This is a genomic window from Streptomyces achromogenes (assembly GCF_030816715.1).
GTDB classification, from domain to species: domain Bacteria; phylum Actinomycetota; class Actinomycetes; order Streptomycetales; family Streptomycetaceae; genus Streptomyces; species Streptomyces achromogenes_A.
This window is the reverse complement of record NZ_JAUSYH010000001.1, coordinates 8,307,245-8,422,587: the sequence shown is the minus strand read 5'-3', so window position 1 is coordinate 8,422,587 and position 115,343 is coordinate 8,307,245. Positions and strand designations below refer to the sequence as shown.

The window sequence follows — 115,343 nt, the reverse complement described above, 5'->3', positions numbered from 1 at the left end:
GTCGGCGGTGACTGGTTCGACGTCATCCCGTTGCCCGGGGCGCGGGTCGCCATCGTGGTGGGCGACGTCGTGGGACACGGCCTGCACGCCGCCGCCACCATGGGTCAACTGCGCACCGCCGTGCACAACTTCTCGACGCTCGACCTGCCTCCCGACGAACTGCTCTGGCATCTGGACGAACTCGTCACCCGCATCGACCAGGACCGTGACGACGACAACGCCGACACCCCGACACTGACCGGCGCCACCTGCCTGTACGCGGTCTACGACCCGGTGTCCGGCCGGTGCTCCATGGCCCGGGCCGGTCACCTGGAACCCCTTGTCGTCCACCCGGACGGCCGGGCCCGTCTGGCCGGGGTGCCGGCCGGACCGCCGCTGGGACTGGGCGGGCTGCCCTACGAGAAGGCGGAGATCCAACTGCCCCCGAGCAGCAGCATCGTGCTGTACACCGATGGTCTGCTCGAGGAACGGCAGCGGGACATCGACGAGGGGATCGAACGGCTGCGCGGCGTCGTCGCACACGCCGGACGCACACCTGAACAGATGTGCCAGGCCGTGATGGACGCCCTGCTGCCCACCGCCCCACGCGACGACGTCGCGCTGCTCGTCGCCCGCACCCGGCTGCTCGACGGTGACCGGATGGCCCTCTGGCAGGTGGAGTCCGACCCCGCGGCCGTCTCCGGTGTGCGGGCCTGCGTCAGCGGCCTGCTGCACGACTGGGGACTGGACGAGGAGGCGTTCACCCTGGAACTGATCCTCAGCGAACTGGTCACCAACGCCATCCGGTACGCGACCGGGCCCATCACCGTGCGCGTGATCCGTGACCGCAGCCTGATCTGCGAAGTCTCCGACGGGAGCAGCGTCTCACCGCATCTGCGCCGCGCCGCCGGCATGGACGAGGGCGGCCGCGGGCTCTTCCTCGTGGCCCAGTTCGCCGACCGCTGGGGCACGCGTTACACACCCGAGGGCAAGGTCATCTGGACCGAGCAGCAACTGCCCGTGGGGCAGTGACGGTTCACTCGGCCACCGCTGCCGCGGGCCGTGCGGTCGCGCGGGGTGAGTTCGCTGGGCGCGGGGTCGCGGGGTGCCGGGTCGCGGGAGATTGTGCGCATGTGCGACGCGGTGATGAGTGCGGTGAGTACTATTCGGCAAAACCACGGCACATCACTCCAAGGAGGGCCCCTCGTGGCCGACAACCATGACGAGACGACCAGCCTCAGGCCGCTGTACGCTGCCCGGTTGGCTGAGGACCTGAAGCACAACACCGAGGAGCAGGAGCGTCTCAGCAGCGAAGTGACCGCGCTGCAGGAGAAGTTGGAGTCACTGCGCCACGACCACGCGCTGCTGGTCACCATGCAGCAGGCGCTCGGCGGGGCCGCGGCGGTGGCCGAGGCGGCTGCCACGAGCGCGCCCACGGCTTCGGTCCCCCGTCAGGCCGCGCCCGCCGCCGCGCAGGGCGGTGAGCAGAAGAAGAAGGCGCGCTCCAGGAAGGCGGCGTCCCCCAAGGCCGCGACACCGGCGAAGTCCGCCGCGTCACCGGCGAAGTCCGCGTCGTCGCCGAAGGCCGCGACACCGGCGAAGTCCGCGTCGTCGCCGAAGACCGCGGAGTCACCGAAGGCCGTGCCGGCGCCCGCGTCCAAGACCACGGCGGCGTCGAAGCCGGCGCCGGCGGCCAAGAAGGCGCCCGCGGCCAAGCAGGCGTCCAAGGCCGCCGACGGTCCGACGCTGCGTGATCTCGTCGTCGGTCATCTGACCCGCGAGGGTGAGCCCCGCTCGGCCCTCGAAGTCACCGAAGCGCTCACCGGCGCCCACCCGGAGCGCGGTGTCAAGATCACGGTGGTGCGCAGCACCCTGGAGGCACTGGTGGCCAAGGGGCAGGTCCGTCGCAGCAAGCAGGGCAAGTCCGTCTTCTACTCGACGGAGTCCGTTCCCGCCGCCGCCGAAGAGAAGCAGCCGGCGACCGTCTGACGCGTCCGGCCCACCTCCGCTCAGGCTGCCGACGGGGGCGGCAGCGGAGTGGGTCCGAGGCGGTGAACATGCCGCCGGGCGGAGCAATCGCCGGTGTGCCGCGACCGCGCACAGCAGGCTGGACGTCCTGCCCGGGCCGTGTGACAGGAGTCCGCTGTGCGAAGGCCGCGTAACCCCGACCGTGCGACACGCCGTCCGCCTGCACGCCACGCCCACCGGGTGCCGCGCAGGAGCGAGGGGTGACACACGCGTCCCCCGGCCGACGGCCGGAGACCGCCGTGGCGGCGCGGAACCGACCGCCCGCGCCTGCGGCGTGGGTGCGCAGACTGCCGCTGCCGTACGTCGTCGTCCTTCTGCTGATCGAGCCGGTGACGCCCACCCGGTGGCCGGTGAGTTTCGCGCTGGTCGCCGTGCCGTTGCTGACGGCGTTCGCCCACGGTCCGTCCGTCGTCGCCGGGGCGACGGTGTTCGCCGTCCTCTTCGAAGGGGTGCTGGCCGGCACCCCGTGCTGCGCGGGCCGGCCCGTCGGCTGTCTGTGGGACCGCCACTACGTGGCGAACGGTTCGTCACCGCCGTCTTCGCGGAGATCCGCGCCGACGACGGCGTCGTCCGGGTCGTCAACTGCGGTCACCCGCCCCCGCTGCTCATCGGTCCCGACGGGGTCCGCGAACTCGACCGGGGGCGGTCGGCTCCACCGCTGAACCTCGGGATGCTCGGCGGCGATCCGTATCACGTCGAGGCCTACGCCTTCCGGCCCGGTGACCAACTCCTGCTGTACACGGACGGCATCACCGAGACCCGCGATCCCGGCGGCGCGTTCTACCCCCTGCAGCGGCGACCGCGCTCTTGGGGGAGCCTGCCGCCCGACGAGCTGCTGCGCCGGCTGCACACCGACCTGCTGGTCCACAGCAAGGACCGTCTGCAGGACGGCATCGCGGCGCTCGCCGCCTGTCTGCTCGCCGACGAGGAGTGTGCGCCGGGGGGCGGGACGGCCCTCGGCTGACTCTTACGGAGTCGTGACGTCGCGGGCGCGGAGCGGGGTCCCGGCGGTGCGCCGCCCTAACGTGGAGCCATGCGTGTACTGGTCACCGGCGGCGCCGGGTTCATCGGGTCCCATGTGGTCGAGGCGCTTCGTGCGCGCGGCCACGAACCCGTCGTGTTCGACGTGCGGACCGATCCCGCGGCGGACGTGCGCGACGAGCAGGCCGTGGCCCGCGCCCTCGCCGGGGTGGACGCGGTGTGCCACCAGGCCGCCATGGTCGGGCTGGGCGCCGGGTTCGCCGATGCCGTGGAGTACGTCTCCCGCAACGACCTGGGCACCGCCGTCCTGCTGACGGCCATGGCCGGACAGGGCGTACGACGGCTCGTGCTGGCCGGGTCGATGGTCGTCTACGGGGAGGGTCGGTACACCTGCGCGCGGCACGGCGTGGTGCGGCCCGGGCCCCGGGCCGTCGCCGACCTTGCGGCCGGGCGTTTCGAACCGCGGTGTCCGGCGTGCGGCCGGGAACTGTCCGCCGGGCTGGTCGCCGAGGACGCGGCGCTGGACCCGCGCAACGTGTACGCCACCACCAAGCTCGCCCAGGAGCATCTGGCCGCCGCCTGGGCGCGGTCGACGGGCGGGTCGGCGGTGTCGTTGCGCTACCACAACGTCTACGGCCCCGGGATGCCCCGGGACACCCCGTACGCCGGGGTCGCCTCCTTCTTCCGTTCGTCGCTCGCCCGGGGCGAGGCGCCGCGCGTGTTCGAGGACGGGCTGCAGCGACGGGACTTCGTCCACGTACGGGACGTGGCGGCGGCCAACGCGGCCGCGCTGGAGGCGGATCCGGCCGCCGGCGCGCTCACCGCGTACAACACCGGCAGCGGTGAGCCGCACACCGTCGGCGAGATGGCGAGGGCGTTGGCCGCGGCCCACGGCGGACCCGAGCCGGTGGTGACCGGCGAGTACCGGCTGGGGGACGTGCGGCACATCACGGCGGACTCCTCCCGGCTGCGGGCGGAGCTGGGCTGGAAGCCGCAGGTCGGCTTCCCGGAAGGCATGCGGGAGTTCGCGTCGGCGGGTATGCGCGGCGCGTAGGACCGCACAGGACCGGTGGTGCTGCCCGCGTCATGAAGCTGCCGCGGGCAGCACCACCTCGAAACGGCAGCCGCCGGGGATGTTGTGCACGGTGGCCCGGCCCCGGTGCGCCTCCACGATGCCGCGGACGATCGCCAGACCCAGTCCGGCTCCCGCCGGCGGCGTCCGGGCGTGGGTGCCGCGCCAGCCGGTGTCGAAGACACGGCCGAGGTCCTCCTCGGGGATGCCGCCGCAGCTGTCCGAGACGGACAGCACCACGCCGTCGGGCGAGCGTTCGGCGGCCACCATGACGGTGCCGTCGGCGGGCGTCCGGCGGATCGCGTTGACCAGCAGGTTGCCGAGGACCCGGCTCATCTCCTTGCCGTCCACCTCCACCGGCAGGGGCTCCACCCGGTCCCCCACCAGTCGTACCCCGTGCTCGTACGCCAGCGGGTACGCCCCGGCGAGTGCGTCGCCGACCAGGTCGTAGACGGACATCCGGGCAGGCGACAGGGCCAGGGCGCCGGCGTGGATGCGGGAGAGCTCGAAGAGGTCGCCGACCATGCCGTTGAGACGTTCGACCTCGGTGCGGATCTGGCGCAGATAGCGGCCGGGGTCGACGGCGACGCCGTCCTCCAGCGCCTCGGACATCGCGCGCAGGCCCGCGAGCGGGGTGCGCAGGTCGTGCGAGATCCAGGCGACGAGTTCCCGCCGGGACGACTCCAGAGCCCGCTCCCGCTCCCGGGACTCGGCGAGTTTCGCGCTGGTGGTCTGCAACTCGCGGCTCAGCGCGGCGAGTTCGGCGGTGGCCGGCCCCTCGGGTGCGGTGAAGTCGCCGCCGTCGCCGAAGGAGCGGGCCGCGAGGGCGAGTTCGTGGCTGCGGGCGACCACCCAGCGGCCGAGCGCCAGCGCCGTGGCCAGGGAGACCACGGCCGCCATCGCGACCACCGTGGTGACCACGCTCAGGTCGTGCGGGGACAGGAACATCGCCTGGGCCACGGCGAGGGTGCCCGCGAGCATGGCGGTCACGGCGACGGCCGCCACCACGGTGAGCGAGCCGGTCAGCGACCGGCGGCGCAGCAGCCACAGGGCGCCCGCGCCGAGCAGCCCGGCCGCGGCGGCGCCGAGCAGGGCGTACAGGGCGATGAGAAGGGCGTCGCGCACGGGTCACTCCTCGCCGGGGCCGGCGGGGGCCGCCGGATCGAATCGGTAGCCGACGCCCCAGACCGTCTGGATCAGACGGGGCCGGGCCGGATCGTCCTCGACCTTGTTGCGCAGTCGCCGGACGTGCACGGTGACGGTCGACAGGTCGCCGAAGTCCCAGCCCCACACCTCCCGCATCAGGTCCTCGCGGCTGAACGCCCGGCCGGGATGCCGCAGGAAGAACGCGAGGAGGTCGAACTCGCGCAGGGTGAGCGCCAGTTCGGTGCCGCCCCGGGTGGCGCGGCGGGCCGCCGGGTCGAGGGTGAGTCCGGCCGCGCCGAGGGACCGGGCGCCCGCCCTGGGCCGGCTGCGGCGCAGCACGGACTCCACCCTGAGCACCAGTTCCCGGGGGCTGAACGGCTTGGTGACGTAGTCGTCCGCGCCGACCTCAAGGCCGAGGATGCGGTCGTCCTCGTCGCCGCGGGCGGTGAGCATGATGACCGGGACGGGGCCCCGGCCGCGCAACCGCCGGCACACCTCGAGGCCGTCCATGCCGGGCAGCATCAGATCGAGGACCACCAGGTCGGGCCAGTGGGCGGTGGCGCCGGCGAGGGCGGACGGTCCGTCACCCGCCCGGTCCACCAGGTATCCGGCGCGGTCGAGGTAGCCCGCCACGACCTCGGCGACGGTCGGGTCGTCGTCGACGACGAGGACCCGGGCCCGGGGGGCCGGGGCCCCTCGGCTCGCGGGGGCGTCCTCGGCCCGCTCGTACGGCTGCTGTTCCATACGGCCAGCCTCGCACCGTCGGCCGCCCGGCGTCGTCCCGCGGCCCCCGTCCCGCGTCGACGTCCGTGTTTCGTAAGGACCCGGAGTCCGAAATGACCGATTCACGTTCGTAGGGTGAGAGGCGTGATGACCCCTCCCCCGCTCGAGGACGTCGATGTCGTCCTCCCCTGTCTGAACGAGGCCGTGGCGCTCCCCTGGGTGCTCTCCCGCATTCCCTCCGGCTGGCGTGCGCTCGTCGTCGACAACGGTTCCACCGACGGCTCGGCGGACATCGCCCGGCGACTCGGCGCCGTCGTCGTCGACGAGCCGCGCCGTGGCTTCGGCGCCGCCTGCCACGCCGGGCTGAGCGCCGCGACCGCCGGCATCGTGTGCTTCTGCGACTGCGACGCCTCACTCGACCCGGCCCTGCTCGTGCCGTTCGTGCGCGAGGTCCGAGACGGCGAGGCCGACCTGGTGCTCGGGCGCAGACGCCCGCAGGGCCGAGGCGCCTGGCCCGCGCACGCCCGGGCCGGCAACATCGCGCTCGCCCGGACGCTGCGCCGCCGCACCGGTTTGCGCCTGCACGACCTCGGTCCGCTGCGCGCGGCCCGCCGTGAGGCGCTGCTCGGACTCGGCCTGACCGACCGGCGCAGCGGATATCCGCTGGAGATGGTCGTGCGGGCCGCCGACGCCGGCTGGCGTGTGGCCGAGCACGACGTCCCGTATCTGCCGCGGTCCGGCGCGTCCAAGGTGACGGGCACCTGGCGCGGCACCTGGCAGGCGGTGCGCGACATGAGCCGCGTCCTGGCCGAACCCCCGACACCGGCGCCGCCGCCCGGGGCGAGCCCGGCTCCCGCTCCGGCTCCCGTGCCCGCCGAGGAAGGCGTCCGCCGATGATCACGTTGCTCGTCGTCGCCAAGGAACCGCGGCCGGGCCGGGTGAAGACCCGCCTGACCCCGCCGTTCACGCCCGCCGAGGCCGCCTCGCTCGCCGAGGCGGCCCTCGAGGACACCCTGCGCGCGGTCGCCGCGACACCCGCTCGGCGCCGGGTGCTCGTGCTGGACGGGGAGAGCGGCCCGTGGCTGCCGCCCGGCTTCGACGTCGTGCCGCAGTGCGCGGGAGGTCTGGACGAGCGGCTCGCCGCGGCCTTCGCCGGATGCGACGGCCCCGCCCTGCTGATCGGGATGGACACCCCCCAGGTGACGCCGGAGCTGCTCACCGTGGACTTCGACGGGTACGACGCCTGCTTCGGCCCCGCCGAGGACGGCGGCTTCTGGGCCCTCGGGCTGGCCCGCCCCGACCCGGATCTGCTGCGCGGGGTGCCGATGTCGACGTCCGTCACCGGCGCGGTGCAGCGCGCCCGGCTCGTCGCCGCCGGACTGCGTGTGCGCGATCTGCCGCGCCTGCGGGACGTGGACACGTCCGCCGACGCCGAGGCGGTCGCCGCCGGTGCCGCGCACGGCCGCTTCGCCGCCGCCCTGACCCGGCTCCGCGCGGTCGGCAGCCGATGAGCCGGGCGCACGAGGTGATGACGAAAGACGTGATGACCGACGACGTGATAGCCGACGGTGTGGTGACGAATGACGTGGTGACCGACGGGGTGGGCACGCGCGAGGCGGTGACGCGGGAGGGCGCGGAGCACGGCTGGTCCCGCGCCGACCCGTACGCCGACGCCCTCCGGGCCGGCCGCGGGCCGCTCTTCCTGCGCCGTGGGGACGGCTGGCTGATGCCCCTGGACGTGGAGCGCTGGTGCGGGCGCGCCGACGCCGTGGACCGGCAGGTCCTGGACCGCTGCGAGGGCGCCGTCCTCGACGTCGGCTGCGGTCCCGGACGGCTGGTCGCCGAGCTGGCCTCCCGGGGCCGGACCGCTCTGGGCATCGACGTCAGCGAGGCCGCCGTCCGGCACACGGTCCGGCTCGGCGGTCCCGCGCTGCGACGCTCGGTCTTCGAGCCGCTCCCCGGGGAGGGCCGCTGGGGCACCGCCCTGCTCGTCGACGGCAACCTCGGCATCGGCGGCGACGCCGGGGCCCTGCTCGAAAGGCTGGCGGAGGCCCTGGTCCCCGGCGGTCTACTGATCGCCGAGACGGCTTCTACGGACGTCGACGAGCGCGTCAACGTCCGCCTCGTCGACGTCCGGGGCGGGGCCGGCGCCCCGTTCCCCTGGGCCCGGCTCGGCACCCGGGCACTGCTCCGGCACACCGGCCCGACGGGGTGGCGGGCCGTCGATCAGTGGTCGGCGGGCGGCCGTTGCTTCGTCGCCCTGCGCAGCCCCGGCCGCCGGCGCAGCGCGAGCAGCAGCGCCGAGCCGCCGAAGAGCGCGGCCGTGATCAGCAGCCAGCGGGCGAGGAACCCGTCCGCGGACATCCCCGTCGCCGACCGGTAACGCTCCTCCACCCGCCCGCTGATCAGCGGGAACCACACCAGCAGGAGCAGCCCGGACAGTGCGGCCGGCACTCGCACGTACAGGGCCCACGCGCGGTGGCCGGCCGCCTCGAGCGACCTCACGGCCGCACGGTCGGCCGTCGCGTACAGCGGCAGCAGCACCAGGTCGTGCAGGAGCGCCGCGCCCACGAACCACAGGGCCACCGCGAACCAGTCGTCCGCCAGCAGCCGTACCCCCGCATAGCCGGCCAGCGCGAAGGAGCAGGCCAGAAGCAGCAGGGGGAACGGGCCGGCGGCGTGCGCCCGGGGCGGGGCGCCGGCCGCCTTCGCACCGGGCGGGCGGCTGCCCAGCGTCGCGCCGTGTCGCCTCACAGGTCGCCTCACAGGTGTCTCCTCACCGGGGTGTGCACAGCTCGCCGCACCGCTCGTCCCGCCGGCGCCGTCACAGCTCGCCGAACGTCAGCCGGGCGACCCATTTGGTGTTCAGCACGCCGGGCGCGGCGGGCACGATGATCCGGGCCGGGAATCCGTGGTCGGCGGTCAGCGGCTCGCCGTTGACGTCCAGGGCCAGCAGGGAGCGCGGATCGCGCACCTGGTTGGCGCGCAGCGCCGCCCGGCGGAACGCCCCGCTCCGCTGGAGCGACTCGACCAGGACGTCGGGCGCCGCCTCCTCGTCGTGGCCGACCAGGGCGGCCAGATCAGCCAGCCGCACGCCCCGCCACCACTGGTCGGAGGTGGACCAGCCCTCCACGCACGCGATGGGCAGCGCCGCACTGTGCAGGGGGAGGTCGAGCAGCTCGGCCCGGCTCAGCCGGACGGTCCCGGCGGGCCCGGTGACGGTCAGCCGCCACGCGACCGCGCTCGTCTCGGCCGCGACGATCCCCCGGGACGCGGCCGTCTTGTTGATCTGGAAGCCGCCGGGGCCACTGCCCGGCTCCGCACCCCCGTGCGGCGCGAGGAGGGCCGTCCGCCGGGCGAACCCGTCGAAGCCCTGCCCCGCCGTCGTGAGGAACAGCAGCAGGGAACCGCCTCCGACCAGCCACAGCGCGCCCCGCCGCGTCACCGTGGGCTCCGCGGGACGCGGCGCGGCCGGCGAGGCCTCCGCTCCTCGGGCGTCCTCCTCCCGGGCAGGCTCCGGCTCGTCCCGCAGTCGGCGCAGGTTGCGCACGGCGGCCGGCGCGCGCAGTACCGCGTGCGCGGCGAACGCGGCGAAGAAGACCCACGCCCCGTAGAAGTGCAGCGGGTAGAAGGAGCCGGGGAAGACGTAGTCCAGCTGGACGTTGAGCACGCCGGTGACGAACTCGAACAGCGCGCCGCCGACCAGCAGGAGCAGCGACAGGCGCTCCAGCGCGTGGGTGAGCGAGCGCGCGGGCGGCAGCGCGAACAGCCGGGGGATCACCGACCACAGTTTCGCCAGCAGGACGGGGATCAGAGTGATCCCGAGGGTGACGTGGACGCCCTGGCTGAGCCGGTAGAGCCAGGGCGGATCCGTCGGCCACGCGAAGAGGTAGAAGCCGAGCAGCCCCTTGTCGGGGGTCTTGTCGTTCACCGGCGAGAGATCCGGGTTGTACGCGGCGTAGGACAGCAGCCCCGTCACGAACAGCACGGTGATCCCGCCGAGCAGCACGACGCCGAGGACGGAGGTGAACCACGGACCGCGCAGCGGGCTGCGCCAGAACCGGGGAGAGGTCGGCAGGCGGGGGGAGGCGGACAGGGACGGCAGAGTGGGCAACCGTGACATGCGCCGACCGTAGGCCGACGCGGCCGGGCGACGGGGCCTTCGACACATGACGAAACGCTGACGTCCGCGGGCTCGGCGGCGTCGACGGGCCCGCGGCGGCCTAGCGTTCCCCCTGTGAATCGTGATCATCTCCGTGACCTGGGTGCGACGGTGGCAGCCGCTCTGCTGGTGGCGGCCGCCGCGCTGGTCGGTACCGCGATCGAGCGGGACCACGGAACCCTCAGGGTGAACTGGCCCCCGCTGCTGGCCACCTGGCAGCCGCACGTCGGACCGGGCACCCCGGCGGCGATCGTCGTCGCGGTCGCCGTCGTCGCCTACGGGCCGGCCGTCGCGGCCCGGCTGCGGTGGCGGACGCTGCTCTGGACGACGTGGAGCGCCGCGACGGCCTGGATCTGTTCCCTGGCGCTCGTCGACGGCTGGCAGCGCGGGATCGCCGGCCGGCTCACCACCCGGCACGAGTATCTGCGGGTCATCGACCGCTTCCAGGACATCCCGGCCACCCTGCGGGACTTCACCCACCACATCCTGCTCCAGTCCCCCGACAACTGGCCCGCGCACGTGGCGGGCCACCCGCCCGCGGCGCCGCTCACCTTCGTCCTGCTCGACCGGGTGGGGCTCGGCGGCGGTGGCTGGGCCGGGGTCTGGTGCATCACCGTCGGCGGGTCGGCGTGCGCGGCGGTGCTCGTCGCCGTGCGGGCTCTCGTGGGCGAGGACCACGCCCGCCGGGCGGCGCCGTTCCTGGCGACGGCGCCGGCCGCGGTGTGGACGGGCACCTCCGCCGACGGCTACTTCGCGGCGGTCGCCGCCTGGACGATCGCCTTCCTCGCCCTCGCGGTCACCGGGCACCGGCCGCGCCTGGCCGGCTGCGCCGCGGGACTCCTCTTCGGGCTCACCTGCTATCTGTCGTACGGCCTCACGCTGTTCGCCGTGATCGGGGCCGCCGTCCTGCTGCTCGGCGGGCCGCGGCGACTGCGGCCGCTGCCGTACGTCGTCGCCGGAGCCGCCGTCGTCCCGCTCGCGTTCACGCTGGCGGGCTTCGACTGGTGGGAGGCGTACCGGCTGCTGGTCGACCGCTACCACCAGGGCGCCGGCGGTGTCCGGCCCTACGGCTACTGGGTGTGGGCCAACCTCGCCTGCACGGTCCTGATCGTGGGTCCGGCCACGGTGGCCGCTCTGCGACGTGCCGGCGGCGCGTTCCCCCGGTCCCGAGCGCGGCTCGTGGACGTGCGGGGCGCCTCCCCCGACTCCCGTCTCGCCCTGCTGGTCGCCGCCGCGTTCGTCGCGCTGCTGATCGCCGACCTGTCCGGGATGAGCAAGGCGGAGACCGAGCGGATCTGGCTGCCGTTCGCCCAGTGGCTGCTCGCGGCGTGCGCTCTGCTGCCCCGGCCCCGGCCGTGGCTCGCCGCGCAGGCCGTGCTCGCGCTGCTCCTCAACCACCTGCTGCTGACGGGCTGGTGACGCCGTACCACGGTTTTCCTTCGCGGGCCCGCCGGGCGGGCGGCACTTGCCGGAGTGGCGGTGACCGTCCTTCCCCCGGCCGTGTCACGGCGACGGGTCACCGCCATGGCCGCCCTGAGGATCTTCGCCGTGAGGAGACACCCGGGCGTGTCCGCCCGGTGATCGCGCCGTACCGCGCGGCGCAGGCGTCACGCACGTTCGGCGCGGACCACCACCAGTTCCTCGCGGCTCTCGCCGTCCTCCAGCAGGCCCTGCTGGACGAGCCACCGGTGGCGGGAACGCAGCACCGGGCCGTGCGGCACGGTGACCCGGTCGGTGACCGCGGCGCGCAGTCCGACGTCCGCCAGACGCCGCAGGGTGGCCCGGGTGTCGCACAGACTCGAGTGCACGATCAGCAGGGCCCCGCCGGGATTCAGGACGGCGGGCGCCTCGGCGCAGATCCGGTCGATGAACACGCGCCCGTCCCGGCCCGCGTCCCAGGCCCGCGCCAGGCCCCGGTGCGGCAGCGCCGTGGCGGGCGACGGCACATAGGGCGGGTTGCTCACGACCAGGTCGTACGAGCGCCCCGGCACGGCCGCGGTCAGGTCGCCCCGACGGCAGCGGACCCGCTGGCCGGCCAGCAGCGCGTTGAACCGCGCGGTCAGGACGGCCAGCCGCGAGATGTCGACCGCCGTCACCCGGGCGCCCAGCCGTGCGGCCTGAACGGCGAGGGCCCCGGAGCCGGTGCCCAGGTCCAGCACCTCAGTGGCGGAGCCGATGTCCTCACGGGACAGGGCACGCGTCAGCAGCCGGGTGTCCCACTGGGGGGTGTACACACCCGGCGGGGTATAGGCCCGGGCCGGCGCCTCCGGCGCCCATGGTTCCGCCGTCATCGCGTTCTCCGTTCGGCAGGGCGCTCCAGGGGGAGGCGCGGCTTTCCGCCCCACTGAGTGCCCACTTGCCGCCGCTCCACACACGCCCCTCGCGCCCCTCGCGGCAGGCCCGACGCCCCGCTCCCGGCGGGATCCCGCCCCGGGCGGCCTCGTCACAGGCTCGTGAGGACCTGTGGCGCGAGGTTCTTGATCAGGGTGTTGGTCCAGCGCATCTGCCGGAGGGTCTGCGGGTGGCACGTGGAGACGACGGAGAGCAGCTCCTCGTCCCTGGTGGCCTGAGCGGCCTGCGCCAGCATCTCCCAGTACAGGGAGTTCTCCGCGGCGCTCAGGTGCAAGCCCCGCAGGTCGCGCAGGAGCAGCAGTCCGGGCTCGGGGCGACGGGCCACCGCCTCGGCGGTCCTCTCCCGGAGCGAGGACAGGACGCCGGCCGCGGGAGCGCCGGGCGAGGCGGCGAGGTCGAGGCCGTGGGCGCGGGCGGCCTCGGCCAGGTGTGCGACGTGGGCCCGGGACCAGACGGCGAGGTCCTGGGCGACATGGTGCACCTCGTGCTCGGTGCGGTGGCGCTCGGCCACGGCGGTCAGCTGTCCGGCGAGGTGTCGCTCGCCGTGGTGCAGAGCGCGCAGGGTGAAAGCGATGCCGTTCACGGCGCCTCCTGCGTGCGGCGGCCCCGGGGAGGGGCGTCCGTCTCGGTGACGAGGGCGGTGGGGCCGCCGACGGTGGCCGGCGCGGCGCCGGTGCGGGAGGGCGCCGACGCCGTGGTGGTCGGAGCGGGGGCGACGCGGCCGTCCCCGCGTTCGACGAGGCGCAGCGCCGCCGCGGCGGTCTTGAACAGCGGCTGCTTGGAGGCGGGGTCCCAGTCGGTCACGGTCGTCTCGTTCGCGGCGCGCCCCGGGGTGTCGCCGCCCGGCCCGTGTCCGCCCTCGGTGTCCCAGTAGCCGTAGTGGAAGGGCAGGAAGAGCAGTCCGGGGCGGATGTCGGTCACGCGCAGCCGCCCCCGCACGGCGCCGCGGCGGGTGCCGACCTCGACCAGGTCGCCCTCGTGGAGTCCGAGGGCGACGGCGTCGGACGAGGCGGCTTCCACCCACACGTCGGGAGCGGCGGCGTTCAGCTGGGGCGCCCGCGCGGTCTTGGTGCGCGTGTGGAAGTGGTAGAGGGTACGGCCCGTGGTCAGCTGGAAGGGATGGTCCTCGTCGGGCGCCTCGTGCGGCGGCAGGTAGTCGGCCGCCCTGATCACGGCTTTGCCGTCCGGGTTGAGGGAGCGGTACTCGACGACGTCGTCGGTGGCGCCCGTCACCAGGTCCTTGCCGTAGCTCTCGCAGAGGTCGGGGTGCGCCCAGGTGATGCCGTCGGCGTAGAGGCGTGGCGTGCCGTCGGGGGCCTGTGCGTTGCACGGCCACTGGACGCCGCTCGCGCCGCGCAGCCTGTCGTAGGTGAGGCCGGTGTAGTCGCACGGCCGGCCGGAGCTGCAGCGTTTCCACGCCTCGAAGGCGGACTCCGGGTCGTGCCAGGTGATCAGCGGCCCGCCGTCCTTGTCGCGGAAGTCCATGCGGGCGGCGTAGTCGAGGAAGACGTCGAGGTCGGGCCTGGCCTCGCCGGGCGGTTCGACGGCCTTCTCCGACAGGTGCACGGTGCGGTCTGCGTTGGTGGCCGTGCCGGTCTTCTCGCCCCACGTCGCGGCGGGCAGCACCACGTCGGCCAGCCGGGCGGTCTCGGTGAGGAACAGGTCCTGCACCACCACGAACAGACCCTTGCGCCGCAGGATCGAGCGGATGCGGGACAGCTCGGGCAGGGACACCGCCGGGTTGGTGCCGCTGATCCACAGCATGCGGATCGAGCCCTGCTCGGCGTACCGGAACATCTGCATCGCGTGGGTGGGCGGGGTGTGGTGCGGGATGGTCGCGGGGTCGACGTTCCACACCCGGGCGAGGTCGGCGACGTGGTCGTCGTTCTGCCAGTTCCGAAAGCCCGGCAGGTCGCCGTCGGCGCCGCACTCGCGGGTGTTCTGCGCGGTGGGCTGCCCGTTCATCTGCAGCACCCCGGCACCCGGCCGGCCGAGCATGCCGCGGACCAGGTGCAGGTTGTTGATCTGCACGGCCGCCGCGGTGGCCTGGTGGGACTGGTAGACGCCCTGCAGGACCGTGGACAGGAGCCGGTCGGCCGCGCCGAGGAGCTCGGCGGCCGCACGGATCGACGCGGCCGGCACGTCGCAGATCCGCGCCGCCCACTCGGGGGTGCACTGCTCGACCCTGGACGCCAGCTCCTCGAAGCCGACGGTGTGCGTCCGGACGTAGTCGTGGTCGACCCGGCCGGCGCGGATGATCTCGTGCAGGAGCGCGTTCAGCAGGGCCACGTTGGTGCCGACACGCGGCGCGAGGTGGACGGCCGCCCTGCGGGCCACCCGGGTGGGGCGCGGGTCGACGCACACCAGGCGGGGCGGGTCGCCGCCCTCCAGCCGGTCGAGGATCCGCATCCACTGCACGGGCTGCGTCTCGGCGATGTTGTGCCCGAACAGCGCGATCACGTCCGCGTGGTCGATGTCGTCGTAGCTGCCGGGCTGTCCGTCGCAGCCGAAGGACTCCTTGAGCGCCTCGCCCGCGGTGGCGGTGCACAGGCGGGTGTTGCCGTCCAGGTGGCTGGTGCCGATGCCGGCCCGGGCCAGCACCGCGAGGGTGTAGTACTCCTCCAGGTACAGCTGCCCCGAGGTGTAGAAGCCGATGGACCCCGGGCCGCGTTCCGTCAGCAGTTCGCGCGAGCGGGCGGTGACGCGCTCCATCGCGGTGTCCCAGTCGCACTCCACCAGGCTTCCGCCCTCGCGGACCAGCGGCCTGGTCAGCCGGTCGCGGGAGGCGTTCGCCTGCCAGCCGAAGGCGTCCTTCGGGCCGAGGCGACCGCGGTTGACTCGGTCGTCCACCCGGCCGCGCACGCCGGCCATGCGCCCGTCGACGACGGCGATGTCCATGGCGTCCCCGTCGGAGTGCAGGATCGAGGCGGCCCGCACCCAGCGCTCCACCTGGTCGGGCGCGACGCCCGCCTCGAGGTGGGTGTCCACACGCGCAGGCCAGGTCCCGTGCCGGTCGTACGGGGTACGGCTGCCCCAGGGCTCGGCGATCCGGTCGACCGAAGCGTCCATGCCAGCCTCCTCAGGCCCACCGGCGACGCCCGGCGCACCGCCCGTCTCCCGGTACCCCTCGAGCCGATCACGTAACGCGGCCGTCGGCACGGCGGGCGGGGCAGCCCACGGCACCGCTCGGCCGCGGCACCGCGCCTCCCGACGAGCCGTGGGGGAAGGCGGCGCCTGCGTCGCATCGAATGCTCCGGTGCGGATGCCGGCACCCGTACGACGGGCGGCCCACCTTCCGTGTCGGCCGTCCTCGGTCCGCCGATGCGCCGGCCGGGCGAAGGCGGGGTGCCGCAGCCGCTCCGCCGGGGTTCGATGCGGTGTACTACCGGGGGAGGTGAGCGCATGACCGGACGAAAGTACGGCGGCGCGCTGGCCGCTCTCCTGGCCGTCGGCATCGTCGGCGGGTGCGGCACGGTGGCGGAACGGCAGGACGACGTACGGGACACCGCGGCACGGTTCCAGGCGGCGCTGCACGACGGCGCCTACGACCGTGCCTGCGCACTGCTCGCGCCGGACACCGAGCAGGAGCTGCAACAGTCCGCCGCGAGTCCGTGCCCCAAGGCGCTGAGCCAGGAGTCGCTGCCGGCCGGCGGCGCGGTACGGCACACGGACGTCTACGGCAACCAGGCGCGTGCCGTGCTCGCCTCGGACACCCTGTTCCTCTCCCTCTTCACCGGCGGCTGGAAGGTCGTGGCCGCCGGGTGCGAGACGCGGCCCGGCCGGCCCTACCAATGCACGATCAAGGGCGGGTGAGCACATGCGGGTCATGTTCGTCCTGGTCCTCGCGATCATCGCGGCCGGCCTCGTCTACCTCGCGGCCCTGGGACTGATGCACCGATGACCCGCCCGTCCTCTCGCACCCGGCCCCCGCAGCGCCGGGGTCCGCGGGGCTTCGTGCGTGACAACGGGCTCGGGCTGTTCTTCCTCGGCGCTTTCCTGCTGAGCCTCGTCGGCCAGGCGATCGCCGGACACGCCGACTTCAACGACCAGATGGCCGTGGACGGGCTCCAGCGGATCTCCCTCGGCGCGTACGTCACCTCGTCCGACTTCGCCGTGGACGTCTCGGAGAACTGGCAGTCGGAGTACCTGCAGTTCTTCCTCTACATCGGGGCGACGGTATGGCTGCTGCAACGCGGTTCACCGGAGTCCAAGGAACTGCACAAGGCCGGCGGCGAGTCGGACGAGGACCAGATGGTCGGCGCGTACGCCAAGGACGGCTCGCCGCGCTGGGCCAGGAGCGGCGGCTGGCGGCGCACGCTGTACTCGCAATCCCTGCTGCTGGTCATGGGGACGGTGTTCCTGCTGTCCTGGCTGGTCCAGTCGATCACCGGCGTGGCCGCCTGCAACGAGCAGCGGCTGCGGCAGCTGCAGTCGCCGCTGAGCTGGCCGGACTACCTGGGCGCGGCGGAGTTCTGGAGCCGCACCCTGCAGAACTGGCAGTCCGAGCTGCTCGCGGTCGCCTCCATGGCGGTGCTCTCCATCTACCTTCGGCAACGAGGCTCCCCGGAGTCGAAGCCGGTGGGAGCGGCCCATGACGCCACCGGTGTGGAGGGCTGAGAGAGCGGATCAGCCGAGGTGCGGCTCGTCCTGCGGGTCCGGGGTCGTGACCGCGGACGCGAGACGACGGTACGCGGCCCGGGCATGGCCGATCCGGGCGGCCGCCGTGCCGACGAGGGTCGCGGCGCACAGACAGGTGAGCCAGAAGGTGTCGCGGTGGCCGGTCCAGGTGAGGGTGCCGGCGGGCGGAACGGCGAAGCCGTTGAGGGTCAGCCAGCACAGCAGGGCCGTGCCGGGGGCCGCCGTGAAGCGGGCGCACAGACCCAGCAGGCCGGCCAGCAGGGACAGCGCGGCCAGTGCGAGCCCGGGGCGGTCGGAGCCCACGACCATGTTGTGCACCGTCACCAGCGTCAGCGCGCCGACGCACGCGGTGGCCCACACCAGCGGAGTCGCGACGGGCTGGGGTACGGGCCTGGTGCCCTGTCTGAGGGACACCCACTCGATCATTCTCCACGCCTCCTTCCGGCCCCCTGCCGAGGGGACGCCGGCCGACGGAGCGGCGGCCCCACGGCAGCGTGGTCCTGAACACGAAGTCTCCCACCCGGTCGCCGGGGCGCCGAGTCCGGCTTCGCCGCCCGGCCCGACACAGCACGAGACGGCCCGGTGCCGTGACCGCAAAGGCCGGCCGGTGAACGTCTGCGGGCACGGCACTAGGGTGGACCGACAACGTTCGCAGCACGCTCGATGAAGACTGGGGGCAGTCATGGGGGCTCCGCGCCTGAGCAGTACGCCGTTGCCGGGCATCGGCGTCCGCTATGACCTGACCACACGGGAGCAGCGCCGCGTCTCGGTGGTCGCGCACCGCGACGGAGCGCGGACGCTGAACGCCTACCAGGAGGACGATCCGGACGCCTGCGCGTTGTCGGTGCGCCTGACCTCCGGGGAGGCGGCGGCGCTCGTCGACGCGATGACGCCGACGCACCACAGTCCCAGCCTGCTGTCGACCACCGAGCTGGGTCTGGTGGCGGAGCGCGTCGAGCTGACGGCCACGTCGCACTGGAACGGGCGGCTGCTCGGGGAGACCCGGATGCGGACCGAGACGGGTGTCTCGATCGTGGCGGTACTGCGCCGCGCCGAGGCCATCCCGTCGCCGACGCCCCAGTTCCGGCTGACCGGCGGGGACATCCTCATCGTGATCGGCACCCGGGAGGGCGTGGACGCGGCCGCCGCGATCCTCGCACGGGAGTGAGCCGTCCGGGCCGCCCCGCGCGGCGGCCTCAGGCAGGCCCGTCGGTCGGATGCAGGGGTCTGGCGGGCCAGTTGAGCAGACGGGCGCCGATGACCGCGGTCTGCAGCGTGTAGCGGTGGCCGGGGTCGGCGGGGTCGGCGCCGGTCAGATGGTGGACGCGCTCCAGCCGGTAGGTGAGGGCACGCACGCTCAGCGAGAGCCGCCGGGCGGCGGCCGCCGCCACACAGCCGGAGTCGAAGTACGCCGTCAGGGTCGCGAGCAGCGGCTGCGCACCGCCGCGGGCCCGTTCGAGCGGCCCGAGGACGCTGTGGACGAGATCCACCAGGGCCAGCCGGTCCCGGGCGAGCACGGGGAAGACGAGCAGGTCGGCGGCGCGCAGCAGCGGCTCGTCGAGGCCCATGCGCTGGGCCACCTCAAGGGCGTTGAGCGCCTCTTCGTAGCTGTGGCCGATGCCGACCGGTCCCGGTCTGGGTCGGCCGACGGCGACCTGGAGCTGCCCTGCGGCGGCGTAGGCCTGCTTGGCGAAGTGGGTGAGGACCTCGTCCTGGTCTCCCGGGGCGATGCACACCATCCGGCCGTGCTTGGTGGTGAACAGGATGCGGCGGTTCTCGAAGCGGCCGAACAGTTCGTCCGCCACCCGGCGGGGCACGGGGTCCGTCTCGTCGTACCCGACGGGGCCCTCGGCCACCGCGACCGCGTGGGCGCGGGACAGGCGCAGACCGAACCGCTCGGAGCGCGCGGCGAGTTGCCCCGGGTCCCCGCGCCCGTGCAGCAGGTCGTCGATGAATTCGCGGCGGGCGGCCTCCTCCTTGCGGATCACGAGGCGCTGCGCGCTCTCGTAGCCGTCGGCGAAGGCGTCCAGGGCCTGTTCGACGACGGTGAGCACACCGGACGGGTCGGCCCCCCGCGGCCAGCCCTCCCGGCCGGCGGCGAGATGGGCCCGGACGAGGCTGCGCCAGTCGTGTCCGTCCTCGGCGGCCCGGGCGCCGTGCGCCCGCCGGGACTGGATCTCCTCGCGGGTCAGACGGCGGCCGGTGCCGGCGGCGTCCGCGAGCATCCGCTGGAAGCCGTCGAGGAACGGCTCGGACGTGCTGCGGTCGGTCATGGCCTCCCCGTTCGGCTCGGACGTCCTCGCCCACGGATTATCGCCCCTTCTCGAAGGGGCGCCGCCGTCCGGGGGTCGTCACCGAGCCGCGGCCTGCCGTTCCTCAACGGCTCGCGGGAACGGCCCCTGCGCCTCCCGTGGTCCCGGCGCTCCCGGCGGATTCCGCGGCGTCCACGGCGCCTGCGGCCTCGGCCGTTCCCGCCGGTGCCGCGCGCCTCGCGGTGAGACGGCCTGCGAGGGGCTCGGTCCAGCGGGCGGCGATCGGCCCGAGGATGACCAGGATCAGCACGTACGCGGTCGCCAGCGGTCCGATGCGCGGTTCGACGCCGACCGCGAGTCCGGCGATGACGATGGAGAACTCGCCCCGTGCGACCAGGGTTCCGCCCGCCCGCCACCGGCCCTTGACCGAGATCTGGGCCCGTCGCGCCGCCCAGTAACCGGTGGCGATCTTCGTCAGGGCGGTGACGGTGGCCAGGGCCAGGGCGGGGAAGAGGACGGGCGGAATGGCCGCGGGGTCGGTGTGCAGCCCGAAGAAGACGAAGAAGACCGCGGCGAACAGGTCCCGCAGCGGGGTGAGAAGACTGCTGGCGCCCTCGGCGACCTCGCCGGACAGGGCGATGCCGACCAGGAAGGCGCCGACGGCGGCGGAGACCTGGAGGCGCTGGGCGATGCCGGCGACCAGAAGGGTGAGGCCGAGGACGACGAGCAGCAGCATCTCGGCGCTGTCGGAGGAGACCGCGCGGCTGATCAGCCGTCCGTGCCGCAGCGCCACGTACAGGACCGCCCCCACGGTGCCCAGGGCGATCAGCAGGGTGAGCGCGCCGCCCGCGAGGCTCACGCCGGCGAGCAGGGCGGTGAGGATCGGCAGGTAGACGGCCATGGAGAGGTCCTCCATGACCAGGATGCCGAGGACGACCGGGGTTTCGCGGTTGCCCAGCCGGCGCAGGTCTCCGAGGACCTTGGCGATCACGCCGGAGGAGGAGATCCAGGTGACGCCGGCCAGCGCCACCGCGGCGACCGGACCCCAGCCGAGCAGCAGGGCCGCGGCCGCGCCGGGGACGGCGTTGAGCACGAAGTCGACCGCGCCGGAGGGGTATTGGGTCTTCAGGCTGGTGACGAGTTCGGAGGCGCTGTACTCCAGGCCGAGCAGGAGCAGCAGGAGGATGACCCCTATCTCGGCGCCGGTCGCGATGAACTCCTCACTCGCCTCCAGGGGCAGCATGCCGCCCTGGCCGAAGGCGAGCCCGGCGAGCAGGTAGAGGGGTATGGGCGAGAAGCCCACCCGGCCCGCCAGACGTCCCAGCAGGCCCAGGACGAGGATGATCGCCCCGAGTTCGATGAGCAGGGCGGTGGTGTCGTGCACGGGCGTCTGTCCTCCGTCGGTCGGGATCGGTGGTGGCGCGTCGGTCGAGGTCGGCGGGGTGCGTCTGTGCTGTCGCGGGGCCGGTGGGGTCGCCCCCGGGTGTGCGCCGGGTGTGCGGGCGCAGGGCGGACCGCCGTACGTCAGGGTGGAACGCGGACTTTCCGGACGGGCCGGCCGGTGCCCGGGGCACCGCGCGGAGCAGTCGGGTGGGCGCTGCGGGCGGCAGAGCCGTTCGTTCCCCGCCCGCCGACCGGGGCGGCCGACGGGCGGGGCCGAGGCGCGGACCGTCGGGTCGGCCCGGGGCGTGCCGGGCGGCAGCGGGGTCGTGTGCGGGGCAGTACCGGCCCTGGGGTGGCGGGGCTCCCACCGTGCGGGGAGCTACACGTCAGCGCTGCGGGTGGTCGCTCGGGCCGGTACCGCCGATATCGGGAACGCGGTCGCGAGCGGCGTTGTCGACGCGCACGGGGATGACTCGACCCATGGCACGCCCTCCCTCACGTCGATGACCGGACCGCCGGCCGTCGCTCCACTGCCGAGCGCGACGCCCGGCGAAACGTAAGCACTCGGTAAAGAATATTAGCGCAGGCCGGGCTCCCCGCCTCACCGCAGAGGAAGGTGACGGCTGCCCCCGCGCGCCCGGTGCGCGTCGAGAAGCTGCACGCCGATGCCGGTGACGACCAGGCCCGCCGCGATGAGCAGCCCGTGCGACAGGAGGACGCCGCCGGTCAGCACGGCCACGCCCGCCGCCAGCGTCCAGCGGGCCCCGGTGCGGCGGTACTCGCGGGGCCGGGCGGGGCGTCCGGTCCGCAGCGCCCGGGCGAAACGGGGGTCGTCACGCTCGAGGCACGCCGCGAGAGCGACGAGCGGCTCTTCTTCGGACTGCGGCACGGGCGCTCCTCTCCTGGCAGCGGACACGAAGGCCCAACTGGCTTATGTCCGGGAGGGACACGTGCACAAACGCCGACGTCGACGCCCGTGACGGCCCACGCGCCGCCCGCCACCGCCCCGCGCCCCGGCGACGACCCCGCCCAGGCTCCCCGTCGGCGGACCGTGCCGGACACGGCCTAGTCGCCCGGCTGTTCCACCGGTGCCCGCGGTCCCTGCGGCGTCGAGGCGTGGTCGGGCGGGGCCGCCAGCCGGGGCAGGACGAAGGTCCACAGCTGCGTGACGCGTTCGACCGAGAGCACGTCGCGGTCCGCCGCCCCCATCACCTCGAAGCCCGCCGTCGCGGCCACGATCACGGTCGTCGCGACGTCGGCCGGGACGTCCCGTGCGAGCTCCCCCTCGCGCTGCGCCTGTACGACGAGCTCGTGCACCCACGCCTGCCACCAGCGCAGCAGCCGCGTTCCGTCCTTGCGCGAGGGATCACCGCTCAGCCGGAACCCCGCCCGGATCACGGGGTCGGCGACCACCGCGAGCAGCAGTCCGCAGGCCGTGTGCACGAGGGACTGCAGCAGCGTGTCCGACCGGCCGCGGCATCGTTCGGCGAGGCGCTGCGCGCGGTCCGCCGCCGTCCTCTCCACCTCCGCCGCCAGGTCGTGCTTGCTGGCGAAGTGGAAGTGCAGGGCGCCGTTGCTCACCCCCGCCCGTTCGCTGATGACGGGAAGGGACGCCCCGGCGTACCCCTCGGCGGCGAACACCTCGGCCGCCGCCCGGACAAGGGCCTGGCGGGTGCGGACCGCCCGTGCCTGCTTGGCCATCAGGTCTTCCTCCCCAGCCTGCGCGGACGGCGGAGAGCAGCGTCCTGCGTCCGGCGGAACGGGGGAGAGCATCCCATCGGCGCCGCGCCGAAGTAAACCGCGTGTTCGGTATCTTCGGTCCGCGCCCCTGGGCTCCCGGCCCTCGACGGCGCAGACACGATGTCCGGTTCAGGCCTGGACGGGAACGAGCCGGACGGGAAGCGAGCGGTAACTGTTCATCAGGAAGCTGGGCAACGGCAGGAGTTCCTCGGGCGCACAGGCGAGTTCCATGCGGGGGAAGCGCTCGAAGAGCGCGGCGAAGGCGCTCTCCGCCTCCACTCCGGCCAACGGCGCCCCGAGGCAGCGGTGCGGCCCGTGGCCGAACCCGAGGCCGTCGCGGTCCTTGCGCAGCACGTCGAACCGCTCGGCGTGCGGCCCGTAGCGTTCCGGATCCCGGCCCCCCGCCGCGAAGTTGACGAGGATGGCCTCCCCCTTGCGGATCAGCACGCCGTCCAGATCGATGTCGTCGACGGCGAACCTCATCGGCGAGTAGGCCCCGGGAGTGTGCACCCGCATCGTCTCGGCAGCCACGTCCTGCCAGGTAGCCCGGCCGGCCCGGACGTGCTCCAGCTGCTCGGGCCACCGCAGCAGCGCACCGACCGCGTTGGTGATGAGGGCGGCCGTGGTGTCCTGCCCTCCGGCGATCATGAGGAAGAGGGTGCCCAGGAGTTCCTCCTCGGTGAGCCGGTCCTCCCGGTCACGTGCCTGGATCAGCAGCGACGTGAGGTCGTCGCCCGGTTCGGCCCGCTTGGCCTGCACCAGGTCCGACAGCCGGACGAAGGCCTCCAGACGGGCCGCCTCGATCTCCCGGCCGCTGATCGTCGTGCCGAACACCGTGTGCAGGGCGGCGCACAGGGCGTCGGTGGCCTCGCCCTGCGCCACGCCGAACAGTTCGCAGATCACCCGCATCGGCAGCAGCTCAGCGAAGGAGGACCGCAGGTCCACCGGCTCCCCCGGCCGGCTCGCCGCGAGTTTGTCGACGAGTTCGGCCGCGATCTGCGCCACCCGTGGCCGCATCGCCTCCGAACGCCGCGCGGTGAACGCCCCCGCCACCAGCCTGCGCAGCCGGGTGTGCGAGTCGCCGTAGGCGAAGAGCATGTTCTCGTTGATCACCCAGGGGTACAGCGGCCACTCCTCGGTGATGCGCCCCTCGATCAGCTCCGGCCAGTGCCTGCGTGCGTCCTTCGACACCCGGGGATCGGTCAGCAGCCGCTCCACCTCACGCTGGCGCAGCACCGCCCAGGCGACCACACCACCCGGCAACTCCACCCGCACGGCGGGGCCTTCGGCCCGGAGCATCGCCGCCTCGCCCGCGAGATCGCGCCCCGTCACGTCCAGGGCGTAGGGGCAGGCTGTCGTATCCATCGTCGGACTCCCAGGGTCGGTCCTGCAGGGTCGGCATGCGCACCGGTCGGGAGGCAGGGCGTCGCCCGCCTCTCAGCCGAGGGCACGGAACCACGCCCCCGGACAACCGTTCGTGCCGGACCCCTCCCCCTGCCGCCCCACCCTCAACCACCGACCCGCACACGCCTGCCGACCCGGGCACCCCTGCCGACCCGGGCACCCCTGCCGACCCGCACGCGCCTGCTCCACACCGGCCGCCGGGGACACCCCGTGTCCGGTCACCCCCTCACGCGCCGCCGGGCGAGCCGGGGCCGCCGGCCGCTCGGCGACCCGCGGGCGCCGCCGGACGGCCCGCACCGGACGAGGCCGCGCCGGTCATCCGGCGACTCGGGGCTGCCCCGTCGGCCAACTGGCCTTCACTGCCTCCTCGTACACCCGGGCGCCCCGGTCGGCGGCGGTGTCCAGCTGCAACAGCACGGCGGGCACCGCGACCCCGGCCAGCAGATGCCGCTGCAGGTCCGCCACCCGCTCCGGCAGGTCCGCGTGCCCCGTCATGATCTTGGACAGCACCTGGACCCCGGTGAACGCGCCCACGAACATCCGCGCGGCGGCCGCCACATCGACGTGCGGCAGCAGTTCGCCGCGCTCCTTCGCCCGCCCCAGCAGGTCCGCGTTGTGCGCGATCCACCCGCTCATCGGCGCGCGCCGGTCCAGCCCGTCCGTCGGCGCCCCCTGGTCCACGGTCAGTCTGATGCTCCCCTGGACCAGCGGATCGCCCACCGACAGCAGATGGGCCAGGACGAACGCCTCGTCCAGCCCCTGCTGCAGCAGCAACTCCCGCGCGGGCACGGCCGGGACGGTCTCCAGCTGGCCGGCCAGCACGGCCTGCGCCAGCTCCTCCTTGGAGGAGAAGTGGAAGTAGAGCGCCCCCTTGGTCACACCGGCCCGGGCGAGGATCTCCGCGATCGTCGCAGCCTCGTACCCCACCTCGGCGAACACCGCCGCGGCCGCGACGAGGACGGCCCGCCTCGTCCGGACGGCCCGTTCCTGCAGCGCCACGCCCCACCTCCGAGGTAGCTCCGGCGAATCCGGCTCGAAAATATACCGACAGGTCTGACACCTGCCACCTCGCCACCGCACGTCCACCGAGGCCCCGGCGACCGGCCAGCCGACCGGTCGTCGCGGCTTTCGGCGCCGCGACGTCCGGACCTCGGCGGTGAGTTCGCCACACCCGCTCCGGGCGCGTTCCCGCGGCCCGGACACCCCCCAAAACACGCCATCGACGGCCGGTCGGATTGCCGGTTTCCGACTTGATGAGAAAACCGGTAGGTCCGTATCTTTTGGCGGACGGCGCCACCAGGCGTACCGGTGTGCGGATCCGCGACAACGGGGAGTGGTCATGGCCCTTCTGGCATTCCACGGCGCGGAACGCCCCGCCGGGCCGCACCGCAGCGGTCCCCGCCCCCTCGTGGACGCAGCCGAGGGACCGGCGCGCGACGACGCGGCGACCGTCCGCGAGCTGACCCGGCTGCTGTTCGACCAGGACGGCGAACGGGAACGCGTCCACGCCCCGTGGCGCCGCCTCATCGCCCGGGACGACTTCCGTCACCGGCCGGGCCTCACCCCCGAGGAGCGGGCCGCGCAGTCCTACGCCTGGCTGCGTCTGGTCAACGACGTGCCGGCCGACCCCGCGTCGCTCGCGACCGACCCGGCCCTCCTCACAGCGCTGCACGAGTGGGCCGCCATCGTGGACGGCGGCGGCGGCCTCACCACCGTCGCCAGCATCCACTACAACCTCTTCCTCGGCAGCCTCCTCGACCACGACGCCGAACCCTCCAGGGACCTGACCGAGTTCACCGCGCTGCGACGCACCGGAACCTTCCTGTGCACCGAGGTCGACCACGGCAACGACGCCTTCGCGCTGGAGACCACCGCCCGTCTCGACCCCGCGACGGGCGGGTTCCTCCTGCACACCCCCCACCCCGGCGCCGCCAAGTTCATGCCCAACACCAGCACGCTGGGCGGCCCCAAGAGCGCCGTCGTGGCCGCGCGACTGCTCGTCGGCGACCGGGACCACGGGGTGTTCCTCTTCCTGACCCCGCTCACCGACCACGAAGGACCGCTCCCCCACATCACCGTCACACCCCTCCCGCTGCGTCCGAACGCCCCCGTCGACCACTGCCTCACCTCCTTCGACCACCTCCCCCTGCCGCGCCGGGCCCTCCTCCAGGGCGAGCACGGGCGACTGGGTCCCGACGACGTCCTCACCAGCAGCCTCGGCAACCGCCGCAAACGCTTCCTCACCTCGATCTCCCGGGTCACCGTCGGCAAGCTGTGCATGAGCGCCGCGGCCGTCGGAGCCTCACGCGCGGCGCTCGCCATCGCCGTCCGGTACGGCGACCACCGGCACGTCAGCGGCGCCCGGCCCGGTCAGCGGCTGCCCATCAACGCCCATCGCACCCACCACAGCCGGCTGCTCCAGGGCGTTGCGACCACCTACGCGATGACGTTCCTGCACCGCTCGCTCACCGCGCGGTGGGGCAGCCCCGACGCGGCGGACCGCGCCGATCTCGAACGCCTCGTCGCGCTCGCCAAGGCCTGGATCACCTGGGAGGCGCGCACCATCGCGCTCGAGGCGCGGGAGCGCTGCGGCGCGCAGGGGCTTCTCCCGGCGAACCACCTCGCCGGATTCCCCGAGTACATCGAGGGCACCATCACGGCGGAGGGCGACAACCTTCTCGTCACCACCAAGGCGGCCGCGGAACTGCTCCACCACCCGCCGGCCCCGCTCCTCCCGGACGCCGGGCCGCCCGTCCTCACCAACCCCCACCACCTGCGCAACCTGCTCGCCCGCACCGAGCACGCCTTCCACGAGCAGGCACACCGGGCCCTGCGCCAGGGACCCTCGCACGATCCGCAGGCCCGCTGGAACACGGCATCCGCTCCCGCGCTGCAGAAGGCTCAGACCCACATCAGGCTGCGGGCCGCGGACGCCCTCCTGGCCACCCTGGCCCGCACGACCCACGAACCGGCCCGCCGCCTCCTCGACGAGATCGCCGCCCTCTACCTGCTCACCCACCTCACCCCGCACACCGGCATACTCCTCGCCGACGGCCACATCGACGCGGGACACGTGCACGAGCTCCCGGCCGCCGTCGACGCCCTCACCCACAGCCTCCAGCCCCGGCTCGCCACCCTGACCGGGGCCTTCGACCACCCGCCCGAGTACCTGGACGCCCTGCCTCTCCTGCACAAGCCCGGCGGGACGGCGACTTCCTGAGCGTGATCCGGGCGGTGTGTCACCTCACCACCGGCCGAAGTGCCCGCAGGCCGCGGCGGATCGGGCACACGAGGGGCACACCGCCGGCATGTGCGCCGCGCGGACGCCGCGGCGGTCAGGGCTGGTCGAACCAGGCCAGGGCTGCGATGCGCCAGCCCTCGGCGGTGCGAACGAACTGGAAGGTCTTGGTCCCGCCGCCCTCGAAGGGCTCCCCGTCCAGGATCCCGGACTTGCGGTACTCGCCGAGCCTCGACGCGATGTCGCCCGCGATGTCGGTGCGTTCGGAGGTCTCCCACTCGGCGAACTCCACCAGCCGGCCCTCGGTCAGCAGCCGCCGGCGAGGCTCGATGAACTCCTCGACGGTGAGGACGGTGAACTCCGGACCGGTCTTCACCACCACGCCGGCCGGAAGAACCAGCCTGCGGATGCGTGCCACGTCAGGAGTCCTGCCGCCCCGGTTGTCGAACGCGCCGAAGAATTCGGCGGTCAGCGAGTCGATCTCGGTCTTGGACATCGCGCGACGGTAACACCACCCCGTGCGCCGAGGGCCTGTTCGTCGACGGCGACCGCCGCTGCGACCTGTCGGCCCGCTCGGCATCCGGCACGTGCCGCGGCTCCTCACCCTCGACGTCCACTTCGCGCCTCGACGCGGCCCAGCCACTTCGGCCGCGCCCGGGCGCGGCCGGTCGGCCCGGGTGGGACCGGTCGTGCGGGGCAGGGGGAACGGCAGTCCGTCAGGTGGCGGTGTATCCCAACTGACGGCGCATGTACGGGGTCATGAGGGTCTTCGCCTTGGCCAGGACGGAGGTGCGGCCGCCGAGCACCGCGCTCTCGCCGCCCGGCACGGGCAGCAGCGTCAGTCCGTCGGTCGGGCCGAAGGGCACGATCAGCGGGGTGCGCTGGAGCGGCCGGTAGAGGCGGGGCTCCCTGCGGTGCCTGCCGGGACTCTGCAGGTAGCCGCGGATGTTGTGGGCGGCGAGGTCGGCCTGGGCGAGCGCGGCGGGGGTGATCTTGAGCTGGGTCGCGTCGTTGACGTCGCCGACGGCGAACACGTCCGGCCATCCCTCGACCCGGAGCCGGCGGTCGACCCTGACGTGCCCGGCCGGGTTCAGCCAGTCGCCGAGCCCGGCCAGGCGCAGCCACAGCGTGTTGGGGGTGGTGCCGGTAGCCCAGAAGGAGAGGTCGGCTTCGAGAACGCCGCCGTGCCCGTCGCGGTAGGTGCCGAAGTCGTTGCCGCGGGACATGAACGAGTCCAGACGGACCTCGACGTCGTGCGACTCGAGCCAGGCCTGCGCCTTGCGGCCGGCCCGCTCACTGCCCGTGGAGTGCAGCAGCGCGGGCCCGGAGTGCGCGAGAGTGACCCGGGCGTCCGGCCGGGCCAGGCGTATCTCGGCGCTGAGCTCGACACCGGAGGGACCGCCGCCCACCACGAGGACGTGCTCGGCGGCGGCGACGTCACGCTGGTGACCGGCGAACGTCTTGAGGGTCTCCTCGGCGGTGGTCCCGGTGAAGCGGGCCGGTTCGGGGTAGTCGGCGCCGGTGGCGATCACCACCACGTCGTAGGGCAGCCGCTCGCCCGAGGCCAGGACGACCTGCCGTTCGGCGGTGTCGATGCGGACCGCCTTGCCGACGACCATCCGGCCGTCGCGCAGCAGCCGGTCGTAGGGGATCAACGGGGTGACCGACCACTGCGGGCGCACACCGGCGCGGAGGGAGGCGATGCGGTGGAAGAACACGTCCTTGCGGTCGACCAGCGTGACCCGGGCCGTCGCGTCCAGCCGTTTCGCCAGGCGGACGCCCGCATAGCCGCCGCCGATCACCACTACGTCGCCGTCGCGCACGCGAGTCTCCTGAGCATGGGGGGATACGAGCGGCACGGCGTGGGGTCCGGCCGCTCGGACTGCCGACGAGCGTAGCGCTTGAAACCTAAAGTTCAGGGGGACGGTTGTGCACGTTCCGTGAAGCTGAGGGCAGGGCAGGGGGTGAGACCGACGCCGGCTCGAGGGGCGGGCCACCCCTCGAGCCACGGTCGTGCGATCGGCCGGTCCTGCGTCGCGGACATGCCCGCCGGTCCGTCAGTCCGTCAGTCCGTCAGTCCGTCAGTCCGTCAGTCCGTCAGCCGAACATGCCGGGCCGGTAGTCGCCGGCGGGCTGCCGGACGATGACGTTCAGACGGTTGTAGGCGTTGATGAGCGCGATGAGCGCCACCAGGGCCGTGAGCTGCTCCTCGTCGTAGTGCTTCACGGCGTTCGCCCAGACCTCGTCGGGCACACCGCCCGCCGCGTCGGCGATGCGCGTGCCCTGCTCGGTCAGCTCCAGCGCGGCGCGCTCGGCGTCGGTGAACACCTTGGCCTCCCGCCACACCGCGACCATGTGCAGGCGTTGATCGGACTCGCCCGCGTGCACGGCGTCCTTGGTGTGCATGTCGGTGCAGAATCCGCAGCCGTTGATCTGGCTGGCCCGCAGCATCACCAGCTGCTGGACCGTGCCCGGCAGCGTCGACTGCGTGACGGCCTTGCCGGCCGTGTTGAAGTGCTTCATCAGAGTGCCGGCGAACGGGGTGCCGAGCAGGTCGAGACGCGCTTCCATGATGATCTCCTTGCCGTGTCGGGGGCTTACACGGCAATGACGGCTCGCGCCGCCCACATGTGACGGACGGCGGCAGCGGCCGCGTGTGACGTGCGTCTCCCCGGGTACAGGCGGCTGGGCGGGCGGCCCGCTGTGCCGTCAGCGGCGCAGGTTCGCTGCGGTGGCGGCGGCGACGACGCGGTCCCGTTCGGCGGGCGTGAACCGTCCGTCGGCCCGCCAGGCGTCGGCCAGGGCGCGTACGGCGGCCAGAAAGGCGGCGGAGGTCACGAAAGGCGCCTGCTGCCACAGGACGTCGAGGAAGGTCAGGCCGTCGCCGCGGGAGCGGTTCGGCACGCCCGAGTCGGACGTGCCGAAGACGACGACCGGCTCCACGCGCCGGAAGTAGGCGTGGTAGCGGGCGTCGTCCGCGACATGGAACGGGGCCAGGGTCAGACCGTGCGTGGTGAAGTACTGCGGACGGCCCTCAGGGCGGATCGCGTCGGCCAGGTCGCCGCGCAGAGTGAAGTCCCTGTAGAACGAGAACTGCCGGAAGTCCGTCGCCTGACTCCGCGCGACCAGCAGAACCGGCCCGTGGAAGAGGGACTGCACGGTCGGGTCGTCCGATGCCCGCTCCACGCGCAGGCGGTAGGGCGCGGAGACGGTGACCCGGTCGCCGCGCCGCCATTCCCTGCGCAGGGTGAGGTAGCTCCCGGGGACGGCCGACGCCTGTTGCTGGACCCCGTTCACGGCGACGGTGAAGCCCGCGGTGGCCCAGGAGGGGACCCTGAGCTTCAGGTCGAGGCTGCCGCCGCCCTCGCGGAAGGTCAGCGTGCGGACGCCCTCGGCCGGGTAGGCGCTCGTCTGCTCCAGGACCAGCCCACGCTCCGGCCATCGCAACGTCGAGGCGAGGTAGAGGTTGACGTACAGCGCGTCGCCGGCGGCCGAGCGGAAGTACACCGAGTCCTGGTACTTGGTGTGGTTCTCCATGCCCGTGCCGCCGCAGCAGGTACCGGTGTTGTCGTACTGGCGCACCGTCCCCGGGCCCATGCCGACGAAGTAGGTGACCTCCGGGCTGGTCGTGCTGGACGTGTCCCGGCGGGAGGCCAGGATGTGGTTGGTCAGGCCGCGCTCGTAGTAGTCCATGTAGGCGGCGTCGGGCGCGTGGAAGAACAGCTGCCGGCTCAGTTTGAGCATGTTGTACGTCGCGCAGGTCTCGGCGTTGTCGTCGCCCAGGGTGGCCGCGATCGCACCCCGGGCCCGGAAGATCTCCCCCTTGCCGGCGCCTCCCTGGCTGTAGGTGCGCGGACCCACGACCATGCCCCAGAAGTTGCGGGCCGCGGCCGCGTACTCCTGCTCACCCGTGTGATCGAAGAGCCGTACGTAGCCGGTGAACTGGGGGATGTGCTGGTTGGCGTGCCGGCCGTCCAGGACGTCCCGGCCGTCGGCGCAGGCGTCCAGGAGTGCGGTGTTGTCGAAGCAGCGGGCGGCGGCAAGGTGTTCGGCCCGGCCGGTGAGCGCGTACAGGTCCGCCATCACCTCGTTCATCCCGCCGTACTCGCCGGCTATGTAGATCGACCACATGCGCTCCAACTGCGCCTTCGGCAGCCGGCCGAGGCGGCTGTGGACCCAGTCGCCCATCTTCGAGGCGATGGTCAGCGCCTGCGCGTTCCCGCCCAGGGTGTGCGCGTCGAGCAGCCCGCGCATGATCTTGTGGCAGGTGTAGTAGGGGGCCCAGATCGTGGGATAGGTCGTGTAGCTCTCCAGCAGGATGAACTGGGTCTCCGGGTAGGCCGCCAGGTAGCCGGGGTGACTCGGCCTCGGCGAGCCGTGGTCGGCCGACGCCGCCTGGCATTCGCCCAGCGCGGTCACCAGGTAGTCGAGCTTGGTCTTCAGCGCGGTCTCTCGGGTGTCGGCGTACGCCTGGGCGACGAGCGTGAGGAAGTGGCCGCCGTAGTGGCCGCGCAGATTGCCGTCGGAGGTCTCCCAGCCGCCCGGCGGCCGGGCGCCGCGGGTGTCGAGCCCGGCGTTGGCCCGGAAGACGGCGAGGATCCGGTCGGCCGGGTAGGACCTCGCGTAGCCGAGCATCAGGTCGCGCTTGCGGCGGAAGACGCCGTCGCCGAGCGTCACCCGGTCCAGCGCGAAGGGCTGGACGGTCCAGGTCGGCGGGACGGGCGCGGCTGCCGCAGCGGGAGCCTCAGGGGCGGCGGCGGACGCTCGGGACGCCGCAGTCGCCGTGGCCGGCTCGGCGGCGGCACTGGCCGCCGCGGGCGTCGCGTGCAGCAGCGGGGCCGCGGCAGCGGTCCCGGCGGCCAGTCTCAACAGACCGCGGCGAGAGGGGGGTTGGGACATGGTCGGACTCCCATCGTGGGGGCGTGGGCGCGTCGGGTGGTCGGGTCGGACGGTGGGGACGTCACGGTCGGACGGATGTCGCCGAGGGTCGGGTGCGGCACGCCGGCGTCGGCGCAGGCGCGGTTCTGTGCGCCCCGGGTCCGCGCGTCGGCCCGGCGCTTCCCGCGGCGCACGGCCGCGCCCGGCCGGCGCACGTCTACCTCCCGGGGGGTTCGGTCGGCGGTCGCGTCGTCGGCAGCCAGACCCGCATCGTCGAGGGGCCGCGGTTCGCCCAGGAGTGGTAGGGCACGAGGACGATGTCGGCACGCTCGCCGGCCGGCACGGCGGCCTCGTCGAGCGGCGCGTACGGCCACCGCGTGTCGGCGTCCGGCCCGGCCTGCCCGTCGCCGTCGGCGTCCGTGCCTGCGGCTGCGGCCGTGCCTGCGGCTGCGGCGGAATCGGCCGACCGACCGGGACTGTCGGACTCCGCCGCTGGTGGTGCGTCCGGGACCGTGACCAGCGCGCCGGACGCCACGACGGTGCCGTCCGGCCCGTCCTGCGGCGGGACGGCGGGGTTCACCCGGACCGCGTCGACCTCGTGGCCCGGCGGGAGGTCGACGGACTCGGCGCAGTAGACGAGCGGCCCGCGCTGGACGGCGGCGGTGCCGCGTACCGCGTCGATGCGGGGGTCGGGTGTGATCCAGCGCGGGGCCACGGGCAGCTCCAGTCGTATCTCGTCGCCGGGCCGGAAGCGCCGGGTGACGGCGGCCGTGCCCGGCGTGACGGCACGGCGCATCCCGTCCGGGTCGACCAGTCGGGCGTCGGTGCCCGTGGCCCATGCGGGCACGCGAAGCGACAGGGTCCAGGGGCGCTCCGGCGACCGGTCGATCCGTACGGTCACGCTGCCGCCGGACGGGTAGTCGGTGCGCACGCGCAGGGCGACGTCCCGGCCGCCGGCGAGGGAGGTGGCGAGCTCGGCGTCGGCGTACTGGTGCAGTTGCACCCCGTCGTCGTCGGCCGTCGCCAGGTAGGCCGGCAGCAGGGCCAGCGTCCGCGCCACGTTGGTCGGACAGCAGGACACCGCGAACCAGGGGGCGCGCAGGCCCGATTCGGCGCGCGGGCTCTGCGCGTCGGCGGCGGGCGTCGTGCCCCGGCGGCGTCGGTGCAGGGTGTTGGCGTAGAAGAAGGTCCTGCCGTCCTCGGACGGGGAGGTCGCCACCACGTTGAACAGGGTCCGCTCGGCGAGGTCGGCGTAGCGCGGTTCGCCGGTCGCCAGCAGCAGCCGCCAGTTGAGCATCACGGAGGCGACGCCCGCGCAGGTCTCCGAGTAGGCGCGGTCGGGGGGCAGCACGAAGTCGTCGCCGAAGGACTCGTCCCGGTGGTGGGAGCCCATGCCGCCGGTCAGGTAGGTGCGCCGGGCGACCGCGGCCTCCCACTGCCGGACGACCGCGGCGAGCAGGGCGTCGTCCCCGGTCTCCACCGCCACGTCGACGGCGCCGGCCGCGAGGTAGAGGGCGCGTACGGCGTGGCCGCGCAGCACGGTGGCCTCCCGGACGGGCACGTCGTCCTGGTAGTAGGCGCGGCCGAACTCGGGCTCGGCGAGGGTGTGTCGGCCGCGACGGTCGACGAAGAGCGCGGCCTGGTCGAGGTAGCGCTGCTCACCGGTCGCCCGGGCCAGTTCCACCAGGGCCGTCTCGATCTCCGGGTGTCCGCAGACGCGTTCGATGCCGCCGGGACCGAAGGCCGCGCACACGTGGTCGGCGGCGCGCCGGGCGATCTTCGCCAGCTCGCCCTCGCCGCGGGCCCGCGTCTGGGCCACGCCCGCCTGGATCAGATGCCCGTAGCAGTACAGCTCGTGGCCCCACTCGAGGTCGCTGTACCGGGGCTGTTGACCGGGGCGGCCGAAGGCGGTGTTGAGGTAGCCGTCCGGTTCCTGGGCGGGCGCGATGGTGTCGGTGAATGCGGCGATCTGCGCGTCGAGGGCGGCGCCGGAGCCGTGGCCGGCCTCCCAGGCCATGGCCTCGATCAGTTTGTAGACGTCGGAGTCGGCGAACTCGCGGCCGCGCCGGTCCCGGTGGATCCGGCCTTCCACGGCGGCGCGGAAGTTGCCGGTCCAGCCGACGCGTTCCATCCAGTCGCGGCAGTGGTCGAGTGTCGCGGTCGCGTTGACCTGTCGGCGCCGGGCCCAGAAGCCCCCGGTGATCCTGACCTCGTCGAGCCCCAGCGGCCTCAGCCGTCCCCGGCTCGGCGCCACCGGCAGGACGGCCGACCGCGTCGTGTTCTCCCTCACCAGTTCATGCCTTCGGTTCGTCCTCTCGGTTGCCCGTCAAGGGTGTTCAGGTGGTCGTCGGTTCCCGGTCGGTCCGGCCTCCGCGGCGGTACGGCCGGTCGGGCGGGCGCCTCAGCCCTTGAGCGCGCCCGACATGAAGCCCCGTACGTAGTGCCGTTGGAGCAGCAGGAAGAGGAGGAGGCAGGGCACGGCGAGGACCACCACGCCGGCCTCGGTGGCGCCGTAGTCGACGGCGCCCATGCTCTGCTGGCGCAGGTTGGCGACGGCGAGCGGCAGCGGAGCCTTCTGGCTGTCGGAGATGAGGATCAGCGGTGCGATGAAGTCGTTCCAGGCCGCGAGGAAGGCGAAGAGACCCACGGTGATCAGTCCCGGCCGCACCGCGGGAAGCATGACCCGGCGCAGTGCGCCCGCGGTGCCGCAGCCGTCGACGAGGGCGGACTCCTCGAGTTCGCGCGGCACCGCCTCGAAGGAGATCCGCATCATGAAGGTGGCGAACGGCAGTTGGAACATCGCGAGCACCAGGCTCAGCCCGAGCAGCGAGTTCTGCAGATGGAGCCTGCCGAGCAGCACGTAGAGCGGGATGAGCAGGGTGGCGTACGGGACCATGAGGATGGCCAGCGTCAGCAGGAACAGCAGGTTCTTGCCCGGGAACTCGAAGCGTGCGAAGGCGTAGCCGCCGAGCAGCGAGACCCCGAGGGTCAGGGCGACGGTGAGCACGGAGACGAGGGCGCTGTTGCCGAGGTAGCGCCACAGCCCGGCGTCGTAGTCGAGCAGCGTGCGGTAGTTGCCGAGGCCGTAGCCGGACTCCTGCGCGGTGCCGGGCTGGGCGCTGACCGACGCCCAGGCGTTCCACACCAGCGGGAAGAGGAAGATGACGGCCAGTCCTGCGGCGACGACGTAGTGGGGCGTCCGGCCGAGGGCTCGGGTGAGCACCGGGGTGTCCCTTCTCCAGGAGGCGGGGGTCATGACTCGTCGGAGCGGCGCAGACCGCGGAACTGCAGGGCGTTCAGCAGGAGCAGCGCGCCCAGCACGAGGATGGACAGGGCGGCCGCGGTGCCGAGGTTCAGCCGCTGGAACGCCTCCCGGTAGATGAGCTGTACGACGGTGACGGTGCTGTTGTCGGGTCCGCCCTTGGTGAGGACGAAGAACTGGTCGAAGGCCAGCAGTGAGCCGGTGACGCAGAGCAGCAGGGACAGGGCGAGCGACGGACGCAGCAGCGGCAGGGTGATGGAGCGGAAGATCTGGCCGCGGCTCGCGCCGTCCATCCGGGCGGCCTCGTACACCTCGTGCGGGATGCGCTGGAGGCCGACGAGGAGGATCAGCATGTAGAAGCCGGCGAACTTCCAGACGACGAGGAAGACCGTCGACAGCAGGGCGGAGGTGGGGGTGCCGAGGAAGGACACCGGGTCGTCGACGAGGCCGAGGTGTTCGAGGATGCGGCTGAGCGGTCCGGTGGTGGGGCTGTACAGGCCCCAGAAGAGCAGCGAGGCCGAGGCCAGGCCGACGGCGCCCGGCAGGAAGTAGACCGTGCGGAAGAAGCCGGCGCCGGGGCGGGACTCCTGGACGAGCAGGGCGAGCAGCAGGGCCAGGCCCAGGAGGACGACGGTGACGACCGCCGTGTAGAGGAGGGTGAAGCGCACGGCGGGCCAGAACAGCGGGCTGTCCATGACGTCGGTGTAGTTCTCGGGGGCGTTGACGCCCTGGTCCCCCGCGAGCAGCGGCCAGTCGTCGAGGGACATCTGCCCGACGAGCAGCAGGGGCAGCAGGAAGAAGACGGTGACGAAGACGGCCGTGGGGGCGGCGTACCCGAGGCCCTGGATCCTTCGGGAGTGCCGGCGCGGGGCGGCGTTGCGGGGGCTGCGGTCGGCGGGCCGCGTCGGGGGCGGGTGCTCGGCGGTCGCCCGGTCGGGCGCCTTGACGTGCATGGCTCTCCTCTGCCGTGTGCGGTGGGAGGGGTCGTGCGGGAGCACGACGTCCGGCCGCGTATCGGTGCCGTGCGCCCGCGTCGTTCGTCCGTGCCGTGCCGTGCTGTGCCGTGCGCCCGCGTCGTGCCGAGTCGTGCCGAGTCGTGCGGGTCAGTCGGCCAGGGAGGCGGTGACGGCCTTGTTGTCCTTCTCGAGCGACGCCCCGTCACCGAAGACCGCGTCGCGCATCATGGACAGCCAGGGCCCGTTGGGGTCGTTGAAGGTCTGTCCGAACTTCAGGGCGTAAGGGGTGCGGCCGTCCGCGACCAGCTGGTTGATGGCGACCAGACGGGGGTCGGCGGCGGAGTACTTGTTGGCGGCGAGGTCGGTGCGGGCCACGACGTCCTTGTGCGCGGCGACCACGTTCACCTGGGCCTCGTCGCCCAGTGACCAGGCGAGGAAGTTCCAGGCCTGGTCGACCTTCCTGCTGGTGGCCGAGACGCCCACGGCGTCGCCGCCGACGAAGGTGGACCTGCCGCCGTCGGGCCCGGGGATGGGGGCGACGCCGAGGTCGAGGTTCTTGGGCATCAGGCCCAGCGTGGTCGACGGCATGGGCATGACCCCGACCTTGCCCTTGGGGAAGACGCCGGTCCAGGTGGCGCCGGTCTCGTCGCGCGCGCCGGGGGCCACGATGTCGTCCTTCACCCATCCGCGGTAGGTGTCGTAGACCTTCTTCGCGGTGGCGGAGTCGAGGTTCGCCCCGGTGCCCTCCTTGTTCAGCACCTCCTCCCCCCCGGCCCAGATGGAGGGCCACCAGGTGAAGACGCCGCAGCCGCCGCAGTTGCCGCCGAAGAAGGTGCCGTCGACTCCGCCGCCCAGCGCGTCCACGGCCCGGGCCTGCCGGTCCCAGTCGGCGAGGGTGGCGGGCGGCTTCTCGGGGTCGAGCGCGGCCTTCCGGTAGAGGTCCTTGTTGTAGAAGAGCACCGACAGGTCGAGCGTGTGCGGGACGACGTACTTCCTGCCCTCGTACGTGCCGGCCTTGATGTGCGACTGCGCCAGGCTCGCGGCGAACGGCAGGGCGTCGATGCGCTCGGTGAGGTCGGCGAAGAGCTTGCTGGTGGTGTAGTTCGGCACGAACACCACGTCGGAGGCGAAGAGGTCGGGGAGGTCGTGGGAGCCGGCCGCCGCCCCCACCTTGGCCTGGTAGTCGTCGGTGGGGACGACGGTCAGCTCGATCTTGTTCTTGTGACTGGCGTTGTACGCCTTGACCAGGGCCTCGCTCTGCGGCCGGGTGGCGGCCCGCGTCCACATGGTCAGCGTGGCGCCGTCGTCGACGCCCTTGGCGTCGGCCGTCCGGCCGGATCCGCCGGCGGAGTCGCCGTCCCCCGATCCGCAGGCCGTGATCAGGCTCGCGGCGGCGAGGAACGCGGCGGCGCCGACGGCGAGTCTGCGGACGGGTCCACGTGGTCCGGTCGTGCTCCCCATGACGATCCCCCTAGTGTGGGCTCTTCGAACGGAAAGGAACCGAAAAGGCTTTCTGAAAGCTAGGACCCGGCTGACAGCTCGTCAATCCCCTTGCAGCAAGCGGTATTACGGGCTCCGCCGAAACCCTTGAAATCGTCCAGGCCGGACCCCGGCCGAAACAACTCGCGTACGGTTTACTCACGCGCCGCGCGACAGGAGATCCCCATGACACCGGCCCCCGGCACCTCTCGTTCGCACCCCGCCACCCTCAGCGACGTCGCCCGGCTGGCCGGCGTGTCCATCGCCACCGCGTCCAAGGCGCTCAACGGCCGCAGCCAGGTGCGCGCCGAGACCCGGCAGCGGGTGATCGAGGCCGCCGAGCGGCTGGCCTTCCGGCCGAACCAGCTGGCCCGCGGGCTGCTCGTGGGACGGTCGGGCACCGTGGGACTGCTCACCAGCGACCTCGAGGGCCGTTTCAGCATCCCGATCCTGATGGGCGCGGAGGACGCCTTCGGGGCGGGCGAGGTCGCCGTGTTCCTGTGCGACGCGCGTGGCGACGCGATCCGCGAACAGCACCATGTCCGGGCGCTCCTGGGGCGCCGCGTCGACGGCCTCATCGTGGTGGGCAGCCGGACCGACCCGCGCCCGTCCCTGGGGCGCGAGCTGCCCGTCCCCGTGGTCTACGCCTACGCGCCGTCGGACGATCCGGCGGATCTGTCCATCGTCCCGGACAGCGTCGACGCCGGCCGGATCGCGGTGGAACACCTGCTGGCCTGTGGGCGCACCCGGATCGCGCACATCACCGGCGACCCCGGGTACGTCGCGGCGCGGGAGCGGGCCGAGGGCGCCGGGGCCGCGCTGGCCGACGCCGGTCTCGCGCCGGTCGGCGAACCGCGGTTCGGCGCCTGGTCGGAGGGCTGGGGACGGGCGGCCACCGCGCTGCTGCTGGACCGGCATCCGGATCTCGACGCCGTACTGTGCGGCAGCGACCAGATAGCCCGCGGCGTCATGGACGTCCTGCGGGAGCGCGGCCACCGGGTGCCGGAGGACGTGGCGGTGATGGGCTTCGACAACTGGCAGGTCCTGACCGCCTCTTCGCGGCCGCCGCTGACCAGCGTCGACATGAACCTGGAACAGGTGGGGCGGGCGGCCGCGCACGCCCTGTTCCTCGCGATCGGCGGGGCGCGGCGCTCGGGGATCGAGACGGTGCGCGGCCGGGTGGTCATCCGGGAGTCGACGGCGCCGCTGTCCTGAGCCGCGCTCCCCGGGGCCCGGGGCGGCCGGTGAACTCGTGCTCAAGCGCTTTCCCTTGACACGGCATCAGGTCGCTCCTACGTTGCGAAAACCTTTTAGGTGAGTTTCCTCGCACGTATGTCAGGCGCATGACATCCCCGACACCGCCAACCGGAGAGGGAGCCCATGAAGCGCCTCCTCGTCGCCCTCGTGCTCATCCTGTGTTCCGTCTGTTCCGTCAGCCCGGCCTCCGCCGCGCAGACCATCGGGTTCCCCGTCTTCAGCGGGCCGGCGATCCCGGCACCGCCCGTCGCCTACACCCCCGGCGACATGATGCGCGGCATCTACGACGCCGAGAGTTCCGGCACCGATTTCTGGATGGACCGGCTGCTCGCCCGCTCCGGTGACGACCCGGCCGGACCCTGGCTGATGAGCCGGGGGCGTGCGCTCTTCATGAAGACCCACGACCCGGCGGTCCTCGGGTTCGGCGGCCATGTCGCCTACTGGGAGAGCGTCAACGACAACAACGCCTACACCGTCGCGATCACCCCGGGCACCTTCACCGAACAGGTCTCCCAGCGCCGGCAGGTTCCGAGCCACTGGAAGAGCGTCCACACCAGCGGCTCGATCGCGGTCACCCAGACCAAGTTCATCACCGAGAACAACGTCGCCGTCACCAACCTGTCGATCAGGAACAACGGCAGCAGCTCCACCACCTTGCAGTTGCGGGCGACGTCGCCGTACGCCACCGCAGGCAGCGGCAGCGAACTGACCGGCCAGGTCAACGCCTACAACAACCTCACCACCATCCGGCCGCGGCTCACCGGCGACGGATTCAACGCCTCCGGCGGCGGCCTGAACCGCTCCGTCACCGTCGGCGCCGGCGCCACGGTGACCACGAAGGTCGTGATGGGCTTCGTCACCGACGAGATCCCCGACTCGCTCACCGAGTACAACGCCTACGCGGGCTACAGCGACGCCACCGCGTTCGCCACCCACGTCAAGGCGTACAACCTGTGGTGGGCGAAGAACGTGCCCTACATCGACGTGCCCGAGCCCGCGATCAAGAAGAACGTCTACTACCGCTGGTGGCTGATGCGCTTCAACAACCTCGACGCCGACATCCCCGGGCAGACCTTCCAGTTCCCGACGTCGACCGAAGGCGTCCTCGGGTACAACAACGCGATCGCGCTCACCCAGCCCATGCACATCGACGACCTCAAGTACCTGCGCGACCCGTCCTACGCCTACGGGGACTGGCTCAGCGTCGGGCAGACCTCCAAGGGGGGCCGGTTCCTCGACAACCCCGGCGACCCGGAGAACTGGTCCAACAGCTACACGCAGTACATCGCCGAGGCCGCCTGGAAGAGCTACCAGATCCACGGCGGACAGCCGGCCATCGCCGGCAACCTGGCCAAGTACGCCGAAGGCGACGTCAAGGGCCAGCTCGCCTACTACGACCACGACAACAACAAGCTGATCGAGTACGACTGGGGCGCGCTGACCGGCAACGACGCCGACGCAGTCTCCTTCCACTGGAAGCCGGGCACCATGGACCGCGCCGAGTCCGCCTACCAGTACAGCGGCGCGCTCGCCGCCGCCCAGGCCTACGAGGCGACCGGCAACACCGCCAAGGCCGCCGAGATGCGCACCCTCGCGACACAGATCAAGGACGCCATCGTCAACGTCCTGTGGAACCCGAACCGGCAGCTGTTCGAGCACCGGTTGAAGTCGACCAACGAGTGGGTCCCCTGGAAGGAGATCAACAACTACTACCCGTTCTCGGTCGGCGCCGTTCCCAACACGGCGACGTACAAGCAGGCCCTGCGCCTCTACGACGACCCCGCCCAGTACCCGGTCTTCCCCTTCTACACGGCCAACCAGGTCGACAAGAGGGCGGCTGCCGACGCCGGCAACCCCGGCTCCAACAACTTCTCCACCATCAACTCCACCGTGCAGTTCCGGCTGTACTCCTCCGTGCTGCGCAACTACCCCAACTCGTGGATGAACGCCACGGACTACAAGAAGCTGCTCTACTGGAACACCTGGGCTCAGTACGTCGGCGGCAACACCCAGTGGCCCGACGCCAACGAGTTCTGGGCCGACTGGAACGGCAGCGGCATCGACTACCGCTCGTGGATCCACCACAACATCCTGGGCAGCAGCAACTGGACGGTCATCGAGGACGTCGCCGGGCTGCGGCCGCGCAACGACGCCAAGGTGGAGGTCTCCCCCATCAACATCGGCTGGAGCCACTTCACCGTCAACAACCTCCGCTACCGCAACGCCGACCTGTCCATCGTCTGGGACGACCCGGCCGACGGGGTGGTGCGCTACCCCGGCGTCCCGGAGGGTTACTCGATCTACGTCAACGGCACCCGGGCCGCCACGGTCAACTCACTCGTGCCCTTCACCTGGGACCCCGCCACCGGTGACGTCACCACGAGCGGCACGGTCACCCACCACGTGGCCGTGTCCGGGCTGCAGGCCCCCCAGCAGGTCGTGCAGAACAGCCCCCGGATGGTGGACATGCTCGCCAAGGCCGGCGTCGACCTCACCGCCGAGCCCGGCCTGACCAACCTCGCGGCCGGGGCGACGACCACCGCCTCCTACACCGGCTCCGGCGGCAACACCTCCGGCGCGGTGGACGGCTATCCCACCAACGAGCCCTTCTGGGGCGCCGGCGGGTCTCCCAACAGCCAGGACTGGTACGAACTGAACTTCGGCACGGCGCGCACGCTGAACGAGATGCGCCTGTACTTCAAGGACAGCCGCCCGGCCTCGGCGACCTACCGGGCGCCGTCCGCCTACGCCGTCCAGTACCACAACGGCAGTTCGTGGGTGGACGTGCCGGGCCAGACCAAGAGCCCTTCGGCGCCACGGGCCAACTACAACCTGGTGCGGTTCCCCGCGGTCACCGCCCAGCGCGTGCGGATCCTGGCCACCAACGCCCCCGGCGCCAAGACCGGTCTCACCGAGGTCAAGGCGTACAACCGGGGCGGGGTCCAGCCGCCTCAGCCACCGGCCAACCTGGCCACGTCCGCGACGCCGACGGCGTCCTACACCTCCCCCTGGGAGAGCGTCGCCGCGGTCAACGACGGGGTCGACCCGCCGTCGTCCAACGACACGGTCAACCCCCGCTGGGGCACCTGGCCGGAGACCGGACAGCAGTGGGCCGAACTGACCTGGCCGTCCGCGAAGACCGTCAACAAGGCCGACGTGTACTTCTTCGACGACGACGAGGGCATCGACATGCCGGCCTCCTGGAAGCTCCAGTACTGGAACGGCAGCGCCTACGCCGACGTGCCCGGCGCGAGCGGCTACCCGCTGGCCAAGAACCAGTACGACACCGTCTCCTTCACCGCCGTGAACACCACCCGGCTGCGGGTGCTGCTCACCGGCAACGGCTCCGACTCCGTCGGCCTCCTCGAAGCAAAGGTGTACGGACCGTGACCCGTTCCAGATGCCTGTCCGCGCTCGTCGCGGCACTCCTCACGGCGGTCGCCTTCCTGGTGGCGCCGCCCACCGCCTCCGCCGCCGTCGCGTTCACCTCGACGGGGGTCAACCAGAACGGCGGCAACTGCCTCGACCTGCCCGGCGGTTCGACGACGGCGGGAGCGCAGTTGCGTGCCTTCGCGTGCTCCGCCGGCGCCAACCAGAACTTCGCGTACACCCTGCTCTCCGGCACCACCGACACCTACACGATCACCGGGCAGTCCGGACAGTGCGTCGACGTCTACGGGGCGTCCACCGCGGACAACGCGGCGATCATCCAGTGGCCCTGTCATGGCGGGACCAACCAGCAGTGGCGGCTCGTGCCGGTGGCGGTGAGCGGCACCGACAAGACCTTCAACCTGGTCTCCGTGAGCTCGGGCAAGTGCGTGGCGCCGAGCGGCGGTTCGTCCGCCTCGAACACCAACCTGGTGCAGCTGCCCTGCGCCACGGCGGGCGGCCGGGTGTGGCGGCTGCCCGCCTTCACCGGCGGCGGCACGGGGACGAGGACCTTCACCAACCCGCTGTCCCAGCACGGGCCCGACCCCTGGCTGACGTACTACAACGGTTACTACTACCTCGCCACCACGACCTGGAACTCGACGGTCACCATGCGCAAGGCGAGCACTCTCGCCGGCCTCGCCTCCGCCTCCGACCAGGTGATCTTCAACCTCACCCGGCCCAACGGCGCCGGCACCATGTGGGCGCCCGAGTTCCATCTGCTCGACGGCCCGAACGGCAAGCGGTGGTACTTCTACTACACCGCCGGGCGGGAGCCCTACGACCTGGGTACCCAGCGGATCCACGTGCTGGAGAGCGCCGGCCTGGACCCGATGGGCCCGTACAGTTTCAAGGCCGACCTGCTCGACCCGACCCAGGACAACACCTGGGAGCTCGACCCGGGCATCCTCCAGCTCAACGGGCAGCTGTACCTGCTGGGCACCTTCTACAACGGCTCGCAGCCGATGTTCATCCGGCCACTGTCCAACCCCTGGACGGCGAGCGGCACCCGTCGGGTGCTGTCGACACCGACCTACAGCTGGGAGACGGTGGGCGGCGCGGTCAACGAGGGCGCCGAGGTCCTCCAGCGCGACGGGAAGACGTTCATCGTCTACTCGGCCAGTCACTGCTCCACGCCCGACTACAAGCTGGGCATGCTCACCTACAACGGCGGCGACCCGCTCAACTCCTCCTCGTGGGTCAAGTCGCCGAACCCGGTCTTCCAGCGGTCCAACGCCAACGGTGTGTACGCCCCCGGGCACAACGGCTTCTTCAAGTCGCCGGACGGCACCGAGGACTGGATCGTCTACCACGCCAACAACTCGACGAGCGGAGGCTGCGACATGAACCGGAGCACCAGGGCCCAGAAGTTCACCTGGAACGCCGACGGCACGCCGAACTTCGGCACCCCGGTGGCACTCGGCGTCACCCTGCCCGCCCCCTCGGGGGAGTAGTCGGATGACACGATCGAGGTTCCTGCCCCTGTGGGCGATCCTGCTCACGGTGATGTTCGGTGCGGTCATGGGCGCCGTCGCGATCGCACCGCAGGCCCACGCCGCGACGGCGTTCACCTCCACCGCGGTCAACCGCAGCGGCGGCAACTGCCTGGACGTGCCGGGCGGTTCCACCGCCGACGGCCTCCAGCTCATCCAGTGGACCTGCCACGGCGAGCCCAACCAGAACTTCACCTTCACCCCGGTCGGCGGGACCACCGACCAGTACACCGTCGGCACCTCGGCCGGCGGGCGGTGCGTGGACGTCAACGGAGCGTCCGGCGCCGACAACGCCACGATCGTCCAGCGGGCCTGCGGCACGGGCGCCGGCCAGAAGTTCCGTCTCGTGCCGGTGACGGTCAGTGGCACGACCGGCGTCTTCGGCCTGCAGTCGGTGTCCTCCGGCAAGTGCGTCACCCCCGCGGGCGACTCCTCGGCCTCGAACACCGGTCTCGTCCAGCTGCCCTGCACCGGCACGGCGGCCCGGACCTGGCGGCTGCCCGGCTTCACCGGCAGCGGCGGCGGCTCGACGCCGCCGCCGACGAAGACCGTCCGGGTGTACTGGCTCAAGCCGTCCGACGTTCCGTTCGACCAGCGGTACCCCGACGGCATCGCCAACGTGATGCGCGAGGCACAGCGCTACTACCAGCAGGAGCTCGGCAAGACCTTCAAGCTGAACACCACCGTGGTGGAGGTCGTGAACGGCGACCAGCCCCGGAGCTGGTACGAGAACACTCCCAACGGCGGTGACCGCTACTGGTGGGCCGTCACGAACATGCAGAACGAACTCGCCAGGAAGTTCGGCCTGAACAACCCCGACAGCCGTTGGCTCAACGTGGGCGAGATCAGCGCCGAGGGAGAAGGCGCGGGCGGGGGCGCGAGCCCCGGCTGGGTCGTCCTGAGCGGGCACGACGCCGACGGCGCGGCCGGCACCAGCGGACAGTCGATGAACCGCTGGTACGGCGGGATGGTGCACGAGCTCGGGCACGCGTTCGGCCTGCCCGACTCGTCCTCGACCGACGGCACACCGATGTCCGCGTCCTTCTACGACTACCCCAACACCCACTTCAGTCAGAGCCAGAAGAACCAGATCCTCAACGGCCCCTACGGGAGCTTCCTGTCCTGACCCTGCCCCCGGGGGCAGGGTCAGGACATCGGCGGGGCGTCGCACCGACGCCCCGCCGACGCGTGTCGTCAGGCGGCGCCCGGGCCGCCGGGCGTGGTGGCGGCGGGCGTGGGCCCGCCGGCGTCCCGGTCCGTCAGCGCTCCCTGCGACACGCCGCCCGTCATGAGGCACACCCGCCGACGCGCCGGGTGCTGAGCGCCACGTCGTCCATGCGGACGTCGTACGACGACGGCGTCGGGCCGGCCTGGTACAGCTGCCAGCCCAGCTTGAGCGTGTCGAAGCGCGGGAAGACGAAGTCGTCCGCGCTGCCGCCGTGCTCCTCGGTGGAGACGGTCAGATCGGAGCGCTCCACGCCGTCCTGGTACACGGTGACGCGGTTGTCGGTGGCGTCGAGGTGGAACTCCACGCAGCTCCAGGTCCCGGCCGTGGCGGGGGCCGAGGTGCGCCACGCGGTCCAGTCCCCGGTGGGGCCGAGGTCGGAGCCGACACCCCAGAAGTTCGCCTGCGAGGTGGGAACGTACTGGCCGCCCAACGGGCGTACCAGCGTGGGCGCGTCGGAGCCGGACGCCTCGGCGACGGTCCAGTGCGCCCAGTCCGGGGCGGTCGGGAACCCGTCGACGCGCAGCCGCAGCCGGGCCCAGAAGCTGTTCCCGGCGGGTGCGAGGTCGGACAGGACGAGGAAGGCGCGACCGTTGCCCTCCGTGTGCAGCCGCAGCTCGCGGCCGTGGCCGGTGCGGCTGGGCTCGACGGTCAGGGAGCCGTCCTTGGCGTCGGTGGTCCAGCCGTGGCCTGCGGTGACGGGACCGAGCGGCAGTCGGTCGAAGTCCTCGCGGACGAAGGTCTTGCGGGAGACGGCGCCGTCCGCGGCGCGGGTGGGACCGAGGGCGGAGACGGTGGGATCGGCGGGGCCGGCAGAGGCGGTGGGGGGTAGCGCGAGCAGTGCGCCCGATGCGGCCAGCAGGGCGGCCGCGATCTTCCTCATGCGTGTCATGAGCACAGTCTGCAACACCGGGCAGAACGATCACAGTGGTCGCCCGGGTCACCGTGGTCACACCGCCCGCTCTCCCAACGCCAGTCCTTCCAGGGCCGGTTGGGGGACGCCGGCTTCGGCCGCGCCTGCCGTCGGCTTGCGGATCAGCAGCAGCGCCGCGTCGTCGTGCAGTCGTCCGCCGACATGCGTCAGCAGTTCCTCGTGGATCGAGTCGAGCGTGCGCGCCGGCTCGTCGCAGAGGTGGCGGGACAGTCCTTCGGCGAGCGGGTAGAACTTCCGGTGGCGGTCGCGGGCCTCGATGACGCCGTCCGTGTAGAGCAGCAGTTGGTCCCCGTCGGCGAACGGCAGCACCTGGAGGTCGGGCCGCTGGTCGGTGAGGGCGCGCAGACCGAGGGGCGGGGCCGGGTGGGGGCTCTCCACGGCCACGACGTCCTCGGACGAACGCACCAGCAGCGGCGGCGCGTGTCCGCAGTTCACCACTTCCAGCTCCCCCGGCCGCGGGTGTCCGGCGACGACGGCGGTGACGAAGTCGTCGGCGCCGAGGTTGCGGGCCAGGCTCCGCTCGATCCGGTCGACGACGGCGAGGAGATCGGGCTCGTCGTAGGCGGCCTCGCGGAAGACGCCGACCACGAGGGCGGCGGTCCCCACGGCGGGCAGCCCCTTGCCCCGCACATCGCCGACGATCAGCCGGACGCCGTACGGAGTGGGCACCAGCGCGTAGAGGTCCCCGCCGATCCTCGCCTCCGCGGCGGCCGCGCTGTAGCGGACGGCGACCTCGAAGGGGCCGACCGTGGCGGGGACCGGCTTCAGCAGCGCGTGCTGGGCGGCCTCCGCGACGGAGCGGACGTCGGCGAGCACCCGCTCCCGGCGTGAGCGCAGCGCGCCGGCGAGGGCGCTCGCCAGCGTGACGGCCAGCAGGGCGGCCAGCACGGCCGCCAGCTCCGGGCCGGGCGCGCCGTCCCGGGCGCCGAGGGTCGCACCGAGCGCGGCGGCCAGGAGTCCGACGCAGAGCACGCCGCGCGGACCGTTCGTGGTGGCGGCCAGCGCGGGACCGGCCGCCAGCAGGGGCAGCCACGTCATTCCCGCTCCGCCGACGAGATCGACGAGCACGACGACGAAGACGATCAGGACGGGCAGGAGGGGACCTGCCGGTCGGTGTCCGAACAGCCGCGTCGGGATGGGGTCGCCACCATGCTTCCGGGCCTGACTCATGCTGGGTATGCAGTCCTCACCGTGCCGCGCGGCACATCGCACATGTCCGTTTCCTCTAGGAAAAGGGAGGGCTGCCGTCACTCACAAGGCGCAGCTTTTCAGATAATGAACGATCAGGCGCGCAGCGAAAGAGTCCTGGTCACGCGGTTAGCGGTGGGGATCAGCCGGTCGCGGACCTGCTCGATCCGGGACAGCCGGTCGGCGGGCAGGGAGACGCCGAGCGAGCCGATGACGTCGCCGCTGTAGACGGGGACGGCGACGCAGACCGTGCCGAGGGCGTACTCCTCCAGGTCGGTGACGGCCGGGGCCACGGGCGACTCGTCCAGTCGCCGGATCAGTTCCGGAGCGCTGGTGATGGTCCTCGGGGTGAGGTCGGCGAGCTGGTGGCGCGAGAGGTAGTCCCGTCGGGCGTCGTCGTCCATCTCCCGCAGGACGGACTTGCCGAGGGCGGTGGCGTGCCCCGCGTCCTCGAAACCGACCCACAGGTCCACACGGGGCGTCCGGGGACCGTCCACGATCTCGGCGACCCGGATCTCGCCCTCCTCGTAGAACGTGAGGTAGGCGGCGGTCGTCAGCTCGTCCCGCAGCGCGGCGAGCGTCGGACGGACCCGGCTGAGCAGCGCCTGGCCGCGGCCCGCGGTGTGCAGTGTCCGCAGTCGGTCACCGAGGATGAACCCGCCGTCCTCGAGTTTTTGCAGGTAGCCGTCGTGGACGAGGGTTCGCAGCAGGTGGTAGGCGGTGGCCAGGGGCAGCCCGGCCTCCCGCGCCAGCTGTTTCGCCGGCGCGCCGTTCTCGTGCTCGCTCACCGCCTCCAGCAGACGGAAGGCCCGCTGTACGGAGTTGATGAGCGTGGGGCCGTCCCGCGCACTCATAGGACCAGCGTGCGCCCGGCGGACCGGGCAGGCAAGGCACGGGCCGCCGCCGGCCCCGTGATGACGCCGCCGTTCCCGTTCCCTTTCGCGTTCCCTTGCCCCTGGTGGCGCCGTCGGGTCCGGCTGGCCGCGCCGGACGTCGGCGTCACCCGGCGAACGCCGACGCCGGGAACTGCGCCGACTCGCTCAGTTCGGCCCAGACCGTCTTGCCGCGGCGGGCGTGGCGGGTGCCCCAGTGCTCGGCCAGCCGGGCGACCAGCAGCAGGCCGCGTCCGCCCTCGTCGGAGACCCGGGCCCGGCGCTGGTGCGGGGTGGTGTTGCTGCCGTCGGAGACCTCGCACAGCAGCCCGCGGTCGTGGATGAGGCGCAGCCTGATCGGGGGGCGGCCGTAGCGGATGGCGTTGGTGGCCAGTTCGCTGACCACCAGCTCGGCGGTGAAGCCGAGCTCCTCCAGGCCCCAGTCGCCCAGCTGCCGGGAGACGAGCGAACGGGCCCGGGCGACGGCGGCCGGGTCGGCGTCCAGATCCCAGGTGGCGACCTGGCGTGCGCCGAGGGCACGGGTGCGGGCGAGGAGGAGGGCGACGTCGTCGTCCGGGCGGTCGGGCAGCATGGCTTCCAGGACGGTGTCGCAGATCGCCTCCAGGGAGGTCTCCGGGCGGGCGAGGGCGTGACGCAGCCGGGTGAGGCCCGGGTCGACGTCGTGGTCGCGGGCCTCGATCAGGCCGTCGGTGAACAGGGCGATCAGGCTGCCCTCGGGCAGTTCCACCTCCGTCGCCTCGAAGGGCAGGCCGCCCAGGCCCAGCGGCGGCCCGGGCGGCAGTTCCAGCAGCTCGACCGTGCCGTCCCGGCTGGTCAGGGCCGGTGGGACGTGACCGGCGCGGGCCAGCGTGCACCGTCGGGAGACGGGGTCGTAGACGGCGTACAGGCAGGTGGCGCCCGTCTCGCCGAGGTATTCGTCCGGGTCGCCGTCCGGGTCGCCGGATGCCTCGCCGGAGGGGCGCAGCACCACGTCGTCCAGGTGGGTGAGGAGTTCGTCGGGCGGCAGGTCGATGTCGGCGAGGGTGCGCACGGCGGTCCGCAGCCGGCCCATGGTGGCGGCGGCGTGGATGCCGTGGCCGACCACGTCGCCCACCACCAGGGCCACCCGGGCCCCGGACAGCGGGATGACGTCGTACCAGTCGCCGCCCACCCCGGCCTGACCGCCGGCCGGCAGATACCGGTAGGCGACCTCCACGGCCGACTGCAGGGGGGCGTGCCGGGGAAGCAGACTGCGCTGCAGGGTGAGCGCGGTGGCGCGGGCGTGCGTGTAGCGGCGGGCGTTGTCCACGGCGACGGCCGCCCGGGCGGCGATCTCCTGGGCGAGCAGCAGGTCCTCGTCGTCGTAGGGGTCGGGGTTGCGGTGCCGGCGGAACTCGGCGACGCCCAGCGTGCTGCCACGGGCGCGCAACGGCACCACCAGGGTGGAGTGGACGCGGCGCCCGTCCGGGCTTCTGTCGCCTTGGTGCCGGGTGGGCCGCCCGGTGGCCAGGGCGCGTGCCGTCGGCGATCCGTCGACGCACGTGACCAGCTGCCACGCGGCGGCGGACGGGGGCCGCGCGTCGCGGGCGGCCGCCGGCGCCCGGGCGATCCGGCGCACGACGAGCCGGTCCGTAAACGGGGTGTCCTCACCGTGCAGCGCGGAGTCGAGCAGGTCGACGGTGACGACGTCCGCGAAACGCTCCGCGGCGAGGTCGGCGAGCTCCTGGGTGGTGCGGGCGACGTCCAGTGTGGTCCCGATGCGCACGCCCGCCTCGTTCACCATCGCGAGCCGCCACTGGCGCCGGCGGTCGCGCTCCTCCTGGAACGCGGCGACGTCCTGTTCCGAGGTGCGGTCGACGTACCCGGTCGTCGTCGCGATCACGTACCGGGTCGCCCTGCTGACCAGGGGCGCGTCGGCGGTGTACCGGGGCAGCTCCCCGATCAGCCGGTCGAGGACGACGCCCTGCGCCAGCCGGAAGGCCCTCAGCATCGTGGCCAGGGACATGCCGTACCGGGCCAGTCGGCGGGCCCGCTCCAGTGCGGCCGGCGGCGGTTCGATCAGCTCCGGCTCGGCCGAGCTCGCCAGGCCGGACAGCCCGGTCACGATGTACTCGGCGACGTTCTGCGACACCGTGCCGGCGATCTCCGGGGTCTCCCAGAGCGCGGGAAGCTCCCGCCGCAGGGCCTTCTCCACGTCGGCGATCAGCTCGTCCGCCCGCGCGCCCAGCTCGCGCGCGACGCGGGCCACGAGACGGTCGGCCTGGTCGTCCACACTGTCGACGGTACGCCGGATGCGGGCGCGGGCCCCGCAGGGGGGACGGGCCACGGGCCCGCCCCCCTGCGCCACTGGGACCGGAAGCCGCCGAACCGGTGGGGTGGCCGACGGCCGGTGCGCCCGCAGGGGGCAGGATGGGGGCATGAGCGTAGTCAAGATCAACGTACTGACCGTCCCGGCGGAACAGCGGGAGACCCTCGAGAAGCGCTTCGCGGCACGCGGCCACGCCGTCGAGGGGTCCGACGGCTTCGAATGGTTCGAACTGCTCCGGCCGGTGGAGGGCACCGACACCTACCTCGTCTACACGCGCTGGCGTGACGAGGAGTCGTTCCGGGCGTGGGCCGACGGCCCGATGAGGGCGGCGCACCAGGGCGGCGCGGAGGGCGAGCGTCCCAAGCCCGCAGCCTCCGCCTCCACCCTCTGGTCGTTCGAGGTCGCCCAGCAGGTGACGCCCAAGGGCGCGTAGCGCACCGCGCGGCCCCATGGGGGTGCGGTCCGGCCGCGGCCCCATGGAGTGCGGTCCCGCCGCAGTCCCAAGGGGTGCGGTCCCCGCGTGGCGCGGACGCGCTCACCACGGGAGGGTGCGCAGATACGCGCCCACCCGTTCGCGGTCCCACACGCCGTCGGCGACGACCACGCGGTAGCGGTAGGCGAAGGACTCGCCCGGCGGCAGTGCGAACTCCTCGAAGAACGCCCAGGAGAACGCGACCGTCGGGATCGGTTCGGAGCGCACGAACCAGTGCGACTCGTGGATCGCGCTCCGCTCGTCGAGGTTCTCGGGCGCGTGGGCGAAGACGAGGGTGGAGTGGGCGTCGACGTCGTCGTGCTCGGCGGTGAAGGCGAGCCACGGCCCCTGGGCGCCCATCAGCTTCTCGGCGCCGGCGTCGGCGTCCGCCTCGGTGTCCGGGGCGAACACGGCGCCGCCGGTGAAGTCGCGGGGGCCGCGCCATTGCAGGCCGGTGTAGCCGGCCGGTTCGCGCCCGGCGGTGGTCGGGGAGCCGAAGACGAGCGGTGCGTCGCGGATGTTGGTGAGCCGGATCGACCAGTCCAGCGCCCATGCTCCGGCCGCTTCGTCGACGGAGTGGACGGTGAGGCCCCGCTGCTCGCGCGCCCACTCCTCGCCGCCGTGCGTGACCCAGGTGAGCTGCTCGGTGACGGCGAGCCTGTCGTCGGTCACCGTGAACGCGGGGAAACCGTCGTGCCGCATCGAACCGACGCGTTCGGGCAGCGCCAGGTAGCCCCGACCGTGGACGTAGGAGTTGCCGCCCCAGAAGTTCTGGCCGGAGAGGTGGCTCGCCGTCATCTGCAGGCCTTTGTGCCAGCGGTGGTCACTGGGCCGGTAGCCGGTCACGGTGCGGCCGGCGAGGGTGCGCACCGGGTGCGCGTAGGGCTTGGGCGACTCGAACGCGTCGGGGTCGGGGCGGTACACGTACCGGAGGATCTCCGTCCCGTCCGCCGCCGCGACCGCGATGTGCTCGCCGTACGCGTGACTGACTCGGATGCTCATGCGCGCTCCTCGGGGCCCGTTGCATGGTCGCCGTGTGGGTGACGAAGCGGAGAAAGCGCTTGCTCCCGTGAGGTGACCCTAAGGGCGCGGTGAATGTCAGGACAACCCCTGTGTCCGAATGCGCCGAGGGCCTTCACGGAATCATCCCGCCCCGGCCCGTCACCGCACCGGAGCACGGGACGGTTCGCGGGATCACCGTCCCGAGGCGGTGGACGGGTCGGTCCGGCCGGTTACCGGTCCGCGTGACACCGCCCGCCGGCACGATCCCCACGGTCGGCTCGAACCCTGTGTCGCCGCCCGCCGGGGCGATCCCCTCCGTCGGCCGAGTACCATCGACGTCATCCTCGGGAAGGGAGGAGCTCGCGTTGTCTCTGACGGACAGGGCCATCGAGCAGATCCGTGAGCTCATCCGCACCGGCGCTCTGCCCCCGGGGTCGAAGCTCCCGCCGGAACCGGACCTGGCCGCCCAGCTCGGACTCTCCCGCAACCTCGCCCGCGAGGCGGTCAAGGCACTGGCCGTGGCCCGGATCCTGGAGGTCCGGCGCGGCGACGGCACCTATGTGACCAGCCTGCAGCCGAGCCTGCTCCTGGAGGGGCTCGGCGGGGCGGTGGAGCTGCTGCAGACCGACTCGGCCGCCCTGCAGGACCTCATGGAGGTGCGACGGCTTCTCGAACCGGTGGCCACCGCACTGGCCGCGACCCGGATCTCGGACGCTCAACTGGGCGAGGTGGAGCGGCACTTGGACGCCATGCGGGTAGCCCGCGACGACGTCGAACTGCTCAACGCGCACGACGCGGCGTTCCACCGCGCCGTCGTGGCCGCCACCGGCAACGAGTCACTGCTCGCTCTGCTCGAGGGCGTCTCCGGCCGCACGCTGCGCGCTCGCATCTGGCGCGGCCTGGTCGACGACCAGGCTGGGGGCCGCACGCTCGCCGAGCACGAGGCGATCTTCAAGGCGCTGACCGCCCGCGACGCCACCCTCAGCCAGGCCGCCGCCCTGATGCACGTGAGCACCACCGAAGGGTGGCTGAGGGAGCACCTGCGCACGGAGGGCGCCCCCGGAGCGGGCGGTACGGCCGCCTGAGGTCGCGGCTCAGCCCGCGGTCGGGGTGAGCACCACGAAGTCCGCGTTCGACGGGTCGAGACAGACGGCCAGCCGGCCGACGCCCGGCGCGTCCTGCGGACCCATCTGCACACTGCCGCCGTTCCCGGTGACGGCGGCGACCGCGGCGTCACAGTCGGCGACGGCGAAGACCGGGTGCCAGTAGGGCCGCCCGTCCGTCAGGGCGAGGTCCTGCGCGCGCAGCTGCATGACACCGCCCTGCATGCGCTCCTCGGGCAGCCCCTCCGGCGTGACGAGGGAGTACTCGCCGCCGCCGCCCGGCAGCTCCATCGCGCTGAAACTCCAGCCGAACACACCGCCGTAGAACTCCTTCGCCGCCGGGGCGTCGGTCGTGTACAGCTCTGTCCAGCACAGCGAGCCCGGCTCGTCGACGAGCTCGAAGCCGGCGTTCTTGCCCGGCTGCCAGACCGCGAACTGGCCGCCCAGCGGGTCGCTGTACTGCGCCATCCGGCCCCAGTCGCCGAGATCTCTGGTCGCCAGCCGCACGGTGCCGCCGGCGCTCTCGACGGCCCTGGTCGTGGCGTCCGCGTCGGTGACCGTGTAGTAGATCATCCAGGCGGAGCGGGCCCCCTCCTCGGTCAGTTTGCCGAGCCCGGCGACGGTCTTGCCGTCCTTCTGGAACATCCCGCCTTCCGCGTCCTGTCCCTCCATGGGCTCGTAGCGCCAGCCGAGCACGGCGCCGTAGAAGGCCGCGGCGGCCGGGACGTCGGGAGTGCCGAGGTCGAGCCAGCAGGGGGCGCCGGGGGTGGGGTCGGTGGTCATCACGGCGTTGGCCTTTCGCAGATCCGTCAACGTCCTCAGCGTGGCACCGGGCTGCGGTGCTCGCGCGTCGGCCGCCGCGCGTCGCGCGCCGAACGAGTGGCGGTTCCCGCCGGCCTCAGGTGACGGGCAGCCCGTAGACCCGGTCGAAGTGCTGGGCCACCAGGTGTCCGGCGCCGTCGCAGGAGAGCTGCCACCGGTTGACGCCGGTCTCCCGGCCGTCGGTGAAGTTCCACAGCAGACGGCCCGAGGCGGTGTCGATCGCGTAGAAGCCGTCCTTGTTCTCGAAGGCCGTCACGTACACGGCGTTCGAGCCCACCGCGACCGGGCTGTCCATGTCGAGGCGGGGCGTCTCGCAGAACCAGCGCCGGGAGCCGTTGCGCGCGTCGAAGGCGTACACGCCGCAAGGGTCCGTGCCGGTGACGTAGACGGTGTTGCCGACGGCTCCGAGGGAGGCGTACATGCCCCGTTCCGCCTTCGTGTTCCATCGGAGCCTGCCGGTGCCCAGGTCGAGGGCGATGAGCTCGGAGCCGATCGCGAAGACGGTCTGCCCGAGCACGGCCAGGCCCGGCCTGAGGTCGTATCCGACCTGGTGCCGCCAGCGCAGGCTGCCGCTGTCACGGGTGCCGCGGACGGCGACGTTGCGCAGTCCGTCGGCGTAGACGAAGTACTCGTCGGTGATGACGGGCCGCAGCGCGATGCCGACGTCCTGCGGATCGATCGGTATGACAAGGGCCTGACGCGCCGCGATGTCGACGCCGAACACGGAGTCCGTGGAGGTCGCCACGCCCTGCTCCCCCGACCGGCGCTGCAGCTTGGCGCCGAGCACCGAGACGCTGTGATCGTCGTAGCCGCCCAGCAACTGGTCGAACCGGTAGTCCTCGCCGAAGTCGAGGGTGAACCGCTCCGCGCCGCCCACCGGGTCCACGCCGATCACCGTCGCGCCCGCACCCAGCGCGACCGCCGCGCCGTGGACCAGCAGGACGGGCCCGGGCGAGAGGCTGATCCCCTGGTACACCCAACGGGGCCGCGAGCCGTTCTTCACGTCCAGGCCGATCATGTCACCGGGACGGGTCTTCAGCAGGGCTGTGCCGTCGTGGAAGACGGCCGGGGCCTGCAGCAGCGGTGCGCCCCGGTAGACCCAGGCCGGCTCGGGGGCCCGGCCGAGCGGACGCGCCGATTCCGCGCCCGGCGTTCCGCGGAGGGCGAATGCCGCACCGGCTACCAGCGCGGTGCCGGCGGTCGCCGCCAGGACCGTGCGCCGGGTGACTGCGGTGCGCACGGGCGCGCGGTGGTGCGCGGGCGCGGCGGAACGTTTCGACGCCGGTTGCGGCGACGGCGCCGGACCCGGCGCCTTCGACCGGACGTACGCCGGTTGGGACGCCTGCGCTCGCGCCTCGGGCTGGTCTTCGGCCTCGTCCCGCGACGGGGCTTCGGACCGCACCGCGGCCCGGGCTGCGGCCTCGACTGCGGTCCGGGCTGCGGCCCGGGCTCGTGCTTCTGCCCGGGACTCGGCCCGCGTGAGCGCCTGCGCCTCGGTCAGCGGCTGGGCCAGGCGTCGGGCCTGGGCGTGGTCTTGAGCTCGGGCGTGGGCGTGGGCCGGCTCGTCCGGCGAGACGAACGACTCGGCTCCCGGCAGCACCGTGGAGGGTTGCACACCGCCGACGGCCCCGGCGCCCTCGCCGCGGCTTCGGTTTCCGTTTCCGGTTCTGTTTCCGTTCCGGTTTCCGCCCCCGCTCTCGCCTGCGCATTCGCTGTCGGCAGCGCCATACGCCGGCCGGTCGGCGGCCGGGTGGGCCGCCCTCCGCCGGTAGGGCTCGGAAGGTTCTGCGACGGGCTCCGGGTCGGGCGTCGGCGCCGGCGGCGCGAAGGCGCCGGGCCGCGGGACCACGTCCGCCGCCGCCAGGCGGTCCAGGTCCCGCACGGCCGCCCGGTGGGCGGCGACCATGGCGGCCAGGGGCGCGGGCAACCAGCCCTGTGTCAGCACCTGTTCGGCGCCGCCGGGAGCGCAGGCCGCGGAGAGCCGGTCGGGGTGGATCCTCAGGGCCGGGTCCTTGGCGTGACAGAGACTGATGATCTTGTCCAGCGGTTCGGGCACCTGGCTCAGGTCGGGCGACCCGTGGGCCACCTGGTAGAGCAGCGCCGCGCCCACCGCCCCGCCGAACGGCGAGCGGCCGGACGCGGCGAAGGCGAGCACCGAGCCGAGGCAGAAGACGTCGCCCTCAGGGCCCATCGGGTCCCCGGTGGCCTGCTCCGGGCACATGTAGTCGAGGGAGCCGAACAGCGTGCCGGAACCGGTGAGTTCATAGCCGTCACGGGCGCGCACGATGCCGAAGTCGATGACCCGCGGGCCGTCCGCCGCGAGCAGCACGTTGGACGGTTTGAGGTCACGGTGCACGAGCCCTTCGGCGTGCACCGCCATGAGCGCCTCGGCGACGCCCGCGCCCAGCGCGAGGACCGTCTCCACCGGCAGCGGCCCGTGGGCGGCGACCGCCTCGGCCAGGGTGGGGCCGGGTACGTGGTCGGTGGCGAGCCAGGGCGTCTCGTCGTCCGGGGCGGCGTCCACGACGTGCGCCGTGTAGGCGCCGCCGACCGCCGCCGCGGCCGCCACCTCCCGCCGGAAGCGAATGCGGAAGTTGTCGTCGTCCGCCATCTCGGGACGGATCACCTTGACCGCGACGACACGGCCGGCCGACGACCGCGCCAGATAGACCCGGCCCATGCCGCCGGCGCCGAGCCGGGCCACGAGCCGGTAGGGCCCGAGCTGCTCGGGGTCTTCTGGGCGCAGTGGCTGCATGCCCTCGGCCGCCTGTTCTCGGTGGTGACGGGCGGAGATCCCGCCCACGCTGCGGGGGAAGGCCCGGTGGGGTCCGGACCACAGACTAGGCGCTGGGACGGCGGGCTGGAGCGTCTCCTCCCCCGCGGCTTCACGCACCTGGAAGTAAGTGCCGGGCCGTCCTCCGGTTCTCCCGCGTCCATGTGACGTCCTGTCAGAGGTCGGGTGACACGTGCTTTCCCTGCGGGAACAGTGCGCGATGAGCAACAGGTGCACGATGAAAGCACTTGCCGGGCCGGAGACCTCCGATGTGCCGAAGGTCACCCTCCTCGGGGCCCCCGATGCCTGTGGTAGCTTGCCGAGGCCAGTCGTACTCGTGCGCGCCCCTCGGGCGCGCGGGGGTCAGGGAATCCGGTGGAACTCCGGAGCTGACGCGCAGCGGTAAGGGCGACGGGCGGGGCTTTCGGCCACTGGGGCGCGCACGCGCTCCGGGAAGGCGCCTCGCCCGGGTGACCCCGAGTCCGAAGACCTGCTGGCGGCCTCCGGTGTCGCAGACCGGCCGGAGGAGCGCACCGTACGACCGGGCTTCGCGCTTGAGCCCTCGACGCCGAAGGAAACTCCGTGCCGTTCGCACGTCCCGTCCGCTCTGCCGTCCTGTTCCTGGCGGGCGTCCTCCTGTCGACCGGCTGCGGCGGCTCCGCCGCCCCCTCCGCCTCCTCCGCCGACGGTCCCGCCGACAGCGACACGGCCGGCCGGCCGGTCACGCTCGACAACTGCGGACAGCGGGTGCGGATCGACGCTCCCCCTCGGCGGGCGGTCTCCCTCAACCAGGGAACGACGGAGATCATGCTCTCCCTCGGGCTCGCCGACCGGATGGCGGGCACCGCCACCTGGACCGATCCGCTGCCCAAGAGCCTCGAGAAGGCCGACGCCCGGGTGACGCGGCTGGCCGACAACGCGCCCTCCTTCGAGAAGGTCCTGGACGTCGAACCCGACTTCGTGGCCGCCTCGTTCGCCTCCACGCTCGGCAAGGGCGGGGTGGCCACCCGAGACCAGTTCGAGAAGCTCGGGGTCCCGACCTATCTCTCCCCCTCCGACTGCTCCGGCAAGGACAACAGCGGCGACGGCGACGGCGTCCGCACCGAGCCGCTGACCATGGACGCGGTCTACGGCGAAGTACGCGACCTGGCCAGGGTCTTCGGGGTGGAGAAGCGGGGCGAGACACTGGTGGCCGACCTGAAGACCCGGGTGAGCAGGGCCGCTTCGGGACTCGATGCCGAGAACGTCACCCTCCTCTACTGGTTCGCCAACTCCCAGTCCCCCTATATGGCCGGCTGCTGCGGCGCCCCCGGCGTCATCACCCGCGAACTCGGCGCGAAGAACGTCTTCGACGACACCGAGGAGGAGTGGCCGCAGGTCAACTGGGAGACGGTCGCCGACCGCGACCCGGACGTCCTCGTCATCGGCGACCTGACCCGCAGACAGCAGACGGCCGAGACCGCGGCCCGGAAGATCGCGTTCCTGGAGTCCGATCCGGTCACCAGGAACATGACCGCGGTACGCGAGAAGCGGTACGTGCTGCTGTCCGGGCAGGCGATGAACCCGACCGTGCGCACGGTCGAGGGCGTGGAGAAGGTGGCGGCGGCACTGCGCGCGTACGGTCTCGCGGGATGAGCGCCGCGGGACCGGCGGCCGCCGCGCCCGCGGTGGCGGCGCGGGGGCTGCGCCACGTACTGCTGTGGGCGGCCGGTCTCGCGCTGCTGTGCGCGTCCGTCGCCGTGGCCATCACCATCGGTCCGGCGGACATCGCGGTCGGGGACGTGTGGTCCACGGTGGCCGCCCATCTCGGCTTCGGAGAGGCCGGGTCGACGCCGTTGAGGGACGGCATCGTGTGGAACCTGCGGCTGCCCCGGACCCTGCTCGCCGCGGTGTGCGGCGCGGGTCTCGCGGTGTGCGGCGCGGTGATGCAGTCCCTGCTGCGCAACCCGCTCGCCGACCCGTTCGTCCTCGGGATCTCGTCCGGGGCCTCGACGGGCGCGGTGGTGGTGGTCGTGCTCGGGGCGGGCGGCGGAGCCCTGTCGGTGTCCGGGGGCGCCTTCCTGGGCGCGGCGGTCTCCTTCGCGCTGGTGCTGCTGCTCAGTCACAGCCTGGGGGGCGCCACGGACCGCGTGGTGCTCGCCGGGGTGGCGGCGATGCAGCTGTTCTCGGCGCTCACCTCGTTCGTCGTCATGACGACCGCCGACGCGGAGACCACCCGCGGGGTGCTGTTCTGGCTGCTCGGCTCGCTCAGCGGGGCCGACTGGGCGGACGTGGGCCTGGGTCTGGCGGTGCTGGCCGCGGTGCTGCTGGTGTGCACGGGGTACGCGACGACGCTGGACGCCTTCGCGTTCGGGCAGGACGCGGCCGCCTCGCTGGGCGTGCACGTGGCCCGCACCCGGCTGGTCCTGCTGTGCGCCACCGCCCTGCTGACGGCCACTCTGGTCAGTTCGTCGGGGGCGATCGGCTTCGTCGGCCTCGTGCTCCCGCACGCGGCCCGCGCCCTGACCGGTCCCGGACACACCCGGCTGCTGCCGGCCACCTCTCTGGCGGGGGCGGTGTTCCTGGTGTGGGTGGACACCCTCGCCCGCACCGCCTTGGACCCGCAGGAGGTGCCGGTGGGCGTGGTGACCTCGCTGATCGGCGTCCCCGCGTTCGTCCTCGTGCTGTACCGGACCAGGAGCGCGCGATGACCGGGACCGTCGAGGACGCCGGCCTGCGCGGCGACCGCCTCGTCTACACGGCGGGCGGCTCGCTGATCCTGGACGGGGTCGGCCTCGCGCTGCGCCCGGGAACCGTCACCGGCCTGCTCGGGCCGAACGGCTCCGGCAAGTCCACGCTGCTGCGTCTGCTCGCCGGCGTCCTCGCCCCCGCCTCGGGAGTCGTCACCCTCGACGGCCGTCCGCTGGCGCAGCTCGGGCGGCGGGCGGTCGCCCGGCGGATCGCCGTCGTGGAGCAACAGGCCGACGCGCAGGTCGCGTTGAGCGTCCTGGACGTCGTACGCCTGGGCCGTGTCCCGCATCGCCGGGCCTGGGGCGCCGCCTCGGCCGAGGACGAGGCGGCGGTCCGTTCCGCGCTGGAGCGGACCGGTCTCGCCGACAAGGCCGGCCGGCTGTGGCACACCCTCTCCGGCGGGGAGCGCCAGCGTGTCCAGGTCGCCCGCGCGCTCGCCCAGCAGCCGCGGGAACTGCTGCTGGACGAGCCCACCAACCACCTCGACATCCAGCACCAGCTCGCGCTGCTGGACCTGATCACCGAGCTCGGAGTGACCACTGTCGTCGCGCTGCACGATCTGAACCTGGCGGCGATGTACTGCGACCGGGTCGTCGTCCTCAAGCAGGGCAGGGCGGTGGCCGGCGGCACACCGCAGGAGGTGCTCACCGAGGCGCTGATCGCCGACGTCTACGGCGTGCGGGCCGACCTCACCCGCCACGGCCCCGACGGCCGCCCGCACATACGCTTCCTGGGCGCCCTGCCCGCCGAGCGGAACGGGGAGCAGCAGGACGGCGGGCGGCAGGAGCAGGACGCGGGCGCGGCGAAGCGGGACACGGGGGAACGAGGATCGGCGGAACGCGGGACGGCCGGGCGGCGTACGGCCGTCGGCGGGCTGATCCTGTGTCGCGTGGCGGGCGGCGCCGCCGTCCGCCGCGCGAACGCGCTCTGCCCGCCACGTCCTCCGCGCGACCAGGCCCTGCGCGCCCCGCGCCGGGAGACCCGTACGTCGATGACCGCATCAGAAGGAGCCGCCACGTGACCATCCGGGTCGTTTTCGTCTCGCCCGCGACGAGTTCGTCGCTGCGGCAGGCCCGTTTCGACGACGGGGCCTCGATCGACGCCGCCGGGGCGGCACTCGCCCGCGCCGCCGCCGGGACCCTGCCCGCGGCCGGGAGAGTCCTCGTCTCGCCCGGTGTGCGGTGCGGTGAGACGGCGGCGGCGCTCGGTCTCGACGCGCTGGAGACGGCGGAGCTGGCGGGGCTGGCGGTGGGCCGGTGGCGGGGCCTGACGCTCGCCGAGGTCGGCGCCGCGGAGCCGGAGGCGGTGGCCCGCTGGCTCGCCGATCCCACGTCGGCGCCGCACGGCGGCGAGTCCGTGCGGGATCTGTGCGAACGGGTGGCCCGCTGGCTGGAGAAGGCTGCGGACGGCGAGGGACGCGTGCTGGCCGTCGTCGAGCCGGAGATCGTACGGGCCGCGGTGGTGCATGTGCTGGGAGCGTCCGCCGCGGCCTTCTGGCGGCTGGACGTGCCGCCGCTCACGGCCACCTCCGTCAGCGGGCGCGGTGGCCGCTGGAACCTGCGGCTGGGGCTCCCGCTGGATCGGGCGGAGGCGGCCTGAGGCCGAGTCCGCCCGATCGTCGTCGGTCTCCGGGACGGAGTCCGCGGCCTATCGCGAGGCGGTCACCGCGGTCCCCGCGGGGACCGCGGCGGGCTTCGGGTTCAGCAGCCGTTCGGCCAGTTCCCCGAAGACCAGGCCGAAGCACGCCCACATCGTGACCTGCAGGGCGAGCGAGGAGAGCCGGAAACGCCACAGCAGGGTCGCCGGGAAGTCCGCCGGCACCTCGTTGACGGCGGGCAGGAACGCGTAGGCCAGCCCGATCACGACGGTGAAGCCGAGGACGGCGACGACCGTCGCGTACCAGGAGCCCAGTCCCGGTGCGAGCCGTTTGCCCGCGATCACCGCGGCGACCGCGAGGAGCACGCCGAGCACCATCATCAGGAAGTACAGGGTGGTCCGCTTGGCGATGGTGTCGTGGTCACCGACCGCGGGCGGGTTGGCCGGGTACTTCAGGAACGGGACGACGTACACGGTGAGCAGCGCCGCTCCCGAGAGCAGGAGCGCCGTGGCCCGGGGGGTGAAGCGGCCGACGCGGCCGAGCGCGAAGCAGTAGGCGAGGGCGGCGATGCCGCCGAAGGCGACCCCGTACACCAGCACGCCGGTGGCGAGGCCCGCGGTGGACTGGAGGCTGCGGGAGACGAGTTCGACCTCGTGCTCGTGCGCGGGCGCGTGGGACTCCTCGAAGCCGATCGCACCGTCGACGTTCGGCTCACCGAGGAAGTAGGCGACGACCAGGGCGAGCACGCCGGCCGCGAGGCCGGCGAGCATGCCGCGGACGAGCAGGTTTCTTACCGTTGCGGAGTTCATCTGGTGCGCGGCGTCCCTCGTCAGTGGCAGGGGAAGCCGAGAAGGTGGCGTGCGTCGTGCACCCACTCGTGGACTCCCTCGCCGGAGACGACGGAGGTGGCGCCCTGTTCGGCGCCGACGAAGTACAGCAGGACCAGCATCAGGACGCCGAAGAAGACCGCCCAGGGGGCGACGTCCTTCAGCGGCAGCTTGGCGGGGACCACGGGAGTGGTGGGGGTCGGCTGGGCGACATGCTGCGCCATGGCAGGGCCTCCTCTGGGAGTTCGCGTCCCATCTCGGTGGTGCACAGGACGACGGCTCCGGGTCTGACTCTTGATGTGCCCCTCGAGGAGGGACGCATCGTTCACAGTGGCGCGACCGTGCCGGATTTCCACCGGCTTCCGTGCTGACGTCGTCGATATCAGAGCGACGGTACCGCGTGTCGCGCCCCCGGCCAATACCGCACCACCTGGCGTGACGTCGCTCTCCGCCGTCAAGTGGTGCGGATCACCGGCCGGATCGGGCGTCGACCGGAGGGCGGAGCGGGTGCTGATCGTGTGGCGATCGCCGGGCCGGGAGGCGCGGACGGCTGCCGCGGTGGCCGTCACGCCGACGGCCGGGCGCCGGCGTCCGGGGCGAGGAGGTCGGCGACCAGGGCGGCGAACTCGTCGGGCGCGGCGAGGCGGACGCCGAGGGCCTCGGCCTTGGCGCGCTTGGATCCGGCGCCCTCTCCGGCCACCACCAGCGAGGTCTTCCCGGAGACGCTGGAGGAGGAGCGGCCGCCGGCCCGTTCGATGAGCTCGTTCATCTGATTGCGGCTCAGCTTCTCCAGCGATCCGGTCATCGCGCCGGTGACGACCACGGTCATCCCGGCCAGCGGCCCGGGAACGGCCGCCGCGTCGGCGGCTCCCGTGCTTTCCCTGCCTTCCGTGTTCTCCCTGCCTTCCGTGCCGTCACCTTCGTTCCCGTCCGCTGCCGCCGCGGTCCGGGGCAGGGGCGGGGTGGCGCCCGGCTCGGTCATGTTCACCCCGACCGCGACGAGTTTGTCGATGAGCGGGGCCAGTTCTGCGAGTTCGGCGACGATCGACGGGGCCTTCTCGGCGCCGATGCCCTCGACCTGCCGGATCGCCTCGGCGTCGGCGGCCCGGAGGTGGTCCATGGTGGCGAAGTGCCGGGCGATGCGCCGCGACATCGAACGGCCGGTGCCACGGACGCCGAGCGCGCACAGCACCCTCGACAGCGGCTGCGACCTGGCGGTGGCCAGCGCTGCCAGCAGGTTGTCCGTGCTGGTCTCCCCCATCCGCTCCAGGCCCAGCAGTTGGTCCCGGGTCAGGGTGAACAGGTCGGCGAGGTCCGCGACGAGTCGGGCGTCGACGAGCTGGACCACACGGGTGTGGCCGAGTCCCTCGATGTCGAGCTGGTCTCGCCCGGCGGCGTAGGACAGGGAGGCGACGAGATGGCAGTCGCGGCCGTTCTCGCAGCGCCAGCGCTGCTCGCTGGTGTCGATGCCCGACCCGCACCGCGGACAGGTCTCGGGGAAGACGATGGGCTGTTCCTCGCCGGTGCGCAGATGGGCGACCGGGGCCTCGACGCGCGGGATGACGTCACCGGCCCGGTGGACCATGACCCGGTCGCCGAGGCGCAGGTCGCGGCGGGTGATGTCGGCCGGGTTGTGCAGCGTGGCGTAGGTGATGGTGGACCCCTCGATCTCCACCGGCTCCAGGACGGCGCGCGGGGCGATGACGCCGGTACGGCCCACGTTCCACTCCACCGCCACCAGCCGGGTGATCTTCTCCACGGCCCGCAGCTTGAAGGCGATCGCCCAGCGCGGGGCGCGTGAACCGGATCCGGCGGCCGCCTGGTCGGCGGCCAGGTCGGCCTTGACGACGATCCCGTCGATCCCGAACGGCAGCGTCGAGCGCAGCGCCGCCGTCTCCGCCACCCGGGCCAGGACCTCCTCCACGGTGGCCGCGGTGATGCCGGGCACGGCGGTGGCGGCCGTGGTGTTCACGCCGAGCCCGGCGGCCTCGGCCATGAGGTCGCTGTGCGCGCTCTCGCGCAGACGCTCGGCGAGGGCCGGGTCGGTGTCCGCGAGGGGCAGCAGGCCGTAGCCGAAGAACGTCATCGGGACGGTGTAGGCGCGTTCCCTGGCGCGCAGTGTGCCCGCGGCGGCGTTGCGGGGGTTGGCGAACGGTGCTCCGCCGTGCGCGGTGCGCACCTCGTTGGCGTGCTCGAACTGGGCGTTCGTCATCAGGACTTCGCCGCGCACCTCCACCGTGACCGGCTCCGCCAGCTCAGCCGGCAGACCCTCCACGGTGCCGATCGCGTGCGAGACGTCCTCCCCGGCCGTCCCGTCGCCCCGGGTGACGAGCTGTGTCAGCCGGCCCTGCCGGTAGCGGGCCGCGATCGCCAGGCCGTCGAGCTTGGGCTCCACGCTGAACCGGCTGACCTCGCGGCCGATGCGTCTGCTCAGCGAGACGGTCCACGCCGTGAACTCCTCGGGCGAGAACACGTTGTCCAGGCTCAGCATCGCCGTCGTGTGCGGGACGTCGCCGACCACGGCTCCGCCGGCGACCTTGCCCGTCGGGGAGTCGGCCAGCGTCTGCTCCGGGTGCTCGGCCTCCCAGGCCGCGATGGACCGCACCAGCCGGTCGTAGTCGTCGTCGTCCAGCCCCGACGTGCCGGCCGCGTAGTACGCCGCCGACGCCTTCACCGCGTCCTCGACCGCCTGCGCGTAGGCGGCGGCGTCCCCGATCACTGCACCACGTGTTGTCATGCCGGTCATCCTGCCCGCCACCACTGACAACGCCCTGGAGCGCCGCCGGTGAAACCGTTCCCGGGCGGCGCGCACGTCGCGTCTGCGACGACCGTCCGCGCGGCGGGTGATCTTCACAACTGGCCTGCTGATCAACAAATTTGACGCGTCATCATATAGTGAGCGTGGGTGCGCGGCGGCTCCCCCTCACCCCCGTCGCGCGGCCGGAGCCCCCACTGGAAAGGCACAACCCTGCGGAACGAACCGCACAGCGCCGCCCCCGACCCGTCCGCGGCCCTGCCCTCCCCCCGCCGGTCGGCGTTCTCGCCCGCCGCCGACGTCATCGGCACGGAACTCGACCTGCGGATGACCGCCGACCACCTCGTGCACGCGCTGACCCCCGGGTTCTGCGACGCGGCCTCCGTGTACGTGCTGGAGCGCTGGCGTCTCGAGGAGAACGCACGCGTGCGCGCGGACGCTCCCCGGGTCGAGGTGCGCCGGACGGCGCTGCGTGTCGGGCCGGGCGCGCAGGCGGACTGGGAGCACGCGCTGCCCGTCGGCGAGGTGGTCACGCACTCCCGCCGGACGCCCTATGCCCGCGCTCTCGCCGACGGCCGGGCACGGGTGCTCGACGCGGTGGACCCGCACACCTCCGGGCGGCTCGTCGGTCCGGGCGACGGTGACGCGCGCGCCGGCGACCTGCGGCGCGTGACGTCGTTCCTGGTCGTCCCGCTGCGGCTGCGGGACAAGCCGATCGGCTTCGTCAACTGCACGAGGGGACCGGGCCGGCCGCCGTTCGGCACGGCCGACGTGGCCGCCGTGGAGGCGCTGGCCGCGCGGACCGCCGTCGCCCTGGACAACGCGCGCCGGTACGAGCGTGAGCGGCGCACCGCGCTGGCCATCCGCAACAGCCTGCCGTCGGGCGCCGCCGAGGAGTTCGGAGGCTGCCGCGCCGCACACGGCTGTCTGCCGGCCGGGCACGGCAACCTGGTCGGCGGTGACTGGTGCGACGTGCTGAAGCGTCCCGGCGACCGGGTCAGTCTGATCGTCGGGGACGCGATGGGGCACGGTCCCGAGTCCGCCGTCGCGATGATTCAGCTCCGCACCGCCGTCCGGACCCTGGCGGCGCTGGACATACCCGCGGCCGACCTCGTCGCACGACTCGACGCCCTCGCCGGGGACTCACCCGGCGTCTCCTTCGCCACCTGCATCTACGCCGAGTGGGACGCCCGTCGGCGCACCTGCACCCTGGTGGGGGCGGGCCACCCTCCCCCGCTGCTGCGCGGTCCGCGGGGCCGGACCGCCCCCGTCACGCTGACCGGGGCGGGCCTGCCCCTGGGACTGGGCGCGGGCAGCTACGAGGAGACCGTGCTGAGCGTGCCCGACCCCGCCCTGCTGGTCCTCTACAGCGACGGTCTGGTCGAGTCCCGCGACGCCGACATCGACCACGAGATCACCCGCCTCGCGCGCACCGTGGACGCGGTCGCCGCCGAAGCCGGGGACGGCGACGCCCGGGACGCGCTGCCGTCCCTGTGCCGACGGCTCCTGCACGCCGCCTCCGGCACGGCGGGAGCCGACGACCGCACCCTGCTGCTCGCCGAACTGACGCCCGCGCGCCGCTGACGCCCGGCCGCACGGCCGGGAGCGGACGCCCCCGCCAGGGGTGCGCGCGCTCAGTCCGCCAGGGTCGCCCACACCGCGTTGCCGCCTGTGAGTGTGGACCGGTCCACTCCCCAGGCCTGGGAGAGCTGCTCCACGAGGAGCAGCCCGCGGCCGCCCTCGTCGTCCGGGCCGGGTTCGCAGCGTGGCAGGCCACGACCGGTGCGGTCGTGGTCGTGCACCTCCAGGCGCAGGCATCCCTCGGCGACGAGGCCGACCCCGCACAGGAACCGGGTCCCGAGGGTGTGCCGTACGGCGTTGGTGGCCAGTTCCGAGACGAGCAGGACGGCGTCCGCGCACAACTCGGCCGGCATGCGCCAGGCGGTCAGCCACATGGTCGTGGAGCGGCGGGCGATCGACACGCTGGAGCGGTGCGCGGGGAGTTCGAGCCAGTGCGTCCGGTCCGGGCTCCAGGTGTCTAAGAACTGGGGGGAGGTCGCGTGGGGGGACACGGTGGTCGCCTTCCGTGGGGGACGGGAGCAGCCAGAGGCCGGGGGAAGGTGAGCAAGGGGCCCAAGAGGAGGGGGTGTTCCGGACGGGCCCTGCGCCGGTGAACTCCCGGACGGTCCAACTCGCGCGGGGATGGCGGAGCTTGACGGGAGAACGCTCGAAGTCGGCGGCGCGGTTCACACAAGTAACTATGCTCGCACTGAAGTTCAAGCTGCAACCGACTGCCTGATAATTTCAGCAAGCCGATATCCGTCCGGCCCGCTCCGGCATGCCGCCGCCGGACTCGCGGCGGTGTCTCTCCCCAGGAGGTAGGCGTGAGCGAAAGCCGTTCGGGCGCGGGCAGCCCCAGTGCGCCCACCGTGCTGCGCATGATCCTCGGCCGACGCCTGCAGGAGCGGCGCCGGAACGCGGGCGTCTCGCTGGAGGACGCGGCCAGGGCGCTGCGGGTCAAACCGCTGACCGTACGACGCCTGGAGAAGGCCGAGGTCGGACTGCGGCCGCTCTACGTGGAGATCCTGCTGGAGACGTACGGGGCGGACCGGCAGGAGATAGAGGAGTTCGTCGGTCTCGCCGAGCGGGCCAACGAGCCGGGCTGGTGGCACCCGTACCGCGACGTGCTGCCGAGCTGGTTCAGCGCCTACGTCAGCCTGGAGACCGCGGCCCGGACCCTGCGCGCCTACGAGCCCCACTACGTCACCGGCCTGCTGCAGACCGCGCGTTACGCGCGCGAAGTCCTGAGCGGTGGTTTCCCGGACGACCGGGACGACGATCTGCGGCGCCGCGTCGACCTGCGGCTGCGCCGCCAGAGCCTGCTGGAGAGAGCCGACGCGCCCACGCTGTGGGTGGTGCTGGAGGAGGCCGTGCTGCACCGGGTGGTGGGCGGCGCCGAGGTGATGCGGGAGCAGATCGACCGGCTGCTGGAGGTGTCGGAACTGGAGCATGTCAGCGTGGACGTCGTGCCGTTCGCGGCCGGCGCCCACGTCGGCGCGTGCGCCCCGTTCACCTACTTCCGGTTCGAGGAGCCGGAGCTGCCCGACATCGTCTACACCGAGATCCTCTCCGGCGCCGTCTATCTGGACCAGCGCCCCGACGTCGCGACCCATCTGGAGGCGCACAACCGCATGTCCCTGCTGACCTCGGACAACGACAGCAGGGCACTCCTGAACCGGATGCGCAAGGAGTACTCATGACCGGCGTACAAGGCCTCGACGGCCGTGCCCACCACCCCGTCTACAACGGGATGCCCGCCTCCGACCTCGGCGAAGGCGGCTGGGAGTCACCCTGGAGCGGCCCCAACGGCGGCCAGTGCGTGCAGACCAAGCAGCTGGCCGACGGGCGTGTGGCGATGCGGCAGTCGACCGATCCCGCCGGCCCCGCGCTGATCTACACCCCCGAGGAGATCGCCGCGTTCGTCGCGGGCGTCAAACGGGGTCTCGCCGACCATCTCGCGGCCGGCTGAGACCCGGGCACGGACGACGCAAGGCGTCCGCCCGCCGGCGCGATCCGCCGGACACCCCCCACGCACACCACCGAAAGGCACAGGATGACCACCTCGAACGCCCCGCGGGACATCGACACCAGCAGGCCGCACTCCGCCCGGATGTACGACTACTACCTCGGCGGCAAGGACCACTTCGACGTGGACAAGCAGGCCGCCGAGACCGTGGCGTCGGTCTACCCGGGCATCTTCGTGTGCGCCCGGGAGAACCGCGCGTTCATGCACCGGGCGACCCGGGTCCTCGCGCGCGAGCACGGCATCCGCCAGTGGCTGGACATCGGCACCGGCATCCCCACCGAACCCAACCTGCACCAGGTCGCCCAGTCCGTGGTCCCCGACGCACGCGTCGTGTACGCCGACAACGACCCGCTCGTCCTGAAGTACGCGGAGCGGCTGATGCGCAGCACGCCCCAGGGCCGCACGGCCTACGTCCACGGTGACGTGAACGACCCCGGCGCGCTGCTCGACGCGCCCGCCCTGGCCGACGTGCTCGACCTGGACCGGCCGGTGGCCCTGTCCCTCAACGCGCTCATGCACTTCGTCACCGACGCGCAGGACCCGTACGGCATCGTGGGACGGCTGCTGGACGCCCTGCCGTCGGGCAGCGCGCTCGCCCTCAGCCACTGCACTCCCGACTTCGACCCGGCCACCTGGCAGAAGGTCACCGACATCTACACGAGCGCGGGCACGCCGGTGCGGTTCCGCTCGCAGCAGGACGTCACCCGCTTCTTCGACGGGCTCGACCTCCTCGACCCCGGCGTCACGGTCGGCCACCGCTGGCGTCCGGACGGCGCCGTCGAGGCCACGGACGCCACCGTCAGCCTGTGGACGGGCGTCGGCATCAAGCCGTGACCGGCCCGCCACACCGGCACACCGGCACACCGGCACACCGGCACACCGACCGCTCGACGGGAGTTGCACATGCACGACACGGGCGGCCTGGGTGACGTCGTCGCGGACGCGTACGCGCTGGGCTCCGGTGAGTGGGCCATGGCGCCGGTCGCCCGTGGCGCGCTCGGGCAGATCTGGAAGCTGACGCGGAAGCACGCGCCGAACGGCCTGTCGGGCGGGCCGGCATGGGCGGTGAAGGAGCTGCTCTTCGACGGTGACGAAGAGCAGGTCCTGCGGGAGTCCGCGCTGCGCGACGCCGCGGAAGGGCTGGGCATCGCCTCTCCGCGGCTCTTCCCCGACCGTACCGGCGCCTACCTCACACGGCTCGGCGGTTCGCCCGACGGGCCCCGCGTGAAGCTGTACGAGTGGGTCGACGGAACCCGGGCGGACCCCTCCGATCCGGAGATCCTCAGCTGGTGCGGCCGGACGCTCGCCGCCCTGCACCGGGCGGGGGCGCGGGAGGCCGGGACGCCCGATCCCTGGTACGAGCAGTGCCCTTCGCCCGCCGAGTGGGCGAGTCTCCACTCACAGGTGCGGCGGGCCGGCGTGCCGTGGGCCGACGACCTGGGCCGGTTCGTCGCCTCGTCGGCCGGGGAGCTCGCCCGCCACGTCACCGCGTCCGTCGCCGACGGCGTTCCGTCCGCCGGTGAGGAGGTGGTGACCTCCCATCTCGACGTGCAGCCCCAGAACGTGCTGGTGGGGCCACGCGGGCCGGTTCTCCTCGACTGGGACAACGCCGGGCCGACGTCGGCGGGGCGCGAACTCGCGCAGGCCGTGTTCGTGTGGTCCGGCGGGAACGACTTCCAGGCCGGGTCCGCCCGGCGGCTGGTGCGGGCGTACCGGGAAGCCGGAGGCCGCCCCGTGCTCAGGGGCCTCGGCTCGTTCTCGATGCTGTTCGCCACGGCCCTGAACTACGTCCGCGTGCAGGCCGAGTGCGCGATCGACACGACGGTGACGCCGGCGCAACGGCAGTTCGCGAGCGGTCAGGTCCTCGCCTCGCTGCGGGATCTGCCCGATCCGGCCGCCGTCGCACGGCTGGCGGAGTGTCTGGAGTCCGCGTGGTGACGGCAGTCGACCGGCGCAGGACGTGGGAGGCCGGTCAGCGGTCCGTCGGCGGCAGACGGTGCAGGCCCGTGTCGCGCAGAATGCGCTCGACGGTGTCGTCGAGGGCGCTGTCCTCGCCGATGACGGTCTCGGCCCCGCCCGGCAGCAGATCCAGGGGGCGGTACCAGTCGCGCAGATCCGCCTCGCCCACTTCGTGCGCGATCGGCTTGGTGGCGTGGCGCCGGAGGGTCTCGGCGAACGGCACGTCGAGATAGTAGGCGTGGGTGGGGCCGCGGTGTTCGGCGCGCAGCCGGGCGAGCATGGCGCCGTAGTGGTCGGCGTACAGGATGCCCTCGAGGACGACGTGGTAGCCGGCGTCCAGGGCGTAGCGGGCGACGGCGTCGATCAGCCCGATGTTCGCGGCCCCTGGCCGGTCGCGCTCACGCAGCACGACGCGGCGGAGGTTGTCCTGCGCCACGAGGGCCAGACCGCGGCCGTACCGGTCGCGCAGGGCCGCCGCCACCGACGACTTGCCCGAGGCGCTGTTGCCGCGCAGCACGACCAGCCGGGTCTCCCGGGTGCCTGCCTTCACGGCGGCCACGGTACCGGTCCGGAACTTCCGGCCGTCGGGGCGCCGGCCCCTGCGCCGGTCCGGTCGTTCGCCGGGTCGTCGGCCCGGTCGCCTACGACGTCCGTGCGCACTTTTCCGCCACACCGGGCAATTGTGCCGATAGGTCGCTGGAACCGAACGAAAATGTTAACTGGTGTCCGTAACATGGCCGTTGGGACGTAAGTTGTGGCTCGACCTGCTCACGCCACGGCTGAAAGACGGACGCCCCTCATGACCGACCATGTCACCACGCCCGGACCGGCGGCCCCTCCGAAGATCGACACGACGGTGCCGCACTCGGCCCGCATCTGGAACTACTGGCTGGGCGGGAAGGACAACTACCCCGTCGACGAGCAGGCCGGCGACGCGTACACCGCCGTCTTCCCCGGCATCGTCACCATCGCCCGCAGCAGCCGCGCCTTCCTGCGCCGCAACATCACCTTCCTCGTCGCCGAGGCCGGCATACGGCAGTTCCTCGACGTGGGGACCGGCCTGCCGACCGCCGAGAACACCCACGAGGTCGCCCAGGGCCTGGCTCCCGAGACGCGGATCGTCTACGTCGACAACGACCCGCTGGTACTCGCCCACGCCCGCGCCCTGCTCACCTCCACCCCGGAGGGCGCGACCGCCTACGTCGACGCCGATGTGCTGGACCCCGAGCGCATCCTGGCGGCGGCCGCCGAGACGCTGGACTTCACCCGCCCCACGGCTCTCATCCTCAGCAACATCCTGGGCCATGTCGCCGACTACGACGAGGCCCGCTCCGTCGTCACCCGGCTGATGGCCGCACTGCCCTCCGGGAGCTACCTGTCCGTCAACGATGGTTCGCGGGGCGTGGACCCGGTCTTCGAGCAGGCCCAGGACGCCTACAACGAGAGCGGCGCGGTCCCGTACAACCTGCGCACGGTCGACGAGATCACCGCGTACTTCGACGGCCTGGAGCTGCTGGAGCCCGGAGTCGTCTCGGTCCCGCTGTGGCGTCCGGAGGCCACCTCGCCGGCCCCGGCCGTGATCGGCGAGCACGGCGGCCTCGCCCGCAAGCCGTAGCCGACGGCCGGAGCGCCGCCAGGAGCGGCGCCCGGACGAACGGACCCCGCCTCCGCCGTGACAGCCCGTCAGGGGCTCTGCGGCGGGGGCGCCGTGCCGTCGCCCCCGCGGGGATGCGTCGCCCCCGCGCCCCCGGCCGCTCACAGCAGGCGGCGGATGTCGCCGCGGACCCGGTAGAAGCCGCCGGCCGCCGAGTGCAGGGCGTCCACCACGTACCGCGCCCCGGGCTCGCGTATCTCGCGAGGGAACTGCACGTTCCACGACGTGTCGTAGCCGTCGGAGACCACGTGCACCCGGACCCGGCCGCCTTCCCGGACGCACTCGACGACGACGGCGCCGGCGGGCGCCTGGGCGACCGTCGCCACCGCGCTCACCGCGGTGGCCGGGGCGTAGGTCGGCAGCACCGCGGCGAGCTTCACGTCCCGCGCCACCGGCACGGTGCCCTCCTGCGCCGCGGAGACGGCCGTCTCGCTCGCGTCCACACAGACCAGCGAGCCGTCCGTGGTCACCAGGTACAGCCGTTCGTCGTGGTACTGCATCGACAGGGCCGAGCCGCCGCCGGTGCCGAGCTTCCACAGGCGGGTGCCGTCCCGGTCGAAGCAGTAGACGGACGACGACGCGTCACCCGCGAACACGAACCGGCCGCCCGGCGAGGTGGCGCAGGAGTACACCGCGCCGTCGCAGCCGTACGTGGCCTCGATCGCGCCGGTCGCCTTCGACAGCCGCTGGACCACCCGGTGCGCGGTGCCCGCGTACACGGCGTCGTCCTCCTGCCAGCCGAAGAGGACGCCGCCCCGGGTGGGCGTGTGCCAGAGCTCGCCGCCGCCGTCGGGCGCGTAGGCGGTGACGCCCCGGAGGTGGCCGTGGTAGACGCTGCGGTCGTCGGCGCGGACCATCCACGCGTGCTCGCCCTGGCTGCGGCGGACCCACTGGTGCTCGTCCTCGTGGTCGATGACGGTGAGCCGGCCGCCTCGGTCGGAGACGTTCAGCACGCCCTCGTGGATGTCCAGCCAGAAGATGTCGACGTCGGCGGTGATGTCGTAGGCCGCGAACGGCAGCTTCGAGGACAGGTCGTACACCTTGCCGTCGTCGCAGCCGGCGTAGATCCAGAAGTCGTCGGCGACCAGGCACTTCACGCCGTCCGGCAGGTTGAACCGGGCGAGGACGCCGCCTTCGTGGTCCAGGGTGTAGACGTCGCCCGCCTGGTTGCCGACCCAGCAGTGGTCGTCGTCGACATGGATGCCGAAGGCGGAGGAGCCGGTGCGGAACCGCCACAGCACCGGCGCCACCGCACGCGCCGTGGACGGCGCCGACGCGACCTGACGGCGCGTGACCGCACGGGGGGCGCGCTGCCCGGCGACGGCCGGCGCATAGCCCTTGCGGACCTTCTCCCCGACCTTCTTCGCGGCGGCGGCGCGCGCCTTCTCGACGGTCGGGAACGCGGTCGTCTGGACCTGGCCGGTGGCGCCGATCCGCCCGTACCGCACCGTCACCGCCGTGCCGTCGACGGTGACTTCGTAGAACTTGTGCGCGCTCCCGTCGTCCTGCGACAGCTCCAGATACGTCGTGGACAGCGTGCTGGACCCGGTAGACATGACACACCTCTCCCCAGGCGGGCCCGCGGCCGTTCCGGCGAGTCCCACCGATCGAACCGTAGGCGCAGCCACTGACATCGACGGTGACCCGCAGGACCCGGCGGTGGTCCGGACGCCGGGCGGCGGCGTCAGTCCTCGGGATCCTTCGGCGGGCGGCCGGGCGGGGCCTCGCCCGCGGTGAGGTGTTCCAGGACCTCGACCAGTTCCTGACAGGCGCGTTCCACGGAGCGGCGGGTGTTGCGCTGCTCGGCGATCACCGCGGAGAGGAGCAGGGCGGTCAAGGCCATCGTCCCGTTGAAGGCCTGGAGTTTGATCATCACCTCGATCCGGGTCAGCCCCTCGAAGGGCCCGACGGCGTCCGTCGCGGCGACGGTGGCCAGCACCGAGGTGAACAGGGCGCACAGCATGCTGCCGGCGAGCTGGAAGCGCAGCGCCGCCCAGATCAGCAGCGGGTAGACCAGGAACAGGAGGCTGACGGAACTCCGCGTGGCCGCCGGGACCAGGACGCAGGCGCAGAGCGCCAGTCCCGTGGCCTCCTTCCAGCGCGACAGGTCCAGGGGCAGGCGTACCGCGAACAGCATGAGCAGCACGGGGGTGACGAGCAGTACGCCCATCGCGTCGCCGACCCACCAGGCGAGCCAGACGGGCCAGAAACTGTGCGCGCCGAGGCGGTCGGTGAGCAGCAGCAGCCCGACGCCCACGGTCGCGCTCACCAGCATCGCGGTGAGCGCCCCCAGGAACACCAGTGCGAGGCCGTCGCGCAGTCGGGCCAGATCGTTGCGGAAGCCCACTCTGCGCAGCAGGAGGTACGCGCAGACCGGGGCGGCGGTGTTGCCCACCAGGTTGCCGATCACCACGGGGCGCAGGGACGTCAGGGACATGATGACGAGCAGCGCCCCGAGGGCGATGCCCGGCGCGCAGCGGAGCCCGAAGAGCAGCAGACAGGCCACCGCGACGCCGGTGGGCGGCCAGATGGGGGTGAACACGGCGCCCTCGACGACGAGCTCCCGCAGGAGGCCCAGTCGCCCCGCCGCGTAGTAGCAGAGGGCGACGGCCGGCGTCGCAACGACGAGGCCGGCCGGCCTGCGCAGAACCTCGAAACCCACCACAGCAGCCATCAGACACCGGCGCCGCGCCGTCGGCGAGGCGAGCGCCCCCGTCTCCCTTCCTCCGGCTGAGGCCGGCCGCCGTCCGGCCCACGGCCGAAGCGCGGCGCCGCCCCGGCCGCCCCTACGGCTGCACGCCGTGCACTTCCGGCGCCACCAGCCCGTCGTGTCCCACCACCAGCACCGCCGCGTCGTCCTCGTGCCCGACCCGCTCGGCGCCCTTGATCACCGCGGCGGCGAGCGCGCCCGCCTCCATCTGCGCGACGGCGGCTATGCCCGCGAGCCGTACGACCTGGTCGAGGCCCTCCTCGACGCTCAGTCTCGGCCCCTCGACCACACCGTCCGTGAGCAGGACGAACACTCCGCCCTTGGTCAGCCGGTAACGGGTGACGGGGTAGTCCGAGCCCTCCTGCACCCCCAGCGGCGGCCCGCCCTCGTCGTCGGCGACGCCGGACTTGCCGTCCGCGGTGGCCCACACGCACGGGATGTGGCCCGCCCTGGCGCTCTCGAGCACTCCGGTGGCGGGATCGAGCCGCATGAACGTGCAGGTGGCGAAGAGATCGCTGCCGAGGGAGAGGAGCAGGTCGTTGGTGCGGGCGAGCAGCTCGCCCGGCTCCCCGGTCACGGAGGCCAGGGCGCGCAGTCCGGCCCGGACCTGGCCCATGAAGGCGGTCGCCTCTATGTTGTGGCCCTGGACGTCGCCGATGGACAGGCCGACACGCCCGTCCGGCATGGCGAAGGCGTCGTACCAGTCGCCGCCCACGTTGAGCCCGTGGCAGGCCGGCGCGTACTGCACGGCCAGCCGGAATCCCGGCCCGGCGGGCAGGTCGCGGGGCAGCATGCCGCGCTGCAGGGCGAGGGCCAGCTCGACACGGGAGCGCTGCTGCTCCGCGCGCTCACGCGCCTGGGCGGTCAGCGAACCGAGTCTGGCCAGCAGCTCGTCGCCGTCGTCCGTGGTGCGCTTGCGGGACATGATCACTCCGGCGGGGACGGCAGCTCGTCGGGAGGACGACCCTCTCGGGCAAACTTCGCATTTTACCTTTAGAGGATCATAGCGGCCGTGACGCGGGGCCCGACAGACGCACCGCGCAGCAGTGCACCCGCAGGCCCGGCGCACCCGGCCGCCGCCGCGGAACACCGGCGGGAGCGGCAGCGTCTGCGCGGGCACCGGTCGCCGCCCCGTGCCCGCGCAGGCGCTCAGCCGCCCAGCGCCGCGTCGACGACGTCCTTGGCCTCGTCCTGGACCCGGCGCAGGTGGTCGGGGCCGAGGAAGGACTCGGCGTAGATCTTGTATACGTCCTCGGTGCCCGACGGGCGGGCCGCGAACCAGGCGTTCTCGGTGGTCACCTTGATGCCGCCGATGGACGCGCCGTTGCCGGGCGCCTCGGTGAGCACGCCGGTGACCGCCTCGCCGGCCAGGGTGTCGGCGGTGACCTGCGCGGGCGACAGCCGTGCCAGCAGCGCCTTCTCCTCCCGGGTGGCCGGGGCGTCGACGCGGGCGTAGGCGGGAGCGCCGAAGCGGTCGGTGAGCGCGGCGTAGTGCTCGGAGGGGGTCTTCCCGGTGACCGCGGTGATCTCGGAGGCCAGCAGCGCGAGGATGATGCCGTCCTTGTCGGTCGTCCAGACGGAGCCGTCGCGGCGCAGGAAGGAGGCGCCCGCGGACTCCTCGCCGCCGAAGCCGAGCGAGCCGTCCACCAGGCCGTCCACGAACCACTTGAAGCCGACGGGCACCTCGACCAGCCGGCGTCCGAGATCGCCGGCGACGCGGTCGATCATGGAGGACGACACCAGCGTCTTGCCGACGCCCGCGCTCGCGGGCCACTGCCCGCGGTGCGCGTAGAGGTAGGCGATGGCCGCGGCCAGATAGTGGTTGGGGTTCATCAGGCCCGCGTCGGGGGTGACGATGCCGTGCCGGTCGGCGTCGGCGTCGTTGCCCGTGGCGATGTCGAACCGGTCGCGCCGGCCGATCAGGGAGGCCATCGCGTACGGCGACGAGCAGTCCATGCGGATCTTGCCGTCCCAGTCCAGCGTCATGAATCGCCAGGTGGGATCGGTCAGCGGGTTGACCACGGTCAGGTCGAGGCGGTGCTGCTCGGCGATCCTGCCCCAGTAGGCGACCGACGCCCCGCCCAGCGGGTCGGCGCCGATGCGCACGCCGGCGGCGCGGATCGCGTCCAGGTCGAGGACGCCGGGCAGGTCGGCGACGTACGTGCCGAGGAAGTCGTACCGCTGCGTCGTGGGTGCGGCGAGGGCCCGGACCTGCGTGACGCGCCGGACGTCCTTCAGACCGGACGCGATGATCTCGTTGGCCCGGTCCTGGATCCAGGAGGTGGCGTCGGAGCCCGCCGGCCCGCCGCTCGGCGGGTTGTACTTGAAGCCGCCGTCGGCGGGCGGGTTGTGCGAGGGGGTGACCACCACGCCGTCGGCGAGGCCGGCGGTGCGCCCGCGGTTGTGGGTCAGGATCGCGTGCGAGACGGCGGGCGTGGGCGTGTAGCCGTCGGCGCTGTCGATGAGCACGGTGACGCCGCAGGCCGCGAACACCTCGAGGGCGGTGACCCGGGCCGGCTCGGACAGGGCGTGGCTGTCGGCGCCGAGGAAGAGGGGGCCGTCGGTGCCCTGCGCGGCCCGGTACTCGCAGATGGCCTGGCTGGTGGCCGCGATGTGGTCCTCGTTGAACGCGGTGTTCAGCGACGATCCGCGGTGTCCGGAGGTGCCGAACGTCACGCGCTGCGCCGGGTCGGCCGGGTCGGGGTGCAGCGCGTAGTACGCGGTGACCAGCCGGGCGACGTCGACGAGATCCTCGGGGCCGGCCGCCTGGCCCGCTCGCTCGTGCTGCATGTGCCCGCTCCTCCACATCGGTTGACCATTGCCGTGCGGTCCCATCTTCCCTCGTGGGAGCGGCTGTCCGCGAGTACGGGCCGGCTTTTCGCGCGGGTCGCCGGGCAGGCGCTCAGCGTCGGCGGCCGCGCACCGACCAGCCGCTGCCGATGCCCGCGACGTGGAGGGCGAGCGCGGTCAGGCCGAGGAGCATGAGGTTGGTGGAGCTGAAGGTGTCGTTGGTGGAGATGTCCGCCGCGTTGATCAGGAAGGCGATGAAGAACAGCACTGCCGAGACGATGGCGACCACGGGGTCCGTCCTTTCGGGGTGGGGGCTCCTTCCGGGGAGCCGCTGTTCTGCGCATGCCCCCGACGGGGCGGTGAACACCGGTGCTTCCGGGAGGTGTTCGGCGGGGGATCTGAGTAGCGGTACTCAGGCGTGGCCGGCCGGGACCCATGACACTGAGGCTCCGACCGCCCCTACGGAGAGGCATCCTCGTGTTCAGCCGTGCTGTCATCGCCCTGACGCCGCTCTTCGGGCGGCTCACCGTCACCAGTGAGATCAAGCTGCGGCTGCCCGCGGGCAGCATCTTCGTGGCCAACCACGACTCCCTGGCCGACCCCGCCGTCGTCATGGCCGCCCTGCGGCGGTTCGAGCTGGACCCGGTGGTCATGGCTACCGCGGGGCTGTGGCGCGTACCGCTGCTCGGCCGGGCGCTGACCCGGGAGGGGCACATCCCGGTCCACCGCCGCACGACGCACGCGGCGCTGGCCCTCGACGCCGCCGCCGAGGCGCTGGCCGGCGGACGGCACGTGCTGCTGTACGGCGAGGGCGGGCTGCCGCGCCGCAGGGACGCCGCGGCGACCGCGCCCGAACCGTTCCGCACCGGGCTGGCCCGCCTGGCGCAGACGACCGGCGCCCTGGTGGTGCCGGTGGGGCACGCGGGCGCCCGGCGCATCGCCTCCGGCTCGGCGGCGAAGCAACTGGCGGGCACGTTGACGGCGCCGGTTCGGCGCCCGCACTGCCACGTCCACCTGGGCGCGCCGCTGCGCCTGCCGGCGGAGACGGAGCGCGGGACGACGGCCGCCCGGCTGGCGGTCACCACGGCCTGGCGTACGGCGGCCCGGGCCGTGGGCGAGCACCCGAGGTGACCGGCCCTTCCCGGACGCGGGCGCACCCCAAGTCGCCTTGTGCACCGTGACGTTGTCGAGCAGCCGGGTGCGGCGCGGCCGGCGCCGCTCGGTGTCAGTCCACCCCGGGCGGCGGGGCCGTGCTCTGCCGATGGACGAGCCGCGTCGGAACCAGCGTGGTCCCGTGTTCGGCGCCGTCCGGGCGCATCTTGCGCAGCACGGCCTGGACGCAGAGCCGGCCCACCTCGGCGAAGTCCTGGTGCAGGGTGGTGAGCGGGGGCAGGAAGGAGCTCGCCTCGGGGATGTCGTCGAAGCCGATGACGCTGACGTCCTCGGGCACCCGGCGGCCGCCCTCGTGCAGGGCGCGGAGCAGACCCAGGGCCATCTGGTCGTTGGCCGCGAAGACGGCCGTGCACTCCTCGCGGGCCGCGAGTTCGAGGCCGGCCCGGTAGCCGGACTCCGCCGACCAGTCGCCGCGGACCAGGGGCGGGGCCGGACGGCCCGCCTCGGCGAGAGCGGCGCGCCACGCGTCCGCGCGGCGTTGCGCGGCGAACGAGCCCTCGGGCCCGCCCAGGTGCCAGACGGTGCGGTGGCCGAGGTCGAGCAGGTGCTGGACGGCGGTACGGGTGCCGCCGGCCTGGTCGGTGTCGACGACGGTGTAGTGGTCGCCGGCGTCGGAGTCCACCACGACGACCTGGACGTGCGGCGGGAGCTTGACGGTCGCCGCGTCGAGCAGGTGCACCTCCATGATGACGATCACCGCGTCGACGGCCAGTTCCTCCAGCCGGGAGAACGCGCCGCGCACCTCGTCCGAGGTGGGGACGGCCACCGGGAGCAGCGTCACCGCGTAGCCCTCTTCCGCCGCCGAGGTGGCGATCGCCTCCAGGGTGCGCACGTTTCCGGTGGTGGACAGCGTGAACGTGATGACGCCTATCGTGCGGAACTCGCCGCGCTTGAGGGCCCGGGCGGCGCTGTTGGGCCGGTAGCCGAGTTCCTTCATGGCCTCGAGCACCTGCTGCCGGGTCTCCTCGTTCACCCCGGCGTACCCGTTGGAGACCCGGGACACCGTCTGCGAGGACACCCCCGCGAGCCGCGCGACATCCGCCATGGAGGCCGTGGCCCGCGGCCGCCGCGACCCCTTCGCCGATGTTCTTTCGGCCATGTCCACCCCGTGTGCCCACCTCTCTGTCGGCTCAGCTGTCACAGTCTCCCCGGAGGGCCCTTGACCATCGTTATCGGGGCAGTGTAGACATGCCGCCATCAGATGTTTACGTAAACATAACAGCTTGTACAGCCCTCTTGCGTGGCTGATGTTTACGCAAACATCATGGTGGCGGCGAGGCGACCGGAAATCTCCGCGCATCACCGCCGGTTCCAGGACTGGACGAGCGAGGAACTACATGACGACGCTGCAACCGCCGGTGGCCGCCGAGCCGCGGCCGGCACCGCCTCCGGCGAAACGGGACCGCCGCTCCTGGACCGGGTGGGGTTTCCTCGGTCCGTTCGTGGCCGTGTTCGCGCTGGTCTTCCTGGCCCCGATCGTGTACTCGATCTACCTCAGCCTCTTCCGGAACCAGCTCATCGGCGGAAACCAGTTCGTCGGCCTGGACAACTACACCCGGGCCCTGCAGGACGACGCCTTCTGGGGCGCCGTCGGCCGGGTGGCGCTCTTCCTGGCCGTCCAGGTGCCGCTCATGCTCGGCATCGCCCTGCTGGTGGCGCTGGCACTGGACAGCGGCCGCCTCTACGGCAAGAGCTTCTTCCGCATCACGATCTTCCTGCCGTACGCCGTGCCCGCCGTGGTCGCCACCCTGATGTGGGGCTTCATGTACGGCACCAAGTACGGCCTGGTGGGCGACATCAACTCCGCGTTCGGTGTCACGCTGCCCGACCTGCTCTCCCCCGGCTGGGTGCTCGCCTCCATCGGCAACATCGTGACCTGGGAGTTCGTCGGGTACAACATGCTGATCTTCTACTCGGCGCTGCGCGTCGTCCCGACCTCGCTGTACGAGGCGGCGGAGATCGACGGCGCGGGACAGTGGCGGATCATCCGCTCGATCAAGCTGCCCGCGATCCGGGGAGCGATCGTCATCGCCACGATCTTCTCGATCATCGGCAGCTTCCAGCTCTTCAACGAGCCGAGCATCCTGCGTCCGCTGGCACTGAACTCGATCACCACGGACTTCACGCCGAACTTCTACACGTACTCGCTGTCCTTCAACGGCCAGCAGCACAACTACTCCGCGACGGTGGCCATCATCATGGGCGTCATCACGATGATCGTCGCCTACGCCGTCCAGCTGCGCGGCATGCGCAAGGAAGCGTGACCCGATGAGCACCTCTGTCACCGCCTCCCCCGCGAAGAGCGCCGCGCCCGGACTGCGCACCCCCCGTAAGAAGCACACCCCCGGCAAGCCGAAGCGCAACGTGCTGCTGACGGTGCTGATGGCCCTGATGGTCCTCTACACCGTGGTGCCGCTGATCTGGCTGATCATCAACTCGACGAAGACCCAGGCCGGCCTGGCCGACTCCAACGGCCTGTGGTTCGCCCACGACTTCGCGCTGTGGGACAACGTCCGGGACACCTTCACCTACCACGACGGCATCTTCGGCCGCTGGCTGCTGAACACCCTGCTGTACGTGGGGCTCGGCGCGGGCGGCGCGACGCTGCTGGCCGTGCTCGGCGGGTACGCGCTGGCGAAGTTCCAGTTCCCCGGCAGGCGCGCCGTGTTCGCCGTGGTGATCGGCGCGGTGGCCGTGCCGGGTACGGCGCTGGCGGTGCCCACCTTCCTGATGTTCAGCAAGATGGGGCTGACCGACACCCCTTCGGCGGTCATCATCCCCTCGCTGGTGTCGCCGTTCGGCCTCTACCTGATGTGGGTGTTCGCCGCCGAGGCGATCCCGACCGAGCTGCTGGAGGCGGCCCGGATGGACGGGGCGAGCGAGGTGCGGACCTTCTTCCAGGTCGCGCTGCCGCTGCTGGCCCCCGGGATCGTGACCGTGCTGCTGTTCACCACGGTCGCCACCTGGAACAACTACTTCCTCCCGCTGATCATGCTGAAGGACCCGGACTGGTACCCGCTGACGCTGGGTCTGAGCGCCTGGAGCTCCCAGGCACAGACCATCGGCGGTGACGTGATCTTCAACCTGGTGATCACGGGGTCCCTGCTGACGATCCTTCCGCTGATCGCCGCCTTCCTGTTCCTCCAGAAGCACTGGCAGTCCGGCCTCGCCGCCGGAAGCGTCAAGGAGTGACGTGGACGGCCCCCACAAGCCCCACATTTAAGCCTTACCAGCACCAGCGACACCCCCACCCTCACCTGTCCCACCCACGAAGAAGTGGAAGCCCCATGCGCAGAACAACGAGCCGCATCCTGCGCGGCATCGCCCTCGTCTCCACCCTGGCCCTGGGCGTCACCGCCTGCGGCGGCTCGGACGACGACTCCGACACCAAGGCCGTCTCCGCCGGCGACATCCAGGCAGCCCTGGACAAGGGCGGCGACATCACGGTCTGGGCGTGGGAGCCCACCCTGAAGACCGTGGCCGCCGACTTCCAGAAGAAGTACCCGAAGGTCAAGGTCAACCTGGTCAGCGAGCGCTCCGGCGACAAGCACTACACCGCGCTGTCCAACGCGATCTCGGCCGGCAAGGGCGTCCCGGACGTCGCCCAGGTCGAGTACTTCGCGCTCGGCCAGTACTCCCTGACCAAGGGCCTGACCGACCTGGCCCCCTACGGCGCCGACAAGCTCGCGTCGAAGTACACCCCGGGCCCGTGGAACGCGGTCAGCGACGGCGACAAGGTCTACGGCCTGCCGATGGACTCGGGTCCGATGGCGCTGTTCTACAACAAGACGGTCTTCGACAAGTACAAGATCGCCGTCCCCACCACCTGGGACGAGTACCTGGACGCGGCCCGCAAGCTCCACAAGGCCGACCCGAAGGCGTACATCACCAGCGACCTCGGTGACGCGGGCCTCACCACCTCCCTGCTGTGGCAGGCCGGTTCGCGCCCCTACAAGGTCGACGGCACCAAGCTCGGCGTCAACTTCGACGACGCCGGCGCCAAGAAGTACGAGACCGTCTGGCAGCAGCTGATCAGCGAGAAGCTGCTCGCCCCGGTCAACGGCTGGACCGACGACTGGTACAAGGGCCTGGGCGACGGCACCATCGCCACCCTGGCCACCGGCGCCTGGATGCCCGCCAACTTCGCCACCGGCGTCCCGAACGCCAAGGGCCAGTGGCGCGCGGCGCCGATGCCGGCCTGGACCAAGGGCGACAAGGCGAGCGCGGAGAACGGCGGCAGCTCGCTGGCCGTCCCGACGCTGGCCAAGAACAAGGAACTCGCCTACGCCTTCACCGAGTACGCCAACTCCGGCGCCGGTGTCGCCACCCGCATCAGCGAGGGCGCCTTCCCCGCAACCAAGGCGGAGCTCGAGTCGCCCGCGTTCCAGAGCAAGAAGTTCGACTACTTCGACGGCCAGGAGGCGAACAAGATCTTCGCCGACTCCGCCGCGAACGTGGCGAGCGACTGGTCGTACCTCCCGTTCCAGCCGTACGCCAACTCGATCTTCAACGACACGGTCGGCAAGGCCTACGTCTCCGGCACCAAGCTGGCGGACGGCCTGAAGGCCTGGCAGGACGCCTCGGTCAAGTACGGCGAGGAGCAGGGCTTCACCATCCAGAAGTAGTCGAGAACCAGTCGACCGCGAAGCGGTCGGCACAGCACCAGCACAGCAGTAAACGCCGGGCGGCGCGGCACCCGGGCCGCGCCGCCCCCGTGCACCACCTTCGGAAGGACCGCCATGATCTCCACCCTCCAGTCCCGCATGCTGAGCGGGGCGGACGGTGACCCCGCTCCGCGTCTGGCCTACGGCGCCGACTACAACCCCGAGCAGTGGCCCAGGGACGTGTGGGCGGAGGACGTCCGGCTGATGCAGGAGGCCGGCGTCACCGTCGTCTCCGTGGGGATCTTCTCCTGGGCCCGCATCCAGCCGGGCCCGGACACCTGGGACTTCGGCTGGCTCGACGAGGTCATGGACCTGCTGCACGCCGGCGGGATCGGTGTCGACCTGGCCACCGCCACCGCCTCCCCGCCTCCGTGGCTGACCAGCGCCCACCCCGAGATCCTGCCGGTCACGGCGAACGGCGAGACCCTGTGGCCGGGGGCGCGCCAGCACTGGCGGCCCACCTCGCCGGTCTTCCGCGAGCACGCCCTGCGGCTGGTCCGGGAGATCGCCGGCCGCTACAAGGACCACCCGGCCCTCGTCGCCTGGCACGTCTCCAACGAGCTGGGCTGCCACAACGTCTACGACCACTCGGACGACGCCGCCCGCGCCTTCCGGGTCTGGCTGCGCGCCCGCTACGGCAGCCTCGACGCGCTCAACCACGCCTGGGGCACGGCGTTCTGGTCGCAGCGCTACAGCGACTGGGAGCAGATCCTGCCGCCCCGGCTGGCCGCCTCGCACCCCAACCCGACCCAGCAGCTGGACTTCAAGCGGTTCTCCTCGGACGCCCTGAAGGACCACCTGGTCGCCGAGCGGGAGATCCTGCGGGAGATCACCCCCGGGATCCCGGTCACCACCAACTTCATGGTGATGGGCGGCACCAAGGGCATGAACTACCCGGACTGGGCGAGCGAGATCGACTTCGTCTCCAACGACCACTACGTGCACCCCGGCCCGCAGGACCGCGACGAGCTGTCGTTCTCCGCGAACCTCGTCAGCGGCATCGCGGGCGGGCGGCCGTGGTTCCTCATGGAGCACTCCACCAGCGCGGTCAACTGGCAGCCCGTCAACGTGGCGAAGCGGCCCGGCGACCTGGCCCGCGACTCACTGCTGCACGTGGCGCACGGCGCGGACGCGGTGTGCTTCTTCCAGTGGCGGCAGTCCGCGGCGGGCGCCGAGAAGTACCACTCGGCGATGGTTCCGCACGCCGGCCCCGACAGCGATCTCTTCCGCGCGGTCGCCGACCTCGGCGCCCAGCTCAAGACCCTGGCCCCGGTGGCGGGTTCGGAGCGCGAGGCGGCCTCCGTCGGCATCCTCTACGACTGGCAGTCGTGGTGGGCGAGCGAGCAGGACTCCCACCCCACCGCCCTGCTGGACTACCGGCAGGAGGCGCTCGACTGGTACTCGGCGCTGCTCTCCCTCGGCGTCCGCGCCGACCTCGTCACCACCCGCGCCGACCTCTCCCGGCACCAGGTGCTCGTCGCGCCCGTGCTGCACGTCGTCCCCGCCGAGCTCGCCAAGGAACTCACTCGGTACGTCGAGCAGGGCGGCCACCTCGTCACCACGTACTTCTCCGGGATCGTCGACGAGAACGACCACGTGTGGCTCGGCGGTTACCCGGGCGCCCTGCGCGACCTGCTCGGCGTCCGCATCGAGGAGTTCGGCCCGCTGCTCGCCGGCGAGCGCGTAGAGCTCGACGACTCCACCTGGGGCACCCTGTGGACGGACCGGATCGCCGTGACCGGCGACGAGACCGAGGTACTGGCGCACTACCGCACCGGAGTGCACGCCGGCCGCCCCGCCGTCACCCGGCGGCCCACCGGCGCCGGCTCCGCCTCCTACGTCTCCACCCGGCTCGGCGTCGACGGCCTCCGCTCGCTGCTGCCGCGGCTGCTGGAGCCGGCCGGCGTCGGCAGTGAACTCCCCGCCGACGTGCGGGGCAAGGTCGAGCTGACCGTCCGCCGCGGCGCCGGGGAGCGGTTCCTGTTCCTCGTCAACAGGACCGACGCGACGGTGCCGGTGGCCGGGCTGGCAGGAGAGGTCCTGATCGGCTCCGGCGGCACGGACGGCGCCCTGGTGCTCGGTCCGCGGGAGGTCGCCGTCCTGCGCCAGCCCACGCGCTAGAGGACACGCCGCACAGCACCTCTCAGGACAGGCCGCACAGCACCTCGTCGTCTCACCGCATCCCCCACGACTCCCCGGCACGGCATGCGTCCGCGGCCGGGGGCCATCCCCTGCCGCCCGCGCGGCGGCAGGGGCCCACCACAGCGACCGCACCGCAGTTGGGAGCACAGATGGCACGCCGTAACCGCAGCAGACGGACCCTCGGGGCCGCCGCACTCACCGCCCTGGCCACCGGGGCCGCGCTTCTCAGCGTCCCCGTGCAGGCGCACGCCGAGGCCGCCGTCACCGTGACGCCGGACCCCTCGTACCGGCAGGAGAAGTTCGAGGGCTGGGGCACCAGCCTGGTCTGGTTCGCGAACGCCACCGGCGACTACCCGCCGGCGGTCCGCGAGAAGCTCGCCAAGCTGCTCTTCGGCGACGACGGCCTCGCGCTGAACATCGCCCGCTACAACATCGGCGGCGGCAACGCGCCGGACGTGAAGGACTACCTGCGCGCGGGCGGCGCCGTCGAGGGCTGGTGGAAGGCGCCCGCGGGCACCACCCGCGAGGACACCGACTGGTGGAGCGCGGACGACCCGGCGGACTGGAACAAGAACGCCGACGCCACCCAGCGCTGGTGGGTCGACCGCATCAAGAAGGACATCACCCACTGGGAGACGTTCAGCAACTCCCCGCCGTGGTTCATGACGGAGAGCGGCTACGTCTCGGGCGGGTTCAACGCCAACACCGACCAGTTGAAGGCCGACTCGGTCGACGACTTCGCCGCCTACATCGCCGGCGCGACCAAGCGGCTGGAGAAGGCCGAGGGCATCAAGGTCGACACCGTCGACCCGTTCAACGAGCCCAACACCGGCTACTGGGGCACCCGGCTCGACGCGAACGGCCAACCGGTCGGCGGCCGCCAGGAGGGCGCCCACATCGGTCCCGCGCTCCAGCAGAAGGTGCTCGCCGCGCTGGCGCCCGCGCTGAAGAAGGCGAAGACCAAGGCGAAGATTTCGGCGATGGACGAGACCAACCCGTCCATCTTCGCGACGAACTGGAACTCCTACTCGCAGGCCTCCAAGGACCTCGTGGACCAGATGAACGTCCACACCTACGGCACCGGTCAGCGCACCACCGTCCGCGACCTCGCCAAGGCCGCCGACAAGCCGCTGTGGATGAGCGAGGTCGAGGGAGACTGGGGCGACGGGCAGAGCTTCACCGACATGCGTCCGGGCCTCGGGCTGGCCCAGCAGATGGTGAACGATCTGCGTGAACTGGAGCCCAGCGCCTGGGTGTTCTGGCAGCCGGTCGAGGACTACGACAACATGAAGCCGGGCGGCGAGTCCGCCAAGGGCGGCAACTGGGGCGAGATCCAGCTCCCGTTCAGCTGCACGAAGTCGGACACCCTGAAGTCGTGCCCGATCTACACGAACACCAAGTTCGACACGGCCCGCAACTTCACCCACTTCATCAAGCCCGGCGACAAGCTCATCAAGGTGGACGACACCTCCAGCGCCGCCGCCGTGACGAAGAACGGCAAGGGCGTCTCCCTCGTCCACGTGAACTCCACCACCGCGGCCCGCACGGTCACCATCGACCTGTCGAAGTTCCGCACCGTCAAGCGGGGCGCGACCGTCACACCGACCGTGACCAGCGCCGACGGCAAGCTGAAGCAGCAGGCCCCGGTCAAGGTCGTCGACGGCAAGGCCACCTACACCGTCCCGGCGCAGTCCGTGACCTCGTTCGCCGTGAAGGGCGTCTCGGGCGTCGCGAAGAACGCGAGCCTGTTCACCAAGGGCCACTCCTACACGCTGACCGGCGTGCAGAGCGGCAAGGCGGTGACCGTCGCCGCCAACGGCAAGAGCCTGGTCATCGGCTCGGCCAACGGCAGCACCGCGCAGCAGTGGCAGCTCGACGCACGGCACGGCGACAAGGGCGCACGCCAGCGGTACGTCTTCGCCAACCCGGCCGAGGGCAAGCGTCTCGCCGTCCGCGACAACGTGCCGGTGGTCGAGCCGGACACCGGCGAGCGGGACCCCGCCACCGAGTGGATCATGTCGACCACGGGTGACAGCACATGGACGCTGATCAACGTGGCGACCGGACGGCTCCTCGAGGTCGGCGGCCAGGCGACCAACGAGGGCGCGGCCGTCACCACCTGGCAGGCCAACTCCGGTTCCAACCAGCGCTGGAGGGTCACGGACGTGACGCCGTAACGCCTGCGCGTCCGCCCACCCGTCAGTCCGTCGTCCCCGCCCGCGTCGCGATCCCCGTGACGCGGGCGGAGTGCTGTGCGGGGCCGGGCTGCCGGGACGGGGTCGAGTGCCGCGGAGGAGCGGCCGCCGGGATGCGTTCCAGGACGCCGCCGGCGAAGACGTCGTACAGCGGCAGCGTCTCCAGGTGGACGTAACCGATGTGGCAGTCGCAGACGGCGAGCGGACACGCCCGCGGACGCAGCGCGGCGCGATAGGAGCCGTCGTAGAGGTTGCCCAGTTCGGCGCGGACGAAGTGGCAGCGCCGCACGGTGCCCTCGCCGTCGACCGAGATCACCGACTCGCCCGTGCGGCAGGGCAGGCCGGCGCTGGTGTGCGGGTGGCGGCTGTAGGGGAAGAGCGGGTCGAGCGCGGTCCAGTCGTCGGCCTCGGCGTCCGTGTAGACGTGCCCCTCGGCCGCGTTGATCCACAGGTAGACGTGCGGGGGCAGGTCGGCGCGCAGCCGTCGGGCCGCGTCCCGGTGTCCGGGCAGACCGACCACGCCGACGCTGAAGCGGACGCCCCGGTCGGCCAGGTCGCGGCACTTGGCGAGGAATCGGTCGTACGGCGTCTGGCCCGGGTGGTAGGTGCACCACAGGGCCAGGGTGTCCGCGTCGGCCTCGGCCAGCCAGTCGGTGCGGCAGCTGAGGTTCGTCTGGATCGCGACCCGGCGGATGTGCGGGAGGCGGGAGAGGTCGGCGAGGGCGCGCCGGTACCAGGAGCGGACCAGGCCCTCGCCCCAGGGGGTGAACAGGAGGGAGAGCCGGTCGTCGGTCCGGTCCGCCGCCCACGCGGCGAACCGTGCCAGGGCGGCGCGGTCGGCCCGCAGCTCGGCGGTGGAGTCCCGTCGCTTGGCGAACGGGCAGTAGGGGCAGTCGTAGTCGCAGGAGGCGAGCGGACCGCGGTAGAGCAGGGTCAGATCCATGACGGCCGGGTCACTTCCGCTCGTAGGCGGCCATGGCGGTCCGCACGGCCGGGGAGAAGAGCTCGGGGCCGACGGCGTCGGAGTGGGCGAGGCCCTCGGGGGTGAGCCGCAGGGCGGTCGGGTCGGCGTCGCTCAGCCAGCCCCGGTCGGCGAACCGCTCGAGCTCGGGGCCGAAGTCGTCGGCGGGGGCGCTGCCGAAGCGGTCCCGGTAGTCGTCCGGGCGCAGCCCGTCGGCCTGGAGGAGCGACTGGAGGAGGTGCCGGCGACGCGCTTCGGCCGGGCTCATGGGGTAACCCACCTGGGCGCGGGCGAAGCCGGCCGCGTCGCCGGCCACGTAGTCGTCGATGATGCCGCGGATCTGGTGCATGTCCACGGCGTAGTCGAAGGAGTAGTGCAGCCCCGACGTGTAGGAGCGGGCGCCGCAGCCGAGGCCGATCATGCCGTCGGTCTGGCAGGCGTAGTCGTCGGCGCCCTGCGGCGGGGCGTCGGCGCGGCGGAACATGCGCATGGAGTGCTGGGTGTAGCCGCGCGCGAGGAGGTGGTCGCGGCCCGCCCGGTAGAGGGTCAGGCGCCGCTCGTCCCAGGCCGGATCGCCGCCGGTTCGCGGGCCGGGGGCGGGGTGGCGCCGCCCGAGACCGGTCAGCGGGCGCACGTAGAGGGGGTAGAGGTAGAGCTCCTCGGGCCGCCAGGTGAGGGCCGCGTCCAGGGAGTGCAGCCAGCTCTGCTCGGTCTGGCCGTCGATGCCGTAGATCAGGTCGATGTTGAGGACCGGGATGCGGGCCTCGCGCACGCGCCCGAGCGCCGCCTCCACGTCGGCGCGGCGCTGCGGGCGTACGGCGGCCCGGGCCTCGGCGTCGACGAAGCTCTGCACGCCCAGGCTGAGCCGGGTGGCGCCGCGGTCGGCGAGGACGGCGAGCCGGTCGGCCGTGGCCGTCGCGGGGGACGCCTCCACGGAGAGCGGGACCGCGCGGAGGTCGGCGCCCATGCGGTGCTCGGCGATGTCGCAGAGGCGCTCCAGCTCGGTGGCGGTGAGGAAGGTGGGGGTGCCGCCGCCGAAGGCGGCCGTGGCGAACCGGGCCCCCTCCCCCAGTGCGTCGCGCACGGCGGTGGCCTGCCGTTCCAGCGCGTCCAGATAGGCGCCCGTCAGGCCGTCGGGGGCGCCGATGCGGGTGAAGAGGTTGCAGAACCCGCAGCGGACCTCGCAGAACGGGATGTGCAGATAGAGGGAGAGGGCGTCCTTGGGCTCGCTCGCCCAGAGCTCCGCGAGGAGGGGGCGGTCGGGAAGCGGCCGGTAGGCCGTCTTGTGCGGGTAGGCGTAGACGTAGTGCTGGTACGGGCTGGTGCGGGTGACCGGCTCGGCGGTGGTCATCGGTCGGTCTCCGTCGGACGGGGTACGGGCTCACGGGGTGCGGAGTCGAGGGGTACGGGACCACCGGGGGCGGGGTCGAGGGGTGGGGGGTCGAGGAAGAAGTGGGCGTACGGCACGGTCCACACGGACTCGTGGCCCAGGCGGTGGCCGGTGTAGCCGTCGTCGCCGTAGGCGGTGCCGTGGTCGGAGCAGACGATCGCGAAGCAGCGGCGTCTGCTGCTCGCGGCGGTGAACAGCCGCCCGATGTGCCGGTCCACGTACTCCAGCGCCGCGGCGTGCGTCTCACGGCTGTCGCCCGCAGCCCGGGTCGCACCGGGCAGGTGGAACCAGTTCGGCTGGTGCAGCGCGGAGACGTTCACGAAGAGGAACATCCTTTTCTCGGGCGGGAGTTCGCGGACGGTCTGCTCGGCGCGGGCGATCTGGTTCTCGAAGGACTCCGGCGAGGTGACGCCGAACTCCGGTGCCCAGTGGGACTCGTGGAACAGACCGGGCAGCACCGAGCCCAGCGGGCCCTGCTTGTTGAAGAAGCCCACTCCCCCGACGCAGACGGTGTGGTACCCCTCCTTCCCGAGGCCGGAGACCAGATCGGGCGTGTCGTAGACGAAGGTGCCGCCGGCGGTGGTCTCGCTGCCGGCGAAGCTCGCCGCGAACAGCCGCGGGTGCGGTCCGGGGGCTGCCGGGGTGGGCAGGAAACCGGCGAAGATGGCCTGGTGGGAGGCGTAGGTGAAGCTGCCCGGGGCGTGCCGGCGCTCCCAGCGGCCGTTCGGGAGGTGGCGCGCGAGGTGCGGGATGCGGCCCGCCTGCGCCAGCTCGGCGGCCACGTCGTACCGCAGGGTGTCCAGGGTCACCAGGAGGATGTCGTGGCTGCCGACGACGTCGTTCATGTCGGGCTCAGGCATGCGGTGTTCCTGTTCTGTGCGGGACGAAGCCGCGCAACACGGCCGCCACCTGGGCCGCGTACGTGTCCTGGCCCTCCGCCCCGCCGCCGGGCAGACCGGTGAGCCGGGGCAGCAGGTCGCCGAAGGCGTTGACCTCGCCGATCGCGGCCCCGCGCCAGCCGACGGCGGGCAGCAGGTCGACGCCGACGCACAGAGTGCGCGGGAAGCAGGCCGCGGCCTGCTCGCACACGCCGAGCACGTCGGCCCAGCGGGCGCCCGCGGCCTCGACGGCCTCGCGGGCGGTGTCCAGATCGCCGCGGCGTCCCCCGAGGTGCAGGTTGGTCAGGGGCGAGCGGCTGGTGCGGACGACGGCGTGGGTGGCCCGGCCGGCCACCACGACGACCCGGAGGTCGGCGGCCCGGCCGCTCTGGGACGCCTTCGGCAGCCAGCGCTCCAGGTGCAGTCCGTCGGGGGCGAGCGCGTCGACGACGGCCGCGACGTCCCGCTCGCGTTCGTAGCGGCGCACCCGCAGGGAGTTGTACAGGACGCCGTCCGCGGTCAGTTCGACGGAGGTGGTGGCCCTGATGCGGCCGCCGCCACCCGCTTCGACGGCGAGGACCCCCGACGCGGACGACCCGTGCGCCGGCTTCACGAAGAGCCGGGGCATCCGGTGCTCGCGCATCGCGGCGCGCACGTCGTCCCAGCCGCGCACCGGCAGGCCGTCCGGGCCCGAGGTGGGCGAGGCGGGGACCGGGACGCCCGCCGCGTGCAGGACGCCGTGGCAGAGCCGTTTGTCGAACAGCACGGCCAGGTCGTCGGGGTCGGTGAGGCGGACGCCGCCGCGCAGGCTGCGCACGGCGGCGACGAAGGCGGCGTACCAGCGCGCCGATCCCTCGACCCGGGTGGGGTCCGGGGCGCCCCGCAGCATCCGGTCGACCTCCCGGTTCTCCCCGGGCGAGTCGATCCGGACGATCTCGTCGACGGCGAAGTCGGCTCCCCGGGCGCGCAGGACGTCCGCCCAGGGGACGATCCGCGGGGCGGGCAGTCCGGCCGTCCGCACGGCCTCCTCGAAGAGGGCGACCCGACGGTTCTCGGGGTTGGCGACCACCGCGAGACGCGGCACGGGATCACTCACCGGCACAGGCGTGCGGTCCATGGGTTTCGTCGCTCACTCCCCCACGGCGACGTAACGCCACACCGTGCCGTCGTCGTCCGCGTCCTCGTCGGCGTCGCCGCGGTCGAGGTCCACCTCGACGCCCGCGGCCCCGAGGGTCTGCCGGACGCGCTCCTGGAGCGGCTCGCTGAGGTAGTGGTGGTGCAGGTCCAGCTTCTTGAGGTGGGTGAGCGGCTGTCCGTCGAGCAGGGCGGCGGCGCCCTCGTCCGTCAGCACGCCCATGGAGAGGTCCAGCACCTCCAGCCGGGGCACCACCGGGGCCGCCGCGACCGCGACGGCCACCGCGTCCTGCATCTCGCTGTTGCGCAGGGCCAGGTGCCGCAGGCGGGGCAGCCGGGCGCCGGACAGGATCGGCTCGAGGTCGGCCGCCTCGCTGTCGCCGCCGTATTCGGGCGTGCCGAGCCACAGGTCCAGGTGCTCCAGTGCGGGCAGGTCGCTGGCGGCCACGCCGCGCACGACCTCGGCGGGCAGTCCGCCCGTCTCGACGACCAGCCGGCGCAGCGCGCTGTGCCCCAGGGCGGGGAAACGCAGCCCGGACCCGCCGCGCACCCCGAACTCCTCCAGCGCGGGGAACGCCGTCAGGAGCGGGGTGACGTCGGTCTGGTTGATCCAGGAGATCTCGCACTCCTCCATCACCATGTCGCCGAAGAACAGCGCGCGCAGGGCCGGGAACCGGTCCCGGGCGGCGGTCAGCGCCTCGACCACGGGGGTGGGGTCGTCCTCGTAGGCCTCCTCCCACGCTCCGACGATCAGCGCCTTCACGCGCGTGGTGTCGACGGCTGCGCAGAAGCGGGCGAACGCGTCCGTCCACTTCTCGTCGGCGTCGTAGACGTCGCTGGTGACGCGCCAGGCCACGGCGTCCGGCTCGACCGGCCGCGGCTTGTGCGCGGCGCCGGGAAACGTGTAGGCGGGCAGCCCGTGGAGCGCCTTGAGGTGTTCACCGATGGTCATACGGCTGCTCCCGAGGGGAAAGGGTGTGCGATCTGCGAGGTGTCCGCAGTTCTACCAACAGCCACTGACATCGCCTCTCGCGGGGGCCGGGTTCGAGGCCGGGTCCGGGGGTGGGAGCCCCCGCGCCGGGCCGCCACGCCACGCGGCCGCCCGCCGCGTTCCCCACGACGGACGGCCCCGGGACGGCCGGTCTCCACACGACGGGCGCGCGACGGACGGCCGCGTGACGGCCCGGCGAGGGCGGCGTCCCGGCCGACGGCTCCGCACGCCCGCCCCGGCGGCGCCGGTCTCCCGCGCGGGGACCGCTCCTCAGCCGGCGGCGCGGGCCAGCACCTCGACGACCTGGTCGCGTACGGCGTCCCGGGCGGCGGCGGGCAACTCGCCGAGCTCCGTGCCCTCCAGGGCGTGCAGCACCTCCCCGGCGCCGGCGCCGGGCTCGCAGGGGGCGCTCCCGCTGAGCACGTCGTAATTGTCGCGGACGGCCACGCGCAGGTGGGCGCGGCCCTCGTCCCCGGAGTGCAGGGCGACGGCGACGACGAGGGGCGGCGCGCCACCCGCCGCGCCCTCCAGCTTGCGGTAGCCGCTGGCCAGCGGTGTGCGCCAGCGCAGGGCGAGCAGCACGAGGCGTTTGGCCAGCAGCTCGGCCAGGTCGGTCTCGTAGACGCCGTCGGCGGTCAGGACCGTGGCCCGGGCGTCGAGGACGAGGGCGGCGGGGAGCAGACAGCGCAGGGTGCTGCCGACGATGTTGCCGCCGACCGTGGCCGCCCGGCGTACGGCGCCCGTGCCCACTCCGCCGGCCGCCCGGTGCAGCACCTCGGGCACGGTCGCGTCGACGTGGTGCAGCAGCACGGCCCCACCGAGTTCCCCGGGTCCGATCGCGTTGGCCTCGGGCAGCCGGCGCAGCGACACGGCCTGCTCGGGAAAGCCGTCCCGCTGCCAGCCCGCCCACACCAGCGTGGCCCCGCCGACCGGTACCGCGCCCTCGGCCAGACACCGCTGTGCTTCGGATATGGAGGAGGGAAGACGCAACTGCACGACAACCGACCCGCCTTCCCGTGGAGTTCGTGGGGCGACCGCGCGTCGTCCCCGGCGTGATCAATGGCAGAACGGATTCTGCCCAGACTCGCGGGGGCGCATACAGGGCTCATGGCCGCACCGCGCGCCACGGGAAATGGTGTTGCGGCCCGGCTGCGGTCCCCTGGACCCTGGACGGCGTGTTCTCCCTCCTGCGCCCCGCCGCCCTCACCGACGCCCCGGCGGTCGCCGCTCTCCTCAACGAGATCGACCTCGTCGAGATCGGCCGCCCCGAGACGGACGTGCACTCCGTGGAGGCGGAACTGAGGCATCCCGAGGTCGACCTGCGACGCGACTCCTGGCTCGCCTTCGACGGGGACCGGCCGGTGGTCTACGGCCTGCTGTGGGACGAGTCGGGCGGCGAGCGGGTCGACATGGACCACTACGTGCTGCCCGACCGGCAGGAGGAGGGTCTGCTCGTCCTGGCCGCGATGGAGGCGCGGGCGCTGGAGAAGGCCCGGGAGAACGGTGCGGACCGGGCCGTGGTGCACCTGAACCTCAACGCCCGGCCCACGACGGACGTCTCGCTGCTGCGGGAGCGGGGATGGTCCGTGGTACGGCGGCATCACGTGCTGCACCGGGGCCTTAACCGGGCCGCCGACCGGCCGCCGCGGGCGCCCGCCGGGGTGCGGCTGCGGCCCTGTGCCGAGGAGGCGGACCGGCGGCGCGTCCACGAGCTGTTCCAGGCCGCCTTCGCCGAGCACTTCGACTTCCACCCGCGCCGCTACCAGCAGTGGCTGCACGACGTGGACGCCGCCGGGCTCGACTGGTCCCTCGTGTGGATCGCCGCCACCGACGACGCCGGGGACTGCGGGTTCCTGATGGCCCGTGACGACCGCGAGGCCATGGGGTGGATCCCGGCCGTCGGCGTCCTGCGCGAGGCCCGGGGGCGCGGTCTCGCCGGCCTGCTGCTGCGGCACGCGTTCGCGGCGTTCGCCGCCCGGGGGCGGGACACCGTCGGGCTGGGCGTGGACACCTCCAACGCGACCGGCGCGCCCGCGCTGTACGCCCGCCACGGCATGACCCTGCACTACGCCGTGGACACCTGGGAGGCCGTCCTGCGGTGACCGTGAGCCGCCGTACGGGGCCGCGGAGCGGTGGGCGGTCGCCGGCGGGTGAGCGCCGGCGACCGCACCGTCAGCCGACGACGACGAGCAGGTCGCCGCCCTCCACCTGCTGGATGCGGTTGATGGCGAGCCTGCTCACCCGGCCGGCCTTCGGCGCGGTGATCGTGGCCTCCATCTTCATCGCCTCGATGGTGGCGACGGTCGCGCCCGCCTCCACCTCGTCGCCCTCGGCGACCGCCAGGGTGACCACGCCCGCGAACGGGGCCGCGACGTGCCCGGGGTCGGTGCGGTCGGCCTTCTCGGTCACGGGGACGTCGGAGGCGGCCGCCTTGTCGCGGACCTGGATGGGCCGCAGCTGGCCGTTCAGGGTCGACATGACGGTGCGCATACCGCGCTCGTCGGCCTCGCCGACGGCCTGCAGCTCGATCAGCAGACGCACGCCCGGCTCGAGGTCGACCGCGTACTCCTTGGCCTGGCGCAGACCGTAGAAGAAGTCCTTGCTGTCGAGGACGCTCGTGTCGCCGTAGGCCTGCCGGTGGGTCTCGAAGTCGCGCGTCGGGCCGGGGAAGAGCAGCCGGTTGAGGGTGGCGCGGCGGGTCTTCTCCAGGCCCTCGCGGTCCTCGGCGCTCAGCCCCTGGACCGGCTTGGCCTCGCCGCGGCCCTGCAGGGCCTTGGTGCGGAACGGCTCGGGCCAGCCGCCGGGCGGCGTGCCGAGCTCGCCCCGCAGGAACCCGATGACGGAGTCGGGGATGTCGTAGCGGTCGGGCATGGCCTCGAAGTCCTGCGGGGAGACTCCGGCGCCGACGAGGTGCAGGGCGAGGTCGCCGACGACCTTGGACGAGGGCGTGACCTTGACCAGGTGGCCGAGGATGCGGTCGGCGGCGGCGTACATCGCCTCGATGTCCTCGAAGCGGTCGCCGAGGCCGAGCGCGACGGCCTGGGTGCGCAGGTTGGAGAGCTGACCGCCGGGGATCTCGTGGTGGTAGACGCGCCCCGTCGGGGAGGCGAGGCCGGCCTCGAAGGGTGCGTAGATCCTGCGGACGCCCTCCCAGTACGGCTCGAGGTCGCCGACGGCCTGGAGGTCGAGGCCGGTGGGCCGCTCGGAGTGGTCGGTCGCGGCGACGATCGCCGACAGCGAGGGCTGCGAGGTGGTGCCCGCCATGGAGGCGACGGCGCCGTCGACGGCGTCCGCGCCGGCCTGGATCGCGGCCAGGTAGGTGGCGAGCTGGCCGCCCGCGGTGTCGTGGGTGTGCAGGTGCACCGGCAGGTCGAACTCGCGGCGCAGCGCGGAGACGAGCGTGGCGGCGGCCGGGGCGCGCAGCAGGCCGGCCATGTCCTTGACGGCCAGGACATGGGCGCCGGCCTCGACGATCTGCTCGGCGAGACGGAGGTAGTAGTCGAGGGTGTACAGGCGCTCGTTCGGGTCGGACAGGTCGGAGGTGTAGCACAGGGCGACCTCGGCCACCGCCGTGCCCGTCTCCCGTACGGCGTCGATGGCGGGCCGCATCTGGCCGACGTCGTTGAGGGCGTCGAAGATGCGGAAGACGTCGATGCCGGTGGCGGCGGCCTCCTGCACGAACGCGTCGGTGACCTCCGTCGGGTACGGGGTGTAGCCGACGGTGTTGCGGCCGCGCAGCAGCATCTGGAGGCAGATGTTCGGGACGGCCTCACGCAGGGCCGCCAGCCGCTCCCAGGGGTCCTCGGCGAGGAAGCGCAGCGCGACGTCGTAGGTGGCGCCGCCCCAGCACTCGAGGGAGAGCAGGTTCGGCAGGGTGCGGGCGACCAGGGGGGCGGAGGCGAGGAGGTCCTTGGTGCGCACCCGGGTGGCCAGCAGGGACTGGTGGGCGTCGCGGAAGGTGGTGTCGGTGACGCCGATGGTCGGCGACTCCCGCAGCCAGCGGGCGAAGCCCTCGGGGCCGAGGTGCACCAGCCGCTGGCGGGAGCCCGCGGGCGGCTCGCCGTCGGGCGTCGCCGGCAGCTTGGCGACCGGGTCGATCAGGTCGGGCCGTTCGCCGTGCGGCTTGTTCACGGTGACGTCGGCGAGGTAGGTGAGCAGTTTGGTGCCGCGGTCGGCCGAGTGGCGCGCGGTGAGCAGGTGCGGGCGCTGTTCGATGAAGGACGTGGTGACGCGGCCGGCCCGGAAGTCGGCGTCGTCCAGGACGGCCTGCAGGAACGGGATGTTGGTGGCGACGCCGCGGATGCGGAATTCGGCGACGGCGCGCCGGGCGCGTCCGATCGCGGTCGGGAAGTCCCGTCCCCGGCAGGTGAGTTTGACCAGCATGGAGTCGAAGTGCGCGCTGATCTCGGTGCCCGCGTGGGTGGTGCCGCCGTCGAGGCGGATGCCGGAGCCGCCCGGGGAGCGGTAGGCGCTGATGCGGCCGGTGTCGGGGCGGAAGCCGTTGGCGGGATCCTCGGTGGTGATGCGGCACTGCAGGGCCGCGCCGTGCAGGGTGACGGTCTCCTGCGACAGGCCGAGGTCGGCGAGGGTCGCGCCGGCGGCGATGCGCAGCTGGGCCTGGACGAGGTCGACGTCGGTCACCTCCTCGGTCACCGTGTGCTCGACCTGGATGCGGGGATTCATCTCGATGAAGACGTGGTTGCCGGCGGGGTCGAGGAGGAACTCGACGGTGCCGGCGTTGCGGTAGCCGATCTGCCGGGCGAAGCGGACCGCGTCGGCGCAGATCCGGTCGCGCAGCTCCGGGGCGAGATCGGGCGCGGGCGCCATCTCGATGACCTTCTGGTGGCGGCGCTGGAGGGAGCAGTCGCGCTCGAAGAGGTGGATGACGTTGCCCTCGCCGTCGGCGAGGATCTGCACCTCGATGTGGCGGGGGTCGACGACGGCCTTCTCGAGGAAGACGGTCGGGTCGCCGAACGCGGAGGCCGCCTCGCGGGAGGCCGCCTCGATGGACTCGCGCAGGGCGGCCGGGTTCTCCACCCGGCGCATGCCGCGTCCGCCGCCGCCGGCGACGGCCTTCACGAACACCGGGAAACCGATCTCCTCGGCGGCCCGGACGAGTTCGTCGACGTCGTTGGAGGGCGCGGACGAGCCGAGCACGGGGACGCCCGCGGCGCGCGCCGCGGCCACCGCGCTCGCCTTGTTGCCGGTCAGCTCGAGGGTGCGGGCGTCGGGGCCCACGAAGGTGATGCCCGCCTCCTCGCAGGCGCGGGCGAGTTCGGGGTTCTCCGACAGGAACCCGTAGCCGGGGTATACGGCGTCGGCGCCTGCCCGCAGCGCGGCGCCGACGACCTCCTCCACGGAGAGGTAGGCGCGCACCGGGTGTCCCGGTTCGCCGATCTCGTACGCCTCGTCGGCTTTCAGCCGGTGCAGCGAGTTGCGGTCCTCGTGCGGGAAGACGGCGACCGTGCGCGCACCCAGCTCGTAGCCGGCGCGGAATGCACGGATCGCGATCTCGCCGCGGTTGGCGACCAGCACCTTGCGGAACATCCTGGACCCCTTCAGCCTGACGGTGACGGACCCATCGTGGCGGTGGGTGACCTTGTTGGCCATGTGAGTCGGGCCACTCACCGCGGGTGTCGCTCGATTGGACCGTGTTTGTCCTGGCAGACCGCCGGACCGGCTCAGGCCGCGACGGCCCACGGCGGCCACCGGGGTCACCGCGGCGGCCCCGCCCGCCTGACGGCCCGGGAGCAGGCGGCCACGGAGCTGTCCACACCCACCGACACCCTCCGCCGCCGTCCCGGCGTACTCCGGCAGATCATCCCGGTCTTCCCCGGCCGCGAGCGTGGGTCCGCAGGCCTTGCCGCGCCGGTGGGGGCGCTCACCACCCGGGCGGAGTCCGCACACCGGCACTCCGCGCGAGCCCCTGGACGACACTCCAGCCGTTCGACCTGTCGGACATCGTTCGGTAAGTCTTGACGCGGCCATGCACACCGTTTGACACTCCAGCAACATCACGTCACACGTTTGAAACGGCGGTCCGCCCATGGCGCACAGACATCGACTCCGAGGACGGGCAGGGCGCGGGGCGGGACGACTGGCCGCACTGACCGCCGTCTCCCTGATCGCGGGCCTGGCCGTGGCCACGACTCCGGTCCAGGCGACGGAGGCCGCCGATGTCACGGAGGGCCTGGCCCTCTGGTACAAGTTCGACGGCGCCTCCGGCACCACGGTCACCGACGCCTCCGGCCACGGACTGAACGGCACGGTCAACGGGACCGCCGACTTCTCCTCGTCCGGCCAGGGCCTCTCCTTCAACGGCTCGGACACCTACGTCAAGGTGCCGAACGACGTGATGAAGGGCATGACGTCGATCAGCGTCGCGATGGACGTGAAGATGGACGCGGCCCAGGCCACGCCGTACTTCCTCTACGGTTTCGGCAACACCAGCGGGGGCAACGGCAACGGTTACCTGTTCACCACGGGCAACTCCCTGCGCACCTCGATCGCGACCGGCAACTGGTCGACCGAGCAGAACACCAAGCCGGCCGACTCCCACAACCTGACGCGCGCCGTGTGGAAGCACCTCACCTACACCCAGTCCGGGACCACGGGCGTGCTGTACGAGGACGGCGTCGAGGTCGCCCGCAACACGTCGGTGACCATCACCCCCGGCGCGATCGGTTCGGGCACGACCACCGCCAACGCCATCGGCAAGTCCGTCTACTCGGGCGACCGACTGTTCAAGGGCAGCATGCGCGACTTCCGCGTGTACAACCGCGCACTGGACGCCGGCGAGGTCGAGCAGCTCTCCCTGCCCGTCGCCACCCAGGGCGTCGCGGACGACAAGGCCGCCCTGACGCTCGGCGACACGAGCGCCGTCACCGCCGATCTGACCCTGCCGAAGACCGGCCCGGCCGGCGGGTCCACGATCACCTGGTCCAGCGACCACACCGACGTGGTGACCGACGCGGGCAAGGTGACCCGGCCGGCCGCGGGCCAGCCCGACGGGCACGCCACGCTCACCGCGACGCTGAAGAAGGGCTCGGTCTCCGCCACCCGGACCTTCGACGTCACCGTCCTGCCGACCCTCGACGACAAGGCCGCCACCGAGCAGGCCGCCGAGGCCCTCACCGTCCACAACCTGGACGACGCCCGCGGCAACCTCACCCTTCCCGCGACGGGCGCGTTCGGCACCACCGTGACCTGGTCCTCCGCCGAGGAGGACGTCGTCTCCGCCGACGGCGTGGTGCACCGCCCCGCGCACGGCGCCGGCGCCACCACGGCCGACCTGACCGCGACCGTCGCCAAGGGCGACGCGAAGACGACCCGCACATTCACCGCGAAGGTCCCCGAACTCCCCGTGAAGGAAGCCCTCAAGGGCTACATGTTCAGCTACTTCACCGGCGAGGGCACCGCGGACGGCGAGCAGCTCTACGCGGCTCTCAGCAAGGGCAACGACCCGCTGAAGTGGCGTGAGCTGAACGACGGCAAGCCCGTCCTGACCTCCACGCTCGGTGAGAAGGGCCTGCGCGACCCGTTCATCATCCGCTCCCCCGAGGGCGACAAGTTCTACCAGATCGCCACCGACCTGAGGATCTACGGCAACGGCGACTGGGACCGCTCGCAGCGCTCCGGCAGCAAGTCCATCATGGTGTGGGAGTCCACCGACCTCGTGCACTGGACGAACCAGCGCCTGGTGAAGGTCTCCCCGGACAGCGCCGGCAACACCTGGGCGCCGGAGGCGTACTACGACTCCCAGCTCGGCCAGTACGTGGTGTTCTGGGCGTCGAAGCTGTACGACAACGCCTCGCACTCCGGCGACACCTACAACCGGATGATGTACGCCACCACCCGTGACTTCTACACCTTCAGCGAGCCCAAGGTCTGGATCGACCGCGGCTACTCGGTCATCGACTCCACGGTCATCCAGCACGACGGCACGTACTTCCGCCTGTCGAAGGACGAGCGCAACAACACCTCCTCCACCCCCAACAGCAAGTTCGTCTTCGAGGAGAAGAGCAACTCGCTGCTGAACCTCTCCTGGACCGCGGTCGCCGAGGGCATCGGCAAGGGCGCGATGAACGCGGCGGAGGGGCCGCTGGTGTTCAAGTCCAACACCGAGGAGAAGTGGTACGCCTTCCTCGACGAGTTCGGCGGCCGCGGCTACATCCCGTTCGAGACGAAGGACCTCGCCGGGGGCAACTGGACACCGTCCACCGGCTACGACCTGCCGTCGAAGCCGCGCCACGGAACGGTGCTGCCGGTCACCCAGGCCGAGTACGACCGGCTGCTGCGCGCCTACCAGCCGGACCAGATCGTCACCGGCGTCGAGGACGTGTCGGTGAAGACGCGGATCGGTGAGGCGCCGGTGCTGCCGGCCACCGTGATCGCCACGTACGCCGACGGCGCGAAGCGGCCCGTCACCGTCACCTGGGCGGACATCGACGCCTCGCAGTACGCGCAGGCCGGCTCGTTCGCGGTGAAGGGCGACCTGCCGGGCGACGCGGCGATCGAGGTCCACGCCGACGTCACGGTCTCCGCCGAGGGCCCGGACGTCCCCGCGGACCTGCTCCTGCACTACGGCTTCGACGAGAGCGGCGGCAACATCGTCCGTGACTCCAGCGGCCACGGCTTCCACGGCACCTACGTCCGTACGCCCGCCTTCGGGACCGGCGTCGACGGCGGCTCGTTCAAGATGTCCGGCGGCTCCAGCACCTCCGACTCGCCGTACGTGAAGATTCCGAACGGAGTGCTCAAGAACGTCGACAGCGTCACCGTCTCCACGTACGTCAAGTGGAAGGGCGGCGACAACTTCCAGTGGCTGTTCGGGCTCGGCCCCGACAGCAACAAGTACCTCTTCGCCACTCCCTCCAACGGCAGCGGCAAGCTGTTCTCCGCGATCACCAAGGCCACCTGGTCCGGTGAGAAGCAGATGATCGGCGGCGCGCAGCTCACGCCGGGCGAGTGGAAGCACCTCACCGTCACCCTGGACGGCGCGACCCAGACGGCGGTCCTCTACGTGGACGGCGCCGAAGTCGCCCGCGTGAACGGCGTCACCGTCAAGCCGTCCGAGCTGTACGACGCCGCGAAGGACGCCTCGGGCTACATCGGCAAGTCCCTGTACTCGCCGGACCCGTACTTCGCGGGCGAGGTCGACGACTTCCGGATCTACAACCGGGCCCTGACGCCCGCCGAGGTCCTGGAGCTCGCCGGCAACACCACCGGCATCGCGGCGGCGACCCACCCGGCTCTCAAGGTGGACGCGCTGATCAACGACAAGAACAGCACGATCGTCCTGCCGCTGACCGAGGGCAGCGACATCACCGCGCTGGCGCCGCAGTTCACCCTGGCCCACGGCGCGGGCATCACCCCGGCCTCCGGCGCCCTGCGCGACTTCACCAAGCCGCAGACCTACGAGGTGACCGGCTCCGACGGCAAGAAGCGCACCTGGACGGTGTCCGCGCTCATCATGAGGAGCCCGGTCCTGCCGGGGCTGAACGCCGACCCGAACATCGTCCGCTTCGGCGACACGTTCTACATGTACCCGACCACCGACGGCTTCGAGGGCTGGAGCGGCACGCAGTTCAAGGCATACTCCTCCACCGACCTGGTGCACTGGACGGACCACGGCGTCATCCTCGACCTCGGCCCCGACGTGAGCTGGGCGGACAGCAGGGCCTGGGCGCCCACCATCGCCGAGAAGAACGGTAAGTACTACTTCTACTTCTGCGCCGACGCCAACATCGGCGTCGCCGTCTCCGACTCCCCCACCGGCCCCTTCAAGGACGCCCTCGGCAAGCCGCTGCTGAAGGCGGGCCAGTTCCCCGGCCAGATGATCGACCCGGCGGCCTTCACCGACGACGACGGCCAGTCGTACCTGTACTTCGGCAACGGCCACGGGTACGTCGTCCCGCTGAACGCCGACATGACCTCGATCGACACCGCGAAGGTCGAGGACATCACCCCGAGCGGCTACAACGAGGGCGCCTTCGTCATCAAGCGCAAGGGCGTCTACTACTTCATGTGGTCGGAGAACGACACCCGCGACGAGAACTACCGGGTCGCCTACGCCACCGGAGACTCGCCCACCGGCCCGTGGACCAAGCAGGGCGTGATCCTGGAGAAGGACGCCTCCCAGGGCATCCTCGGGACCGGCCACCACTCGGTAGTGAACGTGCCCGGCACCGACGACTGGTACATCGCCTACCACCGGTTCGCGATCCCCGGCGGCGACGGCATGCACCGCGAGACCACCGTCGACAGGCTGGAGTTCGACGCCGACAAACTGATCAAGAAGGTCGTGCCCACGCTCACGAGCATCGACCCGGTCGGCGTCGTGCACGCCGGTCCGGACGCCAAGGGCGTGGAGGGCGACCGGATCGCCCTGAACGGCACGCTCTCCGGGGCGGGCAGCCCGAAGTGGACGGTCGAACAGGGCGCGCCCTGCACGGTCGCCGACCCGGCGGCCACCCGGACCACGGTCACCTGCACCGACAACGGCACGTTCACCCTCACCCTGACCGCCGGACGCAGCACCGACACGGCCGTGGTCGCCGTGACGAACGCGGCTCCCTCGATCACCTCCGCCACCGGACCCAAGTCCCCGGTGTCGGTCGGCCGGCCGGCGGTCGTCACCGTCAAGTTCGCCGACGCGGGCGCCCGTGACACGCACACCTGCGTGATCGACTGGAAGGACGGCAGCAGGCCGGCGAAGGGCGCCGTCACGGCGTCCGGCTGCCGGACCGAGCACACCTACACCTCGGCCGGTCTGCGCCGCCCGGTGATCACCGTCACCGACGACGACGGCGGCAAGGCCACCACGACGCTGCCCGAACTGGTCGTGTACGACCGGGCCGCCGGTCCGGCGGTGGGCGCGGGCCTGTCCGCGTCCCGAGGCAAGCCGAAGTTCTCCCTGTCGGCCGGCTACCTGCCGGGAGCCTCGGCCCCGGCCGGAGTGGTCACGCTCGACCTGCGGTCGCCTCTCACAAAGTTCCGGTCCGCTCACCTCGACTGGCTCGTCGTGACCGGCAACCGGGCCGTCCTGGAGGGCTCCGGCACGGTCAACGGCAAGAGCGGCTACCGCTTCCGTGTCACCGTCACGGACGGCCCGGACACCTTCCACATCAGGATCTGGAAGACGTCCGACGGGAAGGTCACCTACGACACCGGCATCATGACGAGGGTCGCCGGCGTCGTGACGGTCGGACTGCGGCACCGCTAGAGAAACGCCTGGCACGTCGTCGTGCCGGACGGTTAGGGTCATGGGCCCCCTGCCACCGCAGGGGGCCCATGCCTTTGCAGGGGGACCCTCACATGCGCACGCCCGACGAGATCTGGGCCGCGGCCGATCTGCCGACCCGGCGACTGGCCGGACTCGCGCTCAATCCGTCCACGCCCATCGACCTGCTGCTGCGGCTGCTGGCGGACGCGCCGCTCGCGGTACGGATGGTGCTGTGCGGGGACCGGGTCCTGCCCGACGCCGTCGTGGACGCCGTCGTCGAGCATCCCGACGCGTACACGCGCAGCTTCTTCGCCCGCAACCCCCATGCCGACCCGCGCACACGGGCCCGCCTGCTGACGGACCCGGACTGGATCGTCCGCGGCCACCTCGCCGAGGGGCCACGGGTGACCCGTCCCGACGACGTCGCACCGCTGCCCGACGACGCAGTCGTGTACATGATCACCACCTATGAGAACGAGCTCCTCGGCGGCTCCTTCTACCGGCAGATATCCGCCGGGTTGCAACGGGCCATGCCCACACACCCGGTGGCGAAGGTCCGTCTCTGGGGAACCGGCCAGTGGAGCTCCCTCCCCGCCCGGACGAGGGCCGCCCTGCTGGCCGACCCCGACGACGAGGTGCGGGAGAGAGCCGAGCGCAACGCGCGGGAGGAGGATCCGGCGTGGGTGGAGAGCGTCCTGCCTCCGCACTCCTGCCACGGCCGCACGGACGCCCTGCTCCACCGCGCGCTCAGCAGAGCCGTGGTGGACGGCGTCCTCACCGCGCCGGCCGGCCCCGACGACCGGTGGATGATCGCGAGGAACCCCAGTCTTCCGCCCGACGTCGTGGCCCTGCTGTCCTGCGACGCGGATCCGGAGGTCCGGCGGGAGGTCGCGAGCCGACGGGACCTCGGGTCCGCCGAACGCCGCGCCCTCGTCGAGGACCCCGACCCCGCGGTACGCCGGACGATCGCCCGGCACCCCGACCTCGGCCCCGACGAGCGCGCCGCCCTCGCCGCGGACGCCGATGCCCGCGTCCGCCTGTCCGTCTCCGTCCACCCCGCCTGGAGCGAGCGGGAACGGTCCGCCATCGACTACCAGGTCTCCCAGCACGGCGACTTCGGCTTCCACCCCTGCTTCGCGACGCCGCGGGACGCCGAGGCCGTCCGCCGGGACGCGCTCTCCGGCCACCCGCTGCTCCGACGGGCCGCCGCGAAGGAGCGCACGCTGCCTTCGGACCTGGTCGCCCTGCTGGCCGCCGACGACGACCTCGGCGTCCGGGTGCTGCTGGCCCAGAACCACCCGAACCCCCCGGCGGGCCTGCTGCTGCGCTGCTTCCTCGAGTACGCAGGCGACGAACGCGAGCGTCTCCTGACGCGGCCGGGCTTCCCGAGCGAGGGCCTCGCCGTGCACGCCGACGACGCGGACCCGGCCGTCCGCCGCCTGGCCGCCCGCGATCCCGAGACCGCCGCGCACACCGTGGAGCGGCTCACCCGGGACCCCGACCCGGCCGTGCGGGCCGCCTTCGCCCGCCACCCGAACCTCCCCGGGCCCCGGCTGACGCAGCTCCTCGACGACGAGGAGCTGGTCCACCATGCCGCCGCCAACCCGGCGTTGGCCGTCTCCGCCATCCGCGCTCTGGTGACGTCGTCCCTGCCTCTCAGGTGACGGCCAGCAGCGCCTCCAGCGCGGCGGCGGTGACCGGGTGGCGGCCGAGGAGGACCGCTCCGGACGGGTCGGGCCCCGCGGTCTCCCACTCCCCGTCACAGCCCAGCAGGTCCGCCAGGGCGTCACAGGCCGCCGGGTGGGCGGCCAGGAGCGGCACGCCGCCGCCCGCGGCCTCCTCGCCGGCCCGCGGACGCACACCGGCCGGTTCCTGCGGCAGCCGCCACGGCGGCACCCAGGCGTCCAGTTCCGGCAGCCGGGCGGGGAAGACCCGGCCGGCCTCGCGGATCAGCAGTGGCGCCAGCTCGGCTCCGCCGGCGCGCAGTGTGGTGATGAGCGTCGGCAGCCAGGGCAGCAGCACCCGGTCGGGGAGGCGGGCGAACGCGTTCGACACGGCCTCGACGACGAAGTCGGCCAGGCCCGGCACCGGTTCCAGGGCGTGCACGAACCCGCTGAGGTAGCGGGGGTAGGCGGGGACCACCAGCGGGTTGCCGAGCAGCTCGTCGCAGCGCGCCCGCAGTCGCGGCCTCGGCAGTGTGCCCAGGTGGGTCTGCGCCGCCCACAGCAGTGCGGTGCGCGCGGGCTCCGTCGGGTGGGACTGGGCGAGGGCCAGTTCCAGCTGGGCGCGGTCGCAGCCGAGGGACAGCGCGAGGCTCTCCATGCCGAACAGGAAGCCCAGCATGGCGGCGACCTGTCGGACGGTCGCGTCCTCGTCGGTGAACGCCGTCGGCAGCAGGGTGCAGTAGTGCGCGTATCCCGTCGTGACGAAGGACTCGATCCAGGGCGGCAGGACCGGTTCGGCGGTGCGGTGGTACGCCAGCAGCCGGCGGACGCGGCGCAGCACCTCCGGCGCCCCGTCGACGGAGCGTTCGTGGGCCAGCACCTCCAGGGCGCGGGTGCCCAGTTCGTCGGCGAGGCGGCGGCTGCGCAGGTGGAGCGTGGCGTCCTCGACGGCCTCGAGGACCTGGGCGGCGGTGGCCTGCGGGGCGTACGCGGCACGGCGCAGCCGCTGTTCGAGGACCTGCTCGATGCTGACGCCCTCGTAGCCGAGTTCGATGAGGGCGCGCTGATGGGTGCCCAGCGCCAGGTCCCAGGACTCCTGGAGGGAGCGCTCGCCGAGCCGCCGTTCGCCCATGATCGGCCGGGCGGCGCCCGGCGGCAGCAGCCGGCGCAGCATCCACAGCAGGTCGGAGCAGTGCGCCAGGTCCGGCTGGGAGGCGATGTCGAGCAGGGCGCGCTGCACTCCGCGCTGCTCGAGCCTGAGGTTCAGCGGGGCGAGCCGGTCGTGCACGTCGCGGGCGAGCGGTGGCAGCGCGTCGTAGCCGACCTGGCCGAGGCGGTCGCCGCCCATCATGATCTCGACGAGCCGGCCGACGTCCCGCCGGCCCGGCACGGCGTCCTTCTCGATGCAGGTGACCGCCGCGTCCTGGAAGTCGTACGGGGTGGGCTTGGCGCGGTCGCGCATCCCGGCGAGCATGATGGACGTCTCGAAGACGGCGATGGCGTCGGCGGTGGAGGCGAGGTAGCCGTTGCGGCGGGCGGCCCGCACGATCTCCACCGACCAGCCGAGCAGTTCGGCCTCGTCGAGGGCGTCGAGGGCGGGCGGGCGCCGGAGGAATCCGCTGAGCCGGTCGGCGGGCGGGGGTGCGGGTTCCAGGGCGGCGGGCAGGGCCTTCTTCGGCTGCGTGGTCCTCCTGGTGGTCTTCTTCGTGCCCGCCTGGCCGTCCAGGCGGTAGGGGCGGACGCCGGTGCGCCGGACGTTCTTCGCCCATTCGGCCGCGGCGATGGACACCGAGCCCGCCGCGAGGCCGAACTGCGCCTCGATCGCCGCATGGCTGGAGGGGATGAGGCCGTGCCGCCATCGGGTGCCGCTGGGCGGGCTGATGACGAAGCCGTCGCTGCCGTGCACGCCGAACTCGGCGACGCGGCTGGCCGCGTGGAAGGCGCCGCAGACGTAGAGGCAGTCGGCGGGGTCGGCGCCGGTGACGGCCAGGTGCTCGCGCATCCGCGTCCACATGTACCGTTCGCGGTCCTCGTCGACCCGCACCTTCCCGGGGTCGCCGGGGGCGAGGCGCCGGAAGAGGCTGCCGATGAGCAGCATCACCTGGCGGTAGGTGTCGTGGTCGCTGTCGCCGAGGGGCAGTTCCACGTACTGGTGCCACCACTCCGACCAGTGCCGCACCCGGCCGTGACGCAGCAGGTGCTCCTCCAGTTCGGCGAAGCGCGGGCGCAGGTCGCCGATCTCCACGCCGACGGCGTCACCGTGCAGGGCGCTCTGCTCCGGTGTCTCGGGCCCCTCGGCGCCGGCCTCGGCCAGGGGGACGGCGCCGGAGTCGGTCTCCCACTGGAAGACGTGGTCGGAGGAGCGGTCGACGAGGACCAGTTCGACGCCCGGCGTGTCGAGCGCGTAGGCGATGGCCTGGTACTCGGCGGAGGCCTCGGTGACCGGCGCGACCACCGACAGCGGCGACCAGTCGGCGGGGAACCCCTCGATCTCGGTGGCGAACGACTGCACCGCCACCGGCAGCCGGCAGTTGCGCAACTCGGTGAGGAGCGGCGCCATGTCCTCGCACAGCTCGAGGTAGACGACCTTCGGCTGCTTCTCGCGCAGCCGGCGCGCCATGGCGATCGCCGAGGCCGGCGAGTGGTGGCAGACCGGGAAGATCTCCAGCGGCTCGTGCACGGCGCGCTCGACGTCGTCGACGATGCCCCGCAGGATGCCCTCCAGGGCTCCGGGGCCGTCGGCGAACGCCGTGGCGGCCTCGTGCAGTTGACCGCGCAGCGCGTCGAAGGCGCCGCTCATGACAGGGTCGCGATGGCGTCGCGGCCGCCCTCGAGGAACTCGGGCCAGGAGCCGCCCTGCTCCTTGCTGCGCGGTTCGACGACGCCATGCAGGTACTTGTTGAGGATGGCGAGGTCCTCGGGCGCGCGCCGGGCCAGCGAACCGACGAGGGAGGAGGCGAGGGTGCGGGCGGTGAGGGCGCGCTCGCCGAAGAAGTTGCTGTGCAGGACGGCGTCCTCGAGGACGCCGATCTGTTCGGCGGTGGACAGGGCGGACTCCAGCTTCTCGTCGTCGCTGCCGGCGGCGGCCGAGGAGGCGCGCAGGTCGGCGAAGCTCTGCAGCAGCACGTCGAGCAGGGTCGGCGGGACGTCCAGCTCGATGCGGTGGCGGCGCAGCAGCTCCTCGGTGCGGAAGCGGACGATCTCCGCCTCGCTCTTCTTGTTGGTGACGACGGGGATGCGGACGAAGTTGAAGCGGCGCTTGAGCGCCGAGGACAGGTCGTTGACGCCGCGGTCGCGGCTGTTGGCGGTGGCGATGACGGAGAAGCCGGGCTTGGCGAACACGATGTTGTCGCTGTCCCGGTCGCTGCCCAGCTCCGGGACGGAGATGTACTTCTCGGAGAGGATCGAGATCAGCGCGTCCTGGACGTCGCTGGTGGAGCGGGTGAGCTCTTCGAAGCGGCCGATCGCGCCGGTCTCCATGGCGGTCATGATCGGCGAGGGGATCATCGACTCCCTCGACTGACCCTTGGCGATGACCATGGAGACGTTCCACGAGTACTTGATGTGGTCCTCGGTGGTGCCCGCGGTGCCCTGCACGACCAGGGTGGAGTTGCGGGAGATCGCGGCCGACAGCAGCTCGGCCAGCCAGCTCTTCCCGGTGCCCGGGTCGCCGATGAGGAGCAGGCCGCGGTCGGAGGCGAGGGTGACGATGGAGCGCTCGACGAAGCTGCGGTCGCCGAACCACTTCTGGGCGATCTCCCGGTCGAGGCCGTCGGCGCGCTCGGAGCCGAGGACGAACAGCCGGACCATCTTCGGCGAGAGCCGCCAGGAGAACGGCTTGGGGTTGTCGTCGATCGACTCCAGCCAGTCGAGTTCCTCGGCGTACTTGAGTTCGGCGGGGGCGCGCAGCAGGTCGGTCATCGTCAGGCCTTTCGGAACGAAGGGGGCGGGTCAGGTGAGGAACGTCTTGAGCTCGTGGACGAGCTTGTCGATGCGGCCGGAGATCACGGGTGTGCCGAGCGCCTTGAACCGCTCCCGGAACCAGGGGTTGACCTCTTGCCGGCCGAAGCTGGTGACCGAGCCGACGGGGATGAACTTGACGCCGGAGCGGTGGACTTCCTCGATGCCCTCGAACAGGGGCTGGGAGCGGTCGAACTCGTAGAAGTCCGAGATCCACACCATGACGGTGTTCTTGGGCTCGGCGATCTTCGGACGGGCCATGGCCATGGCGACCGGGCCGTCGTTCCCGCCGCCGAGCTTGGTGCGCAGCAGCACCTCGAACGGCTCACGGACCCAGGGGGTGAGGTCGATCGCGCGGGTGTCGTACGCGATCAGGTGCACCTCGACCCTGGGCAGCCCGGCGAAGATCGACGCCAGGATGGTGCAGTTGACCATGGAGTCGAGCATCGAGCCCGACTGGTCCACGACGACGACGAGCCGCTGCGGTGTCGTTCTGCGGGCGGTGTGCCGGTAGTAGAGGCGGTCGACGTAGAGGCGTTCCTCTTCGGGGCTGTAGTTGGTGAGGTTCTTCCAGACGGTCCGGTCGAGGTCGAGGTTGCGGTACACGCGCTTGGGCGGCACCGAGCGGTCGATCGCGCCGGCCGTGGACTTCTCCACCTGGGTGCGCAGCACGTCGGCGACCTCGTCGACGAAACAGCGGATGAGCGCCTTGGCGTTGGCCAGAGCGACGCCGGAGAGGTTGTTCTTGTCGCGGAGCAGTTGCTCGATGAGCGACATGCTCGGGGTGAGCCGCGCTGCCAGGACGGGGTCGGCGAGCACTTCGCGCAGATGCATGCGCTGCACCAGGTCTGCTTCCACGTCGGCCAGTTCCGCACCGATGCCGGGGACGAGGCCGCCGGCGGCGGGGCCCCGGCCTCCGCGCAGCTCGCCCGGGCGGCATCCGAGGGCGCGCTCCAGCCAGCCGGCGTCACTCTGCCAGCGTGACAGCTGCTCGGCGCTGACGGCTCCGGCGCCCGTCGCGAAGACGTTCAGCAGCACCTTGGACACGAGCGCGGCCCGCCGCACCTCGTCGGCACGGTCGCGTCCGTCGTCACCGCCGTCTCCGTCTCGGTCTCCGGCTTCGGCCCCGACCTCGGCTTCGGCTTCGGCTTCGGCTTCGGCTTCGGCTTCGGGGACCATCAACCCGTCGAATTCCGCCGCGAGTTCCGGGTGACGCTGGACGAGGGAGTCCACGGAGGACCGCGGGTCCAGCAGGGCGGCCGGCAGGCCGCTGTCCTCGACGACGGCGAGACTCGCGGACTCCAGGGCGATCTGCTCCTCGGAGTCGAAGAGCCGGGCCAGCAGCCGCCAGTAGAGCACCTGCCGGCGGTTGTCGTCGGGGATCGGGGAAACCTCGGGGCTCTCGGGGTCCGCAGTCGTCGCGGGGACCGGTTCCAGCATGTCGTCGCTCATTTCCGCAGCAGCCTTCCCGCCCGTTCGCGCAGGACGGTCACGGCGTCGGTGGCGGCCTTCTCGGCCCGAGCGCCGGCCTTGTCGGCCGTGCCGCCGGCCCACGCGCCCGCGTGCAGGGCGACGGCCTTCCTGCGCACGGTGGTCTCGACGGCCAGCGGCTGAAGACGCAGGCCCCCGTCGTCCCAGCGGAGCAGGCCCACGCAGGCGCGGGAGCCGGCGACGGCCTCGGGGGTGAGCGGTCCCGCGGCCGGAATGCGGTCGGTGTCGACGGGAAGGTCGCGGCCGGCCACGGTGAAGGTGAGGACGTCGCCCTCCTGCCGCCGGTCGTAGCCCTCCAGGAACACCGGCTCGGCGATGCGCGCGGGATGGCGGTTCAGAGGTGCGGTGAGCGGCGCGAGGGCGGTCGGCAGGACGACCCGCGCGGTGGCGAGGGCGTCGGCGGGGTCGCCCGGACGGGCCAGGGCGTCGTCCCAGAGGAGGTCGCCCTCTTCGGTGAGAGGCATGGCGTCGAGTTCCATCGACCGGCCTTCGCCGAGGGCGGTGAGCAGCGAGAGGTGCGGCCGCAGCAGCTGCCAGACGCCGGCCGCGACGACGGTGTCCGGCTTCGGCGCCGAGACGCTCGCGCGGACCAGCCGCGGCGCGCTGCCGTCGGCCGGTTCGAGGACCGCGTGGACCTGGGCCTGTGCGGCGGTGGCGTGTTCCTGGAGGTCGACGCCGAGCGGCAGGAGCCGCCCGGTGGCGGTGCCGGACACGGGGGTGTCGGCCGCGCCGGGGACGGTCAGCAGCAGGGCGCGGGACCACAGGTCGGCCCAGCGGCGCTCCGGGACGTGCGCCAGGGCGGCGCCGGGGCAGGAGGCGGCGAGTTCGGCGGCGAATCCGTCGAGCAGCGTGGCCGACCGGCGCAGTCCGGGTTCCGGCAGCATGGCCGAGACGATCGGGGCGGCTCCGCCGGCCAGTTCGTGGTCTATGCCCTGCCAGCCGGTGCGGGCCAGGTCCGCGAGCCAGGTGCGCGCCGCCGCCAGCAGGTTCACCGTCGTGCGCGGGCCGGCGGCCACGGGCGTCGGCTCCTCGCGCAAGCGGCCGCTCAGCTCGTCGGCGCTCACGACGAGGGCGTCGTGCACGGAGCCGAGCAGGGCGGTGCGGGCGGCCGCGAGGGCGACGAGGTGGTCCTCGCTCGCGGAGCCCGCCGCGGCCTTCTCGGCCGCCTCCGCCACGCGGGCGGCCAGCGGGCTGCCGGCGACCGCGCGGGCGAGGGCGCCGAGTCCGCCGACCCGGTCCGGGCGGGGGCGCAGCAGACCGGCGGCGAGCGTGTGGTCGAAGGCGTCGACCGCGGCCAGCGCCTCGTCGAGTCCCTCGACGGGTGCGGCGGTACGGCCGGTTCGGGCCTCCTGCGCGGCGTCGGGCCCGTGCCCGGTCGCTGCCGGGGCGGCCTGCGCGCGGGTCGGCGGGAACCACTGCAGTTCCGGCAGCGGCACGGTGACCGGGGCGAGTTCGAGATAGGCCAGGTGGCGCAGGAACCGGCTGAAGACGGCGGCGGCCGTCGCCTTGCCGTCCGCCTGGGGCGGGCGGGCGCCGGTCATCGCGACGGTGAGGGCGCCGGCTTCGGCCTCCGGGCCGGCGGGCTCCACGCGCAGGTAGCGGGCGACGCGGTCGACGCCGTACTGCAGCACGGCCTCGGTGATCAGGGCACGGATGTGGTGGCAGAACGAGCCGCGCGCGCCGCCGCAGGGGCGGTTGTTGTTGGTGCTGCACGCGAAGGCGTAGGTGCCGGCGGCGACCGACGAGACGTACACCCGCTCGATGTCCGAGCCGCTGGAGACGACGCCCTGAAGGCGTCCGTCGGCCAGTTCGACGAAGGGGACCTTGGCGAGTTTGCGCGGCCGGGCGGGCGGCACCACCCGGGCCGTGCTCGCCCTCTCCCAGTTCTCCCGGTCCGAGAACACACCATCTCCTTTGCGGCACGCGGCTGCACACGCCGACTCGGCGCAGCACAAGGGGGGCCGTCGCACCCGAGCGGTGCGACACCCACGAACTTAGCGGCGGCCACTGACAACGCCCTGCGCGACCGGATGCCGGCCGGCGCGGACCGGCTCCGGGCGACCCGGCCCGTCCGGGACGCCCGGCTCAACCGGGAGGACCGGGAGGACCGGGAGGACCGGGAGGACCGGGAGGACCGGGAGGACCGGGAGGACCGGGAGGACCGGGAGGACCGGGACGTCGTGATCACATTTCGGGGTCCTCGGGGTCCTCGCGGTGAGGACAGGGGCACGCCGACGTCACGGCCGCGTCGACGGGAACCTCGGGAATCCCGGCACCGGGGCTTCGCCCATCCGGGCTTCCCCATCCGGGCTTCAGCCGGGGCTTCCGGGCCGCCCGCAGGCTGTCCCCGCACGCGTGGCGCGTCGCACGGATCGCGAGGGAACCGCCGGCCATCGGCCGGCTCAGGAAACGGGGCGGCTGCGGCCGTACTTCCACGTGCAGGCCACGAGCGTCAGCCCGGCGACCGTCGCCGCCGCGGCCACCGTCCCGCGCGAACCGCGGGCGAGCACCGCACCGGTGGAACGGGCGCTCAGCACCGAGCCCGCACTGAGCCAGGAGCCGACGGAGACGACGGACAGGGCGGAGCCTACGGACCCCACGGACAGGAAACCGCCGACAGAGGCGACGGACAGGGAACTGCCCACCGAGCCGACGGAGAGGAAGGAGTTGACGGAGCCGATCGACAACGCCGAGTTCCTCGACCACAGCGAACACCAGGAGCCGTCGGCCCCGCGGCCCTTCGTCACCCGTCTCGTCATGCGGCGATCATAGGGGCGTACCGGTCAGGACGGCGGCCGGTCGCGGTAGGCGATGCGCGCCAGGTCGTGGATTTCGCCGACCGTTCCCCACTCGTTGCCGCCCAGCCTCGAGAGGGGCCGCAGCCGGCGGATGTCGGGGCGGCCGTCGACGACGACGCCCTCGTGTACGGCGGCGTGCACGACCTCCCCGAGGACCAGCGTGCAGTCGCCGACGACGACGGTGGAGTGCAGGCGGCACTCCAGGGCCACGGGCGAGTCCGCCACGCGGGGCGGCCGCACGCGCAGGGAGGCCTCCTGCTCGATACCGACCGCGTCGAACTCGCCCTCGTGCGCGGGGAAGTCGGTGGCGGTGGCGTTGATCTGCCCGAGGAGCTTCTCGGGTGCGAAATTGACGACGAACTCGCCGGTGGCCTCGACGTTGCGCAGCGAGTCCTTCCGTCCGACGGACGTGAACTGGACGATCGGCGGGTCGGTGCAGGCCACCGTGAAGAACGAGTGCGGGGCGAGGTTGGCGGTGCCGTCCGCCGCGAGGGTCGACACCCAGGCGATCGGCCGGGGTACGACGACGGCGGTGAGCAGCCGGTAGAAGGCGCCCGCGCCCAGGGCTTCGGGATCATGGTCGACGCGCATGTCAGCCATTTCTACCCGAGAACGTTCCGGACAGTGGAACCGGCCGCGGCGACCACCACGGCGACGGCCGCAGCGCCTCGGCGAGCGCACCCCTCCCCTACGACCTGACTTCGGCCACCGCCGCGGTCACCGCTTCCGGCAGGGCGCCCGGCGACGGCTTCTCCTGGACGGCGCCGACCAGGTCCCGGGCGAGGCCCCGTACCGTGCCGTCGGTGTTCCGGGCGGCCAGGACGAGGACCCGCCAGGCCTCGTCGGCGCTCAGACCGAAGGACGCCATGAGGACGCCGCGGGCCAGGTCGATCACCGGGCGGGTCCGCGCCGCGCGCCGCAGTCGCACGAGTTCGATGCGCAGGTGGGGCGGAGGGCTCCCGTCGAATGCTTCGCCCGCCGGGCCGGCTGGGCGCACGCCGCCAGAAGTACGCCCGGCCCCCCGGCCCGTGACGCCTTCGGCGGTGCTGTCGGCAGAGGCACGGGGGGCGCCGCCGGGACCGCGGGCGGCCCCGAACAGTGACCCCGTGCCGGTCAGCGTCAACAGCCGTTCCATCGCCGGGCCGACCGAGCGCAGGACGACCGTCCTGCCCTGCCGCAGACCTTCCTCGCGCACACCGAGCAGCACGTTCAGGGCGGAGCAGTCACAGAAAACGACCCCGTCCAGCTCCAGGTCGATCCCGTCCTCCGACGCCTCGAGTGCGGCGCCCAGGGCGCGTCCGAGGGGCCCGACCGAGTCGAGGTCGAGCTCGCCCCGTACCGCCACGACGACCCGCTCCCCGTCGGTACGGACCGTGATGTCAGGCCCGGGCGTCGCCCGGACGAGGCGCGCGTCGCGGGACTCCGCACCCGTGTTCGCGTCCCCGCCTGCGGCATCCGCGTCGTATACCGGTTCCGGCATGACCGCCTCCCTCGGTCACTTCACATGTCACCTCAAGAC

General features: G+C 72.8%; 89 protein-coding genes, 2 pseudogenes and 1 riboswitch (1 of these 92 cut by a window edge). Of the genes and pseudogenes, 37 read left to right on the top strand and 54 right to left on the bottom strand.

The window, feature by feature from the left end; translation table 11 throughout:
- The 4 genes from QF032_RS37000 to QF032_RS36985 all read left to right on the top strand — a co-directional run.
- Window positions 1-1,011: the 3' end of a SpoIIE family protein phosphatase gene (locus tag QF032_RS37000; protein ID WP_307059487.1), read on the top strand. Its footprint begins 1,659 nt before the window's first position; only the last 1,011 of its 2,670 coding nucleotides appear in the window; its start codon lies beyond the left edge, outside the window; its stop codon occupies window positions 1,009-1,011.
- 174 nt (window positions 1,012-1,185) lie between these two features.
- Window positions 1,186-1,968, top strand: coding sequence for a hypothetical protein (locus QF032_RS36995; RefSeq protein ID WP_307059485.1), 783 nt, complete (start codon window positions 1,186-1,188; stop codon window positions 1,966-1,968).
- Window positions 1,969-2,503: 535 nt separating this feature from the next.
- Window positions 2,504-2,971 carry a PP2C family protein-serine/threonine phosphatase gene (locus QF032_RS36990; RefSeq protein ID WP_307059483.1) on the top strand — a complete coding sequence of 156 codons (468 nt, stop codon included), beginning with the start codon at window positions 2,504-2,506 and terminating at the stop codon, window positions 2,969-2,971.
- A 69-nt stretch (window positions 2,972-3,040) separates the two neighbouring features.
- Window positions 3,041-4,042: an NAD-dependent epimerase/dehydratase family protein gene (locus QF032_RS36985; protein WP_307048788.1), complete on the top strand. Its 1,002-nt coding sequence runs from the start codon at window positions 3,041-3,043 to the stop codon at window positions 4,040-4,042.
- A gap of 30 nt (window positions 4,043-4,072) precedes the next feature.
- On the opposite strand, the gene QF032_RS36980 is transcribed toward QF032_RS36985, so the two are convergent.
- Both QF032_RS36980 and QF032_RS36975 read right to left on the bottom strand, forming a co-directional pair.
- Window positions 4,073-5,185 carry a sensor histidine kinase gene (locus QF032_RS36980; RefSeq protein WP_307059481.1) on the bottom strand — a complete coding sequence of 371 codons (1,113 nt, stop codon included), beginning with the start codon at window positions 5,183-5,185 and terminating at the stop codon, window positions 4,073-4,075.
- 3 nt (window positions 5,186-5,188) lie between these two features.
- Window positions 5,189-5,950, bottom strand: coding sequence for a response regulator transcription factor (locus QF032_RS36975; protein WP_307048784.1), 762 nt, complete (start codon window positions 5,948-5,950; stop codon window positions 5,189-5,191).
- A gap of 126 nt (window positions 5,951-6,076) precedes the next feature.
- Here QF032_RS36975 and QF032_RS36970 point away from each other — a divergent pair, with 126 nt between their 5' ends.
- The 3 genes from QF032_RS36970 to QF032_RS36960 are packed head-to-tail and all read left to right on the top strand — an operon-like array spanning window position 6,077 to window position 8,312.
- On the top strand, window positions 6,077-6,826 hold the full coding sequence (locus QF032_RS36970) for a glycosyltransferase family 2 protein (RefSeq protein ID WP_307060518.1): 750 nt from the start codon (window positions 6,077-6,079) through the stop codon (window positions 6,824-6,826).
- A complete protein-coding gene (locus QF032_RS36965; protein ID WP_307048782.1) occupies window positions 6,823-7,440 on the top strand; it encodes a TIGR04282 family arsenosugar biosynthesis glycosyltransferase in 618 nt (205 codons plus the stop codon). Before QF032_RS36970 ends, QF032_RS36965 begins: the two co-directional genes overlap by 4 nt.
- Before the next feature lie 17 nt (window positions 7,441-7,457).
- The gene (locus QF032_RS36960) at window positions 7,458-8,312 is read left to right on the top strand and encodes a class I SAM-dependent methyltransferase (RefSeq protein WP_307059480.1); all 855 of its coding nucleotides are present in this window, start codon (window positions 7,458-7,460) and stop codon (window positions 8,310-8,312) included.
- A 441-nt stretch (window positions 8,313-8,753) separates the two neighbouring features.
- Here the strand turns inward: QF032_RS36960 and QF032_RS36955 are convergent, their stop codons facing one another.
- Window positions 8,754-10,052: a molybdopterin-dependent oxidoreductase gene (locus QF032_RS36955; protein ID WP_307048778.1), complete on the bottom strand. Its 1,299-nt coding sequence runs from the start codon at window positions 10,050-10,052 to the stop codon at window positions 8,754-8,756.
- A 114-nt stretch (window positions 10,053-10,166) separates the two neighbouring features.
- Between QF032_RS36955 and QF032_RS36950 the strand changes: the two genes are divergently transcribed.
- Window positions 10,167-11,510 (top strand): hypothetical protein, encoded by a 1,344-nt coding sequence (locus QF032_RS36950; RefSeq protein ID WP_307059478.1) that lies wholly within the window; start codon window positions 10,167-10,169, stop codon window positions 11,508-11,510.
- A 188-nt stretch (window positions 11,511-11,698) separates the two neighbouring features.
- On the opposite strand, the gene QF032_RS36945 is transcribed toward QF032_RS36950, so the two are convergent.
- From QF032_RS36945 to QF032_RS36935, 3 genes are all read right to left on the bottom strand, one after another.
- The gene (locus tag QF032_RS36945; RefSeq protein ID WP_307048773.1) at window positions 11,699-12,382 is read right to left on the bottom strand and encodes a HemK2/MTQ2 family protein methyltransferase; all 684 of its coding nucleotides are present in this window, start codon (window positions 12,380-12,382) and stop codon (window positions 11,699-11,701) included.
- Between the two features lie 152 nt (window positions 12,383-12,534).
- Window positions 12,535-13,026, bottom strand: coding sequence for a hypothetical protein (locus QF032_RS36940; RefSeq protein ID WP_307059477.1), 492 nt, complete (start codon window positions 13,024-13,026; stop codon window positions 12,535-12,537).
- Window positions 13,023-15,512 (bottom strand): molybdopterin oxidoreductase family protein, encoded by a 2,490-nt coding sequence (locus QF032_RS36935; protein ID WP_307059474.1) that lies wholly within the window; start codon window positions 15,510-15,512, stop codon window positions 13,023-13,025. The genes QF032_RS36940 and QF032_RS36935 overlap by 4 nt, the downstream gene beginning before the upstream one ends.
- Before the next feature lie 333 nt (window positions 15,513-15,845).
- Here QF032_RS36935 and QF032_RS36930 point away from each other — a divergent pair, with 333 nt between their 5' ends.
- Window positions 15,846-16,256, top strand: coding sequence for a hypothetical protein (locus QF032_RS36930; protein ID WP_307059472.1), 411 nt, complete (start codon window positions 15,846-15,848; stop codon window positions 16,254-16,256).
- Between the two features lie 84 nt (window positions 16,257-16,340).
- Window positions 16,341-17,060: a DUF6766 family protein gene (locus QF032_RS36925; protein WP_306946102.1), complete on the top strand. Its 720-nt coding sequence runs from the start codon at window positions 16,341-16,343 to the stop codon at window positions 17,058-17,060.
- 9 nt (window positions 17,061-17,069) lie between these two features.
- On the opposite strand, the gene QF032_RS36920 is transcribed toward QF032_RS36925, so the two are convergent.
- Entirely contained in the window at window positions 17,070-17,507 is a 438-nt protein-coding gene (locus QF032_RS36920; protein ID WP_307059470.1) for a hypothetical protein, read from the bottom strand.
- Between the two features lie 256 nt (window positions 17,508-17,763).
- On the opposite strand from QF032_RS36920, the gene QF032_RS36915 reads away from it, so the two are divergent.
- Window positions 17,764-18,249 (top strand): cation:proton antiporter regulatory subunit, encoded by a 486-nt coding sequence (locus QF032_RS36915; RefSeq protein ID WP_307048764.1) that lies wholly within the window; start codon window positions 17,764-17,766, stop codon window positions 18,247-18,249.
- 28 nt (window positions 18,250-18,277) lie between these two features.
- Here the strand turns inward: QF032_RS36915 and QF032_RS36910 are convergent, their stop codons facing one another.
- From QF032_RS36910 to QF032_RS36885, 6 genes are all read right to left on the bottom strand, one after another.
- Window positions 18,278-19,354 (bottom strand): PucR family transcriptional regulator, encoded by a 1,077-nt coding sequence (locus QF032_RS36910; protein WP_307048762.1) that lies wholly within the window; start codon window positions 19,352-19,354, stop codon window positions 18,278-18,280.
- 103 nt (window positions 19,355-19,457) lie between these two features.
- Complete coding sequence (locus QF032_RS36905) at window positions 19,458-20,717, bottom strand: cation:proton antiporter (protein ID WP_307059468.1); 1,260 nt, start codon at window positions 20,715-20,717, stop codon at window positions 19,458-19,460.
- Window positions 20,718-21,317: 600 nt separating this feature from the next.
- Window positions 21,318-21,605, bottom strand: coding sequence for a DUF3040 domain-containing protein (locus QF032_RS36900; RefSeq protein WP_306946105.1), 288 nt, complete (start codon window positions 21,603-21,605; stop codon window positions 21,318-21,320).
- A gap of 176 nt (window positions 21,606-21,781) precedes the next feature.
- A complete protein-coding gene (locus tag QF032_RS36895; protein WP_307048758.1) occupies window positions 21,782-22,417 on the bottom strand; it encodes a ScbR family autoregulator-binding transcription factor in 636 nt (211 codons plus the stop codon).
- A gap of 168 nt (window positions 22,418-22,585) precedes the next feature.
- Window positions 22,586-23,821 carry a cytochrome P450 family protein gene (locus QF032_RS36890; RefSeq protein WP_307048756.1) on the bottom strand — a complete coding sequence of 412 codons (1,236 nt, stop codon included), beginning with the start codon at window positions 23,819-23,821 and terminating at the stop codon, window positions 22,586-22,588.
- 354 nt (window positions 23,822-24,175) lie between these two features.
- A complete protein-coding gene (locus QF032_RS36885) occupies window positions 24,176-24,859 on the bottom strand; it encodes a ScbR family autoregulator-binding transcription factor (protein WP_306946108.1) in 684 nt (227 codons plus the stop codon).
- A 340-nt stretch (window positions 24,860-25,199) separates the two neighbouring features.
- On the opposite strand from QF032_RS36885, the gene QF032_RS36880 reads away from it, so the two are divergent.
- On the top strand, window positions 25,200-27,080 hold the full coding sequence (locus tag QF032_RS36880; protein ID WP_307048753.1) for an acyl-CoA dehydrogenase family protein: 1,881 nt from the start codon (window positions 25,200-25,202) through the stop codon (window positions 27,078-27,080).
- Between the two features lie 115 nt (window positions 27,081-27,195).
- Here QF032_RS36880 and QF032_RS36875 read toward each other — a convergent pair whose 3' ends face one another.
- The 8 genes from QF032_RS36875 to QF032_RS36840 all read right to left on the bottom strand — a co-directional run bounded on the left by QF032_RS36875 (window position 27,196) and on the right by QF032_RS36840 (window position 37,655).
- Entirely contained in the window at window positions 27,196-27,594 is a 399-nt protein-coding gene (locus tag QF032_RS36875; protein ID WP_307048751.1) for a DUF4440 domain-containing protein, read from the bottom strand.
- A 220-nt stretch (window positions 27,595-27,814) separates the two neighbouring features.
- Window positions 27,815-28,921, bottom strand: coding sequence for an NAD(P)/FAD-dependent oxidoreductase (locus tag QF032_RS36870; RefSeq protein WP_307059466.1), 1,107 nt, complete (start codon window positions 28,919-28,921; stop codon window positions 27,815-27,817).
- A 274-nt stretch (window positions 28,922-29,195) separates the two neighbouring features.
- Window positions 29,196-29,669 (bottom strand): carboxymuconolactone decarboxylase family protein, encoded by a 474-nt coding sequence (locus QF032_RS36865; protein WP_307048749.1) that lies wholly within the window; start codon window positions 29,667-29,669, stop codon window positions 29,196-29,198.
- Between the two features lie 138 nt (window positions 29,670-29,807).
- A complete protein-coding gene (locus QF032_RS36860) occupies window positions 29,808-31,997 on the bottom strand; it encodes a glycoside hydrolase family 127 protein (protein WP_307059465.1) in 2,190 nt (729 codons plus the stop codon).
- 196 nt (window positions 31,998-32,193) lie between these two features.
- A complete protein-coding gene (locus QF032_RS36855; RefSeq protein ID WP_307059463.1) occupies window positions 32,194-34,266 on the bottom strand; it encodes a glycoside hydrolase family 127 protein in 2,073 nt (690 codons plus the stop codon).
- Window positions 34,267-34,377: 111 nt separating this feature from the next.
- Window positions 34,378-35,199 carry a carbohydrate ABC transporter permease gene (locus tag QF032_RS36850; RefSeq protein ID WP_306955808.1) on the bottom strand — a complete coding sequence of 274 codons (822 nt, stop codon included), beginning with the start codon at window positions 35,197-35,199 and terminating at the stop codon, window positions 34,378-34,380.
- A gap of 29 nt (window positions 35,200-35,228) precedes the next feature.
- A complete protein-coding gene (locus tag QF032_RS36845; RefSeq protein ID WP_307048741.1) occupies window positions 35,229-36,191 on the bottom strand; it encodes a carbohydrate ABC transporter permease in 963 nt (320 codons plus the stop codon).
- A 150-nt stretch (window positions 36,192-36,341) separates the two neighbouring features.
- Window positions 36,342-37,655 (bottom strand): ABC transporter substrate-binding protein, encoded by a 1,314-nt coding sequence (locus QF032_RS36840; RefSeq protein WP_307048739.1) that lies wholly within the window; start codon window positions 37,653-37,655, stop codon window positions 36,342-36,344.
- A gap of 204 nt (window positions 37,656-37,859) precedes the next feature.
- On the opposite strand from QF032_RS36840, the gene QF032_RS36835 reads away from it, so the two are divergent.
- The 4 genes from QF032_RS36835 to QF032_RS36820 all read left to right on the top strand — a co-directional run bounded on the left by QF032_RS36835 (window position 37,860) and on the right by QF032_RS36820 (window position 44,978).
- Window positions 37,860-38,888 carry a LacI family DNA-binding transcriptional regulator gene (locus QF032_RS36835; protein ID WP_307048737.1) on the top strand — a complete coding sequence of 343 codons (1,029 nt, stop codon included), beginning with the start codon at window positions 37,860-37,862 and terminating at the stop codon, window positions 38,886-38,888.
- A 165-nt stretch (window positions 38,889-39,053) separates the two neighbouring features.
- On the top strand, window positions 39,054-42,320 hold the full coding sequence (locus QF032_RS36830; RefSeq protein ID WP_307059462.1) for a discoidin domain-containing protein: 3,267 nt from the start codon (window positions 39,054-39,056) through the stop codon (window positions 42,318-42,320).
- On the top strand, window positions 42,317-43,813 hold the full coding sequence (locus QF032_RS36825) for a family 43 glycosylhydrolase (RefSeq protein WP_307048733.1): 1,497 nt from the start codon (window positions 42,317-42,319) through the stop codon (window positions 43,811-43,813). Before QF032_RS36830 ends, QF032_RS36825 begins: the two co-directional genes overlap by 4 nt.
- 4 nt (window positions 43,814-43,817) lie before the next feature.
- A complete protein-coding gene (locus QF032_RS36820; RefSeq protein ID WP_307048731.1) occupies window positions 43,818-44,978 on the top strand; it encodes an RICIN domain-containing protein in 1,161 nt (386 codons plus the stop codon).
- Window positions 44,979-45,138: 160 nt separating this feature from the next.
- On the opposite strand, the gene QF032_RS36815 is transcribed toward QF032_RS36820, so the two are convergent.
- The 4 genes from QF032_RS36815 to QF032_RS36800 all read right to left on the bottom strand — a co-directional run bounded on the left by QF032_RS36815 (window position 45,139) and on the right by QF032_RS36800 (window position 50,343).
- Window positions 45,139-45,969: a hypothetical protein gene (locus tag QF032_RS36815; protein ID WP_307048729.1), complete on the bottom strand. Its 831-nt coding sequence runs from the start codon at window positions 45,967-45,969 to the stop codon at window positions 45,139-45,141.
- 57 nt (window positions 45,970-46,026) lie between these two features.
- Window positions 46,027-47,181, bottom strand: coding sequence for a PP2C family protein-serine/threonine phosphatase (locus QF032_RS36810; RefSeq protein WP_307048727.1), 1,155 nt, complete (start codon window positions 47,179-47,181; stop codon window positions 46,027-46,029).
- A 113-nt stretch (window positions 47,182-47,294) separates the two neighbouring features.
- On the bottom strand, window positions 47,295-48,053 hold the full coding sequence (locus QF032_RS36805) for an IclR family transcriptional regulator (protein WP_307048725.1): 759 nt from the start codon (window positions 48,051-48,053) through the stop codon (window positions 47,295-47,297).
- Between the two features lie 145 nt (window positions 48,054-48,198).
- The gene (locus QF032_RS36800; RefSeq protein ID WP_307059460.1) at window positions 48,199-50,343 is read right to left on the bottom strand and encodes an ATP-binding SpoIIE family protein phosphatase; all 2,145 of its coding nucleotides are present in this window, start codon (window positions 50,341-50,343) and stop codon (window positions 48,199-48,201) included.
- A gap of 145 nt (window positions 50,344-50,488) precedes the next feature.
- Here QF032_RS36800 and QF032_RS36795 point away from each other — a divergent pair, with 145 nt between their 5' ends.
- Window positions 50,489-50,812 (top strand): antibiotic biosynthesis monooxygenase family protein, encoded by a 324-nt coding sequence (locus tag QF032_RS36795; protein ID WP_307048721.1) that lies wholly within the window; start codon window positions 50,489-50,491, stop codon window positions 50,810-50,812.
- A 102-nt stretch (window positions 50,813-50,914) separates the two neighbouring features.
- Here the strand turns inward: QF032_RS36795 and QF032_RS36790 are convergent, their stop codons facing one another.
- Window positions 50,915-51,853 carry a DUF6807 domain-containing protein gene (locus QF032_RS36790; protein ID WP_307048718.1) on the bottom strand — a complete coding sequence of 313 codons (939 nt, stop codon included), beginning with the start codon at window positions 51,851-51,853 and terminating at the stop codon, window positions 50,915-50,917.
- A 365-nt stretch (window positions 51,854-52,218) separates the two neighbouring features.
- Between QF032_RS36790 and QF032_RS36785 the strand changes: the two genes are divergently transcribed.
- Entirely contained in the window at window positions 52,219-52,938 is a 720-nt protein-coding gene (locus QF032_RS36785) for a FadR/GntR family transcriptional regulator (RefSeq protein WP_307048715.1), read from the top strand.
- 9 nt (window positions 52,939-52,947) lie between these two features.
- Here QF032_RS36785 and QF032_RS36780 read toward each other — a convergent pair whose 3' ends face one another.
- Together QF032_RS36780 and QF032_RS36775 are read right to left on the bottom strand one after the other, a co-directional pair.
- Window positions 52,948-53,742, bottom strand: coding sequence for a VOC family protein (locus tag QF032_RS36780; protein WP_307060517.1), 795 nt, complete (start codon window positions 53,740-53,742; stop codon window positions 52,948-52,950).
- A 112-nt stretch (window positions 53,743-53,854) separates the two neighbouring features.
- Window positions 53,855-56,581, bottom strand: a complete 2,727-nt coding sequence (locus tag QF032_RS36775) for a protein kinase domain-containing protein (RefSeq protein WP_373430432.1) — start codon at window positions 56,579-56,581, stop codon at window positions 53,855-53,857.
- Window positions 56,582-56,916: 335 nt separating this feature from the next.
- Window positions 56,917-57,043, top strand: a riboswitch (cobalamin riboswitch).
- Between the two features lie 90 nt (window positions 57,044-57,133).
- Here QF032_RS36775 and QF032_RS36770 point away from each other — a divergent pair.
- The 4 genes and pseudogenes from QF032_RS36770 (at window position 57,134) to QF032_RS36755 (ending at window position 60,880) form a co-directional block, all read left to right on the top strand.
- Window positions 57,134-58,186 carry an ABC transporter substrate-binding protein gene (locus QF032_RS36770; RefSeq protein WP_307059458.1) on the top strand — a complete coding sequence of 351 codons (1,053 nt, stop codon included), beginning with the start codon at window positions 57,134-57,136 and terminating at the stop codon, window positions 58,184-58,186.
- Complete coding sequence (locus QF032_RS36765; RefSeq protein WP_307059456.1) at window positions 58,183-59,241, top strand: FecCD family ABC transporter permease; 1,059 nt, start codon at window positions 58,183-58,185, stop codon at window positions 59,239-59,241. Before QF032_RS36770 ends, QF032_RS36765 begins: the two co-directional genes overlap by 4 nt.
- Window positions 59,238-60,023, top strand: a pseudogene (locus tag QF032_RS36760) (ABC transporter ATP-binding protein); the annotation flags it as partial. The gene QF032_RS36765 and the pseudogene QF032_RS36760, both read left to right, overlap by 4 nt.
- 275 nt (window positions 60,024-60,298) lie before the next feature.
- Entirely contained in the window at window positions 60,299-60,880 is a 582-nt protein-coding gene (locus QF032_RS36755; RefSeq protein ID WP_306946129.1) for a histidine phosphatase family protein, read from the top strand.
- 48 nt (window positions 60,881-60,928) lie between these two features.
- Here QF032_RS36755 and QF032_RS36750 read toward each other — a convergent pair whose 3' ends face one another.
- The 3 genes from QF032_RS36750 to ligA form a co-directional block, all read right to left on the bottom strand.
- On the bottom strand, window positions 60,929-61,687 hold the full coding sequence (locus QF032_RS36750) for a CbtA family protein (RefSeq protein ID WP_307059454.1): 759 nt from the start codon (window positions 61,685-61,687) through the stop codon (window positions 60,929-60,931).
- A gap of 20 nt (window positions 61,688-61,707) precedes the next feature.
- Window positions 61,708-61,929, bottom strand: coding sequence for a CbtB domain-containing protein (locus QF032_RS36745; RefSeq protein ID WP_306946131.1), 222 nt, complete (start codon window positions 61,927-61,929; stop codon window positions 61,708-61,710).
- 341 nt (window positions 61,930-62,270) lie between these two features.
- Window positions 62,271-64,451: an NAD-dependent DNA ligase LigA gene (gene ligA, locus QF032_RS36740; protein ID WP_307059451.1), complete on the bottom strand. Its 2,181-nt coding sequence runs from the start codon at window positions 64,449-64,451 to the stop codon at window positions 62,271-62,273.
- A 159-nt stretch (window positions 64,452-64,610) separates the two neighbouring features.
- Here ligA and QF032_RS36735 point away from each other — a divergent pair, with 159 nt between their 5' ends.
- The gene (locus QF032_RS36735) at window positions 64,611-66,044 is read left to right on the top strand and encodes a PP2C family protein-serine/threonine phosphatase (RefSeq protein ID WP_373430431.1); all 1,434 of its coding nucleotides are present in this window, start codon (window positions 64,611-64,613) and stop codon (window positions 66,042-66,044) included.
- A 50-nt stretch (window positions 66,045-66,094) separates the two neighbouring features.
- Here the strand turns inward: QF032_RS36735 and QF032_RS36730 are convergent, their stop codons facing one another.
- Entirely contained in the window at window positions 66,095-66,532 is a 438-nt protein-coding gene (locus QF032_RS36730) for an ATP-binding protein (protein ID WP_307048704.1), read from the bottom strand.
- 312 nt (window positions 66,533-66,844) lie between these two features.
- Between QF032_RS36730 and QF032_RS36725 the strand changes: the two genes are divergently transcribed.
- From QF032_RS36725 to QF032_RS36710, 4 genes are all read left to right on the top strand, one after another.
- Window positions 66,845-67,720, top strand: coding sequence for a helix-turn-helix domain-containing protein (locus tag QF032_RS36725; RefSeq protein WP_307048703.1), 876 nt, complete (start codon window positions 66,845-66,847; stop codon window positions 67,718-67,720).
- Window positions 67,717-67,989 carry a DUF397 domain-containing protein gene (locus QF032_RS36720; protein WP_307048701.1) on the top strand — a complete coding sequence of 91 codons (273 nt, stop codon included), beginning with the start codon at window positions 67,717-67,719 and terminating at the stop codon, window positions 67,987-67,989. The genes QF032_RS36725 and QF032_RS36720 overlap by 4 nt, the downstream gene beginning before the upstream one ends.
- Before the next feature lie 84 nt (window positions 67,990-68,073).
- Window positions 68,074-68,880, top strand: coding sequence for an SAM-dependent methyltransferase (locus QF032_RS36715; protein ID WP_307048699.1), 807 nt, complete (start codon window positions 68,074-68,076; stop codon window positions 68,878-68,880).
- A 69-nt stretch (window positions 68,881-68,949) separates the two neighbouring features.
- A complete protein-coding gene (locus QF032_RS36710) occupies window positions 68,950-69,984 on the top strand; it encodes a phosphotransferase enzyme family protein (protein ID WP_307048697.1) in 1,035 nt (344 codons plus the stop codon).
- A gap of 34 nt (window positions 69,985-70,018) precedes the next feature.
- On the opposite strand, the gene QF032_RS36705 is transcribed toward QF032_RS36710, so the two are convergent.
- The gene (locus QF032_RS36705) at window positions 70,019-70,564 is read right to left on the bottom strand and encodes a kinase (RefSeq protein ID WP_307048696.1); all 546 of its coding nucleotides are present in this window, start codon (window positions 70,562-70,564) and stop codon (window positions 70,019-70,021) included.
- Between the two features lie 240 nt (window positions 70,565-70,804).
- On the opposite strand from QF032_RS36705, the gene QF032_RS36700 reads away from it, so the two are divergent.
- Complete coding sequence (locus tag QF032_RS36700) at window positions 70,805-71,620, top strand: SAM-dependent methyltransferase (RefSeq protein ID WP_307048694.1); 816 nt, start codon at window positions 70,805-70,807, stop codon at window positions 71,618-71,620.
- A 140-nt stretch (window positions 71,621-71,760) separates the two neighbouring features.
- Here the strand turns inward: QF032_RS36700 and QF032_RS36695 are convergent, their stop codons facing one another.
- The 5 genes from QF032_RS36695 to QF032_RS36675 form a co-directional block, all read right to left on the bottom strand.
- On the bottom strand, window positions 71,761-73,215 hold the full coding sequence (locus QF032_RS36695; RefSeq protein WP_307048692.1) for a WGR domain-containing protein: 1,455 nt from the start codon (window positions 73,213-73,215) through the stop codon (window positions 71,761-71,763).
- Window positions 73,216-73,343: 128 nt separating this feature from the next.
- Complete coding sequence (locus tag QF032_RS36690) at window positions 73,344-74,333, bottom strand: MASE1 domain-containing protein (protein WP_307048690.1); 990 nt, start codon at window positions 74,331-74,333, stop codon at window positions 73,344-73,346.
- Window positions 74,334-74,445: 112 nt separating this feature from the next.
- A complete protein-coding gene (locus tag QF032_RS36685; RefSeq protein WP_307048688.1) occupies window positions 74,446-75,294 on the bottom strand; it encodes a PP2C family protein-serine/threonine phosphatase in 849 nt (282 codons plus the stop codon).
- Between the two features lie 224 nt (window positions 75,295-75,518).
- Window positions 75,519-77,159, bottom strand: a complete 1,641-nt coding sequence (gene pgm, locus QF032_RS36680; protein WP_307048686.1) for a phosphoglucomutase (alpha-D-glucose-1,6-bisphosphate-dependent) — start codon at window positions 77,157-77,159, stop codon at window positions 75,519-75,521.
- Window positions 77,160-77,271: 112 nt separating this feature from the next.
- Entirely contained in the window at window positions 77,272-77,448 is a 177-nt protein-coding gene (locus QF032_RS36675; protein WP_307048684.1) for a hypothetical protein, read from the bottom strand.
- Window positions 77,449-77,636: 188 nt separating this feature from the next.
- Between QF032_RS36675 and QF032_RS36670 the strand changes: the two genes are divergently transcribed.
- Window positions 77,637-78,290, top strand: coding sequence for a lysophospholipid acyltransferase family protein (locus QF032_RS36670; RefSeq protein WP_306946145.1), 654 nt, complete (start codon window positions 77,637-77,639; stop codon window positions 78,288-78,290).
- A 94-nt stretch (window positions 78,291-78,384) separates the two neighbouring features.
- Here the strand turns inward: QF032_RS36670 and QF032_RS36665 are convergent, their stop codons facing one another.
- Window positions 78,385-79,431, bottom strand: coding sequence for a LacI family DNA-binding transcriptional regulator (locus QF032_RS36665; RefSeq protein WP_306946146.1), 1,047 nt, complete (start codon window positions 79,429-79,431; stop codon window positions 78,385-78,387).
- 238 nt (window positions 79,432-79,669) lie between these two features.
- Here QF032_RS36665 and QF032_RS36660 point away from each other — a divergent pair, with 238 nt between their 5' ends.
- The 5 genes from QF032_RS36660 to QF032_RS36640 all read left to right on the top strand — a co-directional run bounded on the left by QF032_RS36660 (window position 79,670) and on the right by QF032_RS36640 (window position 87,315).
- Window positions 79,670-80,596: a carbohydrate ABC transporter permease gene (locus QF032_RS36660; RefSeq protein ID WP_307048681.1), complete on the top strand. Its 927-nt coding sequence runs from the start codon at window positions 79,670-79,672 to the stop codon at window positions 80,594-80,596.
- A gap of 4 nt (window positions 80,597-80,600) precedes the next feature.
- On the top strand, window positions 80,601-81,524 hold the full coding sequence (locus QF032_RS36655) for a carbohydrate ABC transporter permease (RefSeq protein ID WP_307059449.1): 924 nt from the start codon (window positions 80,601-80,603) through the stop codon (window positions 81,522-81,524).
- Between the two features lie 95 nt (window positions 81,525-81,619).
- A complete protein-coding gene (locus QF032_RS36650; RefSeq protein ID WP_306946149.1) occupies window positions 81,620-82,957 on the top strand; it encodes an ABC transporter substrate-binding protein in 1,338 nt (445 codons plus the stop codon).
- Between the two features lie 114 nt (window positions 82,958-83,071).
- Complete coding sequence (locus tag QF032_RS36645) at window positions 83,072-85,117, top strand: beta-galactosidase (protein WP_307048679.1); 2,046 nt, start codon at window positions 83,072-83,074, stop codon at window positions 85,115-85,117.
- A gap of 170 nt (window positions 85,118-85,287) precedes the next feature.
- Window positions 85,288-87,315 (top strand): glycoside hydrolase, encoded by a 2,028-nt coding sequence (locus QF032_RS36640; RefSeq protein WP_307059448.1) that lies wholly within the window; start codon window positions 85,288-85,290, stop codon window positions 87,313-87,315.
- 22 nt (window positions 87,316-87,337) lie between these two features.
- Here the strand turns inward: QF032_RS36640 and QF032_RS36635 are convergent, their stop codons facing one another.
- From QF032_RS36635 to QF032_RS36610, 6 genes are all read right to left on the bottom strand, one after another.
- A complete protein-coding gene (locus QF032_RS36635; protein WP_307048677.1) occupies window positions 87,338-88,276 on the bottom strand; it encodes an STM4011 family radical SAM protein in 939 nt (312 codons plus the stop codon).
- Window positions 88,277-88,286: 10 nt separating this feature from the next.
- On the bottom strand, window positions 88,287-89,645 hold the full coding sequence (locus QF032_RS36630; RefSeq protein ID WP_307059447.1) for an STM4012 family radical SAM protein: 1,359 nt from the start codon (window positions 89,643-89,645) through the stop codon (window positions 88,287-88,289).
- On the bottom strand, window positions 89,642-90,529 hold the full coding sequence (locus QF032_RS36625; RefSeq protein ID WP_307060512.1) for an STM4013/SEN3800 family hydrolase: 888 nt from the start codon (window positions 90,527-90,529) through the stop codon (window positions 89,642-89,644). The genes QF032_RS36630 and QF032_RS36625 overlap by 4 nt, the downstream gene beginning before the upstream one ends.
- A gap of 7 nt (window positions 90,530-90,536) precedes the next feature.
- Complete coding sequence (locus QF032_RS36620; protein ID WP_307048672.1) at window positions 90,537-91,679, bottom strand: STM4014 family protein; 1,143 nt, start codon at window positions 91,677-91,679, stop codon at window positions 90,537-90,539.
- A gap of 12 nt (window positions 91,680-91,691) precedes the next feature.
- On the bottom strand, window positions 91,692-92,648 hold the full coding sequence (locus QF032_RS36615) for an STM4015 family protein (RefSeq protein WP_307059443.1): 957 nt from the start codon (window positions 92,646-92,648) through the stop codon (window positions 91,692-91,694).
- A 309-nt stretch (window positions 92,649-92,957) separates the two neighbouring features.
- A complete protein-coding gene (locus QF032_RS36610) occupies window positions 92,958-93,683 on the bottom strand; it encodes an FAD binding domain-containing protein (protein WP_307048668.1) in 726 nt (241 codons plus the stop codon).
- 179 nt (window positions 93,684-93,862) lie between these two features.
- Here QF032_RS36610 and QF032_RS36605 point away from each other — a divergent pair, with 179 nt between their 5' ends.
- Window positions 93,863-94,789 carry a GNAT family N-acetyltransferase gene (locus QF032_RS36605; RefSeq protein WP_307059441.1) on the top strand — a complete coding sequence of 309 codons (927 nt, stop codon included), beginning with the start codon at window positions 93,863-93,865 and terminating at the stop codon, window positions 94,787-94,789.
- Between the two features lie 70 nt (window positions 94,790-94,859).
- Here QF032_RS36605 and QF032_RS36600 read toward each other — a convergent pair whose 3' ends face one another.
- Window positions 94,860-98,234, bottom strand: a complete 3,375-nt coding sequence (locus QF032_RS36600; RefSeq protein WP_307048664.1) for a pyruvate carboxylase — start codon at window positions 98,232-98,234, stop codon at window positions 94,860-94,862.
- 499 nt (window positions 98,235-98,733) lie between these two features.
- On the opposite strand from QF032_RS36600, the gene QF032_RS36595 reads away from it, so the two are divergent.
- Together QF032_RS36595 and QF032_RS36590 are read left to right on the top strand one after the other, a co-directional pair.
- Window positions 98,734-103,911, top strand: coding sequence for a family 43 glycosylhydrolase (locus QF032_RS36595; protein ID WP_307059439.1), 5,178 nt, complete (start codon window positions 98,734-98,736; stop codon window positions 103,909-103,911).
- A gap of 92 nt (window positions 103,912-104,003) precedes the next feature.
- Window positions 104,004-105,575, top strand: coding sequence for a hypothetical protein (locus QF032_RS36590; protein WP_307059438.1), 1,572 nt, complete (start codon window positions 104,004-104,006; stop codon window positions 105,573-105,575).
- Here QF032_RS36590 and QF032_RS36585 read toward each other — a convergent pair.
- The 8 genes and pseudogenes from QF032_RS36585 to QF032_RS36550 form a co-directional block, all read right to left on the bottom strand.
- Entirely contained in the window at window positions 105,568-108,375 is a 2,808-nt protein-coding gene (locus tag QF032_RS36585) for a DUF5682 family protein (RefSeq protein WP_307059436.1), read from the bottom strand. The two genes, QF032_RS36590 and QF032_RS36585, sit on opposite strands and share 8 nt — an antisense overlap.
- On the bottom strand, window positions 108,372-109,496 hold the full coding sequence (locus QF032_RS36580; RefSeq protein ID WP_307048660.1) for an ATP-binding protein: 1,125 nt from the start codon (window positions 109,494-109,496) through the stop codon (window positions 108,372-108,374). Before QF032_RS36580 ends, QF032_RS36585 begins: the two co-directional genes overlap by 4 nt.
- Before the next feature lie 30 nt (window positions 109,497-109,526).
- Window positions 109,527-110,975, bottom strand: a complete 1,449-nt coding sequence (locus tag QF032_RS36575; RefSeq protein WP_307060511.1) for a VWA domain-containing protein — start codon at window positions 110,973-110,975, stop codon at window positions 109,527-109,529.
- Between the two features lie 8 nt (window positions 110,976-110,983).
- The gene (locus tag QF032_RS36570) at window positions 110,984-112,324 is read right to left on the bottom strand and encodes a hypothetical protein (RefSeq protein WP_307060510.1); all 1,341 of its coding nucleotides are present in this window, start codon (window positions 112,322-112,324) and stop codon (window positions 110,984-110,986) included.
- A 90-nt stretch (window positions 112,325-112,414) separates the two neighbouring features.
- Window positions 112,415-112,885, bottom strand: a pseudogene (locus QF032_RS36565) (hypothetical protein); the annotation flags it as partial.
- A gap of 543 nt (window positions 112,886-113,428) precedes the next feature.
- Window positions 113,429-113,785 carry a hypothetical protein gene (locus tag QF032_RS36560; protein WP_307048659.1) on the bottom strand — a complete coding sequence of 119 codons (357 nt, stop codon included), beginning with the start codon at window positions 113,783-113,785 and terminating at the stop codon, window positions 113,429-113,431.
- 24 nt (window positions 113,786-113,809) lie between these two features.
- On the bottom strand, window positions 113,810-114,415 hold the full coding sequence (locus QF032_RS36555) for a flavin reductase family protein (RefSeq protein ID WP_307059434.1): 606 nt from the start codon (window positions 114,413-114,415) through the stop codon (window positions 113,810-113,812).
- A gap of 97 nt (window positions 114,416-114,512) precedes the next feature.
- Window positions 114,513-115,304 (bottom strand): ANTAR domain-containing protein, encoded by a 792-nt coding sequence (locus tag QF032_RS36550; RefSeq protein ID WP_307059432.1) that lies wholly within the window; start codon window positions 115,302-115,304, stop codon window positions 114,513-114,515.
- Window positions 115,305-115,343 lie beyond the last annotated feature (39 nt).

Excerpts from the sequence above, each read along its gene's own strand:
- QF032_RS36985 (WP_307048788.1), top strand. The coding sequence starts at position 3,041 with ATGCGTGTACTGGTCACCGGCGGCGCCGGGTTCATCGGGTCCCATGTG.
- QF032_RS36975 (WP_307048784.1), bottom strand. The coding sequence starts at position 5,950 with ATGGAACAGCAGCCGTACGAGCGGGCCGAGGACGCCCCCGCGAGCCGA.
- QF032_RS36970 (WP_307060518.1), top strand. The coding sequence starts at position 6,077 with ATGACCCCTCCCCCGCTCGAGGACGTCGATGTCGTCCTCCCCTGTCTG.
- QF032_RS36965 (WP_307048782.1), top strand. The coding sequence starts at position 6,823 with ATGATCACGTTGCTCGTCGTCGCCAAGGAACCGCGGCCGGGCCGGGTG.
- QF032_RS36960 (WP_307059480.1), top strand. The coding sequence starts at position 7,458 with ATGACGAAAGACGTGATGACCGACGACGTGATAGCCGACGGTGTGGTG.
- QF032_RS36955 (WP_307048778.1), bottom strand. The coding sequence starts at position 10,052 with ATGTCACGGTTGCCCACTCTGCCGTCCCTGTCCGCCTCCCCCCGCCTG.
- QF032_RS36945 (WP_307048773.1), bottom strand. The coding sequence starts at position 12,382 with ATGACGGCGGAACCATGGGCGCCGGAGGCGCCGGCCCGGGCCTATACC.
- QF032_RS36935 (WP_307059474.1), bottom strand. The coding sequence starts at position 15,512 with ATGGACGCTTCGGTCGACCGGATCGCCGAGCCCTGGGGCAGCCGTACC.
- QF032_RS36930 (WP_307059472.1), top strand. The coding sequence starts at position 15,846 with ATGACCGGACGAAAGTACGGCGGCGCGCTGGCCGCTCTCCTGGCCGTC.
- QF032_RS36925 (WP_306946102.1), top strand. The coding sequence starts at position 16,341 with ATGACCCGCCCGTCCTCTCGCACCCGGCCCCCGCAGCGCCGGGGTCCG.
- QF032_RS36920 (WP_307059470.1), bottom strand. The coding sequence starts at position 17,507 with ATGATCGAGTGGGTGTCCCTCAGACAGGGCACCAGGCCCGTACCCCAG.
- QF032_RS36915 (WP_307048764.1), top strand. The coding sequence starts at position 17,764 with ATGGGGGCTCCGCGCCTGAGCAGTACGCCGTTGCCGGGCATCGGCGTC.
- QF032_RS36910 (WP_307048762.1), bottom strand. The coding sequence starts at position 19,354 with ATGACCGACCGCAGCACGTCCGAGCCGTTCCTCGACGGCTTCCAGCGG.
- QF032_RS36895 (WP_307048758.1), bottom strand. The coding sequence starts at position 22,417 with ATGGCCAAGCAGGCACGGGCGGTCCGCACCCGCCAGGCCCTTGTCCGG.
- QF032_RS36890 (WP_307048756.1), bottom strand. The coding sequence starts at position 23,821 with ATGGATACGACAGCCTGCCCCTACGCCCTGGACGTGACGGGGCGCGAT.
- QF032_RS36880 (WP_307048753.1), top strand. The coding sequence starts at position 25,200 with ATGGCCCTTCTGGCATTCCACGGCGCGGAACGCCCCGCCGGGCCGCAC.
- QF032_RS36875 (WP_307048751.1), bottom strand. The coding sequence starts at position 27,594 with ATGTCCAAGACCGAGATCGACTCGCTGACCGCCGAATTCTTCGGCGCG.
- QF032_RS36865 (WP_307048749.1), bottom strand. The coding sequence starts at position 29,669 with ATGGAAGCGCGTCTCGACCTGCTCGGCACCCCGTTCGCCGGCACTCTG.
- QF032_RS36860 (WP_307059465.1), bottom strand. The coding sequence starts at position 31,997 with ATGTCCCAACCCCCCTCTCGCCGCGGTCTGTTGAGACTGGCCGCCGGG.
- QF032_RS36845 (WP_307048741.1), bottom strand. The coding sequence starts at position 36,191 with ATGCACGTCAAGGCGCCCGACCGGGCGACCGCCGAGCACCCGCCCCCG.
- QF032_RS36840 (WP_307048739.1), bottom strand. The coding sequence starts at position 37,655 with ATGGGGAGCACGACCGGACCACGTGGACCCGTCCGCAGACTCGCCGTC.
- QF032_RS36835 (WP_307048737.1), top strand. The coding sequence starts at position 37,860 with ATGACACCGGCCCCCGGCACCTCTCGTTCGCACCCCGCCACCCTCAGC.
- QF032_RS36830 (WP_307059462.1), top strand. The coding sequence starts at position 39,054 with ATGAAGCGCCTCCTCGTCGCCCTCGTGCTCATCCTGTGTTCCGTCTGT.
- QF032_RS36820 (WP_307048731.1), top strand. The coding sequence starts at position 43,818 with ATGACACGATCGAGGTTCCTGCCCCTGTGGGCGATCCTGCTCACGGTG.
- QF032_RS36815 (WP_307048729.1), bottom strand. The coding sequence starts at position 45,969 with ATGACACGCATGAGGAAGATCGCGGCCGCCCTGCTGGCCGCATCGGGC.
- QF032_RS36810 (WP_307048727.1), bottom strand. The coding sequence starts at position 47,181 with ATGAGTCAGGCCCGGAAGCATGGTGGCGACCCCATCCCGACGCGGCTG.
- QF032_RS36805 (WP_307048725.1), bottom strand. The coding sequence starts at position 48,053 with ATGAGTGCGCGGGACGGCCCCACGCTCATCAACTCCGTACAGCGGGCC.
- QF032_RS36795 (WP_307048721.1), top strand. The coding sequence starts at position 50,489 with ATGAGCGTAGTCAAGATCAACGTACTGACCGTCCCGGCGGAACAGCGG.
- QF032_RS36790 (WP_307048718.1), bottom strand. The coding sequence starts at position 51,853 with ATGAGCATCCGAGTCAGTCACGCGTACGGCGAGCACATCGCGGTCGCG.
- QF032_RS36765 (WP_307059456.1), top strand. The coding sequence starts at position 58,183 with ATGAGCGCCGCGGGACCGGCGGCCGCCGCGCCCGCGGTGGCGGCGCGG.
- QF032_RS36750 (WP_307059454.1), bottom strand. The coding sequence starts at position 61,687 with ATGAACTCCGCAACGGTAAGAAACCTGCTCGTCCGCGGCATGCTCGCC.
- QF032_RS36745 (WP_306946131.1), bottom strand. The coding sequence starts at position 61,929 with ATGGCGCAGCATGTCGCCCAGCCGACCCCCACCACTCCCGTGGTCCCC.
- ligA (WP_307059451.1), bottom strand. The coding sequence starts at position 64,451 with ATGACCGGCATGACAACACGTGGTGCAGTGATCGGGGACGCCGCCGCC.
- QF032_RS36720 (WP_307048701.1), top strand. The coding sequence starts at position 67,717 with ATGACCGGCGTACAAGGCCTCGACGGCCGTGCCCACCACCCCGTCTAC.
- QF032_RS36715 (WP_307048699.1), top strand. The coding sequence starts at position 68,074 with ATGACCACCTCGAACGCCCCGCGGGACATCGACACCAGCAGGCCGCAC.
- QF032_RS36710 (WP_307048697.1), top strand. The coding sequence starts at position 68,950 with ATGCACGACACGGGCGGCCTGGGTGACGTCGTCGCGGACGCGTACGCG.
- QF032_RS36700 (WP_307048694.1), top strand. The coding sequence starts at position 70,805 with ATGACCGACCATGTCACCACGCCCGGACCGGCGGCCCCTCCGAAGATC.
- QF032_RS36695 (WP_307048692.1), bottom strand. The coding sequence starts at position 73,215 with ATGTCTACCGGGTCCAGCACGCTGTCCACGACGTATCTGGAGCTGTCG.
- QF032_RS36690 (WP_307048690.1), bottom strand. The coding sequence starts at position 74,333 with ATGGCTGCTGTGGTGGGTTTCGAGGTTCTGCGCAGGCCGGCCGGCCTC.
- QF032_RS36685 (WP_307048688.1), bottom strand. The coding sequence starts at position 75,294 with ATGTCCCGCAAGCGCACCACGGACGACGGCGACGAGCTGCTGGCCAGA.
- pgm (WP_307048686.1), bottom strand. The coding sequence starts at position 77,159 with ATGCAGCACGAGCGAGCGGGCCAGGCGGCCGGCCCCGAGGATCTCGTC.
- QF032_RS36665 (WP_306946146.1), bottom strand. The coding sequence starts at position 79,431 with ATGGCCGAAAGAACATCGGCGAAGGGGTCGCGGCGGCCGCGGGCCACG.
- QF032_RS36660 (WP_307048681.1), top strand. The coding sequence starts at position 79,670 with ATGACGACGCTGCAACCGCCGGTGGCCGCCGAGCCGCGGCCGGCACCG.
- QF032_RS36655 (WP_307059449.1), top strand. The coding sequence starts at position 80,601 with ATGAGCACCTCTGTCACCGCCTCCCCCGCGAAGAGCGCCGCGCCCGGA.
- QF032_RS36650 (WP_306946149.1), top strand. The coding sequence starts at position 81,620 with ATGCGCAGAACAACGAGCCGCATCCTGCGCGGCATCGCCCTCGTCTCC.
- QF032_RS36645 (WP_307048679.1), top strand. The coding sequence starts at position 83,072 with ATGATCTCCACCCTCCAGTCCCGCATGCTGAGCGGGGCGGACGGTGAC.
- QF032_RS36640 (WP_307059448.1), top strand. The coding sequence starts at position 85,288 with ATGGCACGCCGTAACCGCAGCAGACGGACCCTCGGGGCCGCCGCACTC.
- QF032_RS36635 (WP_307048677.1), bottom strand. The coding sequence starts at position 88,276 with ATGGATCTGACCCTGCTCTACCGCGGTCCGCTCGCCTCCTGCGACTAC.
- QF032_RS36630 (WP_307059447.1), bottom strand. The coding sequence starts at position 89,645 with ATGACCACCGCCGAGCCGGTCACCCGCACCAGCCCGTACCAGCACTAC.
- QF032_RS36625 (WP_307060512.1), bottom strand. The coding sequence starts at position 90,529 with ATGAACGACGTCGTCGGCAGCCACGACATCCTCCTGGTGACCCTGGAC.
- QF032_RS36620 (WP_307048672.1), bottom strand. The coding sequence starts at position 91,679 with ATGGACCGCACGCCTGTGCCGGTGAGTGATCCCGTGCCGCGTCTCGCG.
- QF032_RS36615 (WP_307059443.1), bottom strand. The coding sequence starts at position 92,648 with ATGACCATCGGTGAACACCTCAAGGCGCTCCACGGGCTGCCCGCCTAC.
- QF032_RS36600 (WP_307048664.1), bottom strand. The coding sequence starts at position 98,234 with ATGTTCCGCAAGGTGCTGGTCGCCAACCGCGGCGAGATCGCGATCCGT.
- QF032_RS36595 (WP_307059439.1), top strand. The coding sequence starts at position 98,734 with ATGGCGCACAGACATCGACTCCGAGGACGGGCAGGGCGCGGGGCGGGA.
- QF032_RS36590 (WP_307059438.1), top strand. The coding sequence starts at position 104,004 with ATGCGCACGCCCGACGAGATCTGGGCCGCGGCCGATCTGCCGACCCGG.
- QF032_RS36585 (WP_307059436.1), bottom strand. The coding sequence starts at position 108,375 with ATGAGCGGCGCCTTCGACGCGCTGCGCGGTCAACTGCACGAGGCCGCC.
- QF032_RS36580 (WP_307048660.1), bottom strand. The coding sequence starts at position 109,496 with ATGACCGACCTGCTGCGCGCCCCCGCCGAACTCAAGTACGCCGAGGAA.
- QF032_RS36575 (WP_307060511.1), bottom strand. The coding sequence starts at position 110,975 with ATGCTGGAACCGGTCCCCGCGACGACTGCGGACCCCGAGAGCCCCGAG.
- QF032_RS36560 (WP_307048659.1), bottom strand. The coding sequence starts at position 113,785 with ATGACGAGACGGGTGACGAAGGGCCGCGGGGCCGACGGCTCCTGGTGT.
- QF032_RS36555 (WP_307059434.1), bottom strand. The coding sequence starts at position 114,415 with ATGCGCGTCGACCATGATCCCGAAGCCCTGGGCGCGGGCGCCTTCTAC.
- QF032_RS36550 (WP_307059432.1), bottom strand. The coding sequence starts at position 115,304 with ATGCCGGAACCGGTATACGACGCGGATGCCGCAGGCGGGGACGCGAAC.